This window comes from Sphingomonas sp. PL-96, from assembly GCF_020707215.1.
In the GTDB taxonomy this organism is placed as follows: domain Bacteria; phylum Pseudomonadota; class Alphaproteobacteria; order Sphingomonadales; family Sphingomonadaceae; genus Sphingomonas.
In genome coordinates this window covers 1-115,343 of record NZ_JAJFET010000005.1, presented here as the reverse complement: position 1 = coordinate 115,343, position 115,343 = coordinate 1, and the positions used below count along the sequence as shown (strand labels likewise).

The following is a 115,343-nucleotide window of genomic DNA, read 5'->3' as shown; positions in this document are numbered from 1 at the left end:
CTCGAACGCGCCACCCATGCCGACCGGCCAGGTCATCGGCGTGACGTCGAGCTGGAGCAGGTCGGCGACCTCGTCCAGCGTCTCGAACACTTCGCGCCCCTCACGGTCGACCTTGTTGACGAAGGTGATGATCGGCACGTTGCGCAGGCGGCACACCTCGAACAGCTTGCGCGTCTGGCTCTCGATGCCCTTGGCGACGTCGATCACCATCACCGCCGAATCGACGGCGGTCAGCGTGCGATAGGTGTCTTCGGAAAAGTCCTCGTGGCCCGGCGTGTCGAGCAGGTTGAAGGTCACGCCCTCGCGCTCGAACGTCATCACCGAGGAGGTGACGGAAATGCCGCGCTGCTGCTCGATCTTCATCCAGTCGGAGCGGGCGCGGCGGGCGGCGCCACGCGCCTTGACCTCGCCCGCCAGGTGGATCGCGCCGCCGAACAGCAGCAGCTTTTCGGTCAGCGTGGTCTTGCCGGCGTCGGGGTGGGAAATGATCGCAAAGGTACGGCGGTCGGAAGCGGTGGGCATCGGAATTCCAGGAAAGGGGGCAGGCCCCGTGCTGGCGGAAGCCCTGCCCTGCTTTTGATCGGGCGTCAAAGTACGGGGCCGCGGGGCTCCGGAAGGGGGGCGCTACCGCCGGACGCTGCGGGCGGCGGCGACTGCGACATGCGCGGTGAGGACGTCGCCCGCGCTGGCGCCGGACATGGTGGCGCGCTCGGTCTGGCGCAACCGCTCGATCGCGCGGGCGAGCTGGGGCGAACTCCAGCGGCGCAGCGCGTCCATCGTCGGCTGCTTCTCGCGAAAGAACACGCGGTGGCGCTCGATCACGTCGGCCGGGCGATCGCCGGCGTCGATCTCCGCACGCATCTCGGCGAGCGACAGCAGCTTGCGGACGGTCATCCGCAGCAGGGGCACCGAATGGTTGCCGCCGGCCTCCAACGCCGCAACCTCGGCACCGGCGGTGGCGGCATCGCCGCCGACGATTGCCGCGATCGCGCCGAACATTTCCGCCTCGCCCAAATCCGCGCCGATCGCGTCGAGCGCGGGCAGGCCGGCGTCGCGCGGCTGGTCGGGCGCGGCGTCGAGGAACAGCGCGAGCTTCTCGATTTCACGCGCGAGGATCGCGCGGTCGCCGCCGCTCGCCACCGCCAGCCGCTCGGCTGCTTCATGGGACAACCGCAACCCCTGGTCGCGCGCGAGTGCCGTCGCGAGCCGCCCGGCCGCCTGCGCGTCCGGCACATAGCAGGCGCATTCATAGGCGTTGGGCGCGGCAGAGACGAGCTTCACGAGCTTGCCGGTGCCCTTCACCGATGGGGCGAGCGCCACCACCGGGTTGCCCGCGCGCTCTGCCGAGAGCAGCAGCGTCACCGCCTCCAGCGATTCCTCGCCCATCGCGTTCACGCGGACGTAGCGCGCGTCTCCGAACAGCGAGAGCGACGCGGCTTCGTCGGCGAGGGTGCCCGGACGCGCCTTCAGCGCGCTGCCGTCGAACTCGATGCGCTCTGCCTGCGGCCCGAGCGCCCGGGCGAGCCGCTGCGCAAGTTCGGCCGCGCCCGCCTCGTCGGGGCCGTGCAGCAGGTAGAGGCGGATGTCGGCGGCAGGCTTGTCGAGCCGCGGCCCCAGGGTATCGGGCTTGGCCTTCACTGCCCGGCGGGCGCGTCGGTCCGCTGCGCATAGAGCGCGAGGCGGCCGATGATCTGGTCCGCGACGATCCCCGACAGCCGCTCCAGCGCCGATTGCTCGGCGGCGATGGTGGCATATTCGGAGCTCACCACGTCGATGCCCACGTCGGAGCCCGCGGTGGCGTCGAGCACCGTCTCGCCGCTCGCCGCGTCGACCAGCTGGTAGCGCGCGCGCAGCGTGCGGCGCTCGCGCGTCACGGCATCGTCGCGGCGAACGCCGAGACCGGTGATCTCGTCATCGAGCGCCACCTGCAGGCGATAGCGCGGCGCGCCCTCCGCCCGCAGCCGGTCCTTGAGCGCGGTCGACATCAGCCAGCCGTTCTGGCCGGGGATGGGTGCCACCTCGACGCCCGACAGCATCGCACGCACCGGCCCGGACTCGCCGCCCGCGTAGAGCGGCCGCAGCCCGCAGCCGGCGAGCAGCGGCAGGGATGCGATCAGCAGCAGCGGGGCAGCGCGGCGCATCATGCGACGATGTTCACCAGGCGATCGGGAACCACGATCACCTTGCGGGGCGGCTTGCCCTCCATGGCGCGCTGGACATTGGCCGAGGCGAGCGCGGCTGCTTCCGCATCCTCGCGCGAGGTGCCCTTGGCCATGGTCAGCGTGTCGCGCAGCTTGCCGTTGACCTGCACCGCGACGGTGACTTCGTCCTCCACCAGCAGCGCGGTGTCCACCTCGGGCCAGGGCGCGTCAGCGATCAGCCCGTCGCCGCCGTTGGCGGCCCAGGCTTCCTCGGCGATGTGCGGCACCATCGGCGCCACCAGCCGCATCAGCGTGCGGATCGCCTGGGTGCGCGAGGCGGAAGGCGCGGCCTTTTCGATCATGCCGACCAACTCATAGAGCTTGGCCACCGCCTTGTTGAACGCCAGCGCCTCGACGTCGGCGGCGATGCCGGCGATCGTCTGGTGCAGCTTGCGGTCGATCGCCTTGTCGGCGCCCTCGGCCCCCGCCTGTTCGGCGAGGCCGTCGAACAGCCGCCACAACCGCTGCACGAAGCGCCACGAACCCTCGATGCCGGCCTCGCTCCATGGCAGGTCGCGCTCGGGCGGGCTGTCGGACAGCATGAACCACCGCACCGCGTCCGCGCCATACTGATCGACGATCGGACCCGGATCGACCGTGTTCTTCTTGGACTTGGACATCTTCTCGACGCGGCCGACCGTGATGGCCTCGCCGGTCGCGATCTCCGCGCCGTCCTGCACTTCCGCCGGCCCCAGCCAGCGCCCGTCGGAGGACTTGTAAGTCTCGTGCGTCACCATGCCCTGCGTGAACAGGCCGGTGAACGGCTCCGCCACATCCAGCAGCCCGGTGCGCTTGAGCGCGCGCGTCCAGAAGCGCGCGTAGAGCAGATGCAGGATCGCATGCTCCACGCCGCCGATATACTGCCCGACCGGCAGCCACTGGGCGACCACGTCCTTGTCGAACGGCTTGTCCTCGGGCTGGCTGGCGAAGCGGATGAAGTACCACGACGAATCCGCGAAAGTGTCGAGCGTGTCCGTCTCGCGTCGCGCCGGCTTGCCGCAGTTCGGGCAATCGACATGCTTCCACGTCGGATGGCGGTCGAGCGGATTGCCCGGCACGTCGAAGCTCACATCCTCGGGCAGCACCACCGGCAGCTGGTCCTGCGGGACCGGCACGACGCCGCAGCCCTCGCAATGGATGATCGGGATCGGCGTGCCCCAATAGCGCTGGCGGCTGACACCCCAGTCGCGCAGCCGCCAGACGGTGGTGCCTTCGCCCCAGCCGCCGGTTTCGCCGCGCGCGATCACCGCCGCCTTGGCGGCGTCCACGTCCAGCCCGTCGAGGAAGTCGGAGTTCACCAGCCGGCCGGCGCCCGTATAGGCCTCGTCCCCGGCGAAATCGCGTTCGACCGTATCGCCGTCGGCGACCACGCGGTGGACCGGCAGCTGGTACTTGCGTGCGAAGTCCAGGTCGCGCTGGTCGTGCGCCGGCACGCCCATGACGGCGCCGGTGCCATATTCCATCAGCACGAAGTTCGCGACGAATACCGGCAGGGCCACGCCCGTGAACGGGTGGGTCGCGGTGGCGCCGGTGTCGTAGCCGAGCTTTTCCTGGGTCTCGATCTCGGCGGCGGTGGTGCCGCCCTGCTTGCAGCGATCGATGAACGCCTGTGCTTCCGGGTCGCGCAGCGCGGCCGCCTGGGCGATCGGATGGTCGGCGGCGACCGCGACGAAACTCGCGCCAAAGATGGTGTCGGGGCGGGTCGAGAACACTTCGACCGGCTGGCCATCGGAAACCTGGAAGCGGATCTTCATGCCGCGGCTCTTGCCGATCCAGTTCTCCTGCATCAGCTTGACCTTGTCGGGCCACTGGTCGAGCGACTGGAGCCCGTCGAGCAGCTCGTCGGCGAAGTCGGTGATCTTGAGGAACCACTGGGAGAGCTTGCGCTTCTCCACCAAAGCGCCGGAGCGCCAGCCGCGGCCGTCGATCACCTGCTCGTTGGCGAGCACGGTCATGTCGACCGGGTCCCAGTTGACCGCTGATTCCTTGCGGTAGACCAGGCCCGCCGCATAGAGGTGCAGGAACAGTGCCTGCTCATGGCCGTAATAGTCCGGCTCGCAGGTGGCGAGCTCGCGCGTCCAGTCGAGCGCGAAGCCCAGGCGCTTGAGCTGCGCCTTCATCGTCGCGATGTTGTCGCGCGTCCATCCACCGGGGTGCACGCCCTTTTCCATGGCGGCATTTTCGGCCGGCATGCCGAACGCGTCCCAGCCCATCGGGTGGAGCACTTCATAGCCGGTCATCCGGCGGAAGCGCGCCAGCACGTCGCCCATGGTATAGTTGCGGACGTGGCCCATGTGGATGCGCCCCGACGGATAGGGGAACATCTCGAGCACATAGCTCTTGGGACGCGGGCTATCGTCGCGGGCGGCGAAGGTGCGGCGGTCTTCCCACAGCTTCTGCCAGGCCGCATCCGCCTTCAGTGCATTGAAACGCGAGGCCATTGGACGGGTGCTTGCCTCAGCCGATCAGCGCGCCGCGGCGCAGGTCGCGCGCACGGGTCAGGATGATGTCTTCCAGCTTCTGGACGGTGGCGGCCTGGACCGGCGCCTCCACCCATTGGCCGTTCTGCTGCACCTGGCGCAGCGCTGCCACGCGCAGGGCATCGGCGCGCAGATCCTGGTCGAGGATGCTGACGGTCACCTTCATGCGCTCGGTCGGGGTGGCCGGGTTCACATACCAGTCGGTGACGATGACGCCGCCGTTCGAGTCGGTCTGGAGCAGCGGCATGAAGCTGAGCGTGTCGAGGCTGGCGCGCCAGAGATAGCTGTTGACGCCGATGGTCGTCACCTTGGAGGCGGCGAGATCGGCCTTCAGATCGTCCTTGCGGCTGCCACAGGCGGTAAGCATGAGGGCAATCGCGAGCGGACCCAGGATCGCGGTGCGCAACGGGCGGATCATCGGCGTTTCCTTGGAAGAACGGAACATCGGCTGCTTCTATAGAGGGTCGCGGTGTCGCCGCAAGCGGCGTGGCCCTGGCAGCGGTACAGGCCGGCGTGTGGGCGGATTGCAACAGTTCGTCTGAATCGTGTTCGGCCGGTGGCGACATGCAACGGAATCATGCTAGCGCACTTTTGAAGCGGGAGGAGAAACGGGGTGCTTACGTTGCGCGCCATGGCTGGATTGGGGATCGGGGTGCTGAGCGCCGCCGGAGCCGTAATCGCGCCTGCGCTTGGTGCGCCGGAAGGCACACGCGCCGTGGCGTTTCGCCAGACGGTCCCCGTCAGCAGCATCGGCGGCTTCACGCCGTCGTCTGCCGATCCCAAGCTTGCCGCAATTCTCGCACGCAGCGGGATCGACGGCAGCAGCTTCCGCTTTACGCCTTCGGAAGGGCAGCGCGTCAACAAGCGCGCCGTGACCGTTGCGGTGCGTGCGCGCACCCAGCCGGTCGCTGCTCCGGAGCATGCAGCGGTCGACACCAACGTCGGCCCGACGCTGGCGCCCATCGCCTATAATCTCGGCACCTCGGTCGGTTGGAAGCGCTTCGCAGCTGCCGGCGATCTCGCCAAGCTCGATCTGGGCGTGCAGCCGGGCAATCGTGACCGCATCGGTGCTGCGCTCGGCAAGCCCGCGCGTCGGACCAGCAGCGTGACGGTGGCCGGCGACAAGCCGCTCCTCGACCAGTCCAAGCTGGTGGCGGACGCCCCCAGCGCGTCGATCGGTGTCGGCGGCTCCTATTCGCTGACCCGTCACTTCGACGTGACCGCGGGCCTGCGTTACAGGTCCGACAAGGACCGGCTGCTGCGGCTGGAGGACACGCGCCGCGACAGCCAGGCGGTCTACGTGGGCACCGCCTTCCGCTTCTGATCCGCTTGGGCGCTACCGCGCCCAGGCGTCAATCGCGGCCCAGCCGTGAATGCGCAACGGCGCCAGGCTTTTTGCGCGTCGGGCATTCATGCCGCCCAGCGCGATCACCGGCACCTCCTCGCCGCGAATCAGCAGGCCGAAGCGAACCCGTCCGAGCGCAGGCGCGCCTGGATGAGAGCGGGTGGCAAACACCGGCGAGGCGAATACCGCATCCACCCGCGCCCGGCGTGCCGCCACCAGGTCCCGCCGGTGATGTACGGCGCGCGTCGTGAGGCCCCGTGCCCCGACCCGTCTCCCGCCGCCATGCCGCCCGTCCGCCCCGCGCAACGGCGCGCCCGCGACCAGCAGCACCAGCCGCCGGCGTCGGGCCACCCGCCGTACCCGCGCGAACAGCTCGGCGCGTTCGGCCGGCGGCAGCAGATAGTGGCGAAACACCACGCCCGCGCCGCGCGGCAGCCGCTCCAGCGCGGTCCACAGCGCCTCTCCCATGCGCGGGTCGGTCATCAACCATAAGCGGGGGAGGGGCTGGCGGGGGCGCATCGCGCTACCTATAGCGCCCCCGATGACCACCGACGATGCCCCCCAGCGGCTGAGCGATGTGCGCGATCGCATCGCGCGCGCCGAACAGCTTGCCAAGCGCCCGGCCGGCGCCACCTGCCTGATTGCCGTCTCCAAGACGCATGAGGCGCCGCAGATCGCTCCCTTGATCGCCGCGGGCCAGCGCGTGTTCGGCGAGAACCGCGTGCAGGAGGCGCAGGCGAAATGGCCGGCACTGCGCGAAGCGACCCCGGACATCGAGCTGCACCTGGTCGGCCAGCTTCAGTCCAACAAGGCCGCCGATGCCGTGGCGCTGTTCGACGCGATCCATTCGGTCGATCGTCCCTCGCTGGTGGCAGCGCTCGCCAATGCCATGGACCGCCACGACCGGCGCCCTGCCTGTTTCGTGCAGGTCGACATTGGTGACGAGCCGCAGAAGGGCGGCGTGGCGGTTCGCGAACTGCCCGCCTTGCTGGCCGAGGCGCGCAGCGCCGGGCTGCCGATCGTCGGGTTGATGTGCGTGCCGCCGCTGGAGCTGGAGGCGGCGCCCTGGTTCGCGCTGCTCGCCAAGCTGGCGGAGGACAACGGCCTGCCCGGGCTCAGCATGGGCATGTCGGGCGATTTCGAGACTGCGGTTACCTTGGGAGCCACGCACGTGCGCGTCGGCACCGCCTTGTTCGGGGCACGCTGATGCGGTTTGATGCGATTCTGTTCGATTTCGATGGCGTGCTGCTGGAAAGTGAATGGGCGGGCAACCGCCACCTTGCCGACTATCTGACCGCCGCCGGCCACCCGATCAGTACCGAGGAGGCGATGGCGCGCTTCATGGGACGGGCCGGCAAGGACTTCCTGGACGAAGTGGAGGCGTTCCTGGGGCGCCCGATTCCGGCCGACTTCCACGAGGCGCGCGCGGCCGAAGATGCCCGCGCGGTTGCCGAGGGCGTGGCGGAAGTGGCGGGTGCGGTCGCCTTTGTGCGCTCGCTGCCGCCGGGGCTGCCGCGTGCCATCGCCTCGTCGAGCTCGACGCGCTGGATCACCGCGCATCTCGACCATCTGGGCCTGCGCGATGCGTTCGGCAACAAGGTGTTCAGCGGTCGCGAGCATGTGACTCGCGGCAAGCCGGCACCGGACCTGTATCTCTACGCGGCCAGGGCGCTGGGCGTGCCGATCGAACGCTGCGTGATCCTGGAGGATTCACCGGTCGGCGCCACCGGCGCGGTGGCATCGGGTGCGCATGTCATCGGCCTGTGCGCCGGCCAGCATTGCGGCATCGGCCATGCGGAGGTGCTGCGCCGCATCGGCGTGCAGGACGTCGCGTCCGACTATGCGGAAGTCGCACGCCTGATCGCGTGATCGGTGGGCGGGGATAACGGACTTCCCCGCCACATCCGTCCTGCCAGCGCTGGCCGACAGGACGGACAGCGAGCCTTACTGCACCGGAAAGCCGCGGCGCTTGAACAGCGCGTTGACGTCCGGGTCGCGGCCGCGGAACGCGCGATAGGCCTGCTTGCGGTCGGTCTCGTTGCCGGTCGACAGCAGCACGGTGCGGAAACGGTCGGCGGTCGCCTTGTCCCAGACGTTGCCCGTCTCCGTGAACGCAGCCCAGGTGTCCGCGTCCATCGTCTCGGACCAGAGATAGCTGTAATAGCCGGCGCTGTACGCGTCGGACGAGAACAGGTGGTTGAACTGCGGCAGGCGGTGCCGCATCACCATCTCCTTGGGCATGCCAAGCTCGGCCAGCGTCTCGCGCTCGAACGCATCGACGTCGGTGACCGGCGTCTCGCGATCGTGCAGCTTCATGTCGACGATCGCCGACGACAGATACTCGACCGTGTCGAAGCCCTGGTTGAAGGTCGAGGACTTCTCGATCTTGTCGACCAGCGCCTGCGGCATGGCCGCACCCGTCTGATAATGCTTGGCATAGCGGTCGAGCACATCGCGGGTGAGCAGCCAGTTCTCGTTGACCTGGCTGGGGTACTCCACGAAGTCGCGCGGCGTGCCCGACAGGCCGGGGTATTTCACGTCCTGCAGGAAGCTGTGGATGGCGTGGCCGAACTCGTGGAACAACGTGCTCGCATCGTCCAGGCTGATGAGCGTCGGCTGGCCGGGGGCGCCCTTCACGAAATTGTTGTTGTTGGACGCCAGCACGTTCTTGTGCCCGCCCAGTTCCTGCTGCCGGCGATAGGCGGTCGCCCAGGCGCCCGAGCGCTTGCCCGAGCGGGCATAGGCGTCGAAATAGAAGACGCCGACATTGTGCCCGTCGCGCTTGTCGGTGACGACAAAGGTGCGGACCGCGGGATCGAACACCGGGATCTGCCCCGTGTTCTCCTTGAACTCCAGGTCATACAGCCGCCCCGCGGAATAGAGCGCGCCCTGGAGGATGTTGTCGAGCTGGAGGTACGGCTTCACCTCGCTTTCATCGAGGTCGTACTTCGCCTTGCGCACCTTCTCGGCGTAGAAGCGATAATCCCAGGGCTCGATGGTGATCTTGGCGCCGCCCTGGTTGGCGAGCGCCTGCATGTCGGCGACCTCCTGGCGCACGCGCGCGACCGCGGCCGGCCAGACGCGCATCATCAGCGACATGGCGTTGGCGGGCGTCTCCGCCATGGTGTCGTCCATGCGGTACCAGGCGTGGTTCTTGAAGCCCAAGAGCTTGGCGCGCTGCTGGCGCAGCTTCAGGATCTCGGCGATGGTGGCGTTGGTGTCGTTGGCGCCGCCATTGTCGCCGCGGTTGACAAAGGCGCGCCACACTTTTTCGCGTAAACCCCGGTCGGTGGCATAGGTCAGCACCGGCGCCACCGAGGAGCGGGTGTTCACGATCGCCCATTTGCCGGGAAGCTTGCGCTCGTCGGCCGCCGTCTTCAGCGAGGCGACGAAGCTGTCGGGAAGGCCCGCAAGCTGCCTGGCATCGTCGACGACGATCCAGGTTTCCTCGTCCGCCAGCACCTTCTCGCTGAAGCTGTTGTAGGCGACCGACAGCGCCTGGTTGAGCTGCGATACTTGGCCACGCTGCGCATCGGTGAGCAGGGCGCCGCGGCGCACGAAGCTGCGATAGGTGCGCTCCAGGAGGCGCAGCTGCTGGGGGTCCAGCTTCTGCTTGGCGCGGCTGTCGTACGCCGCCTTGACCCGTGCGAACAACTTGGGGTCGAGGTACAGCTCGTCATAGAACGCGGAGAGCTTGGGGCTCCACTCGCGGTCGATCGCCTGCACTTCCTTGGTGGCGAGGTTGCTCGAATAGACGCCCCACATGGCTTCCACCCGGTCCATCGTCTCGCCGGCAAGCTCCATCGGCTCGATCACGGTCTGGAAGGTCGCCGGGCGCTTGTCGTCGCGGATCTTGAGCACGTCGCGGCGCAGCTCGGCCATCGCGACCGGGAAGGCGGCGGGGAACATCGCCGGCGTCACCTTGTCCCAGGGCGGCACGCCGCCATAGGGGCCGCTCCAGGGAGCGAGCAGCGGGGTTGCATCGACGGAGGTCGAGGAGGGGGCCGCAGCGGCGGAAGTCTGCGCCATGGCGGCTCCTGCAGGGAAAAGGGCAAGGATCGTGGTCGCGGCCAGAACGGCGCGCAGGCGTGCGGTCATCAGGGGCTCCAATACGGGTCGCAGGCGAGCCTAAGCATCAGGAAAGGAATGGCAAGCCAGCGCCCGCGCAAGGGTCGTGCGATCGGCGGTTGACTCGAACGCACATTAGAACAGAATAGGAACATATCGAGTCCCTGCGAGTCCTAGCTGTTGTCGTGACCCATGCTCAAGCCCCTGTTCTGGACGCGTTACGCGCGCAATTGCGCGCCATCGAATGCGGCCGCTATCGCCGGCGCGAGGTGCTGCCGTTCGGCGTGCCGGCGCTCGACGAAGTGGTGGCCGGCGGCGGGCTCGCGCTCGACGCACTGCACGAGGTGGCGGGCGCGGGGCCGGACATGGCGGATGATTGCGCGGCAACGCTGTTTCTGGCCGGAATCGCCGCGCGCGCCTGGGGCCCGGTGCTGTGGGTGGTGCGGCGGCGCGACCTGTTCGCGCCGGGGCTCGCCCAGGTAGGGCTCGGGCCGCACCGGGTGCTCTATGCCGAGGCGAGCGATGATGCCGAGCTGCTCCAGCTGATGGAGGAGGGGCTGCGCCACCGGGGGCTGGGCGCGGTGATCGGCGAGGCCAAGCGCGTGCCCATGGCCGCCACCCGCCGGCTGCAGCTGGCGGCGGAGGGCGGGCGCACCATCGCGCTGCTCCTGCGCCGGCACGGGCGGGCGGGCACCGATCCGCTGGCGGTCCCCTCTGCCGCATCGACGCGCTGGCGCGTGGCATCCGCGCCCTCGACCCCGCTGCCGGTGGCCGGCGTCGGCCGCGCCCGCTGGAAACTTTCGCTCGTCCGCCAGAAGGGTGGCGAGCCCCGCGACTGGACCGTGGAGGCATGCGATGAAACGGGTCGCTGCGCTCTTCCTGCCCGACTGGCCGATCGACCGGCTGCGGCAGGCAGAGCGAACCGCCGCGCTGCCGCCTGAGGCGGCACGCTCGGGTCCTGCCTTTGCGGCGATCGGCCGGGTGGCCGAGGCTGAACGCGCCAACCAATGCTCGGTCCCCAGGGAGGGCGGCTGGCGTCCCGGCGCGCGCTGGGCCCGGGCGGAGGTGGAGGCTGCGATCGAGCAGCTGCCCACGCACCAGCGCCCGCCGCAGCGGGAACTGGGCCGCACCAGCGTGGCCGCCGACAATCCGTTCAAGGGCGAGCGGCCCTTCAAGGACGTCCACCGGCAGGGTCGCCCGCTCGACGCCTCGCCCGCCTCCGCCGCCTGGGCCGCAGATGCCGAGGCCGTGGAACGGGCGATCGCCGCGCTGCCGCTGCACCAGCAGCCGCCGTTCCGCGAGCTCAGCCGCCGTTCGGAGGTGATGGACCATCCGTTCAAAGCCCATCCGTTCAAAACGATGCCGCCGGACGAGGGCGGGTGCAGCCATCACGCGCTGGCCCAGCCGCAGGCGTTTCCGCGGTCGGACCGGCCGACGCTGGCGCAGATGGCGGCGATGCCGGCGGTGCAATATCCGGGCGAAGGGCCGCACCCCGATGCCCATGGCCGCGAGCCGATCGCAGGCTATGCCGCCGCCGGCCGCTTCTTCCAGACCGGGCGCACGCTTGGCGACCTGGTCGCGCGCGTGTGCGTGGAGGAGACCCCCGGCAGCGCCGCGTCGGTACGCGATGCCGTGCCGCTGGTCACCGTCGCCCGCCAGGGAGGACGCGTGGCGATCGCGGCTGCGTCCCCGGCCGCGCAGGCGCTGGGGCTGCGGCCCGGCATGGCGCTCACCCAGGCGCGCGCGCAGGTGCCCGAGCTTCAGGTGCGCGATGCCGATCCGGCTGGCGACCGGGCCGATCTGCGCCGGCTGGCGATGCTGCTCGCCCGCCGCTGGACGCCGGTGGTCGATCTGTCCGACGCCGACGGGCTGCTGCTCGACCTGACCGGAGTGGCGCATCTCCATGGCGGGGAGGGGCGCATGGCGTTGCGGCTGGTGCGGCTGCTCGCGCGCCGCGGCGTGCATGCCTGTGTGGGGATCGCCGACACCGCCGGCGCTGCCTGGGCGCTGGCCCGCCATGGCCGGGGCGCGGTGCGGATCTGCCCGCCGGGTGCGCAGGTCGAGGCGCTGGACCCGCTGCCGGTGGCGCTGCTGCGGCTGTCGGACGGCGCGATCGAGCTGCTCGCCCGGCTGGGCGTGACGACGATCGGGCAGTTGCGGGCGCTGCCGCGCGGGCAGCTGGCGCGCCGGTTCGGCGATACGGTGCTGGCCCGGCTCGATCAGGCGCTGGGCGCGCGTGCCGAACCGCTCGATCCGGTGGTGCCGCCAGAACGCATCCAGGTCGAGCAGCGCTTCGCCGAGCCGATCGCCACCGCAGAGGCGATCGCGCACTGGCTGGGCGAACTGGTGCCCCAGCTGGTGGCGGTGTTGCGCAAAGCCGGGCTCGGCGCACGGCAGGTGGAGCTGGTGCTCGACCGCGTCGACGGCGTGCCGCAGCGGCTGCGCATCGGGCTTGCCCGCGCCAGCCGCGACCCTGAGCATCTGCTGCGGCTGCTCGGACGCCGGATCGAGACGGTAGAGCCCGGATACGGCATCGACGCCATGGCGCTGCACATACGCCGCGCCGAGCCGCTGGGCGCGGAGACGCTGGGCGCCGCGCTGGTCGAGGATACGCCGCCCGAGCTGGGACCCTTGGTCGATCGCATCGTCAACCGCATCGGCGTGCAGCGGATGTGGCGGGTGGCCCCGGTGGAAAGCGACGTGCCCGAGCGCGCATCCGCACGGGTCGCGCCGCTCGACCCGGCCGAGGCGCCGGCAGTGCAGTTGCGCGAGGACGACGTCCGGCGGCTCGACGGTCGCGAGGCCGACCATCCCTGGCACCTGCGCTGGCCGCGGCCGATCCGCATGCTGCGCCGGCCCGAACGGCTCGACCATGTGATCGCCGAGCTGCCCGACCAGCCGCCGCGGCGCTTCACCTGGCGCGGTACGCTCTACCAGGTGGCGTGCGCCGACGGGCCGGAGCGGATCGCGGGCGAATGGTGGCGCCGCCCGGCCGAGCGGGACGCGGTGCGCGACTATTTCCGGGTGGAGGACACCGAAGGCCGCCGCTTCTGGCTGTACCGCAGCGGCGATGGCTTGCGTGGGGAGACGGGCGACCTCAGCTGGTGGCTCCAGGGCATGTTCGCATGACCTATTCGGAGCTTCAGGTCACCACCCACTTCTCGTTCCTGCGCGGCGCATCGTCGGCGGAGGAGCTGTTCGGCACCGCGTCTGAAATGGGGATGCCGGCGCTGGGCATCACCGACCGCAATTCGGTCGCCGGCATCGTCCGGTCGCTGGTCGCCGCGCGCGACGTGAGCGCGCAGGGCAATCCAATCCGGCTGGTGGCCGGGTGCCGGCTCGACCTCGTCTCCGGCGCGTCGCTGCTGGTGTGGCCGGAGGATCTGGCGGGCTGGTCGCGACTCACCCGGCTGCTGACGCTGGGCAAGAAGCGCGCCGACCCGCAGCACGGCGAAAAGGGGCAGTGCTTTCTCCACTGGGACGATCTGGCCGAGACGCGGGGGCTGGTCGGATCGCTCGTCCCTGGCATCGACGGCGTGCGCGAGGACGAGCTGCGCTGGATGGCCGACCTGTTCGGGGCGGAGCGCGGCCATGTCTGCCTGACCTACCACCGCCGGCCCGGCGACCGGCTGCGGCTGCACCGCACGGCCGAGGAAGCGGCGCGCTTCGGTTTGGCCCCGCTCGCCACCGGCGACGTGCTCTATCACGAGCCCGCCCGCCGCATGCTGCAGGACGTGGTGACGGCGATCCGCTGCAAATCCACCATCGACGACCTGGGGCTGCGGCGCGAGCGGTCGGCCGATCGATGTTTCGTGCCGCCCAGGACGATGGAGCGGCGCTTCGCCGACCTGCCCGAGGCGATCCGGGCAGGTGCCGCGATCGTCGAGCGCTGCACCTTTTCGCCGAAGGAGCTGAGCTACCGCTATCCTGACGAGATCGTGATGCACGGCCGGACACCGCAGGAGGCGCTCGAACGACTGGCACGCGGCGCGCTCGATGCGCTGTTCCAGCAGCCGCCGTTCCACGGCCGGCCGGACCAGCGCTATGTCGAAAAGCTCGAATACGAGCTCGAGCAGGTCCGGTTGATGGACTATGCGGCCTATTTCCTGACCGTCAATTCGATCGTCAGCTATGCCCGCACCCAGGACATCCTGTGCCAGGGGCGCGGCTCTGCGGCCAATTCGGTGATCTGCTATGTGCTGGGCATCACCTCAATCGACCCGATCGAGCACCAGCTGCTGTTCGAACGCTTCATCTCCCCCAGCCGCGGCGAGCCGCCCGACATCGACGTGGATTTCGAGCATGAGCGGCGCGAGGAGGTGATCCAGTGGATCTACCAGACCTATGGCCATGACCATGCCGCACTGACCGCGGTGGTCAGCCGGTTCCGTGCGCGCGGCGCAGTGCGCGAGGTCGGCAAGGCGCTGGGGCTGCCCGAGGACATGACCGGCGCGCTCGCCGGCCAGGTATGGGGCTGGTCGAGCGAAGGCGTGGCCGACGCGCATGTCGATGCGCTCAACCTCGACCGTTCCGATCCGCGACTGGCGCTGACGCTGGAGCTGGCGCGCGAGCTGATCGGCACGCCCCGCCACCTGTCGCAGCATCCCGGCGGCTTCGTGCTCGCGAACGACCGGCTGGACGGGCTGGTGCCGGTCGAACCCGCTGCCATGGCCGATCGCTGGGTGGTGGAGTGGGAGAAGGAGGACATCGAGGAACTCGGCTTCATGAAGGTCGATATCCTGGGCCTCGGCATGCTCGGCTGCATGCGGCGCGCGTTCGACCTGCTGGCGGAGCACAAGCGGCTGGCGCTGACGCTCGCCTCGCCCGAGCTGCAAAAGGAGGACAAGAAGACCTTTGCCATGATCCAGCGTGCCGACACGCTGGGCGTGTTCCAGATCGAGAGCCGTGCGCAGATGGCAATGCTGCCGCGGATGCTGCCCGCAACCTTCTACGACCTTGCGATCCAGGTCGCGATCGTCCGCCCCGGCCCGATCCAGGGCGACATGGTCCACCCCTATCTCAAGCGGCGCGAGCAGAAGCGGCGCAATCCCAACATCGAGTTCAGCTATCCAAGCCCACGGCTGAAGGCGGTGCTGGAAAAGACGCTGGGCGTGCCCCTCTTCCAGGAACAGGCGATGAAGGTCGCGATCGAGGGTGCCGACTTCACGCCCGCGCGCGCCGACGAGCTGCGCAAGGCGATGGCGACCTTCAAATATACCCAAGGCGTCGGCCAGTTCCGCGAGGAGCTGATCGCCGGGATGAACAAGAACGGCATCTCAGAGGAATTCGCCGACCGGCTGGTGAAGCAGATCGAGGGCTTCGGAAGCTATGGCTTTCCCGAGAGCCACGCCGCGTCCTTTGCCAAGATCGCCTATGCGTCATCGTGGATGAAGTGCCACCATCCCGACGTGTTCTGCGCGGCGCTGCTCAACGCGCAGCCGATGGGCTTCTACGCGCCCGCGCAGATCGTTCGGGACGCGCGCGAGCATGGCGTGGAGGTGCGGCCGGTGTGCATCAACGACAGCCGCTGGGATACCCGGCTGTTGGGGGCGGCCACGACCGAGCGGACTCCGGCGGCTGCGGCTGCGGCTGCGGCGGCTGCGGCGGCGATGCGGCTGCCGCTGCGGCTGGGGTTCAAGGTCGTCCACGGCCTGTCCAACGCCGATGCCGCGCGGCTGGTGATTGCGCGCGGCGCAACGCCGTTCACCTCGGTCGAGGATGCGTGGCGGCGGTCGGGCGTGCCGCTGGCGGCGCTGGAAAAGATCGCGCGCGCCGATGGCTTCCAGGCGCTGGGGCTCGACCGGCGCCAGGCCTTGTGGGCGATCAAGGGGTTGGCGGCCGAGCCGCTGCCCTTGTTCGCCGCCGCCGACGCGCGCGAAGGTGGCCTCACGCCCGAAGTGGCGGAGGCGCCGGTGGCACTCGATCCGCTCACCGCCGGGCGCGAGGTGGTGGAGGATTACCGCGCCACCCAGCTGTCGCTGCGTGCGCATCCGCTCGCCTTTCTGCGCGCGCAGCTGGAGGAAGAGGGCGTCGTCCCGTGCAAGGCACTCGGGTCGCTCAAGGACGGGCGGCGGGTCGAGGTCGCCGGCGTGATCCTGGTCCGCCAGAAGCCGGGCAGCGCCAAGGGCGTGCTGTTCATCACCATCGAGGACGAGACCGGCGTCGCCAATGCGATCCTGTGGCCGGACCGGTTCGAGAAGCAGCGCCGCACCGTCATGTCGGCGGCGATGGTGTCGATCGTCGGCCGGGTCCAGCGCGAGGGCGAGGTGATCCATGTCATCACCGACCGGGTGGTCGACCGCACCCCCATGCTGCGAAGCATCGGCGACCTGGACCTGCCGCGCCTGACCGGGCGGGGCGACGGCGCCACCCATGGCAGCGGCCCCGACCCGCGCGATGCCAAGGCCCCGGCGGTGTGGAAGCCGCGCTCCCACTATCACCCCCCGTTCCGCACCGGCTGCGACCCCGAGGATGCAATCCCGATCCGCTCGCGCGACTTTCATTAGGGCGCAGAACGACCGTCAACGTCCAGACAGAGCGCCCAGAGGATTGCGGCAGCTTTCCGGAGCTCCTTTGCGGAAGGCCCAGTCCCGTTTCTCCATCCCCGGCGCGCCACTTCGGAAACACGCAATAGGGAATAGATCCGGGAAAGCGCTGCGGTCGAACGACTTAGGAAACAGACCCGACCTGGCCGTCCCGCGAAAACTTCGTTCTTGCGGATGAAGGCAATGGCCGGAAGCGCCCGCCGTTGCGTGATCCACGATTTCGCGAGACGTTCGACCGGTTGGTGAAAGGAGGCACGGGACATGCTGCTGACTTTGCTAGCCACGACCGCCTCAGCACTGAGTTGCCAGCCGGTGGACGGTTTCGCAGAGGTCGTCGCGGCATCACGGGCGCGGTGGATCGTAGCGGGGGAAAGGCACGGCACGAATGAGATGCCGGCCATGTTTGCAGACCTCGTCTGCCTTGCCTCCCGCGCCGCGCCTGTTGTTGTTGCAGTTGAACAGCCGGAACAGGACCAGCCTGCAATTGACGCCTACCTGAACTCGGATGGGGGTGAAGAAGCAGAGGCGGCGTTTCTTCGAGCGACGATGTGGCGAGCGGGTCAGCCCGACAGCGTCCTCGATGGACGATCAAGCCAAGCGATGTTCAGGCTGTTTCGGAACCTATGGGAGCAACACAAGCACGGCCGTGTCGTGCGTGTGATCGCATTCGAGCCAGGCCTCAACTATAAGAACGGGGCCTTTCGAATGCCGTGGTTGGACGACAAGCCCGTCGACCAAAGCGACTTTGAGCAGCGCATGGCCGGCCTGCTGCAGAATAGCGCCTCCGGGACGGGCAGGATGCTGGTGCTTACCGGATCAGCACATGCTCGGCAAAAACCTATGGATCAGTTCCCAAACCTCCGGCCTATGGCGTCCTTTCTGCCTAGAGATGAGACCCTGACCCTTCTTCTGACCTCACATGGCAAGGGCAATGCGTGGAACTGTTTGGAGGCAGGCTGTGGTGTGCATCAGGTTGAGGAGCACTCACCGCACAGGCGGGGCGTGGTCCTTGAGAGACATCCAGACCAACCGTTTTCAGGGACGGTGTTCCTTGGAACAGCGTTAACAGCGTCAACCCCGCAGAAGAGTCCCAGCGGATCTGCCGGTTCCTGGTACCGCGTCGAGCGGGCGCCACCAGCCGATCCAATCTTATCTCGAGATGGCCGCGACCGTCTCGATCGCCCTTCCTAAGTGGGAAAGCCGCATCTAACCTTGCGGGGCTGACAGGCCGCTCGTGGCGTGCCGGCATCCAACCTGTTCCGGCAAGCGCCACCATCAAAAGCCGTCCGTTCTGCTGGTCCCAACGGCTAGCGGTGATCCGCAAAGCTTCCGGCTTCCTCACCAAACCACTTTGTAGAAAGTCATAGGAGTTTACCCATGGCCCGCATCAATTTTATCGAGCTCCCCGCGCGCGACCTCGGCGCGGCTCGGACCTTCTACGCAACGGTGTTTGGGTGGGACCTGACCGACTTCGGACCCAGCTACTCATGCACCATGACCGGCAATGTCGACTTGGGGTTACAGGGCGATATAAGCGAAGCTCCAAGGACGCCTTTGCCGGTGGTGCTGGTGGACGATATCGAAGCGGCGCAAACCGCTGTCGCGGACGCCGGGGGCACCATCAGCAAGCCGGTCTTCGCCTTTCCGGGCGGCCGACGCTTTCACTTCCTCGATCCCAACGGGCTTGAGTTGGCGATCATGCAGACGGACTGACCCGGCTTCCCGGATAAGGCATCGTTTCGGGACAGCCACAAGCGGCAGCCGATGCGACCTGGTCTCCCGAGGGCTGGGAGACCGCGTTCGCCAATCTCTGCCGTCTTGCATCGGATGCGGCCTGAAGCAGCAGACGTTGCGCAGCTTTCGGGTATTTCGAGGTGCCGTCTCGACAAGCTCCGTCCGTGTTCGCCACGCACGCGTCGCCCCGCGTCGCCCCGCGTCGCCCCGCGTCGCCCCGCGTCAGACGCTAGCCGCCGCCGCCGCGTGCGCCTAAGCGCAGGGCATGCAGTTCGCCGTCGAAACGCTCGCCTTTCTTGCCGCTATCGCGTTTCTCGCGGGCACCATCGATGCGCTGGCGGGCGGCGGAGGCCTGCTGACGCTGCCGGCGATGATGGCGGCCGGCGTGCCGCCGGTCGCGGCGCTCGCCACCAACAAGCTGCAGAGCACGATCGGGACCTCCTCGGCGTTCTTCACCTTCTGGCGGGCAGGCCATGTCGACCTCCGCCAGTTCGCGGTTCCGGCGGCGGCCGCCTTTGTCGGATCCGCGCTGGGCGCCACCGCCGTGCAGCACATCAGTTCCGCCTATCTGGCGGCCTTCATGCCGGTGCTGCTGATCGCGATGGGGCTCTATTTCCTGCTCGCGCCGCCGATGCGCCAGGTGGATCGCCATGCCCGGGTGGGCAGGACGGGCATCACGCTGATCGTCGCGGGAATCGGCTTCTACGACGGCTTCTTCGGCCCTGGCACCGGGTCTTTCCTGACGCTGGCGCTGGTGGCGCTCGGCGGCCTGGGGCTGGTGCGTGCGATCGCCAATACCAAGCTGCTCAACCTGTCGACCAACGTTGCCGCCCTGCTGGCGATGATCGCGGGCGGGCATGTCCTCTGGCTGCTGGGCGGCGTGATGGCGGTGGCGAATGTTGTGGGCAATCAATTGGGCGCGCGGCTGGCGATCCGCTTCGGCGGAAGCGGGGTCCGTCCGCTGCTGGTGATCATGTCCGCGGCACTGACGATCAAGCTGCTGGCGGACCCCGCCAACCCGCTTTGGACGCTGTTCTAGACCGCACTGCCGCAGGTCGGCGCCGTTGATATTCGTGACGCCGCCGGAACCTTCCCGTCCGTGGCGAGTCCTTGCAACAACAGGCCGAACAGGCGGCCGTAACGGAGGGACAAACACCATGGGCGTTATCATCTGGCTTATCGTTGGCGGTGTCGTGGGCTGGCTGGCCAGCATGGTCATGCGGACCGACGCGCAGCAGGGCATTATCCTGAACGTGGTCGTCGGCATCGTCGGCGCGTTCATTGCGTCGCTGATCTTCGGCCAGAACATCAACGACGGAATCACGGTGACTTCCTTCATCACGTCGCTGATCGGCGCGATCATCCTGCTGGCGATCGTGAACCTGATCCGTCGCGGGTCGGTACGCTAACCGCCGCGATCCTCGCGAACCCAAGGGAAAGGGCCGTCCTGCCAGGGCGGCCCTTTTTCTATGTGCCAGAGGGACCGCTGGTCAGCGCAGCAGGAAGCGCACCGTCACGGTTGCGGTGATGTCCTGCTCGCCGGCTGCCACCGGCGTCGAATCCGCCGCCATCGACTGCATGCGCGCATGCACCACGATCGGCTGCGGCGAGGAGGGCGCATCGCCCTCGCTGATCGTCAGGATGCGGTCCACTCGCAGGCCCGCCGCCTTGGCATAAAGTTCGGCGCGCGCACGGGCCCGCGCCATCGCATTGGTGCGGGCTTCATCCAGCGCCTGCTCCGCGGCATCGACCGACAGGTCCGGCCCCTGGATCTGATTCGCACCTTCCGCGACCAGCGCGTCGAGGATCGCGCCGCTCCGGGCAATGTCGCGGAAGCGCACCGACACCTGGTTCGATGCCTGATAGCCGGTGATCACCGGCGGCTGGTTTTCGGCATAGCGATACTGCGGGGACAGCGCGATCTGCGCGGTCTGCACGTCGCGCGGGGCGACACCGGCCTTGCGCAGCGCGGCGACCACCCGAGTCATGCGCGCGGCATTCTCCTGCAGCGCCGCGGCTGCGGTAGCCGCCTGGGTGACCACCCCTGCGCGCAGCGTCGCGACATCGGGAATGCGCGTCGCCTTGCCCTCTGCCACCACGTCGAGCAGCGTCGCGTCGAGCAGCACGGGCGCACTCGCCCCGGCCTGCTGGGCGGCGGCAGGAACGGCGACGCCGGCCGCACTGGTGGTCAGCGCCAGGACGAAGAGGGGAAGGATGCGCATCGACGAATTCTCCAGTTCAACTTTGGGTGCTGCCCCAAACGGTGCCGTTCTCCTGCGGGGTCGCACACCAACGCAAGCTGAACACCGGATTTGCTTGCGGGCGCGAAGGGCAACGGGCAAGCCGCGATCGGCCAGGCACCCTTGAGATGGGTGCCCTATTGCGATAACACAGTGCTGCACAACGGCCGGTCGGGGGAGTGGCGTAGATGGAGTATGAGGCGAAGGCGATCGGGGAAGAGGATCGCCCTCAGCTGGCCGGGCCGCAGGCGCCGTCGCGCCGTCGCCGCAAGTGGATTCTCGCTGCCGCCATCCTGCTGCTGGTCGTGCTGGCCGCGTGGTTCGTGTTCGGCCGGGGTGACGGCACGGATCCCGCCGCCGCCGCAGCGGAGCCCGCGGGCGATGCGCAGGTTCCGGCCGTGACCGTGATGGTACCGGGTCGCGAATCGGTACAGACGGTGGTGACCGGCACCGGATCACTGGCGGCCCGGCGCGAGATGCCGATCGGCGTCGCTGGCGAAGGCGGTGAAGTCGCGCGCGTGCTGGTCGAGCCGGGGAGCTGGGTCGGCCAAGGCCAGGTGCTCGCCACCGTCGACCGTTCGGTGCAGGCGCAGACCGCCCAGTCGCTGGAGGCGCAGGTGCGCGTCGCGCGCGCGGACGCCCGCATCGCGCAGAGCGAGCTCGATCGTTCGCAGCAGCTGGTCGGCCGCGGCTTCGTGTCCAAGGCGGACATCGACCGCAAGACCGCGACCCGCGACTCGGCGCAGGCGCAGGTGCGCGTGGCCGAGGCGCAGCTGGCCGAGACCCGCGCGCGCAACCGTCGCCTCGACATCCGCGCGCCCGCCGCCGGGCTGGTGCTGACCCGCAGCGTCGAGCCGGGCCAGATCATCTCGTCGGGCAGCGGCACGCTGTTCCGCATGGCGATGGGCGGGCAGATGGAAATGCGCGCGCAGCTTTCCGAAACCGACATGGCGCGCATGACCGTGGGCGTGCCCGCCGAAGTGACGCCGGTCGGCTCCACCAAGACCTTTCGTGGCGAGGTCTGGCAGGTCTCGCCCGTGATCGATCCGGACAGCCGGCAGGGGATCGTGCGGATCGCCCTGTCCTATGATGCGGCGTTGCGGCCGGGCGGCTTTGCCACCGCGCGCATCGTGTCGGGCGCGCGCGCCGCGCCGCTGCTGCCGGAATCGGCGGTGCTGAGCGATGCCCAGGGCAATTACGTCTATGTGCTCGACGGGCAGAACCAGGTACAACGCCGGGCGGTAAAGGTCGGCGAGGTATCGGACGCGGGCGTCGCGATCGCGGAAGGGCTCAACGGCACCGAAAAGGTGGTGGTGAGCGCCGGCGCGTTCCTCAACCCCGGGCAGAAGATCAAGCCGACGCTGCGCAAGACGGGACGCTAAGCCATGGGCTTTCGCAACATCTCCGCCTGGTCCATCCGCAACCCGATCCCGCCGCTGGTGCTGTTCATCGCACTGACGATCGCGGGGCTGGTCAGCTTCATGCGGATGGACGTGAACCAGGACCCGGACATCGAGTTTCCGGTGGTGATCGTCGTCATCAACCAGCCGGGCGCCGCGCCGACGGAGCTGGAGACGCAGGTCACCCAGCGGGTCGAGGCGGCGGTGCGCAGCATCCAGGGGATCGACGAGATCAACTCGGACGTGAGCGAAGGCAATTCGACCACGGTCGTCCAGCTCAACATCGGCACGCCGATCGACCGCGCCGTCACCGACGTGCGCGAGGCGGTGAACCAGATCCGCAGCGAGCTGCCCGAAGGCATCCTGGAGCCGCAGATCTATCGCGCGAACACCACCGACAAGGACCTGGCGAGCTGGACGGCACTCGCCGACGACATGACGGAGGAGCAGCTCAGCTGGTACGTTGACAACACGGTTGCCAAGGAACTGCTGTCGATCGACGGCATGTCCACCGTGGAACGCGTGGGCGGCGTCGATCGCGAGATCCGCGTGATCCTGGATCCCGCCCGGCTCCAGGGCATGGGCATCACCGCCAGCGAGGTGAACCAGGCGCTGCGCCAGGTGAACGTCAACGCGGCCGGCGGCCGTGCCGAGATCGCGGGTTCCGAACAGTCCGTCCGCGTGCTCGGCAATGCGGCAACCGCCTATCAGCTGGGCCAGACGCAGATTGCGCTGGGTAACGGCCGGACCGTGCGGCTGGCCGACATCGCCGAGGTGCGCGACGCCTATGCGGAGCAGCGTTCGGCTGCGGCCTACAACGGCCGGCGCGTGCTGTCGTTCGACATCAAACGGGCCAAGGGTGCGTCCGACGTCACCGTCTTCCACGAGGCGGAAAAGCGGTTGAAGGCGCTGCAGGAGCGCAACCCGCAGGTGCGCTTCGCGCTGCTGTCGGACAGCGTGAAATACACGGAGATTCAGTACGAGTCCGCCATCCACGCCATGATCGAGGGCGCGGTGCTGGCGGTGATCATCGTGTTCCTGTTCCTGTGGGACTGGCGCGCGACGATGATCTCGGCGCTGGCGATCCCCTTGTCCGCGATCCCGACCTTCTGGTTCATGGATCTGATGGGCTTTTCGCTCAACCAGATGACGCTGCTGGCGCTCAGCCTGGTGGCCGGCGTGCTGGTCGACGACGCGATCGTGGAGATCGAGAACATCGTTCGCCACATGCGGATGGGCAAGACCGCCTATCAGGCATCGATCGACGCCGCGGACGAGATCGGCCTGGCGGTGCTTGCGACCACCATGGCGATCGTCGCGGTGTTCCTGCCCGTCGGGCTGATGCCCGGCATCGCGGGCCAGTTCTTCAAGAACTTCGGCCTGACCGTGGTCGCCGCCGTGCTGATGAGCCTGGGTGTCGCACGCATGATCACGCCGATGATCGCGGCCTATTTCCTCAAGGGCCATGGTCATGTCGACAAGCCCGATGGCTGGGCGATGCGCGCCTATATGGCGACCTTGCGCTGGACGCTGAAGCACCGCTGGGCAGCGGTAGTGGCGAGCATCGCCGCCTTTGCCGGCACGCTGTTCATGTTCTCGATCCTGCCCGCCACCTTCCAGCCGCCGCAGGACCGCGATCGCTCGACCGCGATGATCGACATGGTGCCGGGCACCACGCTGGAGCAGACCGCGCGCGTGGTGAAGCAGGTCGAGGAGATCCTGCGCGCGCAGCCGATCGTCACCTCCGCCTATTCGACCACCATGGTCGGCAATGGCCGTGTGAGCGTGGAGCTTGCCGAAGACCGCGAAATGACCAGCACCGAGTTCGAGCGGGGCCTGACGCCGCGCCTGAGCGCGATTCCGGATGCGCGGGTCGCCTTCCGCTCGCAGTTCGGCTGGGGCGACAACAACCGCGACGTCTCGATCGTGCTGGGCGGCGAGGATCCGGTGCTGCTCAACGAGACGGCGAACAAGCTGGTTGGGGAAATGTCCGGCCTGAAGACGATCGTCGCCCCGCGCGTGAGCGGCGACCTGCAGCGGCCCGAACTGGTGATCCGCCCGCGCCTCGACCTCGCCGCCAGCCTGGGCGTGACCACCAGCGCACTGTCCAACGCGATCCGCATCGCGACGCTGGGCGACATCGACCAGAACAGCGCCCGCTTCTCGCTCTCCGACCGCCAGATCCCGATCCGCGTCGCGCTGTCGGAAGATTCGCGCGAACGGCTGTCGACGATCCAGAACCTGCCGGTGCCCACCGGCAGCGGCGGATCGGTGCCGCTGAGCGTGGTGGCGGAGATCGGCTTTGGCGCAGGTCCGACCAAGATCGAGCGCGTCGATCAGCAGCGCCAGCTGGTGGTCGGGGCCGATCTGGCGCCGGGCGTCGTCAACAGCGACGCGATGAAGCAGATCCACGCGCTGCCGACGATGCAGAAGCTGCCGATCGGCGTGCGCGAGCTGACGCTCGGCCAGGCCAAGTGGCAGACCGAGATGATCCAGAACTTCATCATCGCCGTGATCTCGGGGCTGCTGCTCCTGCTCGCGGTGCTGGTGCTGCTCTACAAGCGGCTGATGCCGCCGTTCGTGAACATCGGCTCGCTGCTGCTGGCGCCGCTCGGCGGCCTCATCGCGCTGTGGGTCACGGGACATCCGGTGTCGATGCCGGTCTATATCGGCCTGCTGATGCTGCTCGGCATCGTCGCCAAGAACTCGATCCTGCTGATCGACTTTGCGCTGGAGGAGATGGGCAAGGGCGTCGACAAGTCGGCGGCGATCCTCGACGCAGGGCACAAGCGCGCGCAGCCGATCGTGATGACCACGGTCGCCATGGTGGCGGGCATGGTCCCGACCGCGCTGGCGCTGACCGGCGACGCATCGTTCCGGGCGCCGATGAGCATCACCGTGATCGGGGGGCTGGTGCTGTCGACCATGCTCACGCTGCTGATCGTGCCGGCGACGTTCAGCCTGGCGGTGGGCGTGGAGCGCTGGATCGGCCCGCGCCTGTCGCGGCGGCTGCTCACCTACAAGCCGGGGGACGAGGGCCCGGGCATGCCCGTGATCGACCACCAGCCCGGCGGCCGCATCGGCTATCGCGGCGAAGGCGAGGGGACTGCGCCGGCCGAGTGACGCTGGCCCTGGGCGCGGTGGGGTGCAGGCCCGCGCGGCCGCTCCCTCACCCTACGCGTCACCCTGAACGTGTTTCAGGATCCACCTCTCCGCCTGTGAAGTCGCTGTTGTTCGCGCGGTGGATGCTGAAGCGAGTTCAGCATGACGGGAAGCGGAGCCGAGCGGAAGGGATGATCGGCCGGTTGGTGCGGGTGGGTACCCCCGGCTCCCGCCATCGTCGGCGCACCCCGCTTGAACCTTCCCCGTCGTTGGGGATTGTCACCGCCATGACCTTGCTTGCGCGCGCGCCCGGCCCTGGGAGCGTCGTTCCCCCTGCGCTTACTCGCATGCGCCGCCTTGCTACCGGCATGCTGGTGGTGATGGCGCTGCTGTTCTTCGCATCCCGCGCGCTGGAGGCGCAGCACCCCGGATGGGGCTTTGTCCAGGCCTTTGCGGAGGCGGCGATGGTGGGTGGGCTCGCCGACTGGTTCGCGGTCACCGCGCTGTTCCGCCACCCGCTTGGCCTGCCGGTGCCGCACACCGCGATCATCCCGCGCAACAAGGACCGCATCGGCGACACGCTGGCGGTATTCCTGCGCGACAATTTCCTGACCGCCCATGTGGTCGCTCGCCGGATGCGGCGGCTGGATGTCGCGGCGCTCGTCGGCCGCTGGCTGGCGAACCCGGTGGGGGGCGAGGGGCGGCTGCGCCACGGGGCCGCGCGGCTGGCCGCCAGCATGATCCAGTCGTTCGACCAGGAGCGGCTGGGCGGCATGGTGAAGGGCGCGATCGCAAGCCGGCTTCGCTCCACGGAGATTGCGCCGCTGCTGGGCCAGGCGATCCAGGCCTCGATCGCCGAGGATCGCCACGTGCCGCTGATCGACGGCATGATCCGCTTCGTCGCGCGCGCGGTCGACGCCAACGAGCAGGTCATCCGCACGATGGTGCACGACCGTGCCGGATCGGTGCTGCGCTGGACCGGGCTCGACGAGACGCTCGCCAACAAGATCCTCGACGGCCTGCGCAAGCTGGCCGACGACATCGCCGAGGATCCGCAGCACCCGTTGCGTGCCAAGGCGGAGGAAGGGCTCGCCAAGCTCGCCGCCGACCTCCAGTCCGATCCGGCGCTCCAGGCGCGGGTCGAGCAGTTCAAGGAGGACATGATCGCCAATCCCGCGCTGCAGCGCTGGCTGGACGGCATGTGGGAGCGCAGCCGTGCCGCGCTGCTGCGGCTGGTGCGCGATCCCGATCGGGCCATGGCGGGCGGCGTGGGCGACGCGTTGCGCCAGCTGGGCGAGACGCTGCAGCGCGATCCCAAGCTCGCCCGCACGATCAACCGCTTCGTGCGCCGCGCCGCGGTCGGCACGGTGGCGGATTATGGCGACGCGATCGTGCGGCTGGTGTCGGACACAGTGCGCGGCTGGGACGCGCGCACCATCACCGGGCGGCTGGAGAATGCCGTCGGCCGTGACCTGCAATACATCCGCATCAACGGAACGCTGGTGGGCGGCCTCGTCGGCCTGTTCATCCACAGTGTCGACGTGCTGCTATAGCGCCTGGCTCAAGCAGCCCAGTCGAGGATGCGCCAGCCGCGTGCCCTGGCCAGCGCGCGCAGCGGGGCATGGGCGTTTACCGCCACCGGCTCGTCCGCCCATTCGAACACCGGCGCGTCCGAGACATGGTCGCTGTAGAAGCGGACCTCCGTGTCCTCGCGCCGCAGCCCCTGCGCGGCATACCAGGACTGGATCATCCGGAGCTTGCCGGGGCCGTAGCAATTCTCGCCGTCGATCTGCGGCAGCAGTGCGCCCGCCTCGCTCAGCTTTGTATCGGTGGCGATGACATGGTCGAAGCCCAGCTGTGCCGCAATCTCCGCCGCGTAGAAGCGGTACGAGGCGGTGGCGAGGACCAGCGTGCGCCCTTCGGCACGATCGGCTGCGATCTGCTTCACGGCATCGGCGAACACGCCCTTTCGCAGCGTATGCTCGGCGAATCGATGCGACAGCGTCTTGAGCGTGTCCGCGGGCACCGCGCGGCCCAGCATCAGCCGGTGCGTCAGTTCCTTCAGCCGCCCCCGGCTGTAGAGCTTGCTCGCATAGCCGGCGGCCAGCAGTACCGCGACCGGCAGCAGTGCCACCCGCCAGCGTTGACGCCCCTCCAGCGTATGGAGCAGGAACGGGGTCCAGGTGCCGGCACGCGTGATGGTCCGGTCCATGTCGTAGATTGCGAGACGCTGCATTGCTGCGTCTCTGCAAGCTCGCGCCTTGCCGTTCCAGAGGAAATCGCCGATGGAGCATGGTGATGACTGTGGCCGTCGATTTTGCCCCTGATCCCCAGGACCAGCGTGTGCTCCGGTTCACCGGGGAACTGACCCTGGCGCAACTGGAAGATCTGCCCGACCGGCTGGGCAGCTATGGCGGGGAAGTCGATCGCATCGACCTGTCGGGCGTGCGGCGCATCGACACCGTCGGTGCCTGGATCGTGCACCGATTCGCCGCCACCCGTGATGCCAAGATCGAGGGGCTGAACGAGGACAGCCACCACCTGTTTGACCAGGTCTCGCAAGCCGACCAGCCGGTGGTGCAGAAGGCCAGGCCGCTGCCGCCGGTGAAGCGGGTGCTGGACGAACTCGGCACCGCTACCATCCTCTCGCTGCGCACGCTGGTGGGGCTGCTGGGCTTCCTGGGCGGAACGGTGATCGCCGCCGGAAATGTCATCCGCCACCCGCGCCGCTTCCGCTTCAATGCCACGGTGCAGCGCTTCGAAGTGGTCGGCGTCTCGGCGCTCCCGATCGTCGGGCTGATGAGCTTCCTGATCGGCATCGTCATCGCGCAGCAGGGCGCGGTGCAGCTGCGCCAGTTCGGCGCGGAGGTGTTCACGATCAACCTGATCGGCCGCATCACCTTGCGCGAGCTGGGCGTGCTGATGACCGCGATCATGGTCGCGGGGCGCTCGGGCTCGGCGTTCGCGGCGCAGCTCGGCACCATGAAGCTGACCGAGGAAATCGACGCCATGCGCACCATCGGCGTGTCGCCGATGGAGGCGCTGGTGCTGCCGCGCACGCTGGCGGCCGTGCTGATGATGCCGCTGCTCGGCTTCTATGCCTCGATGATCGCGATCCTTGGCGGCTGCCTGCTGTGCTGGGCGACGCTCGACATCCCGCCCGTCACCTATATCCAGCGGCTGCGCGAGGTGGTGCCGATCACCGACCTGTACGTGGGCATGATCAAGGCGCCGGTGTTCGGCCTCATCATCGCGGTTTCCGGCTGTTTTCAGGGGATGCAGGTCGAAAGCGATGCGGAGCAGGTCGGCCTGCGCACCACCTCCGCGGTGGTGCAGGCGATCTTCCTGGTGATCGTGCTCGACGCCTTCTTTGCGGTATTCTTCGAACGGATCGGCTGGATATGACGGCAGAGCAGGAAGCCGTCATTCGCGTGCGGGGCCTGAAGAACGTGTTCGGCGAGCAGGTCGTGCACGACAACCTCGACCTGGACGTGCGGCGCGGCGAGATCCTGGGCGTGGTCGGTGGATCGGGTACCGGCAAGTCGGTGCTGATGCGCTCGATCATCGGCCTGCAGACGCCGGCCGAAGGCGATATCTCGGTATTCGGCGAGCAGACGCTGGGCCGCGAGGAGACCGAGGCGACCGAGATCCGCAAGCGCTGGGGCGTGCTGTTCCAGGGCGGGGCGCTGTTCTCGACGCTGACGGTGGGCGAGAACGTCCAGGTTCCCTTGCGCGAATTCTACCCCGGGCTGAGCGAGGCGCTGCTGGAGCAGATCGCCACCTACAAGGTCGTCATGACCGGCCTGCCGGCAGAGGCTGCGCCCAAATATCCGGCCGAGCTGTCGGGCGGCATGAAGAAGCGCGCCGGCCTCGCCCGTGCGCTGGCGCTCGACCCCGACCTCTTGTTCCTCGACGAACCGACCGCAGGCCTCGACCCGATCGGCGCCGCGGCATTCGACGAACTTACCAAGTCGCTGCAGCGGACGCTGGGCCTTACCGTCTTCCTGATCACCCACGACCTGGATACGCTCTACGCGATCTGCGACCGGGTGGCGGTGCTGGCGGACAAGAAGGTGATCGCCGTCGGCACGATCGACGAACTTCTCGCGCTGGACCATCCGTGGATCCAGGAATATTTCAGAGGGCCTCGCGGGCGTGCCGCGGTGGCCAGCGCCAGCAGCGCCGAGGCGCGGCAGGCACAGGGGGCTTGAGAGGCTGATGGAAACCCGATCGAACCATGTCCTGGTCGGCGCGGTGGTGCTGATCCTGCTCGCCGTGCTGGCGATCTTCACCGTCTGGCTCGCCCGCGTGAACGGTGCCGACGAGCTGGAATATGACATCTTCTTCAAACAGGCCGTGGACGGCATCAACAAGGGCTCGCCTGTCGCCTTTTCCGGTGTGCCGTCCGGCCAGGTGAAGGAAATCGCGCTGTTCAAGCCCGATCCGTCGCTCGTGCGCGTGCGCATTTCGGTGAACGAAGGCGTGCCGATCCTGGAGGGCACCACCGCCACCATCCAAGGCGTGGGCTTTACCGGCGTCAGCCAGATCGCGCTCGACGGCGCGGTCAAGGGTGCGCCGCCGATCGCCTGTCCCCCGGTGCATCCGGAAACCTCCTGCCCGATGGGCGTGCCGGTGATCCCGACCCGTCCGGGCGGCCTCGGCGCGATCCTGAGCTCGGCGCCGCGCCTGCTCGAGCGGCTGACTTCGCTCACCGAGCGGCTGACCGAGCTGTTGTCGGACCGCAACCAGAACTCGATCGCCGCGATCCTGGAGAACACCAATCGCCTGACCGACGCGCTGGCGGACCGGGGCCCCGAGATCGCCGCCACGCTTGCCGAGACCCGCATCGCCATCCAGCGTGCCGGCGTCGCTGCCGAGCAGATCGGCCAGCTGGCGGAAACCAGCAACGGCGTGCTCGCCAATGACGTGCGTCCGACTCTCCAGAACCTGAACCGCACGATCCAGTCGGCGCAACGCAGCGCCGACACGCTGAACGACGCGATCGGCGACGCGCGCCCGGGCCTGCAGACCTTCTCCAAGCGCACCGTGCCTGAGGTCGGCCAGCTGGTGTCCGACCTGCGCCAGATGACCACGGCGCTGGCCGCGGTCGCCGAGCGGGTCGACCAGGGTGGTGCAAGCTCGATCATCGGCCGGCAGAAGCTGCCCGACTACGAAGGCAAGTGAGGGAATTCATGAAGAAGCTCGCCATTCTCGCGCTGCTGCCGCTGTCCGCCTGCATCCGCCTGGGCGCCGAGCCGCCGCCCTCGCTGCTCACCCTCACGCCGGCCCAGGCCGTTCCGGTCGGCACCGCGCAGGATTCGGGAGCGGCCAAGTCGATCCTGATCTCCGTCCCCAGCGTGCCCCAGGAGCTGGCGGTGACGCGGGTGCCGGTGCACTCGACCGACACGTCGCTCGCCTATGTGAAGGACGCGCAATGGGTCGAGCAGCCCGGCCGGCTGTTCGCGCGGCTGCTGAGCGATACGGTGACGACGCGCACCGGCCGGGTGGTGCTGAGTCTCCGCCAGTCGAGCGTGGACCCCAGTTCGCAATTGTCGGGCGAGCTGCGCAGCTTCGGGATGGACGCGACCACCAGCGAGGCGGTGGTGACGTTTGACGCAGCGCTGATCCGAATCGATCGCCCGGGCGCGGTGGAGAAGCGCCGCTTCGAGGCTCGCGTTCCGGTCACCGCCATCGACGCGGCAACGGTCGCGCCCGCGATCAACCAGGCGGCCAATCAGGTTGCCGTCGAAGTGGCCGACTGGGTCGGCCGCTGAGGCGGTAGACAGCTCCAGGGCCGAACGACATCGAAGAGAGTCGTTTGTGCTGAGGCGGGGCTGAGCTTGCCGAAGCGCCTGGAATCGGTCGTTCGGCACGCCATTCCGGTTGCGCGCAATGGCGCTTCACGATCGGGCATATTCTCCGTCATCCCGCTCTGACGTACCGGGCGTCGGCGCGCGCCTGAGGCTACCCAGCGTGCTCCGGCGCAGGCCGGAGCCCAGGGCCCGGAACGCAGCCGGTCATGACTCCGCACCCGTGCATGGCCGGCGCCCAAGGCAGCAACCCCGTGGAATCCGGACGCTCGCCCAGCCGAGCGATCGCGCCGTTACCGCCGCCGTATCTGCAGCGCCACGTTGCAGATGTCCGCGCCGCCCGCGGGCACGGTGAAGAAGGGCGGCTGCCGGTTCTCGCGCTCGTGCACATAGGCAGCAAAGCGCGGGTTGTCGGTCGCGCGATAGTCAAAGCGCGGGCGATCGGCCAACGGCAGGTCGCTGGCCAGCCGGACGCTGCGGATCGGCGTGCGCTCCTCTTGCGTCTTGTAGAAGCCCAGGTCGCCGGTGCCGCGCGGCAGCGCCGACAGATGCTCGATGCCTTCGATCACCCGGCCAACCACGGCGATGTTGCGGTCCAGGTGGCGCGGGGCGTGTCCGATCACCGCATAGAGCTCCGCCCCGCTGCCGGTGCTGGGCGCCAGGTCCCGCGCGACCCCGACCATGGCATAGCAATGCGGCAGCCATGCCGATTTATCGTCCGCATCCCAGCTTCCGCCCGCCACCGGCCAGCCATCGGCCGTGAAGCCGGCGCGCCGCGCATAGGGATCGGTGCGCGTGAGCGTGGCTGCCAACCTGGGCGACGCCATCGCATATTCCGCAGGTGGGTTCGGGACGACAGCCGCGGGCAGCGGCTTCTTTTCGGTTACATCGCCCCATTGCGCGACATAATTGTCCTGGACCCGGTACACGCTCGTCGCGTCCCACCAATGCGCCCGCGCGAGCGCGCGGATGTTGGCGACATGCACCGGTGCGGCTGCGGGTGCGAGCCGGATCACCACCCGCCGATCGCCCGCCAGGCGCACCACCAGCAGCTCGTCGTCCGGGATCGGTCGCCAATCCGCCGCGACCGGCTCCGATGGCGATGGTGCCGGTGGCGGTGTCGATATCTGGGCGGCGGCAGATGCCGCGCCATTCAGGGCGAGCAGGGCGAGCGGGAGCGCGGCGATCATCATGCTCCAGCGTGGCACGTGCCACCCGATCCATGCAACACCACACGCGCAACGAGCCTTGCGCCCCGGCGCGCCGCGCGGTACGGGCCGCCTTCCAGAGCATGCGGAGCGGTGGCCGAGTGGTCGAAGGCGCTCGCCTGGAAAGTGAGTATACGGCAAAACCGTATCGAGGGTTCGAATCCCTCCCGCTCCGCCACTTACGCCCTTTCTGGGCCTTCTAAAATCCAGAAAAACCCGCTAAAAACAGCCAGTTCTTGGCTGTTGGGGCGTCCGCTCGCATCCACAGCTATCCACCCGTGCCCACCACTTCTGGTGAGACAAGTGGTGGGACTGGAGAGGTGTCATGGGTCAGCTGACTGCGATGAAGATCAAGGCCATCACCGAGCCGGGCCGATACGTGGACGGCGACGGACTCATGCTCCGGGTGACGGACGGGGGCGCAAAGAGCTGGATGGTTCGCGTCCGGATCGATGGCAAGCGTAGAGACATAGGCATCGGCTCGCTCAAGGTGCTGACCCTCGCCGAGGCCCGGGCTAAGGCAACGGAGCTGCGGCGGCAGATTGCGCAAGGCATCGATCCCATCGCCGAACGCAAGAAGGTCGAAGATCCAGTCCCTACCTTCCGCGAGGCTGCGACGCTCGTGCACGAGGAGCACAAGGCCGCCTGGAAAAACGGCAAGCATCAGGATCAATGGATCAACACGCTGACGACCTACGCCTTTCCCAAACTCGGCGATCGGCTCGTCAACGACATTGAAGGCCCGATCATTCGCGACGTGCTCGCGCCGATCTGGCTGGCAAAGCCGGAAACCGCCCGGCGCGTCCGTCAGCGCATCGGCGCCGTCCTCGACTGGAGCTACGCCAAGGGCTATCGCCCAACCGAAGCGCCGATGCGCTCGCTGTCCAAGGGGCTGCCGCGCCAGCCGCGCAAGGACGGCCATTTCGCTGCCATGCCGTTCACCGACGTTCCCAAGCTGATCGCCCGTTTGCGTGAGCGATCGTCGGTGGGAAGGCTCGCCATGGAAGCCCTGATCCTGACGGCGGCGCGCTCCGGCGAGATACGTGGCGCAACCTGGAATGAGGTCGATCTGGAAGCCGGCATGTGGACCGTTCCGGCCGACCGTATGAAGATGGGCCGGGTCCACCACGTGCCGCTCGCACCCGAAGCGATCCACGTGTTCCGGCGCGCCGAAGCGCTCCGCGTACCGTGCAGCGATCTGGTCTTTCCCGGCCAGCGGCTCAAGAATCAGCTTTCAGATATGACGCTGCTCAAGGTTATGCGGGACATGGAAACCGGCGTCACGGTCCACGGCTTCCGCTCGGCCTTCCGCGACTGGGTCGCGGAGGAAACCAGCTACCCTGGCGAGGTAGCCGAGGCCGCCCTCGCGCACGCGATCCCCAACAAGGTCGAGGCGGCTTACCGCCGCACCGACTTCCTCGAGAAGCGCCGTTCCCTCATGCGCGAGTGGGCCGCCTTCTGCACCAGCCTGATGCCATCCTCAGGCTGATCCTCGCTCCACCAGCCGCCGCAAGCTGGCCATGGTGATGAGCGTCGCGGTGCCGATCTTCACCGTCTCCACGTCGCCCGATTTGATCAACTCGTAGAGCTTGGATCGGCCGATCCCGGTGAGCCGGACGGCTACCGGTATGCGGACGGTCAGAGGCTCAATCGGGAGCGCGATGGCGCCCGCCTTCAGGGCTTTCGGCGTGCGCTCAATCGCCACTGGGCCGCTCCCATTCCGCGACGATCTTCTTCCAGTCGTCGATTGCCTTCTGACGTAGCGAGGGGGCCTCCTGGACTTCCAGAAGGTAGTCCAATGCGACCGCGCAGAAGAGCACCTGCCGCTGCATTTCCCCCTTCGCGTCGCGCGCTGTCGAGAGTGCGCGGGCGATGAGCTCCCGCACGAATTTGCTCGGGTCGGAGTCGATCTGCGCAACATGCGCGAGCAGCTCTGCACGCATATTCGGGCTGATACGGATTGTCAGATATTCGAAGTACATCACGCTCTCCGTCATCGGGAGGAGCGTGGTCGCGCTTCACAAGGCGAGGTCTGGATAGCCGCTCACCGGGGCTGTAGGAAAACGAAATCGAGCCTCGCCTTCCAAAAGATTAGCGAGTTGAAACAGTAGCTTAACATTGTCACACGTTGGCGCAGTCGATGTATCACAAGATTGGCGAGTAGTTTCCGACACTTACCTGCGGGCTCGCCGCATAGGGTGTGCTAAAAAATCCCCTCCGAAGATGGACGAGCTGGAGCCAGCTAAAGCCCTTAGATCGAGCCTAGCTGAGCTTCTCCGGCGGGATCGGCAGCGCCGCCATAAAAGGGGCCAGTTTGATCGTTGAGCGTGGGTACGAGGCGGCATCTTACTGCTTGAAGCAGTGCTCTCGGTGCCATGCCAGGAAGTGCGGGTGAGGACGATCGAGGGCGCGGATGGTGGGCAGAGCGCGACCGGTTCGGTTGATCATCGCGTGCAAGCTGTCCGGGTCGTTCGCTTGGCGCGACACGAGAATTTCGAGGTCGTCAGAGAGGCTGATCAGCCCCCGATCGAACATCCAATGCACGGTGCCAGAGAGTGCCAGACCATTCGTCACGATGTCTGGACCATTCGCCTCCACAGGCCGGATATGAGCGGCCTCGGCTTCAGCGCGGCCGCCGCCGTTGATGATCCGAAGCCCGGTGATCGCGCAGCGCTCGCCGTAGGCGCGCAACACAACCTTGCGGAACACCCGATCCCGAAAGATGCGCGACGTGTAGGTGTTGATCCGCTCTCGTTCGTGCTCGAAAGCGAACGGCGCTCGTTCCTCTTGGAGAACCGATCCGGCCGCGTTGTCGATGCGGGGGAGGAGCGCTTCGTCGTCGCCCAGACCGAAGTCCAGGATGCGGTTGAAGTCGGTCGTGGAGATCGGCCGCACGGCCGATTGCGCCCGCCCCGAGACGCGCTGCTGCTCATTGAGCAAGCCTCGCTCGACCAGACCGTCAGGTCCATTGAAGGAGACGGGATTAGCGAACTCCAGATAGCTGCCGGGCTCGATCACGGCCACGTACATGGCGCGGATTACAGGGTCAGGAATGATCTCCTGCACGCGCGCCACGGCGAAGTAGCCGCGCGTGGCCCTGACCTTTACCGGCTCGTAGTACAGGACCCAATCCCCCACGCAGGCGCTGGCCCGCCCGAGGTACTGCGCCGGAAACTGGTACCGCTCAGCCGGGCTGTCGTCGTAGATCGAGTCAGTGCGGTGAACGAAAACGCCAAGCGCCATGCAAGCCCCCTAGCCCCAGCCTTACTCGGGTAAGCCAGCGAGGCGAAGCGGCAAGCGAGCGACGCGTTCGACCCACTTACGGCGGTTCATGCCGACTTTCTTCGCCGGCTTCGGTCATCCGTTCATCCGTTCATCCGTTCATCCGAACGTGCGGGCACTACGATGTCAGCTAGTTTGAACAAGTAGCGAACCATTATACATATATCGCGTGCCTGCCCCGCTCACGATCACAGCTCTCGACATCGCCGGGTGGGCTGACCGTCTCAGTGCGCGATCGCTGCTGCCAGTGCTGGTCAGGCGTCTCGTGCAGGAGACTGGCATTGCGCTTAGCGCGATTGACTTCCCCGGCTACGACGAGGCGCAGCGGCCGGGATGGGACGGCTGGACGGAAGCGATCGGCGTCAGTTCGTGGGTCCCGGCGGGCCGGGTGGGCTGGGAGCTGAGCGTCGCGAATGACAATCCGGGCAAGCCGAACCGTGACTGGCGGGGACGTGCAACGCTGCCAGCCGAGGAGAAGCAGGCGACGACCTTCCTGTTCGTCACCGCGCGTCGCTGGCCGGGCAAAGGGAGCTGGATGGAGAAGCGCCGGCGCGAGCAGCTCTGGGCTGACGTCCGCGCCTATGACTCCGAAGACCTTGCGCAGTGGCTCGAGCAGTCGCCGGCGACGCGGTTGTGGCTTGCTGGCGAGCTCGGGCGACCGACGGTCGGCCTTCGCCCGCTTGACCAAGCTTGGATGAATTGGGCGCAGGCGTGCCGCCCTGCCCTTTCACCCAAGCTCTTCGATGAGCCGGTCGCGGAGGCGGCTGCACGGTTCTCCACTTGGCGGGAACAGCCGCCGCATCGGCCCTGGGTCGTGACGGCCGACTCCGTTGGCGAGGCAGTGGCCTATGTCGCCGCCGCGCTGCCCGAGACGGAGCGCGAGCGTGCAATCGTGGTTGACGATCCGCCTGCCCTACCTGGACTGCTCGTCCAGCGTAGTTCAGGCCTGATCGTCATCGCGCACCCGCAAGCGGAAGCGCTGGCGGCCACTGCGGCCGGCAGCCACCACATCCTCTTCGCGAGAACGCATGCCACGGTACCGGTGGAGGTAGATGTGGCGCTCGGCCCCGCCGGACGCGCTGCTTTCGAGGCCGCGCTCAGCGACATGGGAGTGGCCGAGCAGGAGCGCGACCGGTTGACCACGGAAGCCGGCCGATCACCCACCATCCTGCGTCGTCGGCTGGCGATCGCGCCAATTCTACGTACGCCTGACTGGGCACGCGACCCGGACCTTTGCCGCAAGCTGATGCCCATCCTGCTAGCGGGCGCCTGGCGCGCGGGCGATGGAGCAGACGAGGCCTGCGTGGCGGAAATGGCCGGTCAGCCCATCGAGGCTGTCGAGCGCGACCTTGCCGAACTGGCGGCCCTGGCCGACGCGCCGGTCTGGGCTACGGCCGGCTTTCGGGGCGTCGTATCGCGCAAGGACGCGCTGTTCGCCATTCACCACGCGCTGACCGAACAGGATCTCGCGCGATTCGTGGGTGTGGCGGAGTTGGTGCTGACGCTGGACGACCCCCGGCTCGACCTGCCGGAGGACAAGCGCTGGGCGGCGGGCATCTATGGCGTGCAAGCGGAGGTCAGCGGCGCGCTGCGCGACGCCGTCGGCGAGATGTTGGTACTGCTGGCGATCGAGGGCGATCGACTGCTGGGCGCGCGCCTAGGCTCGTTCGCGACCCGCGTGGATCGGGTGGTCGCGGCGGTGCTGCGCGATCCCAGCCCGCGACGATGGCTGGCGCAGCATCACCTGCGCTGGCTGGCGGAGGCGTCGCCTGACACCTTCTTGGATGCGGTCGAGGCTGATCTGCGGCAGGCCGAGCCGACCATCTTCGCGCTGCTTCGGCCCGTCACTTCAACCCATGGCCGCTGCGAACGCACGGAGCTGTTGTGGGCGCTGGAGCTGCTGGCATGGGAGCCGCGTCGGTTCGCCCGCGTGTTCGCCATCTTGGCCCGACTAAGCGAGGTGGAGATCAGCGACAACTGGGCCAACAAGCCTGAAGCCTCGCTCGGCTCCCTTGTCCGCTGCTGGCTGCCCCAGACTGCGGCGAGCGTGGCGGAACGGGTAGCGGCCATGGGCAAGCTTGCAGCAACCGGGTCACCGGTCGCATGGCGGCTGCTGCTCGAACAGTTCCCGCGCATGGGTCACGCCAGCCCGAACGTACGGCCGCGCTGGCGCGAGGTCCCCGCCGGCGCGGGGGACCGTCCGCTCACGACGGATGTGCGCGCGACCATGCTGGGGGCGCTCGACCTGATGCTGGCCTGGCCCAGCTATTCAGCCGCGCAATTAGGCGACGTGCTAACCCTGGTCGACGAGTTTCCTGACGAGGCAGTACTCACCCTGCTGGATCGAGCCGAAAGCTGGGCGCGGACCGCTGCTGATAACGATCGCGCCACCTTGCGTGAGCGGCTGCGGCGCGATCTAAGTCGACGAAAGCGCAGTGCGAATGGCGAGCTGCCCGCATGGGAAGAACGGATCACCGCGTTAGCCGAGGCGCTCGCGCCCACCGACCTGATCGAGCGACACCGCTGGCTGTTCGCGGAGCATTGGGTGCCCGAGTCGGGCTATGCAATTGATGACGAGGAGGGCTGGCGGCGGCATCCCGAACGCATCGAAGTCGAGCGGACCGCGGCACTCCGTGAGGTGGTGAGCAATAGCGGCGTCGACGGTGTCCTGTCGCTGATCCAGGGCGGAAATGCCAGTTGGGTGATCGGTCACCTGCTGGCGCAGATCGAGCCGGCACGCGTGACCTTCTGGGCGCGCGAACTGCTGAGACATGGCGAGTTGGGAGCTCAAGCCGACGCGGCGCTCGGCGCCTTGCTGTCGACCGTGGACGACGAGCCGCGTCAGTCTATTCTGACCAGCCTGCTCGCAGGCGACCACCTGGCGAACGCGGACAAATTGCGCGTTCTGCTGGCGGCGCCGGCGGAGGGCGCCACATGGCGTCTGATCGCCGAGCGCCACCAGAGTCTTGCTGACGATTACTGGCGCAAGGCGAGTGTTGACGCCTTTCGACTGAACCCGCTCGACACAGCGTTTATGATCGACCGGCTCCTCGACGTCGGTCGGCCATTTGGCGCGTTTCGGGCGCTTGGCATGGTGCTGGAAACCGTCGAGCCAGCGCTGCTCGCGCGCGTGCTGGTTGCCATGAGGACGTCGGGCGGTGATGACGTCGCCGTTGCCTGCCCGGACGGCTGGCATCTCGGTAAGGCGCTGGCGCACGTGTCGGACAGCGGCGCCCTGTCACGGGCCGAGCTGGCGGGCATCGAGTTCGCCCTCAACCCGCTGTTCCAACATAGCGAGCACGGAACGCCGAACCTCGATTGGGTGCTCGCGCACCATGCCGGTGATTTTGTCCACCTTGTGAAGCTCATTTACGAGCGCGATGACGGTCAGGTCGATGCCGGTGAGGTGGCGCCCGAGGCGGCGAACACGGCATGGCGGGTCTTGCGCGAGGCGCGATGGCTGCCAGGCGCAGGCGGCGACGGCCCGATCGACGTCGACGCGATGATCGCATGGCTCGATGCAGCTCGCGAGCTGGCGCGAGAGGCCGCGCGCGGCGAAATTACCGACGACGTGATCGGCAACCTGCTGGCCTCATCGCCTGTCGGAGCGGACGGACTTTGGCCCCACGAAGCGGTGCGACAGGCCTTGGCGCATGTCGGGACTAAGGAAATCGCCGACGGCTTTATCGTCGGTAAGATGAACAGGCGCGGGGTCGTCTGGCGAGGGCCAGGGGGTGAGCAGGAGCGGGCGCTCGCCGCCGAGTTCCAGCGTGGAGCCGACGCGATGCGCGCCGCCTCGCCGTTTGCGGCACAGGCGCTTGATCGGCTCGCTAGCAGCTATGAACATGAAGCCCGACGCTGGGACGGTGACGAGGAAGTCGACCGGCGGCTTGGACGACGATGAACCTTTCGCCGCGTCGCTATACAAAGGAGCGGGCTAGTGTCTCTCTGCTCTAAACCTGTAGGAGAAGCCTTCGTCAAAGTGACAGAACGTTGTCTGTCAGAACCCTGCCGCTCGTTTATGGCTGCGCTTACGACCTAGAAGCGGACGTTCGCGCCACCTTGGCCGCGAGCCGTAAGCGGACGGTATCTCAGGCAAGGTGCTACGGCCGGAATTGGGCCGGTTGCTGACTGGCAACTTTCCGTTCGCGAAGGGCAAAAAGCTGCCCTTCAGCGCGTGTCACAACCGCTCGGTTGTGACACCTAAGGCCTGATTGAGAGTGATAGCCACAAGTTGGTTTCAGACCCGCTTGCTACGCGACGACAAGCGCGGCAATCTTCTGAAAAATCAAAGGGGCATCACGGTGAGGCTGGTTTCGCTGACGCTTGAGAATTTTCGAGCTTATCAAACTGCGACAACCATCGGGTTTTCGGATCTAACAACGATCATAGGTCGGAACGATATTGGAAAGTCATGCTTGCTCGAGGCCCTCGAAATCTTCTTTAACAATGATGTAGTGAAGATAGATCAAGCCGATGCGAATGTCTTCAGCGGTTCGGCCCTTGTCAGCATCACGGCTGAATTCTCGGACCTTCCCGATGAGATCACTCTGGATGCCGGAGCTCCAACAACGCTCGCAGACGAGTACCTACTGACCGCTAGCGGCACTTTAAAGATCGCGCGCGTCTACGATTGCTCAAGGAAGACCCCAACATGTGAAACCTTCATCGTCGCTAGCCATCCAAGCGCGTCGGGGTTGGATAACCTCCTAGAATTGAAGGAGAAGGAGCTGCAGGCTCTTGTGAAGGCGCGGTCCCTCGACGTTTCCCTGAAAGGCAATCCGGGCATGCGTCGGGCTCTCTGGGAGTCCTGCCCCGAACTCGCTTTAGTGGAAGCGCGCATCCCGGTGTCGAAGCCCAAGGAGGACAGCAAGCGCATCTGGGATCAGCTGGAACTGCATCTGCCTATGTTCGCGCTCTTCCAGAGCGATCGTCAGAGCCGTGATTCAGATGGCGAAGTGCAGAATCCGCTGAAAGGCGCCATCGCAGCGGCGATCTCGGAGGCTCAGGAAGCGATCGAGTCTATCCAGAGGCTTGTGCAAGCCAAGACGGAGGAGATTGCAACACTCACCCACGAAGCTCTCAAGAGCATCGATCCCAAGCTAGCAAATTCGCTTTCCCCGAAGTTCATCCCGCCCACCGCGTCAAAGTGGATGGGACTGTTCTCGCTCGGCATGGACACCGATGACCGTATTCCTCTCAACAAGCGCGGAAGCGGCGTACGCAGACTCATCCTGGTCAGCTTCTTCAAGGCTGAAGCTGAGCGCAAGCTGTCGAGCTCCGCAAAGCGAAACCTGATTTATGCGATCGAGGAACCTGAAACGTCGCAGCATCCGGCGAACCAGCGGGTTCTTATCGACGCGTTCAAGGAGATAGCGACGACACCTCATTGCCAAGTGATCCTAACGACCCACAGTCCAGGGCTGGCAGCCGACCTCCCCATCGAGAGCATCCGGTTCGTCTCCAGCGAAGGTCCGCCGGCGACGCCCGTAGTCCAGGCCGGGGTGGACGTGTTCGACACGGTGGCAAAAACTTTAGGCCTTACCCCGGACAGTCGCGTTCGTGTCCTCATCTGTGTCGAGGGCCCGACGGACGTGACCGCCCTGAAGTGTCTGAGTGCCGCATTGCACGCGGAAGACGACACCATACCGAATCTTATGACCGATGAGCGTTTCGCGCTCATTCCGGCCGGCGGCTCGACGCTCAAGCACTGGGTGACAGAGAATTACCTGCGCAACATCCAGCGACCCGAGGCGCACATCTACGACTCCGACGTCGCAAAATATGCGGCATCGGTCGCCGAGGTGAACGGGCGCGCCGACGGCCTTGGCTCATGGGCGGTCCAGACCCAGAAGCATGAGATCGAGTGCTACTTGCACGCAGACGCGATCAAGGCTGCCTTCGACATCGAAGTGGTTTGCGTTGACCACCCTGCCGATGGACTGCCGTCGGTCCCCGAAGCTTTTGCGATCGCACTTTCGGCCAAGAGAAACTTCGATGGAAGAATGGGGGCCGACAAAGCCAAAGGGTATTTGTCAAAAGCCTTCAGCTACATGACTGCGGATCAGGTTCGCGCTCGTGATCCAAACGGCGAGATTGAAAGCTGGCTCAGAAAAATGGCTATGATGGCGTGACCTCCACCCTGTTAAAGCCGATCGTGCAGGGCTCGCTCGCAATGACACAGGCGAGCGAGGTTGACTTCGCTCTCCACACGCTTGGCTGGAAAGCGTTCCAAGATCTCGCTGTCGCGGTTGCGTCGGAAGTGCTTGAGCGCCCCGTTCAGACCTTCCTGCCATCCAAGGATGGCGGCCGGGATGGCGCCTTCTGGGGCACTTGGCCCGGCGCGCCGGACGTGCCGGACGCCAAGTCGACCATCCAATGCAAGTTCACCGGCAAGGCCAATCCAACGCTGAAACTGGCGGACATCTCGGCCGAGCTCTCCAAGATTGCTTCGCTCGCCGCACGTGGGCTCGCATACGATTATGTGCTGATGACCAATGCCGGCGTCTCGGGTGAGACCGAGGCGGCGATCAGTGAAGCGTTCATTGCTGCAGGTGCAACCGGCGCGCGCGTGCTCGGCCGCGAGTGGCTGACCAGCGAAATTCGAGGGCGAGCCCGCCTGCGCATGATGGTTCCGCGCCTCTATGGCCTGGGCGATCTCTCGCAGATCATCGATGAGCGCGCCTATCTCCAAGCACGCTATATCCTGAGCGCGATGGGCGATGATCTCGCCGCCTTCGTCACTACCACCGCGCATCGCCAGAGCGTTGAGGCACTACAGCAGCACCGTTTCGTACTCCTGCTCGGAGACCCGGCAAGTGGCAAATCGACGATCGGCGCTAGCCTTGCAATAGGCGCGCTCGATGATGGCGCAATCGGCACGGTGCGAATTTCTGATGGGGAGAGCTTTGAGCGGCACTGGAATCCAAACGAACCCAGCCAGTTCTTCTGGATCGACGACGCCTTTGGCGAAACCCAGTATCAGCGCTCGCGCGTTGACGGTTGGAACAGCCGGTTAAAACTGATCCGCGCGGCGGTGAAGGCCGGCGCGCGCATCCTCATGACCTCTCGCACCTACATCTGGAATGCCGCGCAGCGCGATCTAAAGCTTTCCGAGTTTCCGCTGCTTACAAATTCACAAGTTATCATCGACGTGCAGGGTCTAAGCGATCTCGAACGCGCCCAGATCCTCTACAATCATCTGCGGCTCGGCGATCAGACACGTGAGCTGCGTAAATCGCTCAAGCCCTTCATGCCCGCGATTGCCACAAATCCCGATTTCCTACCCGAGACCGCGCGCCGGCTCGGCTCAACTTTCTTCACCGGTGACCTTATCGTGTCGGCAGAAGGCATCTCAGAATTCTTTGAGGAACCGCTCGAATTTCTAAAAGACGTTCTGCGTGGGCTTGCCGAACCCGAACGCGGTGCGATCGCCCTTATTTTCCTGCATGGCCCCGCCGGAGTGCCGTCGCCGATCGCCGCCTCGGACGCGCTTGATACCGTCCGCCGCCTAACCGGCGTCGCGCTTGCCGATATCGCCCGCGCCATGGAGGCGTTGCAGGGTAGCTTGACGCTGCTGGTCGAAGCACCTGAAGGGAGACGCTGGACCTTCAAGCATCCGACCATTGCCGATGCCTTCGCCGAGTTGGTTGCTCAATCTCCTGAAATGATTGAACTCTACATTGGTGGCGCCAAGCTTGAAAAGCTGCTTTCCGAGGTTGTCTGCGGACCCGTACAACTCAAGGGAGCCAGCGTGCATGTTCCGCAGAGTCACTTCGACATGCTAATCGACAGAATGTCTGAGAAGGACCTTGGTCATCGAGAGTTGTTGCGCTTCGCAGCTTATCGCAGCGACGCAGAGTTCCTGGGCCGATATGTCGAGCGAGCCGGTGACTTGCTTCCGATTGTTTCCCGCATCAGCTCCGATATGATCTTCAACACGGAGCTAGATTTCATCGCCAAGGTGGGTGAGACTGGGCTGCTACCTGAAACCGTGCGGCTTGCCGCTGTTGAGCGCATAACGGATCTCTGCCTAAGCTGGGCAGACGCCGAACCCTTCCGCGATGCTAAGGTGCGTGCCCTGTTCACGCAGGCGGAGCTTGCTGACCTATCAAGGCGATTTCGGACTGAGATTGTGGAGGAGTATGGTCGTTACCCATCCAGATGGAACGATCAATTCACCTCAGGCGACCGTGCTCAGCTGATGCGAGACCTCAAGGAGTCTATCGAGACATTCTCCAATTTCTATCCAGAAAATAGCGAACTTGCGACCGAGGCTGCGGCTGCTGCAAAGAGGATCGAAGAATTTGCTGATAGCCTCGAAGAAGACGAGGAGGACAGCAGTGCCAGCACGTCGCCAGTCACGCCCGCGCTCAGTCCTACCGATCAACTGGCGACGATTTTTGATGATGTCGATGAATGATTGACACTGGCACTCGGCGGGCACGAACGGCCGATAGCTAGGACGAAGCAGCACAGGCGTCCCGAGCCGTGTGCCGCGTCTCAGTCATGAAGCTGGCGAACTTATCGGCTTGACCGATTCGAGGGCTTCGTCGGTGTCACAACCGGTCGGTTGTGGCGCCGCCGGTCCGAACGGCATCTAAGCCCAGCTGTGCCTGGAAACCCGATGCCGCGACTGGTCAATCGTTCTCTTGGCCGGCGTCTGCGGGCGGACGATCGTCGAAGCCAACCGAGGCGCTGGTCGGTCGGAGCGGTTGTTTAGGCACGTAGCCGCCGTCACCCCATCTGCCGGTCACCGCCACCGGGCGCCGCAGCGAGATGCGCGCCGGCTCGCCGGGCGCGCGGCAAATGGTGAGCAGCTGGCGCTCAACTGGCACAGCCGCTGACGAGTAGTCGAAATCGATGCCCTCGACGGAAGCGAGCATGCGAAGCAGCGATTCCAGGCACTGCGTGACGAACAGCTGATGCTCGGGCGTCTGCATGACGATGATTGCCAGCATCACGAGAACGCACACCCGGTTCGCCCGGTTCATCAGCATGTCGTCATCGAACGACGCGCGCGGACATCCCTGATCGCTCGCGTAAAGCAGCTCGTTGCGTGCGTTGGCCTCGCGCTCTATGCGCGCCTTCAGCGAGCCCGTCCCGCTCTCGCTCGCCAGCTCGGCGAACTGTTCCTCGAACAGGTGGACAAGCGGCGCCGAGGCGGCGCCTGCGCGGATCAGGAAGTTCAGCGGGTGATCTGGCTCTCCCCAGAGCGGCTCCGGCGATCCTGCCATGGCGGCGACGTCGATCCGGATGGACACCCTCGGCTTACCAAACCGGGACAACGCGACCTTCGGTGCCGGCATGCCTGACGCGACCAGGACGCGGTTAACGGCCTCGACCAGTGGCCAGAAGGCGCTCTTGTGCACGTGATTCCAGGGCCGAAGGCGGTCGGCGCCAGCGTAGCGGCGCGCCTTGAGCGCCTGTATCAGCGCGGTCGCCGCCTCCTCCTCGGCGGTGATCGCGTGAAATGCGGACATCTCGTCATCGACCCCGTGTAGCCGCCAAGCCTTCCTCAGGTGCAGGAACGCGTTTCCCGCGCAGTGGCGCACCCGTCCCGTCAGCCGCGTGGATGCGTCCTCGATGCCGAGCTGCCACTCGGCAAAGGGGAAATCGTCCGGACGCTTCGGGGCTGGCGGGGGCGCTTCTGGAGTCATGACGCGGAAGATGGGTGCGACTGCTGGAGAAACCATGGCCTCACGGATCACTTGGTGGCGCGTTCGGATGTTGCGGCGTCGCGTGTCTTGACATCGTCACCGCATATTATAGGTACCTCTCTTAATAGGAGGCCAGTGATATGCCGGTCATCAAGACCATCGTTGACGACGCAGCCTACGCGTCGCTGACCAAGAAGAGGAAGCGGGCGGGCCTGCCCAGCGTGTCCGCGCTCTTTCTGAAGGAGTGCGGTGAGCTCACCGACGAGCGGGAGGCGGGCGAGATCGTCAGGCAAGCGCTCAAGCTGGCGGCCAAGAGGGAACCGAACGAGAAGTTCAAGCTCCAGGACCTGTTCCCTACGGCGCGCTGGGAGATGTTCAGCAAGGGTGCACGGCTGCGCGGGGGGCGCATGTTCAAGGCTGAGGTCGACGGCGCTCAGACCGGCATTCGCGCGGTCGAGAAATCGTCCTCTAACCATCAGTATTACGTGCGCGCGGCGGCTCGGGCGTGACCGGCCGCGCCGGCGACATCATGCGCAAGCTCATGGACTTCGTAGCCGGCGAGGAGGATGGCGTGCCGTTCATCGACGACGTGACGTTGACGGCGGACGGCGTCACTTTCCAGCGTCTGGACGAGGGCAAGTTTGTCGATGGGCGTTTCGAGCGCAACATCCGCATTGATCAGCCGACCCACTGACGCGGCGATGGTTCGGTGCATGCGCATGTCTACGGCCGCAAGGGCGGCCAACTAGCCGTCGTCAACGCAAACGGCACCGGAAGCCACGGATCGAAGGGCCGGCTCCACCCGCGTGACGCCGACGCACTCGCCAAGCAGGGCTTCAACATCCGCGCCGACCGTATAGTGGAGTGGTGGGTGGTGCCGGACCTTGGGCCGGAGATCCTCTACGGCTGAAGGAAGGGGCAGCTTTCCCGTTTCGCTCACCCGAACTGCTGGCCTGCAACGGCCACTATGTGACGTACCCTGGTGTCACAACCGGGCGGTTCTGACGCGGCCAACGTAGACACGGTTTTCCGGGGCTTCTAAAGGGTCACAAGTCAGGTTCAAAATGTCCGCTAAGGGGAGTGACGGCCATGCGCTCCGATGACCGGATTGAGGGCGCATTGCTGACCGGCAGCTCCCCCAACACCCACCAAGCGGCTTTTGGGCCGTTATCGGCCCGGCAGCTTTCGGTGCCGTAACAGCTTAGTCGGACATTCGCAGAGCTAGTCGACGGAAGGCGCCGCGCGGCCCAAGGAAGCCGCGCAGCACTACGATCTCACAGCGCTACCGCGCGTTGCTCATAGTGCCGCCCCCCCAGCACCATCACGCCTCCCCAGGCGCAGCCATTGCTTGAGACGACGATCGGCATCGCGAACGGCATCGAAAATCTTCAGGAGCGATTTGCCACCATCCATGTACACCGACATCTTCTCGATAGCGCGGAGCGCTACGGCAATCTCCCGCAATTCCGCGCGGGCGGCCGCGTCTCCCGCGCCGGCGCCGATTGAGGCTACGTAGAAGAGCGCTTCCCCACGCTGGCTCGCCTCCGTCTGCGCAGCTTGATAGATTGAGCCGCTCGAATCTGCCTCAATCCGCTCGATCAGACGGCTGAGAAGCTTGGCCTCAGAGACGACCACCGCCCTCTGATCGGCCGCTACCTTGGCGTTGAACCTTCCAGGGCCGAGGTATTTGGCGCGAACTCTCTCGACGATTTGCTCCGCATCCTGGATTGCACCGAGAACCTCGAGGCTGGGTCCGGAAAGCATGGGACGTTCCTGTGCGATCACTTCCAGTGCCAACGCGAGCTTGTCCAAAGGCTCAGCGAGGGCTTCCAGCTCGTGCGGTACGCTCGCGGCGAAGCGGCGAGCAAGGTCAGCCTGATGCCCCGCAGTCCAGCGGACATTCTCGGCCCATGGGTTCAGTTGGCGGAGCTTCCGCTCAGAAACCGTCAAGTCCACCTGAGCCCAGAAAGGTGCCAGTCCTCCGAGGAATTCGGCCTCGGGCGACGCTTGGCCATGAGCCGTGCTCCAGGAAAGCACCGCCTCGATGACGTCGTCTGGTGCCATCGGCCGGGCCGCCGTCAGCAAACGATGATAGGGAATGCTGGAAGCGTAGTAGATGGGCTGGGCGCCTTTCGGAACCGTGATCGCCGCGACGACCTTGTCCTCGAAAACCGCAAACCGGATGCCCGGCGTGATCGTGGGCCGGACAAGATTGAAGATACCCTCGAGACGCTCGCGAATGCCCCGCCGGACGACATCCTGTGCCCCTTCCGGAATACCGATGATCTCGCCGCTGTCTTCTACACCGAGAAGGATCATGCCCGCATTTGACGTCGCGAACGCCGCGATTTCCTTGGCAAGATCGCCGGCATGCTTCGGGAACTCGCGCTTGAATTCGACCGTCTGCGTTTCGCTCGCCGCCGCCAGGTGCGGCAACTCACGCGTCAATTCAGCGTCGGCCCAGCTGGGGAGTTCGGTATCCATGCCGGACAGGATGCCGCTGCATTTCGCCTCTTGCCACAGGATAATACCCACAACTTCCGCGCTGGTGTTCCATTCGTAACCCGATGGTTTGCACCACGGACCTCGTGGAACTCGGCACGCCGGCGGCCAGAGCATCGCAAGCAGCCGATCGCCTGGCGGACTCGCGAGTCATTCGCATATGCCAGTAACCATAGGTGGGCCGGTAGCGGGCTGTCTGCTTTCGGCAGCTGCTGGCGGAATAAGGACGCGCAGTCGCAGCCTCTGCCGCCAGGCACATCCGGCGCCATGTGCCGAAGTCACGCCACCCCATTGCAGCCCTCGGCGATATTGTGTCCTGTGCTGGGATGAACGCCATCATCAATTCCATAAGCGACCGGGAGATAGCGTCGGCAACCTGGTTGGCAGCCTTTGTGGCCTTTGTGCTGATCAACAAATCTACGCGCGATAGCCTTGGCGCTGTGATAAGGGCGCTGTTTCAGCCTGCGCTTATTATACCACTTGGGATCGCCGCACTATACGCTAGCGGCGAGATTTTCCTACTCAGCTATATGGGCTGGTGGTCAGTCGCAAACCTGAAAACCACCATTCTTTGGCTCGTGACGTTCGCGTTCGTCACCATGTTCGAGGTGGCGACGGCCAAGAACCGCAAGGCGGGGCTCGGCAAGATCACGGCGGAAATCCTCAGCGTGGCGGTGTTGGTCACCTTCATCGCGGAACTCTACAGCTTCCCGCTGATCGTGGAGCTGATCGCCCTGCCGTTTGTCACCGTCGTCGTCCTGATGGCGGAAATGGCCAAGCACAAACCGGAGCACGCGCCCGTCGCCAAACTTATGGGCTGTCTCTCCGGCCTGATTGGATCTTCCTATATCGGGTTCAGCCTGTGGAAGTCGGTCGAACTGTGGCGCGACACGTTCACATGGGCAAACTGGCTTGAACTGGTCATCCCGATCATCCTGTCCGTCGCCTTCCTGCCGTTCCTGTACGCGTGGCGGACCTATGTCGCTTACAATGAGATGTTCACGACCATCTCGATCTTCGCTATCGAGAAGGCGCTGGTTCCCTATGCGCGGTGGCTTGCGATCACGCGCATTCGAACCGATCTCGATCTGCTGGAACGCTGGCGAAAATCGATCCAATCGGCGCGCCCGGCGAAAAAGGTTGAGCTGAAGCACACGCTGACGGCGCTGCTGGCATTGAAGGAACGGGAAGCGAGCCCTCCCACCGTGCCGCCAAAAGAAGGTTGGTCGCCCTATCTGGCGATGCAGTTCCTCGCGGACGTTGGCGTGGAAACGGGCCATTATAATCACCGATACGAGGATGAATGGGGCGCTTCGAGCCCGATGCGCGAACTCGGGAAGGGTGACGGCATCTGCCGCAACAACATCGCCTATTACATCGACGGCACGCAACACGCGGCCACGGTTCTGAAGGTGAAGCTTAACGTCAACATGACTGCCGACCGCACCGACGCCGAGGATATGTTTCTCCTCCACGCCATGCACCTGCTGGAGCAGGCGGTGAGCTTCGACGCCGTGGAACGGCTCAAGGTGCAGATCGCATCGCTGAAGGATTTTGAGGCCGATATTCCATTCGGATCGGTGTCGCTGACGCGTGAGAATTTCAACGGCGGCGCGATCAAAGACGGGTACTCGTTGATTTTCACCGTGAGGCGGGGCGGATGAAGCGGGGCAATATCGAAAGGCTACCGCCAGGCGACATCATCCTATCCCGAATGGGACGGCGTCATCGCCAAAGTTTATCGCGACTCCGGCTGTCTAGAATTGTGGAAGCACGAACTCGCCCTCCGCCCGTGTCGATATGACCTCGCCTTGATGGACACCATTACGGACCCGGCAATGCTGATCCCAATGGATAGATTTCCACCCGCGACCGACCGCGTCAATACAAGGCCGTCACTCGCGCAAATAGGGTAGAAGGTTGAAGTGACAGAACAATCGGAGACCCCCGCCAGCGAAAAGCTCACTTGGATGACTTTCATGGGGCAAGGAGCGATGCAATGGGGCCATTCGGATCTTCTGGCCGTAGGGTCCGACAAGGACCTTGCCCGTTTGGGCGAGCTCGCCGCCTATTTTTCGATCCGCGGCGACAAAAATGGAGGCCGTCTGGCGGACCAGGTCTGGATCGTTCTTCCGCCCTCGACCGCGGACGAACAGGCGACCGCCCTGGATCAGTTGAGAAAAGCTGTTGATGCCACCCTCACCGAAGTCTCCAGCGGCTCGGCCACTGCCGAGATGCGTGAGGCCGCATTCTCATTCCTATCTTTGCAGTTCACGGATAGCTACGACGGTGATGCGCTGGTCCGGGCGCTCTCGGCGGCGCCCACGAAGACTGCCATCATCGTTGTCGAGGCCGGCCGCTATCGTATGGCCGCCACACAAATTCCTAACGGCAGCCAGCTGGAGGAGACAGTGCGGGCAGCACATCTCCACCAGCTCCTGACCGAGGTCGACGCGCTTTGCCGGGCCAACGAAATCTACGTCACGCTCGATTCAGGCTTTCTTCCGCCTCAGCGAAAGGAGTCGCTGGATCTGCTGCAGTCGGTCGGTGACGCCGGATTTGTGTCCGGTGAGATCGCCGGAGCTGAGCCTATCGATGCCGACGAAGTTACTGCCAGGGTTTCGCGGTGGAATGATGCCGTCGATGCGGGCGGTATTGGGGGCGTGATCAAGGAAATCGATGGCGATGACAGCCTGTCCGACCGGCAGCGCTTCTTCCTGAAACTCGAGTTTCTTTCCAGGGCAGGTCTTTCGGACCCGTTTCGCGATCTCCTTCAGGCCAAGTCGGACATGTTGGTCGAGCTGCCCGTGCGGCAGGCTTTGGCGATCGCGCGGCTGTCTGAAACTGCCGACATCGACGATTTCGCGGAAGCGCTTATCACGCAGGCGCTCCCGAACATTCGCGACAGCGAAGACTTCGCCCAGGCGCTCGACACCGCGCTGCGGCTGCGTGGTCAACGACTTCGGTCAGCCGTGCTGGAGGCGTTCCGCCGGCTTCATCCCAACGCGCCGACATTGCAGCGGCACGACGTGGTCGTGGCGGCATGCCAAGGTGACTACGGTCGCGCGAACACGATCCTGGAATCGATGACCGACAGCGATCACGAGGACGAAATATCCTTCTACCGCCTGCTTGCCGATGGCACGCAAGCCGATGGCTGGAACCCTTACATGGTTCACGCGACGATCGCCGATGACCTTCCCGAGTTCGTTGGCGATGGCGGCGTAGAGATCGCGCTCCAGCTCGAGCGCGCGGGTCGGGTGGCCGAGAGCTTCGCGTTCTTGCTCGGGCGCAATGCCGAGGTAACCAGCCGGGAGCTGCTCCTCCTCATTCGCCTGGCCAGCACGGCGCTCCAGGCAGCGGCCCTGTCGAGCGACGATCCGATGGTCGAGCAGGTCATGGACCGATCGATCGCGTTCCTGGCGACCCATCCAGGTGACGGACGCGTTCGCACGCGGCTGGCCAGGCTGCTCGGCCCGACTGAGACTGGTACGCGCGGGATGGCGATCCTCGTCACCGCCCTCCTCAAGCGTTCGGTCGCGAGGCCGCCGATCGATCCGCGACCCAAGATCGCCGACCGCCCGCCGGTTATTCCGGCGGATCAGACCAAGGCGCCGCTGGAGCGTATTTGGAAATGGCTCGCCGACAAGGGCCAAGGCATTTGGGTGGTAGGACAGCATAGCTTTCCGGCCGAGCTGCTCGACGTATCCGCGGACGCGCTCATCGCCTCGATCCTGATCCAAGCGGACTATGCCGGGGACCGCATCGCGGAAACGGATGATCTTGTCCTGCCCAACATGTATCTTGCGGCCGCCAACGCTATCGCCCCGCTCGCCGAGCAGCGTGACGAGGATCTGACGATCGCTCGGACCGTGGGCAGCAAGTTCGCGGTCGCGGGCAAGGGACAGGCCGCCCGCGACATCGCCGAGTTCATTGTCACGAACAGCGGCGACCGTCCGGAGCGGCACCGGATAGCCCTGTTCAGCTTCGCGGACATCTACGCGCGCGTTGGCATGAGCACCGAAGCGATGGTCGCGATGGCGGCTGCGCTGGAGACGCGCGCGAAGGCATCCTGGGATGAAATTTGGTTCGAGACGAACCTGCTGTTCCGGCTGCTTCGCGACGCCGGAATGGCCGACCTCGCTTTGCCGCTGCTTGATCGTTCGCAGGAAGCCCTTGAGCAGCTGGGCATTGCTGAGCGTGACGGCTTTCGCCTTGCAACCATGGCGCTTCAGGCCGCGACAGCTGTCTTTTCCCGCGATGGCGGGTCCGATGAGGAGCTGATTGAACTGTTCGACGCAGCGGCCGCCAACGCGGCGGAAGTGATCGACCGGAGCGATGACCTGCTGCCGATTGCGATGGCCCTGAACACGCTGGTCCACATCGGCGGCAACCGAGTTCCCGAACAGGTCGCGTCCGCCGAGGCACTCCTCAAGCAGATTGTCAGCAAGCTCCCGCCTGAGCGCCAGCCTATGATCCGGGCAGCGAGCCGGGTGCCGACACTTGCCGACATCGCCGACGTGGCGCGTGGCCTCGACAATGCCCGCTACGCTATCGATGCGGGCTACGACCTGAGGCACTTGCGCGTCATGACACGCACGCTCGTCGGGAATGCCTTGGCCGAAGTCGACCCCAAAGCGCTGACCTACGCTGTGGAAGCCTCAGCGGACCGCGCGATCGAGCTTCGGGCTGCCGACGGCACGCTTGTCGAGGTCGAGCGCCTGCTGACACGAGCAGAGGCTCCTTACGAGGCGGCGATCGAGCTCAGCCGAGCGGACACCGCGATCGTCGGCATGGCAATGTTCGACAGGCAGCTTGCCACCGTCGAGTTCGAGAATGGCGATATTTCCGACCTCACGGTCGAGCCGGAGAACACCTTCTCTGCTGAAGCGCTCAATCGCTGGAGCGAGCGTTTCCCCAGGGATTATTCCCTGGAGTCGGTAGACCAGGACGAGATGCGCGACAGCGTCGCGAACCTGGGGCTGACCAAGCTGCCCAAGCGGTCGATCATCGTTGCCGATGCGCGGCTGCAGCGTTTCCCGCCCAATCTCCTGACGATCGACGGTAACTGCGCGGGCTTCGATCATGCGGTCGGCGTGACACCCTCGCTCGAATGGCTGACCGCATCACGTCAGCTCGACCGGAAGGGGAACGGTGCAGCGCGCATGTGGATTCCGGTTTCCCCGGCTGGCGGGGAAACTGGTCCCCTTGCCATGATGGCAGATGAGGTGGCGCCGATCCTGACCGGTCACGGTGTCGAGCTTGAGCGCGGCAACCAGCCATCACCGGGATTTGCCGATACCGACGTCGCGATCATCGGCGCGCACGGCGGACTGACCGAGGTGAACCGCTATTTCCGGTCGCTGAGCGACGACGGTCACGGCGTTACCGAGATTGCGCAGATCGCCGAGGTAACCCGCAAGGCCCGCCTGACGATCCTGTTCGTGTGCTCAGGCGGCCGCATCGATCCTCACCCGGAAACCGGGATGGCGATCGGACTCGCAAAGCAAATCCTCGCGCGCGGCAGCGCCGCCGTGATCGGGCCGGCTTGGCCGATACCGTTTTTTGTCGCACGGCCTTGGCTGGACGCTTTCCTGAAGGCGTGGCAGGGAGGTATGGTAGTGCTGGATGCTTGCCACGTGGCCAACCGCCACGTTTCCGACAAAACCAGTTGGGACCCCAAGCGCGCTCTGGCCATGTCGCTCTATGGCGATCCTTTTATTCGCAAGGACCCCTGATATAGCGGCGTTCGCAAATCATTGACGCGCACGGCCCGACGGTTTGCGATAGTGCATAGGCCAATTATGGAAGTCGGGTCTCGCGCGATAAAATCCGCTATTCCGAAATCGGCCCAGTTTCTCTTGTTCCGGGACGCCGGGTGAGGTCTGAACGACGGCTTCTGACAGGAGTTGCCGTTCGACATGTCGCGTCTGCATGGCCGGAAAGTCCCAATGTCGGTCGTTCCCGCTGTCGCCCAGAGCCGGATGAACGAATGGCAGGTTTCACGATCACGCTGAGCCAATCTGAACGGCGGCAATGAGGGCACTAGCTGCAATCGCCAGCTTTATGGATGAGCGTCCGCTTAGGTGGACTTGTCGTTGGAAAGCGGACAGGCCGCTCTCCACCTGAACCGGCGCGTTTGGACTGAGGATTGTGGAGATCCCCGTCTGCTGCGGAGCGTGTCTAGCAATTGTTCAACCGTACAGCCGCTCGTCCCACCATACCGGCTCTGGCAGCTCATAGGATATGTCGGAGGCATCCGCGTGCGTCGGGTTGATCAGGATATTTCGCTCAAGCCGCGCCGGAATGGATGGCACGAGCAGGAGCGCGGTTCGCTGCTCCTCATACCAAGCGATTCCAAAAGCTTTGCAGATGCTCTCGTCCTTGCCGTCCCAGCCCGGATGCGCGGCGGGCTGGAAGACCTCGTAGCTGGTGCCGTTCGGGATCGTGATGCGGATGTAGTGCTGGTTTGCCGGCAGCACATTGTTGGCGTGGACCAGCTTCTCCAGCATCGCGGTCGAGTAATGCTCCGACGTGTAGATGATTGGGCTCGCCGCCGTGTTCCAGCGCCCGGGGTATAGCCGCGCACCTTCGCTGTCGTAGATCGGGTGGGCTCCATCCGGGTCGCCGATGCGGAAGGCGGTTAGGACGCGGTCAGTCTTGCCGCCCTTCACGCGCCGCCGCCGTAGGCCGCCCGCCCCAGCAGGTTGATGACGAGGTCAGCGCCGGGTCCGGTGGCGAGCGCCACGTCCAGCGGCGGCTTGCCGTCAAGCATGGGGTGCGGGCGGGTCAGGAACTCGCGCGCCTTCTCGGGCGCCTGGTAGATGTCGAGTGCGAAGCTGAACACCTTGGCGAGGCGCGCCAGCCGGTCGCCTTCCTCGCTGGTCAGCCGCTTGGAGGGTGACTTGCGCCGCCGCTCCAGCGTGGCTTTCGGGATCAGGCGGAACTTGAAGCGGGCATCGTCAGGCGCCACTGTGTGGGCCAGGCGGTCGAGCGCTGTCACGGGTAGGCCGTCCTCGATGGAGTAGGCCAAAGCGAGCCGGGAGGCCTGTTTGCCCACCGGTACGCCCAAGAGCGCTTCGATCGATGCGGGTTGAGTAGCCATGCCGTTCCTCGTCTCACGTGATGCTAATATATGCCTCATGTGAGACGCAGGCAAGGCTGCTCAAGGCTTGGCCGGTAAGCGTCATATGAGGCGCACACGAGTGGACAGCGGCGGATTATTTTCGCGGCCGGTGGGAAGGATTGTGGGCCAGCCGCACGGACGCCGACTAAAGTCCGTTGTTTAGCAGCCACTTAGCGACGTTCTGCGGCAACCTCCCGCTCCGCCACGGACCGTTCCACAGGGGTCCGCAATAGACCACTGGTCTCGACTTTTTCCTCCTGATTACCGACGCTTAGCAGACCGGTTCGGCCTCGGCCGTCCGTGCCCGTCCATGCCCATCCAGCAAATTGGAAGGGCGAAAACGAGGTACGCGCGGTCGAAAAACGAGGTATTTTCGGAGACCGAACCATGCTTACCGATGCCAAGGTGCGCGCGGCCAAGCCGCGCCCCAAAGCGTATAAAATCGCCGACGCCAATCGCCTTTTCCTGATGGTGACGCCCAGCGGGGGCAAGCTGTGGCGCTGGAACTATGAATACGACGGCAAGAACAAGACGATGGCCTTCGGGGCCTATCCGCTCGTGTCGCTGGCCGATGCTCGCGAGAAGCGGGACGGAGCCTATTCGGTGCTGTGCGAGGGGCAGGATCCCAATGTCGCAAAGCGGTTGAAGATCGAAGCGAACCTTGAAGCCGGGCGTCAGACGTTCGAGCGTGTTGCTCGCGAGTGGTATGGGAACGCCAAGGGGCAATGGGCGACGATCCATGCTAGTGACGTCATCCGCAGCCTGGAGCGCGATGTCTTTCCAACGATCGGCTCCTTACCGATTGCGCAATTGACCCCACCACTGATCCTCGGGGTTCTGCGAGAGATCGAGGCTCGTGGGGCGATCGAAACAGCGAAGCGCGTACGGCAGCGCATCTCAGCGGTGTTCGTCTGGGCCATAGCCCAAGGCATCGCAACGGCAGATCCCGCCGAAAAACTAGGTGCCGTTCTAAAGCCGCTGCGCAAGGGGCGCCAGCCGGCCATCACCGACCTCGTTCCACTCCGTAACATGATCCTGGCGGCCGAGGATGACCATGCGCGGCCGATCACGCGGCTTGCGCTGCGGATGCTAGCGCTCACCGCAGTCCGGCCAAGCGAACTGCGGGGCGCCGAATGGGCTGAGTTCGAAGACCTCGACGGGAAGCTGCCGCTCTGGCGTATCCCCTCGGCTCGGATGAAAGGCGACCTCGATCGCAAAGAGGAAGCCGGCGGCGACCACCTCGTTCCCCTCGCGCCGCAGGCAGTTGCAGTCCTGCGGGCAGTTTGGCCACTAACCGGGAGCGGGCCGCTGGTCTTCCCCAGCAATCGGCACGCCCACCGGCCGATGAGCGAGAACGCGATCGGCTACTTGCTTCACCGTGCCGGCTACCACGGGCACCATGTCCCGCATGGATTTCGAGCGGCGTTCTCGACAATCATGAACGAATGGGCAGAGCGGCATGGCGAGCCGCACGACCGCAAGGTGATCGATCTGATGCTCGCCCATGTGCCCAAGGATAAGGTGGAGGGTGCCTACAATCGCGCGGCCTACATGCCTCGCCGTCGCGAAATCGCTTTGCAGTGGGCGGGCATGCTGAGCGAGGGGCTCCCCGACCCGATCTTGCTCGTAAGTCGTCCAGCCAAGAAGCTTGGTTCGCTATCTCGGCGGCGGGTGCCGGAGCCTGTGGCTCCCGATTTCACCTTCCCCTTGGCGGCTGGGCCAAGCGCAGGTGCGACGACGACAGCTTCGGCGAAGCGCAAGGTCTACCGATCAAGAGCAGCCTGAGCACAAGCCCTTTTCTTGGCTGTTCGAAAAAGCGGTGTTTCGAACAGCCACAACCGGCTTGTCGGCGTGTGCTGATGACGGGAAAGTGGTGCCCAGAAGAGCTTTGCAGCTGGGCGACTAAGCGGTTGATTTTCCAGTCAAATCATCGACTTAGAAGATCGCCATATGCATCATTAGCACGATCTGGAGGCGTGGAAAAGGCTGGATGCTTGTGGACGGTTTGCATGAAACGACTGGACAGCCAGCGCGTCAGCTCCTTGCCAAGGAACCTCGCGTCTAGTTTTTTCGCTGGACGGTTTCGTATTCCAGATCGTGCAAGCGAAACCGCTTTGGCTGCTCCTCCTGATGGTGGCGGACGGGGGCTCTGACAACGTGCTCACGCAGAATCGCGAAAAGTCCGTTCATGGTCCTGAGATTACCCTGCCTTGCGATCATCACCCGTCCAGCGTTGTAAAACTGCATCCAAGTGGCATACGCTGTGTTCTCGTCGATGCTGGTTCCCGCAAGTGGGTAGGCGTGATGCCTCGCGACGATGAGTTTCCTGACCCTCGATACCTTGGCGCCTCGCGGGATTCGAAAGGCATTCCGCAGGATCGTCTCATCGGCGGTGCCGAGCCAATCCGCCACGACATCGAGCCATTCGGAGCATTCTCGCAGAAATCGCGGCATTCTCGAGTTTTCCGCCTTGAGGTCTGGACCGGGTGTATCTTGATGCTTGAGCTGAAACAGCATCAGGTCGCCATAGATGGGGTCGAAGGCAACCAGGTCGACGTCCGTCAGCACCCTGCCTCGATGCCGAAGCTTTATGTTGGTGCGGCAGATCACGTCCGGGAACGTGGACTGCAGAAATTCTGTCAATGCGCGCTGAAGTGACGCTTCGCGGCCTCGCTGGTTGGATGAATAATCAGACTGAAAATTCCGTCTGAGGGAATCGAGGAGGAACTCCATTTGTCGTGCTCGGCCACTCACCAACTTCACGATCGAGGTTGATGCGAACTCGACTATCACTGGCAGCGGGGCGTGTGGTCTCGCAGCGACAGCGACATTCTGCCGAGTGAGCGTCACGGTCTTGAACAATTGCTCAGCTTCAGCTCGAGAGGTCGGAGTATAATGGGCAAATCTCTCGCCGAACTCCTCCAGAGCATGCCAGAGATCGTCGATGAACTCCTCACGGTCCGCCGATATTGTCAGCACGTTACCCCTTGGGATGTCGGGGTATTTCACGTTCATGGCTGCCGCAAATCGTTCGTGCTTGAGGGCAAACGACACAACAATCGCAGCACTCATCAGATATTTCAGGTAAGTAATTCCGCCAAATTTTTTCAATTCATTGAATGAATCGAATTGAGGGGTCGCGGCAATTTGTCCCCAAGCTATGGTGAAAAATATGTCATCGAGAAAAGGATCTGCGTTGTAGCCCATGAAAAGATCGCGCCAGACATAGACATTGTCGATGAGTGATTGCCAAATTTGTTCAGACCTTATTTTGCCTTCCGGCGTTTCAAATAAATTCCGCTCAAGATCATTCTGCAAGGCGTCACGATAATGCTCTTCAACTCCCCTCTCATGAGCCTGCGCGTCGATAACCCTAGGAGGAAACTCAAAGCGGTAGAGCTTCGGATCCACCTTCGTGATCGTTGACAAGCCAGACCAGGTCAGCTCGACAACGCGCCTTCCGTGTTCGATGAACCCGAGCATCGTGGCCACATCAGTAACTCGCCGCGCGAGGTCCTCGGATCGAGGCATCGTGATAGCAGGAAAGGGAAAGTCCGGGTGCAGGCTGAGCATGAGAATGGCCAGCCGCCTGAGACCCATCGACAGAAAATAAAATGAATACGACAATTCCTCTTCGAGGCCGTTCTCCGCAATGAACGTCTCGTGAAGATCGAGCTCTTTCAGGGCACCAGCAAGAAGGCCCCCCCGATGGTCACGCGCGAGCTGCTGTGAGATTCTGCTCTCCTCTTCGGAAAGGCTCTGCAGGAACTCAACGATCCAAGCCTTCTCTTCAGCAGAAAGCGCCACGGGTTCTCCAGGTTGAGTCATGTTCACAGCACCAGTGAGGTTGTGGAGGAGCCTTGCTGAAACGCAGGTGATTTGGGATCGTAATCGTGATGGAGAATCTGCGCGACTTCTATGATCGGCTCAATGAGGCGGAGCGGCAACTTTCGGCGGAGGTTGCGGCAGACCGAATGGGTCTCCTCATGCGAATCGCCGTCAATGAGCTCGATCTCGATTTCGAAGGCTTCCATCGAGGGGCGGCCTCCGGTGAAGTGGATCAGGAACGATCGTATATCATTCGCATTGGCGCTGTGCGGATACTCAAGCTGGCAATGGAGGCGCATCGCGATTTTGAAGCGCCCGCCATAACAATTCAGCGCGATATCGGATATTCGGGCCCTGTCCTCCAGCTGATCGCCATGGCCGGGACGATCGAACATGGTCGTCGCGTGGCGCAGAGCCTGTCTGCCGTCGGAGGGCGCATCGAAAAACTGGAAGACAGCTTTCGGATAACTCTCCCCTCGAAGCTGCCTGATCTCGAACTGCACGAGCGTGAGCTGGAGCAGCTCCATGTCGGAAATTATCGCTCGTTTCTCTCCGAGGGCTACGAGGCGATCGTCGGCGAGAAAATCGGTGATGAGGTCAGGACGCTGCTGACCGATCTCGTCTACCCGTTCCGAACACACTTCATCGGCTACGAGGCCGACCCGACGCTGGACTTCTATTTTTTCGGCCATGCCTACACCGACATGCTGCTCGCAAAGGGCTATGATACATTCCACTTCTCGACGACGTTCGGCGGTATCACCTTCTCGAATTTCAAGCTCGCGGCGACCTTCATCGTTTCGGTCGGGATGAAGCATCGCGCGTTCGTTCGTGCGCTCATGGAGAAGATGCCGTCGATCCGGGCCGAGGACGTGCTCACCGTGTCGGTCGAGACCCCGGGATATCTCGAGGGTCTGCGAGATTTCATCAACGAGTATGGCCAGCAGTTCACCGGACATGTGTCAGTCACCGATGCAGATGTCCGCAAGATATTTGACGTGCTGTCGATCAGCAGGCGCAACCTTGCCCTGCTCGAACGACCGGGCGCACCGATACCGCCGCTGATCCAGTGTTCCGACGGCCACGTCATCCGGCCGCTGGCCGGCGCGACCAGCGACGAGGTCATGCTCTTCCTTCTCAACGCGCTGCAGCACAATTTCCCGAAGGACTACGATCGCGCACAGCGTGCGCGCGAAGGCGTCATGCAGAGGGCGCTGGAAAAGGCCGTCCGCGAGGTGCTTCCCGAGCTGGAGTATCGAGGAAACATCAGGTTGAGGCAGAATGGAAAGGTACTGACCGACCTTGACCTGGTGATCGTCGAGCCGTCCTCCGATCGTGTCGTGCTTGTCCAGCTGAAGCACCAGGATCCCTACGGTGCTGACCTTGCGACGATGCTTGCACGAACCGGTCGCCTTAATCAGCAGGTCGGCGACTGGCTCCGTAAGGTCCGATCATGGCTCTCCGCCGCAGGCCCGTCCGAGGTTCGAGCAACTCTTCGCCTTCCTTCCGGGTTGTCGACGCCGAAGGTCAGCCTGCTGGTCCTGACGCGGCATTACGCGCACTCGCTCCGCAAGGTGGTCGACGGCGACGATGCCATGTTCGCGAACTGGAACCAGCTCGCGACCGCAACTGCGAGCCTGCGGGAGCCCGGGTCTGCTGCACGTGGATTGGATGACCTTCTGGAGGAGCTGAAGGGTCTCAGTGTCCCCGAAGAGGTCGATTATTTGCCCGAACCCTCGAGCAGCTGGGGTGTCGGAAGCCTCCGCTTCACCATCGAGCAGGAGCAGGATTGAGCCATCGGCCGAAGCAAGGACGGCTGCCGGGCGCAGGTCAGCTACGGCGCTGGGGCTGCGGGCGGGCGCGGCGACGCGCTACGTCGTGGTCGACAGCCTCTGACAGGAAGGGCCGACAAGCGCCCAGGCAGCTTCGACGACTTCCTCGAAGGCCAGTTCCTTGAGATCGAGCGTTGCGGCGTAGGCGCGCCATTGCGTTCGTTTGGCATCGTCACCGATCATGGCATCGGACAGCCCGGGCGGTCGGTCCGCCGGGATGGCGGTTCCACGTCGCTCGAAGGTGGCTCGGATAGCTGCATCTAGATCGTCAGGAGCTATCTCCAGCGCCCGGGGGATCGCCCAGAGGTCGAAATAGTCCTTCATCCGACCGTTGGCGATGCCGAGTGCCACCATCGCCTGAAACTTCTCTGCAATGACCGATGCAGGCGGATAGATCCGGATCTCCGGCTCATCCATGCCCAGCATCGAGGGATAGGCCATGGTCCGGGCAGCGTCGGCGAGCGCGTCACCGAAGCCGATGTCGATCGTGACGGGTAGCCGGGTCCTTTCAAGATAGGCATCGGCACGCAGCCGCACGCCACCATATTCCATCTCTTCCCGGATGACGGTGGTCCTCAGGCTTGCCGTGTCGAAGGCAAGTCCGTCGTCGGCATCGATCGACAGGACTCCGGCAAATACCTCGCGCAGGTAGTCAGGGTCAGAGTCCCCGTGACCCAGAAAGTCCGCATCTCTCGTCTCGCGCGAGCTGCTTTCGATCCAGAGGGTGACGAGCATGCCTCCTTTTAGAATGAAGGAGCCACGATGTTCGGATATCGAAAGGCGATAGAGCAGCCGCTCGAGGGCATAGCGGACGAGCACCACATCATAGGCTCGCCCTTCGGCGCGAGCGAGGTTCAGCAGCCGCTGCTTGACCGAGGCCGCAATGTTCACTGGCGCCTTAGCCATTGGAAGTGAGTGCCTCGAGATAGGGACGCATGATGTTCCATGCGTCGCCAGCCATTGCCGCTTCTGCGATCGATGCCGGCGTCGCCCTGCGCTGATCCAGCGTGGCGCGAAGTGCTTCCACTGCCACGGATCGATCGATCAGCTTTCGATTTCGGAAGACGTCTGCGAGGGTCTTGGGAATCGAATAGATCGGGACGCTGGTGCCCGAGATCGTGTGGTGCTCGATTCCCTGCTGCATGTATCTGTCCCGGAACTCGACGATGCGGATCGGTGGATAGGACGAAGCGGACGGGCTCCAGTCCTTCACGCTGACCGCCATCCAGACCTTGCGTGGCATCTGGTCAGTCAGCTCATGGTATGCCAGCGCAGAGACCATCGCCACGATGCCGCGAGGGACCTTCTTCGCTGCCTCTGCCAGTGCCTGATGGGTGTCGATATCGCTGTCAGGTCGCTGATAGAGGCCGCGCGAGATGCGGATCAGTTCACCGGCCGCAACGGCGCGGGAAATGGTCTTGGGATCGATACCCTCGCTGCGAAGCTCGTATGCCCGCACGATCGGCTTCTGCATCAGCAGCTGGGCAAGGAGGGTTCGCTGGGGTTGCTGCGTTGCGCTCATTGGTCACATAACCTGGGTCTGGCTGGCTTGAGACCCAGGTTATGTGACACGTGTGAATGTTTCAATCGCTCTTCGCTTTTGGTCGGACCAGCGCGCTCTCGTGGGCGAGATCATCGGACCGAAGCCATGCCACGACGTCCTCCAGTGTCGACGCAGCATAGGGCTTGCGAAGCCCGCATTCCCAGATGATGGCCGTCCGCCATTCCATCGACTGCAAGGTCTCGACGACGGTCCGGTCCCGTTCGACATTGCGCTCGAACTTGCCGCGCCAGAATTCGACGTTGCTCGCCGGTGTCGTGCACCAGTGACACCCCTCATGGCGATGCCAGAAGCAGCCGTGCACGAAAATCGCAGCACGCCGGGAGGCAAGCACGATATCGGGCCGCCCGGGAAGCTTCGCCGCATGCAGCCTGTATCTGAACCCGGCACGATGGAGCGCCTTGCGCAGAAAGGTCTCCGGGCGCGTGTCCGTTCCGCGGATGCCAGACATCATCCGCGACCGCGTTGCCGCATCGACTACGTCGACCATGGAGAGCAACCTGTCATTTCAGGTCGATGGTGGTAATCATCATCCCTTTGCCTGACCTTCGGAAAGCGTGTGAGTCTTGCCAAGATATTCGGTCGTCGACATTTTTGCAGGTCCCGGGGGTCTGGCCGAAGGATTTTCAGGCGTTCCCGGTGCGGGTGACGAACATGCCTTCCGGATCGCCCTGTCGATAGAGAAGGATGCATCGGCGCATGAAACCCTGCGGCTGCGCAGCTTCCTGCGCCAGTTCGATGGCGACATTCCGGCCGGCTACTACGACTACATCAACGGGAAGGCGCCGGAACCGGACTGGGCAACGCTGTATCCCGACGAATGGGAAGCAGCCGAAGAGGAAGCCTGGCAGCTCGAACTCGGCAAGGAAGAGCCTGCTCTGCGTCTTGACGCACGCCTCGACGCAATCCGTGCCGAAAGCGGCGGCGACGTCATCCTGATCGGCGGGCCGCCATGCCAAGCCTATTCCCTCGCCGGCCGCTCGCGCAATCTGGGCAAGGAGGGCTACGTAGCACTCGAGGACAATCGGCACTTCTTGTACCAGGAATACATCCGGATTCTCGATCGACTGAATCCGGCAGCCTTCGTCATGGAGAATGTGAAGGGCATGTTGTCCTCGTCGGTGGACGGGGAGAGCCGCATCTTCGATCAGGTTCTCCGCGACCTCCGCGGCGATCGTGAAGGCGGACGCAGATACAGGCTCATCGCGCTCGATCCGCGCAGCCGGCAGCAGCTCGATCTCGGGCGTTTCGAACCGCGTGCATCCGACTTCATCGTCCGCGCCGAGGACTTTGGCGTGCCGCAGGCCCGCCATCGAGTCATTGTCGTCGGGCTCCGCGCCGACCTCGCCGAGGATCTGCCCGACCGGGCACTGGCTGACCTCATGATCCGCCACAATCTGCGAACGACCGTGGGTCAGGTCCTCGCCGGCATGCCGCACTTGCGCAGCGGCCTCAGTCAGGAAGCCGACAGCGCTGATGCATGGCGCGGCATCGTGCAGACCGCGATGGCCTTCGTCGCTGACCTCGAGACCGATCTTGACGACGAGCGTCAGGCAGCTTTCACCGCCCGTGCCAGCGAATATCATCGGCGCTTTGTCGCGCTCAACGATCTGCCCGGTCGCGAAGGCTTCGGCGTCGGCATTGCCGATGACTGTCCGGATGACCTGCGCAGCTGGCTGACCGACGAACAGCTGGAAACGCTCCCGAACCATGCGACGCGAAGCCACATGGGCAGCGATCTTGCGCGCTACTTCTTTGCCGCGGTTTTCGCCGAGGTTGTCGGCCGGTCACCGAAGGCAGCCGACTTTCCACAGGAGCTGGCGCCAGCGCACGAGAACTGGAACTCCGGCAAGTTTGCCGATCGATTCAGGGTCCAGCTGGCCAGCGGACCATCGACGACAGTGACGAGCCATATCTCGAAGGACGGCCACTACTTCATCCATCCTGATCCGCTGCAATGTCGGAGTCTCACGGTTCGCGAAGCGGCAAGACTGCAGACCTTTCCTGACAACTATCTGTTCAGGGGCAACCGGACCCAGCAGTACACCCAGGTAGGAAATGCGGTTCCTCCGCTGCTAGCACGGTGGATCGGCGAGGCGCTGTACGCGATTCTTACCGCGGACCGTGATGAAGCGGAAGACACTCATCCGGAAGCTGTTCTTTCGCGGACCGGGTAACCGGGACCATCAGTTGGGAGGTCTGAACTGCGGTAGCGCAAGTATTTCGAAACGGCGGCTTTATGACTTGTCGCTCTCCTGCGTGCTGTGCACAACGGCTGAATTGGGACTCGAACTTCTGAGCCTGGGGGAGGCTTGATGCCGTCAGCAACACAGACAGACGCGTTTGCCAGGCAGCTGCGCGCGCGCCTTGCGACGGCGGTTGACGTCGATGACGCGGCTCGCCTCGTGCGTGCTGATCTGGAGCCAATTCTCGGGGCCTTCACTCCCGAGCAGGAGGACGATTTTGCCGCTGCGATCGAGAGCGTCAGGGCCACGATCCGACCCGTCGAAATTCTCCGTGTCAATTCAATGTTCCGTGTTCGCCAGCAATGGTATCGCGGACCTGCGGAAGGCGACCGGCACTGGCCCGCGCTGCGGTCCTACCTCGTGGATTCGAAGGGCTGGTCGGCCGAGACGGTAGACGAGAGGATCGGCGCAGCGTCGAACGAGATTGTCTCGCTGCTCGAAAATCCTGCGACCGAAAGCTTTGCCTGCCGGGGGCTGGTGATCGGTCACGTACAGTCGGGCAAGACCGCCAACATGACCGCGGTCATCGCAAAGGCGGTCGACGCTGGCTACAATCTGGTGATCATTCTCGCCGGCCTGACGAACAAGCTGCGCCGACAGACCCAGAGCCGAATGCGCAAGGATCTGGTCGATCGCCTTCGCGACCGCTGGGAACTGCGGACCAGCGAGGACGACCAGGGCGACTTCCGAATGCCCCCGAACGGCGGATTTCCAGCGCCGGCGGAGGGCGTCGTACAGCTCGCGGTCGTGAAGAAGAACGTTGCACCGCTCGGTCAGCTTCTCGCGACGCTCGATCGCACCTTGCCGGCCGTGCTTCGCCGGCTCCGCGTGCTCATCATCGACGACGAATGTGATCAGGCCAGCGTCAATACCGCTTCGGGCGAATATGACATGACCCGGATCAACGAGAACATCCGGCTGATCTTGAAGAAGTTTCCAGCAAACGCCTATGTCGGCTACACCGCGACGCCTTTCGCAAATGTCCTGATCAACCCGTTTCCAGTCAACGGCGGCGAGTTGGACGACCTTTATCCGAAGGACTTCATCACCGCACTTCCGACGCCGGACGGCTATTTCGGCACGGAAAGGCTGTTCGGCCGCCCGCCCGCCGATGCCGACACGCCCCTCCCGGAGGAGGAAGGTCTCGACATGATCCGGGACATCTACGAGCATGAAACTGCGCTGCTGCAGCCGCCTAGTCGGGCGGAAAAGGACGCCTTCCAGCCGCGAATGCCGCCCTCGCTCGAGGATGCGGTTCTCTATTTTCTGGCATCATGTGCAGCGCGCCGTTTCAGGGGGCAGGCCGACAGCCACATGTCGATGCTGATTCACACTTCTGCCTATGTGATCATGCACGATCGGCTCGCGACTCTGGTCAAGGCTTGGCTGGAAGTGGTCGGCGACCAGCTCGGGGATGCCTCTTCGGTTCTGTGCCAGCGAATGCTCGCCCTTTGGGATGCCGAGCAGCTCAGAATTCCCGCGGGCGTCTGTCCCCATCCGCATGTCACCTCCGAACAGCTACTTCCCTTCATGCCGGCGGTCCTCGAAGCGCTCGAAGTGCCGGTGGAGAACGGCGTCAGCGAGGATCGCATCGACTACGACGGCGCGCCGAAGACCTATATCGTGGTTGGCGGATCGATCCTGGCACGTGGCCTCACGATCGAAGGGCTGTGCGTCAGCTATTTCCTTCGCACCTCGAGCCAGTACGACACGCTTCTGCAGATGGGCCGCTGGTTCGGCTATCGTCCGGACTATGAGGACTTGCCGCGCATCTGGATGACCGAGGCGCTGTCGACCGCATTCCGATCGCTCGCCCTCATCGAGGCGGAAATCCGCGAAGACGTCGCCGAATATGCCATTCGCCACAACACGCCGATGGAATTTGCGGTTCGCGTGCGATCCATTCCCGGCATGGCCATCACCGCGGCGAGCAAGATGAGAGCAGCCGTGCTGACCGACGTGAGCTACGCCGGAAAGCATGTGCAGACCATCCGCTTCGATCACCACGATCGGCGGATCGTCCAGACAAACTGGACCGCTGCCTCGAATCTGATGACCCAGGCAACCGACCTTGGTCTTCGATCTGCTGATCCAGCGGGCGTTCTGTACGAGGGGGTTCCCGGCCGGCTGATCGTCCAGTTCCTGCGTGCCTATTCCGTTCAGGCGTCACATCGGGAGCTGTCGGCAGACTTCCTGCTCGGCTATCTCGATGCGTCAGGCGACAGCCAGAAGACCTGGAGTGTCGGCGTCGTGCAGCCGCGCGTCGGTCCAGTTTCTGCCGAGCCGCTTGGAGGCCTTGGACCGGTCAGGCTTTCGACGAGAAGCCGGCTCAATCGACCGGAGGACTTTGCCGACATCAAGGCGTTGATGTCGAAGCGCGATGTCCTGTTCGACTGCGGCACGGCCGGGGATGGCGTGCCGAACGGGGACTGGAGCGGGCTCAAGACAGCACGCGCCGGGATTGTCGGGCAGGTGCCGCTGCTGCTGCTCTATCCGATCGATCGAGCGTCGCAGCCTCGACCGGGGTCGACCGAGCGTTCGCCCCTCGATGCCATCGGCGACCTCGTCGGCTTCGGCATCGTCTTCCCCGGCAGGGCTGAAGGAGCCGGTGGATACTACAGCGTTGTGCTGGAACCGCCGTCGGCGGACGATCTGGAGGAGATCGAGGACGAGATCGCCGAGCAGCTCGAAGCCGGGCGTGCCCGCTGAATCGTCGATCGATCACTGGGACATGCTTCGCCGCGGCGGACAGGCGTCGACGGCACTCGAGATTCCGAGCATCGATACGGGGATCGAGACCGGATCGGGTTCGGTGCGTCTTGCCCTCGGCAATGCGGGCGAGCTCAGGCTGCTTCTTCCCGTTCGTCAAAGCGAAAGGATTGCCGAGACTCCGTCGAGCGATGCTCTGGGCATTGGCGTTGCGACCTACTCCCTCGGCGGTACGCCAATCCGCTATCTGGACATGACATGCCTGATCGGTGCGCTTGATGGCGTGTTTGCGGATGTGGCCGGCGAGATCATGGACCGGATCGTCGGCGGTGCGTCCCCTGTCGAAGCGTGCCGCACCACCATCGAGGACTTCCGCTCTCTCTTGGTCGCACCTAGAGCGGAAGTCAGCATTCAGGAAATTCGGGGCCTGATCGGCGAGCTGCTGATGCTGCGGATGCTTCTCGCTCTCGACCCGACGGCCTGGAAACTATGGCGTGGGCCGTTTCGCGAGCGCCATGACTTTCACGGCGGTCTGCTTGCCATAGAAGTGAAGACGACCAGCAGGTCCGCGACGCGCCGGGTAACGATCTCGTCCGTGGACCAGCTTCTTCCTCCGACAGGCGGATCGCTGACGCTCGCGGTATTCCAACTGGCGGAAACGGCTGGCGGAGACATCTCGGTGGCGAGGATTGCGGCCGATGTCCTGCGGGCGGCCTCCGACAGGCAGGAGATTCTTCGCCTTGTCGCGGGCTACGGCTGCACCGATCACGACTCCGGCGAGTGGAATCGCTGCCGGTTTCGCTTGGAAGACGAGCATCACTATCTGGTCGACGCACGCTTTCCGCGCGTCATCCCCGAAAGCTTTCCGGAAGGCGTCGTCCCGGCGGGGGTCGAGGAGATTTCCTACGCAGTGGACCTCGGAACGGCGGAGCAGTGTCGTCTGAGCAACGACGCCGTCGACGCCAGAAATGCGGAGCTGGTCGCGTGCCTCGACCACATCTGACACTTCACTCCGAGGCGTACGCGGCCTCCGGCAACCTTGCAGCCGACGGCTATCGCAAGCTTCTTGGGGCGCCCTCGATCGATCTTGTGCAGACTGTCGTGCGAGAGGCGGTCCAGAACAGCTGCGACGCCGCGCTTTCTGATGGCGGCGCGGAGGTTCATTTCCGTGTCCGTGCTCTCCAGCCAACCGAGCTGCAGGCGCTTCGCGAAATCGTGCTTGCCGATCGGCCTCTCGACGAGAGCGCTGCAGAGCCGCTCGACGCCTTTCTGTCGAGCTCCGCGCCACATGTTCTGGAGATATGCGATTTCGGGACGGCGGGCCTCGCAGGGCCGACGCGCGCAGATGTGGCAGCGATGGAGGACGAGCCAACCGACTTCGTCGATTTCCTGAGGAATGTAGGCTCGAGACGAAACACGACGCACGGCGGCGGGACATACGGTTACGGAAAGACCTCGCTGTATCTCGCCAGTCGCTGCTCAACGATCGTCATCGACAGTCAGACCACGCATTTGGGAGAACCTCGACGCCGGGTCATTGCGGCACAGCTGGGTTCCGCGTTCAGCGCGAACGATGCTCAGGGCGTTCGTCGTCGCTTCACCGGGCGGCACTGGTGGGGACGGGCATCGGGCGAAGACGAACATGTCGATCCGGTCGAGGGGGACGATGCGGCCGAGCTCGCCAACGCTCTCGGCTTTCCAGCGAGGTCGCCAGAGCACAGCGGCACATCGATCATGATCCTCGACCCGCTGTTCGTGGAAGAGGATCGCGAGCGTGCGATCGACCTGATCGAAGAGGCGCTTCTCTGGTTCTTCTGGCCCCGCCTTCTGGAAGGAACGCCGGATGACAGGAAGATGCATTTTCGCATCTTCGTGGACGGCGAGGAGCGACCGCTGCCTCGCCCGGAGGACTTCCCGCCGCTTGATCTCTTCGCACGCGCGATGAAGAGCATGCGCGCCGATCCTCCCGGCGGCGACATCGTGCGATCCCTTCGGCCGAAGCGTGATCTTGGTCGCCTGAGCTTTGCGCGCGGCCTCCGTGCCGAACGCGTTGCACCCGCAGGTCGCGAGAGCAGCCTGTTCCCCGATCGCTCTGCCGCGATCGCAGTGATGCGGCCGGTGGAGCTGGTCGTTCGATATTTCACCGGGACGCAGATTGCGGATGACCGTTTCGAATGGGCCGGAGTCTTTGTCGCCTCGGATGACGACACGGTGGAGGAAGCCTTCGCCAAGGCAGAACCGCCGGCGCATGATGATTGGCAATACGAGGCTCTCTCCGACCGAGCGGCTCGCAGCATCGTCAAGATCGCTGTTGATCGTATCCGCACGGCAGCACTCGAATATGCAAACCCGGTTTCGGCGCCCGCGCCGGAAGGAGACACGGCGCCGTCGCTGGCCGGTGTTGCGGGACTCTTCGGTCGAGCGCTGGAGGGTGATGGCGAGGGTGCCGGGCCCCGTCGGCCAGGCCCGGGCGGTGGCGGAGGTGGTCGCTCAGGACCGTCTGTAACACGACCCGCGTTTGTCAGACTGGAGCTGAGTGAAACCGGGCCTGTCGGTGTCTTCGAGCTTGTTGTCCGCGGCGAGGGTCCGTCGCTCTCGCTCCATCTGGATCCACTGCTGGTGATGGATGGCGGGACGGCATCGGAGTCTGCGACCGCCACGCGCCCGACAGTCACGCGTGTGGTCGACGAACATGGACAGAACCTCGGAGTCGACGGCCCGGTTGCCATCGGCGAAGGTCGAGGCAGGTTCGAGGTTTCAGTTGCGATGCCGGCAGACTGCGCAGTGACGATGACTGCCCGCCTCAGCTCCGACGAGGCTGAATGATGGGCCGGATCGCATTTCCGTTTCTGACCCTCGATCAGACCACGATCAGCCCGGCGCCGTGGGTTCTCCTGGAGGACGGCGTTGAAACGCCGATCGCCGATGCGTGGCTTCCAGACTGGGATCCGGCGAGAGACCTCCGTCTGCGGCGGCTCGTGACCACCGACCTCGATCGCGCAGCCGATCAGCTGTCCATGGCAGTCGATGACGGTGCGCTTGAATTGGTGGTCCGGATCGGCACTGGCATCGGCAACATGCCGCGGCGGATCATCGCGACCTCGAGACTGCCACTGACTCGTCTGGAGCCGACGATCGTGGTCGACGAACTGGTGTCCGGCCGCAGCCTGTCGCAGAGACTCCTCTTCGATACCCTCGTGCTCCTGCGCCGGCCGGCGACGGTTCGCCGCTTTCGCCCGGTAGGGTCGGGTCGAAGCTCTGGTCGGATCAGCTCGACCTCCGCCTCGAAGGCGAGGAACCGCGCTTCCCGATGGAGGCCGTCAGCTTTCTGTCGCGCTTCGCCGGCCGACCCGAGGCCTATGCCCCATGGCTGCTGCACTGGACGCCCGGCAATCTGCATCGCGATTTCGGCGGGAGCGTCCGCCTCTATCTCAACAGCGACCGCGCCGACGTGACCGATCGCCTGCTGGAGGGCGATCGCGCGACCACCCAGGTCGTGCTTGCCGATGTCATGACCCAGATCATCTCCGCCTCATTGCGTCAGAACGATTTCGAACGGGTCGCCGTTGAGGCCGATCCGTGCTCGATCGCCGGTCGGGCAGCGCACTGGATCGGCCTTGCCTTTCCCGATCAGGACATCGCTGCCGTCCGCAGCATGATCGATCTCCGCCCGTCGACATTTCATGCCGGGATACTGGCAGCAGCTGACATTGTCAGCCTGGACGACAGCGCATGATCGTGCAGCTATTCCCAAGGCTCGATCGTCTCGCTGTCGACGCGCTTCTGACCGTGCGCGCCGACGATACGGCACGCCCGGAACCGATCCTCGATGCCGACAGCTTCCCTGTCGAGACCCGCTATGCTGCTAGCGGCGGCAGTCCGATCAGGCATGATATTCTCGTCGGTCTTCGCTCCGGACTGGTGGAGATCGCTGTCGGCTGCGGGTTTCCGGACCGGGGGAGTGCGGCCGATCGGGCCCGGTTCGATGAGCGAGTCTCCGCCTTTCTCGCTCAGCGGGACGAGCTCGACGGCGGCGAAGCTCTGCGCGACGATGTCTGGGCATTTCTGGCCTGCGTGCTTCTCCCCGATCTTGTGGCCTGGCGGTTCGCCGATCGGCCCGCAGAACGCTATCACGGCGGCGTGCGGAACACATTCCAGCGTCTGTGGATGCGAGGCCGGATCCTGGACCGGGGTGCTGCGGCAGAAGATCGCTGGGAGCTGCTTGATGCGCTCACCGAGGATGCACTCGTCCAGATCACCGAGCGCCCGTCGATCGGCAGTGACGCGAGACTGTCACAGGCACTGGCCGAGGGCTGGCTGCGGGCATCGCGACATATCGGGCGTTCGGCAATGGAAGACGCCATGCGCGAGGCGGTGATCCGCCTGCGACTTCGCAATCAGGTACAGCTTCTCGCCGAACTTGATGATCGTGATCTTGAGGAGGCGGTCGAGGCCTTCTTCGCACAGACGCCCTCGGCTATCGAACCCGAGCGCCGATCGTGGACGGATCGTCTGCTGGGTCGCGGCAAATGAACGATGGTCATGATCAGGAGCGTTCTGCATGACGTCGTCGAAAGCATGGTCGCTACTCGCCGTCGAAGGTGTCAGGCAATACGGCGGAAACACGGGATACGAAGACGATCCCTCTGCCATCTACCGGTACGACAGCGACGTCGCCAATCATCGAAACGTGCGCGATGGCGATGTGGCAGTCATCCGATCTAGCACTTCTGTGCTCGGTATCGGAACGATCGAAGCTATCGTCGAAGGCCAGGGGGCGAAGGTCCGCCAGCGTTGCCCGGAATGCGGCACCGTCAATATCAAGGCGCGCACGACACAGTCTCCTCGATGGCGCTGCACAAATGCGCACTTCTTCGACCGGGCGGCCGAGGAGACGGTTCAGGTCGCCACCTTCGAGGCCCACTACGGAAAGACCTTCAAGGCATGTCCTTCCGAAGTGACCCTCGAGGTCCTTAACGATGCCGTCATTCGCCCCAATGATCAGATGTCGATCAAGGAGATCGATCTCGCGCGTCTGGAACCGATCCTGCTGTCTCGCCCGGATGTCGCGTCGATTGTCCGAAATCACGTACGCCGCCTCGCCCCCGAGGAAACTGGTACAGAGGGCAGTGGAAGTGCCAACTCGATCATCGAGGAGCGGCGTCGCGTTCTCAGGGAAATTGCGCTTCGTCGCGGTCAGGCCCGATTTCGCAGGCGCCTGATGGATCGCTATGGCGCGCGCTGTCAGGTCAGCGGCTGTGCATTTCCGGGCCTCGTCGAGGCTGCACACGTCAGCCCGTACGCGCTGTCAAATGACAACAGTGAGGGCAATGGCCTGCTTCTGCGCAGTGATCTGCACACCCTTTTCGATCTTGGTCTGCTGGGTGTCGATCCGGGATCGATGAAGGTAGCTATCAACCCTCAGGCCAGAATTGCTGGATACGAACAGTTCGATGGAGCAACGCTGTTGCTCAATGGGACTACAGGCCCTCATCCGCAGGCGCTCGGAGAGCGGTGGGCTTTTTATCAGCACCAGCTGATTTCAGGGGGCAGCACTGACTAGCATCCTTCTCAAAGTTTGTCCGCGCGCGCCGAGTCTTGGCAGCCCTACCGACAGGCTACACACTTCGTGACTTCAGAAGGCGGTCGAGAGGGCTGAAAGCTATGGCGCTACTTCCAAAGAAGTTCACCGTCAGCACGGTAGCGGCGACTTGGCCCGGCAAGAAGCTCCCACCACGTTTCCCAGTTCATCCTCGGACCTATGAAAGCGACATGGCCGAGGTTCTGCTCCTGATCGGACGCCTGACTACACCGGTGCTGGCATCGGGCGCTTCGCTCGCAGAATTCTGGGCGTATGCACGCTACATCTTTGCTTGGCGCAACGAGGATCAGCTAACCCTGACCCCAGAGTTTGCGGAGCTCGATGCCCACCAGAAAACGATACTCAGCGACGACATCGGGATGGGCTTGCCGATTCACTGGATCAGCAGGCGCATGAACCTGATCGGCATCTGCGACGGCCGCTACTTCATTGAACGCTATCTGGCGACCTATGGCGGGACATACACGGGGAAGGCCGCCAAACGAGGTCCGGGCAAGGCACCCGATTTCATCTGCGTCAGTCGAAACGGAAAGTTTCACGTCGTAGAATGCAAAGGCACACAGACTTCTACTGCCTACCGCGACGATCAGCTTGGTCTGCCGATCAACAAAGGGCTTCGCGGCGGCAGAGCACAGAAGCGAACGGTGACATTTCCAGCCCATGTGGCTGGAGAAAGGCTCGCTTGCGGTACCTTCATTTCGAGTGATCCCAATGCACGTTCTTCACTGAAAATCATCGATCCGGAGGAGCCGCCCCTGTTGGAAGTAGGCGACGACAATGCGCCGATGGCATTTGACCCCATTGCTCGTGGCACACTTGCACAGATGCTCCGCGCCTCCGGGTTTCCACTGACCGCTAATCTCGCAGCCTTTCCTGAAGGCCGTCCGCGCGGGATCGAAGGCGAGAGATACGTATTCGCGCCGGTCGAAGAGCGGGCTGAACGATTTCGGGAGGCGCGCGAGGAAATGGCGGGACGGCCCCGCGCCGAGGATCTCACAAGCGATCGCGGACCTCTTGTTGGACGACGCACTATCATCGAATTGCCGGCGCCGCTCTTGGTCAATGACAAGCTCGTCCGTCGTGTGGAGCTTCGACAAGGGATTAGCCCGGAACTTGTATCTGACGACGCCATCACGCTGATGGAGGAGCGTATTATCGAGCGAAAGGAAGACCCCGGTATTCTCGCTCCGACGAAGTTTGAGGGCGATACGGACGAGGTGGTAATGCACGTCGGGAAACTGTTTCGAAGCGAGCTGAAACTCCTGTACTGAATTGCCGTCGGAAGCGGCCACAGCAGTTCGATCGCTTGCGCGAGAACGCCTCAGTCCGGCTTTTCTCTAGCTGATCGAAGGACCGGACCGGCTACGACGAAATTGCCAGCTGATTCTGTCCGCGCGCATTATCCCCGATGCCGTTCTGCCCAGATTGTGCTCCAGCACATCGCGCCACGGAACGAGCGTGAAATCGCGCGACCGCTCGACCAGCGCATGGGGACCGCTTTCGAGGTCGACGCGCCGGGCGATCACGCCCTCGATACGATCACCGGTCCGGGTCGGCTCGAACGGCTTGCCGAGATCGCGTGAAAGCCGCTCACCGGCCTCGCGCATTTCTCGTCGACCCAGCTCGTCGATCGCGCCCCGCGCCAACCGGAATTCCCGCCCTTCGCCCGCCGCCAGCCGCTGCTCGATCAGCCACTGCCGACGCGCCATCAGCGCCGCACGCACCTCGCGGCCAAAGCCTGCGTCGCGCACCGGGTTGGTCGCGCCATTCGCCAGCTCGCGATCAAGCCAGCTCGGTGCCTCGACCGTCGCCAAGTCACCGACCTCGCGCGACGACAGGACCGACAGCGCGACGGGGCGGTCGCGCTGCTGGCGTTGGGCGAAGGCTTCGGCGCGAGCGAGGTGGTCATCGGGGATCGACCAACTGCCATCGGCAAGGCGCTCGGGACCGGCGCGCGCGCGCCGCATCGCCTCGAGCCGGCGGACATGACTCGCAGCGTAAGCTTCGCTCGCATTGGGATCATGGCGGAGGTGGAGATCGACCGAGTAACGGCCCTCGTTGGCGCGAGCGACCGCGTCGATCGTCCGATCGGCGGTGGTCACGCTGACCGTGGAAGGCTCCAGCCGGATCGTGACGCCCTCAGGCACAGATGGCGTCGCGTCGCCACGCCCGATATCGACATAGTGGACCCGCCCATCGGTGCCATCGACGATCAGGTAGTGGTGGTCGCGATGCTCGTCGGAGAAGCCGCGCTGGACCAGCCGCCCGACAAGGGGTTCGCGCATCTCGGTCGTGACGATCTGATCGACCCCGGCGCGGTCGAGCCGGCGCGCTGTCAGTTCACGCTGCATGAGCCGGATGATGTCGCCGCGCTCACCCATCCGGCGCAGCGTATCCTCCAGTCCGTCGGCAAGTCGGTAGCGGCCACCGCCAAGATCGCTGGCCAACTCCATGCCCTTCAACTTGCGCAGACGACCGGCGGCAATCGACTGCTGGAACGGATCGTTATCGGCAGCCGTCACCTCGCGCGCCTCGTCCATGCGCCGCAGCAAACGCCGGTCGATCGCGGTCAACCGCTCCTGGTCGACATCGTGGCGCAGCCGAGCATCGATTTCCTGGTCGGTGCGCGGCCCCAGGTCGAGGGTCACCAGCTCGGACGCGCGCTCGCGCAGGCCGTGCGAGATATACTCGCGCGCGATGATGAGATTGTCGCCGCGATCATCGACACCGCGCAGCACGATATGGGTGTGCGGTCGCTCGGTGTTGAAATGATCGACGGCGACCCAATCGAGCTTGGTGCCGAGATCCTGCTCGACCTGTGTCATGAGGCGGCGGACATAGGGCTTGAGATCAGGATATTCGGCACCGTCCTCGGCCGACACGATGAAGCGGAACTGATGTCGGTCGCCAGCGGTGCGCTTGAGGAAGTCGTCGCCGTCGGCGCGGTCGGTGTCCGGGCCGTAGAGTTCGCCCGGCAAGCCCTCGCGCGTCACGCCGTCACGCTGGATGTAGCGCATATGTGCGCGGGCAACCTGGCCGGCCTTCCCCCGTAGCCGGATGAGGCTTGCCTTCACCACCGCCCGGCGACCGCGGAACCCGGCCGACCGATCGCGGCTAGATAGCAACCGTCCCATGCTCGCGCCGCGCCCGATGCGGCTGCCGTCGAAGCGTCGGGCGCGGACGCCGGTCTTGGTGCCTGCGAGCCGGGCGGCGGCGAGGATGCGCCCGCCAAATTTGACGACCTTCTTGCCGTCCTTTGGACGCTTGCGGCCGAGCTTGGGCGTGAAGTCGTCGTCAGGCATGGCAGCACGCCCGAGTCTCGCGATTTCGGGGCTTTAATGGCGGATTTCCGCCCATTCTTGCGTGACCATCTCGCGCGACGCAGTCGCCGTCTCGCGAAAAAGGGATGTGCAGACAATCACTTAAGCAGTGTCGCGAGACACTGCCTTTATCTTGTTTCCCTTCCTCCTCATCCTCCCGGCCTGAAAATGGAGGAGAGACGAGCGCCTTCCGACGCCGCCTCTCCCTGTGAATGCGCTCCTGATCAGTGCGCATGGAGCAATGCATCCCGCGCCCGAACCAGCGACCTGAAAGTACAGCACCCCATCATCCCGTGGGCCTGACCATCGCCATCCACGAGCATGGTGGCGCAGAACCACTTGCCGTCGAGCTGCCCCAGACAAGCTACCCGATCGAGTTCGAAATCCTCGTCGGAGCTTTCGTAGGCGCCGAGCCAGCGCTCCTCGACCCGTGCTTCCCAGCGAAATTCCGCTTCCTCAGCCTCAAGAAACCGACGTGTCAGCGCCCTCCCGGCACCGCGTTCGAACTCCAGTTCCAGCCCCGCGACCAGCGCATCCATCACGCGACCCGACGCCGTTCCGATCCTCTGATACATGCCCATGATGACCTCCCACGCTAGCGTTCTCACCATCGAGAACGGCGTCCGAGGGGCGGGTGGCGGAGCGGCTGTCAGGGCCGCGGAGCGAAGCAAAGCGCTGCGAAGCGGACGCGGGGGGAACCGATTTGCGCAGCAAATCGGGGGGTACCCGCGGGCCTTGATAGCCGCTCCGCCACCCGTCATGCTTGGTCTATCGAGACGAGCTTCCTCCCTCTCGATTGCGCGCGACACCGGCCTCAATCCTGTTGCGACAGCGCGACGAACAGCGACGATGATGGCGCAGATCGACGCTCCTCGGAGCCTGCTGACGGAAATTCCAAGCGCACCGCGAAGATCGAAAGTGGAGGCGATGCGGCAGCGACGGATGCCACCGGAACTCGCGCCGGCGCCACCTTGGTCAGGTAGCCTACGGTCTCGGCCGGGAGCGCGCGCCGCCCGGCAAGGTGCTCGGCATAGCGAGCAGGGCCGGCATTATAGGCGGCGAACAGGCCGGGATATCCGAACTGCTCGTACATCAGCCGGAGGTAGAAGGTGCCTGCAAGGATATTATCCCGGGGATCGTCGGGATCTTGCCCGAGGCCGAGCCGCGCGCGCATCTCCGCCCAGGTCGTCGGCATCAGCTGCATGAGGCCCATTGCGCCAGCCGACGACCGGATCGGTCGTCCGCCGATGCGCGTGCGGCCAACGCTCTCGGCCTGCATCACCGCCTCGATCCACTCGACCGGCACTCCGAACCGGGCCGATGCCTCGACGGTATAGGACCGCCAGTCGGCCACGGCTTGCGCATGGGCGGGGGCCGCGGCGGCGAGGCAGGCTGCCGCGAGTATCGCTCGCAGCGCCCCGCCGCCGGCCTTCCGATGATGCTTACTCATTGTCGGAGCCTCGGGCCGGCTTCGCCCATAGCAAGCGTGCCTTGCCGACCACATCGGCAGCCTCCGTCGGCCCGAAATAGCGGCCGTCGAACGACTCCGGATGGTCCATGAGAAGGAAGATCTGGCTTCCGCGCAGCACGATGCAGCCGTTCCACGTCGGCGTCCGCCGGCCCCTGCCGTCGGTCACTCGGCGCTTGGCAACCCGACGCCCGTTGACGAAGATTTCCTGCCCCGAAGCGCAGACCTGATCGCCGGCATGGGCCGCCACGCGCTTCACCAGGGGCACGTTCATCGGCAGGTACCGGCGCGCAGCTGCGAGCGCGCGGTAACGAAGCGGCACCCGGGCGATGACCATCTCGCCCGGTTCGACCCATGCACCCGGCGTGACCGTATAGAGCCCCGTTGGGGCGCTGGCGCTTGCGTTCCAGACGAGCCGAGGTGCGGGCGGCCGTACTGCGGACAGCAGCACGAGCGCCAAGCCGGCGCCGGCTGCTGCCACGCGCCGGCCAATCCGCCTGCGCCTCGCCTTTTTCGCCCGGAGCGCGTCACCCCACTCGAGCAGCGGCGCGTCATTCGTGCGCGTGCGGCGCGCGGTCATCGCCCGAGTTCCCGCGCGCTGTGCTCGTCGGACCAGGCGTCGAGGTCGTCGATGTGGTACTGGATGTAGCGGCTGTGGCGGCGAAAGACCGGGCCCTTGCCGTCGCGGCGCAGGCGCTTCAGCAGCCGGCTCGACATCTTGAGATAGGCTGCGGCTTGGTCGGTGTTGAGAAAGGGCGAGCCGCGCTTGGCGCGGTTGGCCCGGGCAATATCGTCGTCGCTGTCCATGGCTGCCGGTGTCCTTGTTGCGATCGCAACCTCGCGATCGAGACACCGGGGATGCCGTGCGGGACACCGCTCGATCAGTGTCGGAAACAGCGATGCAATTTTCGACACCCGCAGGAGGGAGGCCCCGTGCCGCTCGGGCGCGGGGCCTCCGGTTCAGCGTGACCAGATGAGCTTGTGCTCGCCGCTGTCGCCCCGGATCAGGGTTGCGTAGATCGGCGCCGGGAAGGACGGATCGTCGAGCTTGAGGCTCAGGTATTCCGCGCCACTGTCGCGTGCGGCCTTGGTCCAGCCCGCGCCGAACTCGACGCCGCCGGCGCTGACCCGGTGGTCCGGAGCCTTGTCGTGCTCGCGTTCGACGGGCCGGATGCTCGCCTTGACGCGAAGCGTGAGGGTGCGGATCTCGCCATTGTAGACGCCGTCCTCGTTGCGGGTGAAGCTGCCGATCTGTGCCATGGGAAGTCTCCTTGTGCCTGCTCGAAAGCCGCCCCGTGCGGCCTCGATGGCGGTCGATCAGGCGCGGGCGCGACGACGCGCACCCAGCCCGCGGGGCCCCCCATCGCGCACAATCGCGATGGGGTGGGCGTAGGGCCGAAGCGGAAGCGGAGGGCGGCTGGAGCCGAGTTTCTTGCTCCGCGAGGAAGCCCGTCAGGGCGGGGAAGAAACTCGGCGAAGCCGTTGCGCGGACAGTCCGCGATCGCGCCAGACCCGCCGGAAAAGAGAGGCGGCCGGGGCGAATTCAAGCGGCGCTACGGGGTCATCGTCACGCAGATGCGGAAAGCGGCGCCAGCGTGGATGTGCGATCTACCGCAACGAAGGTCGAACCCACAGCCTCGTGTTGTCGGCGACTGCGAGACCGTGCATCCGCGATGCTGTCAGGTCAGTCCGAGCGCCCCGGCGATCAGGTCCGCGCGTTCGGCGACGGGCGCCTGGGGGAGCAGTTGGACGTTGTAATCGAGCGCGGAATATGCGGCCAGGAGGCGGTCATACTCCTTCGTGGCTTCTTCGAGACCATGACGGCGATCGGCATCCATGACGTAGATTTCAGGCCATGGCGGCGTCATGAAGACAAGGGCGTTGAACCGCTCGGCGGCGAACTTCTGCAACATGGGCCTGCCCGTTGCGAACTCCAGCGCAGCGGCAGCGTCGATGAGACCGCGATCGAAGAATACAGGTCCCTGCAGGTCTTTCGCACGTGCCCGATCCTCAAGCGAGAGCTCGACCGCGCGCTCGGCGAACGCTGCTAGGTTCACCCACGGGAGGGCACGCCCTTGGCCCTCTCGCTCCTCGGCGATGATGCGGCGCCCGGGTTCCTCGACCACCGCATACCCCCGATGCGCCATCTCTTGGAGCAACGTCGATTTCCCGCTGCCGGAGCAGCCCGAGATGATGACCAGATGATCCAATCAACCTCCTTCGCCGTGTGAGCACGGCAAGCATCGGTTTCGACACTATTCATGCGCGCGGCCGAGCCCTCGGGCGAGGCCGCGCGCGCAATTTTCTTGGAGGAGCTGACGGGCGGTGTCGCCACCGCCCGTCGTCCCGTCGTGCTTGTGAGTACCGGTCCGTCGTTCTTTCCGGGAGGACGGCCCGGCTTCGGGGTGGCGGCGCCGCGCGTCGCCGCGCGTCATTCCACCTTCATTCGGGATTCCCCTCGGCCGCGGCAGCGCCGCGGAGGAGGGTTTCGCCCTCCGCAGCATTCCCGCGATGCGATGCATCGCCGGAGCCTAGAAGCTGCTCCGCCCAAAGGATCGAGCCTGCGCGGCGCGTCCATTCGGCCCAGACCGACAGCGGATGCGCGCTCGCAAAGCCGAGGTCGCGCTCTATCTGCAAGCCATACGGAAGCCGGATCGAGGCGATCTCCGACAAGCTGAAGCATCCAAGCTCGGGACAGCCAAAGCCGAGGTCGGCCAAGCCGAACAGGGTGTCGCCGTCGTCGGCAAGCTCGGTCGCGAGCCACGTCGCCGAGCCTATCGGGTTGAACAGCTTGACCACCGGGGCAGGGTCCGGCGCGGACTTCCCGTCGCGGTCTGCTGCGCGCCGCGCGATGCCGTTGGCGCGCAAGGCGTAGCGGAGTTCCGGGGTAAGGAGGATCATGCTGCGATCCCCCCCTCGACCCGCATTTCCTGCGCGTCGTGATGCCGGGCGAGCAACCAGTCGGCGGCCTTGCTGGCCGCGCTCGCCGCACGGAAGATCGCGCGGCTGTCCTCGCGCAGCACCTCCAGCCATGCGCCGATGTAATCGGCATGCCGCACGGTCGGCTCGATGCCGAGCGCAGCGCAGAGGAAGGCCGATCCCATCTCGGCGACCAGTTCCTCGCGGGCATAGTCCTTGCTGCCGAAGGCGTTGAGAAGGTCGCGGCCAAGTCGGCTCGGATGTCCGGTGGCATGGGTCAGCTCGTGAAGGCAGGTCCGGTAGTAATCGACCTGCTCGAAGAACGCGGGCTGCGGCGGAACCTGCACGAAGTCGGGCCCCGGCGCGTAGAACGCCTTGTCGCCGCCGATGCGGAAATCCACGCCCGATGCTGCGATCAGCGCCTCGGCCACGGGAACGAGCTCCCGCTCAGGCAGCGGGGCGGGGTCCGAGGCGAGGCCCTCGCGCAGTCCCTCGCATTGCGCGACATTGAAGACGGTGAACCGCTTGAGGAAGGGCACCGCCCTGGCTTCGCCGCCCTCGCGCTCGGCGCGCTGCCTTTCGGCCTCCGGGGTGAAGCGGTCGGCATAGACCACCGTCTGCCCGCGCTCGCCCTTGCGGACGCATCCGCCTGCTTCCTGGGCCTGCCGGAAGGTGAGCCACGATTGCGACGGGAAGCCGTGCTCGATCACCGCGCCCCACAGGATCAGGACATTCACCCCCGAATAGGAACGCGCGGTGAGTGCATTGCGCGGCAGGCCCGGGCCCGTCCCCCCGGTCCGGTCCCATGGCTGCACCCAGGGCAAGCGCCCCGCCTCCAGTTCAGCGACGACCCGGGCGGTCACCTCGTCATAGAGATTGACCCGGCTATCCTCCTTCCTCTCCGCTACCTCTCGGCGCGCGCTCCGCTTGGAATATCTCGGCATGGCTCGTCCTCCACGCCGCCCCAAAAAGCCCCATGGCCTCCCCGCAGAGGCGGGGGTGGGCGGCAAGCGCTCCCCGAGAGGCCCGGCTCCAGCGGCCGGGGCACCGGAAGGGCGAAAGGAACTGGAGCACCCCGAGCGGGAGCGACGGGGTTGCGCCGGCCGCGACGGGCCTAGCCGGGAGCGCCGCCCGCACCCGCCGATACGGGAAGGCCACAAGCAACGCCGCCGCTAACCGGGGCGACCGCCAGCCGGCCGTCAGGCCGGCCTACGCCAGGGATCGAAGCCGAATGGCCGAGACGCGAGGCGGCTCGGCGGCGCAGCCGCGAGAGCGCGGTCGTGCGCTGGCCGCACGGGGCGCCTTTCCCGGCACGTCCTGAAATTCTGCTTCTAAGCGTTTCGAATGCCGTCGGGGCGGGGCGGGCCGATCCCCTCCCGTCGCGGGTCGGCACGATGGCACCTGCAACATCGGCGGCTGCCATGCCGTCGATGGATGGGAGCTTGCTGACCGGTATCTGAACGAGCAGCGGGCGGTCACCAGCGCAGGAGCGCTTTGTAGCCTCCCGCCGCCATCTCGCGGGCTAGCGTGATCAGCCGGCGGGATTGCGACTTGAGCGCCTCGTCGGCCCATTCGTCCTGGACCCGCTCGCGTCCGAAGAGCATCACGCCGATGTCCCGAATGCTTGCTCCCTCGGCTAGCGCATCATGGGCGCGCAACGCCATGACCTGCCGCCGAAGGCGCTGGCGAGCGCGCGCGGCGAGTCCGGGAAAACGCCCGGCGTGCCGCAGATGGAGAAATCGCCGCAGCGCGGCCAGCGCAGGGGCGCTCTCCTCCATGCCCGGCAGGACGTGGACCAGCGACACCGGTCCGTCCAGCAACGAGCCGGATAGCACATCCAGGCGAACGCTGCCGGCACCGTTGCTAAGCAGGATGTGCTGGCAGCGGGCCCCGGCAACGGCGGTTGCCATCACTCCGCACCGGGCGAGGTCGAAGGCCGCACCGGCCCGGTCGGAGAGCGGCAGCGCGATGACCTGCAGAACCGAGGGGTCGACGTCGGCACTCCATAGGAGTGGCGTGTCCATCCATGGCCGGCCGGCCGACGGCATGGCCAAGCATCCCCAGCGCGCCGTACAGTCGGGCGGGGCGGCATCGACGATCGTCACAATACCGGTCGCGGGCGCACGCGCCGGGCTGGCAAGCCGACGATAGTCGGGGTCGCGCCGGAGCCATTCCCAGGCAAGGTCGGCCGGAGCGGCACCGGCGAGGTCGCGACAGGCTGTGGCCGCCGGCAGATCCCGTTTCAGGGAAGCGGCCACGGGACATCAGCCGCCGGCCGTTCAGCCCAGCCCGCGCGGCGTAGTCGTGCAGGCGGCGGGCGTGTCGACGCGCACCCGCGTCATGAGGCCGAACAGGAGCACATGGTGGAATATGCGTGCGAGGCTCTCGCCGTTCATGGCAGCCCTCCGGGCTCGACCCGGCGACCGCTTGCCGCCGGTTCCGCAAGGATGCCGTGTCGGGCAATCGAGCAGCAGAGTCGAAAAGGGCACTTGGCGAAGTTGACACCCCCGGGCGGGGCGAGGAACCGCATCACACGTGATCCGGCCGCGCCGTGGGGCCGCAGGCGCAGTGCCAAGGCTGGTCATCCGCCCCCGTCTCGTGCTTCGCCGCCGCATGCCGGGATGGAGGTCGTGGTCGCAGCAGGTTGCGATATCCGCCTGCCGCCAGATCGCCAGCGGCCTTGGCCAGCCGCCGAACCCGCGAGTGCAGCGACCGCCCGCCCGCGTGCCACTCGCTCGCAACACGCGCGTCGCCGAACAGCGCCAGCGCGATGTCGCGGTAACTGGCGCCGCCTGCGCGGGCGTCGGCGACCCGCAGGCACTCCACCCACCGCCCAGTGCGCGGATCATGGGGGAAAAGCGTCGAGGCAAAGCGGCCGGATCGGCACAGCGCCATCAGGCGGCGGAGCGGCAACAGCCGCGGTTCAGCCGTGGCGACACCTTGCAATTGGTAGCGAAGCAGCACGGGGCCGCCAGCCATTAGCGAGCCGGACTCTACGTCGATGCGGATACGCTGCCAGCCATTGGTCAGGACGGCATGCTCCTGGCACTCCGCCCCAGCCACCACGGTCAGCCATGGGGCCAGCCGGTCGAGGTCGATCGCATCGGGATTAGCAGCCGGGAGGGGCTCGACCCGCACGGGCAGCGCGCCGGGATCGAGGTCCGCATGCCACAGGATGCGCGCCTCCGGCGCCGGGACGACGGGATCCTCGGCGAAAGTGAAGCCCCCAGTGCGCAAGCCCGCAAGGGGCGGCTCCGCTGCTGCCAGTCGCCTTGCTCGCGCTGGTATACCAGGCGACGTAGGCCGGGTCGCGGCGCAGCCATTCCCACATCAGTCCCGCCCGATCGATGCGGGCGAGCCGCCGATAGGGCGCGGGATCGCGCCAGTCCCGGCCGCCAGCCGGATCAGCCATGCCATGGCATTGAGAAAGGGCGAGACATGCCCGCCGCCCGTTCGGGCGCCTCGCTTGGGGCCGGCGGGTGGATGTGATAGCGTCGTGCCTTCCAGCAATGCGTGCCATGCCGGACTGAGGCCCCGGCGCGGTGCGCGCAGCGACGGGAAGGGACGGTCGCGAGGGCGCCGGTGGCTTGAAGCACCGCTCGCAGCCGGGTTGATGCGCGATGCGCATGCACGCGATGGCGGTCGAACTGATGAACCTCGTCGAGGCGGCGCAGAGCGCCGACGACCTCGCCGACGCCGTTGGCCATCTCACGGTCCAGCTTGGCTTCGAATATTTCGCTCTGACCCATCATGTCGACATCGAGGCTGCGACTGCCGACGCAATCCGCATCCACAACTATCCGGAGGCGTGGGCCGACTATTATGATCGCCATGCGCTTGGCATCTCCGATCCGGTCCACCGCGCGAGCCATGTGACGAGCGTCGGCTTCTGCTGGTCGCGCATCCCCGACATGATTGCGCTCACGCCGGCGGACCACAGGACACTGGAACTTGGCCGCCAGCAGGGGATCGGCGATGGCTTCACCGTCCCCGCGCATGTACCTGGCGAAGCACGTGGCTCCTGTTCCTTCGCGCGCCCTGCGGGCCGCGGCCTGCCATGCGACGAGCTGCCGCTGGCCCAGCTCGCCGGCGCGTTCGCGTTCGAGGCCGCGCGGCGGGTGTGGATCGGGCGGGGACGCCAAGTGGAGAACGCCCCTAGGCTGACGGACCGCCAGCGTGACTGCCTGCTGTGGATCGCCCGGGGCAAGAGTGACTGGGAAACCAGCCGGATCCTCGATGTCGGCGAGGAGACGGTAAGGAGCCATGTCAAGCAGGCGTGCGAGCGCTATGATGTGAGCAAGCGGACATCCCTGATCATCCGGACCTTGTTCGACGGGACGATCAGCTTCGGTGACGTGCTGAGGCGGGGCCATCCCCCTTTCGGGGGATAGCGAGGGAGCAGCCGGAACAAGGATCATGGCTGCGGCCAAAGGAGAGCCCGCCATGATCCAGTTGATCCAAGCCAAAGCCGATCCAACGCGGCATGCAGTGCTTCGCAACATGTTCGCAGCGCGCAAGCAGGTGTTTGTCGATCTGCTCGGATGGGACGTGCCGGTGCTCGCCGGCACCTACGAGGTCGACCAGTTCGACAACGAGGCGGCGCGCTACCTCGTCATTACCGACGATGACGGGAAGCACCTTGCCTCCACGCGGCTCCTGCCGACGACGCGCCCCCACCTGTTGGGCGACCTGTTCCCGATGCTGTGCGAGGCAGGCGTCCCGACGGACCGTCATGTATTCGAGATCACCCGCTTCTGCCTCGACCGGTCGCTCACCGCCCACAGGCGCCGCGAGCTTCGCAATGCGCTCGTGGTTGCGCTGGTCGACCATGCCCATGCGACCGGCATCAGGGCGTACAGCGCGATCACGGGCATGAGCTGGTTCCAGCAGATCCTCGCCTTCGGGTGGCGCTGCCGCCCGCTCGGGTTGCCGCAGATCATCCAAGGCGAGATGCTGGTCGCGATCGAGATCACGATCGATGCCGATACCCGGCCCCGGCTCGCTGCCGCCGGCATCGTCGCGGTGGCACCAGCAGAGGCGCTTGCGGCATGAGCGTGTCCGCGATCCCGGCCAGCGCCGACGAGTGGCGGGAGCTTCTACTCGACCAAGGCTATTGCATCATCCCCAACCTGCTTCCGGCCGAAACGCTGGCCCGGCTGGACAGCGACCTGGCACGCGATTTCGCACGAACGCCGTTCGGCCAGGGCAACTTCTACGGCGAGACCACGAAGCGCTTCGGACGCCTGCTGGCGCGCTCATCCCACGCGGAGGCGCTGGTCCGGCACCCACTCGTCGTCGAGATCGTCGAGCGGCTGCTGACGCGCTGGTGCGACACGGTGCAGCTCAATGTCGCCCAGGCGATTGCGGTGCATCCGGCGGCACCGCAGCAAGTGCCGCATCGCGACCAGGAGATGTGGCGCGTCGAGCCGGGTGCCGCCGAGTACCTCGTCAACGTCATCTGGCCGCTGACGCCGTTCACCCCAGACAATGGCGCAACCCTGGTCTGGCCACGCAGCCATGGCCGGCATGCGGCGAGCCATGATCCGGAAGCGGAAGCCGTCGCGGCCGCAATGCAGCCGGATTCGGCGCTCCTGTTCCTCGGCTCGACGCTTCACGGCGCTGGTGCCAACCGGACGGGCGGGGTCCGGCGCGGAATCGTCATCGGCTATTCGGCCGGCTGGCTGAAACCTTACGAGAACCAGTGGCTCGCCTATCCCCCGGTGATCGCCCGGCACTTCACGCCCGAACTCGCGGCGCTGGTCGGCTATCGCCAGCATCGTCCCAATCTCGGCAATTTCGAGGGCCAATGCCCATCGATCCTGCTGCGTGACGGGCCCGATCAACCCATCGGCGCGGTGGATGCGCTGCGGCCCGACCAGATCGAAATGGTCGAGGCATTCGCAGCTCGCCAGCGGGCCGGGCGGTGAATGCCGGGCCGGTAGCCGAACGGGTCCATGAGGCGCTCCGGCATATGATCCTCAACCGGGTGGTGCGCCCGGGCGCGAGGCTCGACCCGGCTGCGCTTTCGGATGTGCTGGCGGCAAGCGCGACACCGGTGCGCGAGGCGCTCTTCGTGCTCCATGGCGAGGGCTTGGTCGATCTGCGCCCGGGCGGCGGGTTCCTCGTGCCCATGGTCGACGCCCCGGCGCTTGCCGACCTCTATGCGTGGAGCGACGAGTTGCTCGGACTCATACTGCGCAGCGCCGACCTTCCGGCGCTCGCGGCATCTGGCATGGCGACGGATCCGTCTGCCGATGGCACCGAGCGCACGGCTTGGCTGGTGGCACGGCTTGCCGGAGCTTCCCCCAACGAGGAGCATCGCCGCGCCGCGAGGGACGTGAACGCGCGGCTGCATGCGGCCCGGCTGGTCGAGCCGACCTGCCTTGCCGGCATCGAAGAGGAGCTCGCGCGGCTGGTGGCCAGCGCCGCTGTCGCCGATGCCGGGCAGCTGCGCGCAGGGTGGCGCCTCTATCATCGCCGGCGGCAGCGTGCGGCTCCGGCGATCGTCCGCGCGCTGCTGCGCGACTGACGGTTATCTACTTTCGGCATATCGGAGGCGTATAAAGTTCGTATTGCGGGCGCCTCGACCCATTCTCCCGAGGCCGCAAAATTCATGCGGCGCTTCGAAGGAGTAGGTCATGGAACGTCTGAACGAACAGCTCGAAACGCCGGTCGACCTCGGTGCGGCGAGCGTCGAAACCCAGGGCGCGCCCGGATCGCGCACCGAGTTCGGCGTGATCGCCGAGCCGCTCGGCCTGGAAGCGGAGTGAGCAGGAGGGCAGGCGCCGAGCGCGCCTGCCCTTTGTTCGTCATGAACGCCTCCTATCGCACACGACCAGCCCTGGGTTTCGCGCGGTTCGACGATTGTACGATCGTGCTTGACGTGAGTGCGGATCGATACTGGCGACTGAGCGCCGCTGCAGGAACGTTGCTACAGAAGGCAACGGAGGGCGCGCCGCTCTGCGGAACGGAGGCGGGCTTCTCGCAGCTTGCGCGCCTCGGATTCCTCGTCGCCGACGGCCAGAGCCAAGACGATGGCGCCCGTTTCTTGCCGGGGCGTGCCGCAACATCCGCAACCGCCGATATCTTCGATGGCGAACCTGGAGCGGCGCCTGTTCCGCCCGCGCTCGCCGGCCGGATCGCGTGGGCCAGCATGTCTGTCCGGCTGGAGTTGCGGATGCTGCCGCTGCGCCAGGTCCTCGCCCGGTACGCATCCCGCCGCTCGATCCCGGTGAACGGGGACCGGCCCGGGCTTGCCGAGCTTGGCCACACTTTCCATCAGACGCGCCGGTACCTGCCGGTTCGCCCACGATGCCTGCCGGATTCGCTGGCATTCCTCCGCATCGCGGCAAGCCAGGGATACGAGCCGAGCCTGGTGTTCGGAGTCCGAGCTACGCCGTTTGCCGCACATTGCTGGGTACAGGACGGTAGCAGGGTCCTGACGGATCGTGTCGATCATGTCCGGCGGTTTCGGCCGCTTCTGGTCCTATGACGGTGCCGCGCTTCCTTGCCGTGATCGCCGGCAGCGCAACGCTCCGCGCGACCCTGGCCCGCTGGGCGGCAGCGCATGCCGGCATGCAGGTCATTTGGGAAAATGGCGCACTGGTCGTGCTCGCCTCGCCTGGCGCTTCGGTTTCGTCGCTCCACGACGGGCTCGTGGTAGGGCGGATCGTGGGCGAGCCTTCATCGCTTACCATCGACACGCTGATCGAGGGTGCCTGGGGTAACTATGTCGCCTTTGCATGCGCGGGAGCCGGAGGTGTCACCATCGTCCGGGCGCCGATGGGAACCCTGCCCGCCTTCGTTACCACAATTGGCGGCGCGCTCGTCATCGCCAGCGATGTCCACGACCTCGTCGGCGTCGCCGGCATCACTCCGACGATCAACTGGGATTTCATGGCCGGGCATCTTGCCTTCCCGCACTTGCGAGCCAGGGCAACCGGACTGGCCGGCATCGACGAGGTCATGCCCGGGGAAAAGCTCGTCAGAAATGACGAGAGTAGCACGATCTCGGCGGCCTGGTTGCCCTGGTGCTTCACTGGCGCCAGCCTAGCCATGGAGGACCCCGTGGAGGCTGCCGAACTCGTGCGCCGGGCGGTTACTGAGGCCGTGAGCGGATTGGTGCAGCCCTTCCGGCACCCTCTGATCGAGCTTTCTGGTGGCCTGGATTCGTCGATCCTTGCCGCGAGCCTGCGGTACCTTGGTGCCAGCGCGAACGCCGTCACCGTGGCAACCACGGATCCGGAAGGAGACGAGCGTGAGCATGCGCGGCGTGTCGCGGATTACTGCGGACTGGCCCTTGCCATCCGGTCGGTGCCGGAGGGGATCGATCTCACCTCCCGAGACGAAGTGCGGGGTGCGCGTCCGGGACTGCCGATGATCCTGCGGCTCGCGGATCGCCTGTTCGGGGACGTGGCCGATGCGACGCACGCGGACGTGTTCGTGAGCGGCACTGGCGGCGACAGCGTCTTCTGCTCTCCGGTCTCGGCGGCACCTGCGGCTGACCTGCTGCGGCGCTTTGGTCCCGGACGGCAGTTCGCCCGCACCGTCGCTGACCTGGCGCACCTGCGGGATGCCTCGATCTGGCGCGTCGGTGCGATGGCCGTGCGGCAGGCGTTCCGGCCGCCGGTCGACCGGCTCTGGCCAAGAGCAACGGCCTTTCTGGATCCAAAGATGATCCCGTCCAGTCCTCCCCCGCATGCGTGGTTCGACGAGCCGGCGCTGACACGACCGGGCAAGCGCAGCCATGTGCGATCGATCCTTGCCGCGATGGCCCATCTCGACGGCTACCCGCGGCACAGCGTCGCGCCTTCAATCTATCCATTGATGAGCCAGCCCGTGGTCGAGGCGTGCCTCCGGGTGCCCACCTGGCTTCAGGTCAGGCAAGGCCGGAACCGCGCGATCGCACGCGAGGCCTTTCGCCGCTTCCTGCCCGCTGGGCATGTCGACCGGCGCACCAAGGGCGGCCTCGATGGATATTGTTCGCGCGCCATCGCCGCGAACCGGGTGCGCCTCAAGCCCTACCTGCTCGACGGCGCGCTTGCCGGTGCGGGGCTGCTCGATCGCCTTGAACTGGAACGCTATCTCTCAGATCCGGCGCTGCCTGCGGACGATCGCCGGTTCTGGCTCTTGCCGCTCATCGACGCCGAGGCTTGGTCGAGGAGCTGGGTCGAGGCGAGGTGAGCACATGCCGCCGCTGGTGCTGCCGGCCAGGCGCACCAGCGGCGATATTGCTCCTCCTTGGCCGGATCGCGGTCAGCGTCATGACCAAGCCAGAAGCGAAACCAGTCGAGATTGCGTCGATTGGCGACAAGGCGATGGCGCGGTTGCCACTTGATGTGCGCCTCGTCGGCGAATGCCCAGAGTTCCGCCGGGACAGCTGCACGCTGAAGCCGGGCAAGCAGCTCGACGTTGGGGCGGTACTCCTGCTCGGGCAGCTGCATGAGGAAGGGCGTGCGGATGCGATCGACATTGTAGGCCGGCGACAAGCGGCGCCATGCCGGGTCAGCCGGACTCGGTTCGCCCAGGCCCCATTCCCGCTGCAGCGCTGCGGGGACATCGCGGCCGGCAACGGCATTCAGCCAATAGTAGGTCGGCGTCGGCATGACATTGGCAATGGACAGGGCTGCAAGGCGGCCGGGGGCGTGGATGGCGATCCACGCGGCCACCTCGCCGCCGAAGCTGACTCCGCCCAGTCCGACGCGGGCGGGATCGACGATGTTGCGGGCGGCGAGGCTGTCGATGATGGCCTCGATCCCACCCTGCGCGATCCTGTAGGCGTCTGCCTGCGCGCCAGGTCCGTCCTGGGCGGGGTACCGGTTGATGCACAGCGCGGCGATCCCCTGCTCCGCGAGTTGGCGCAGCGGAAACTCGTCGCCTAGTCCCCCGCGGAGGAATCCCGAACAGGAATAATAGGTGATGAAGAGCGGCACCGGCCCATCGACCCCGGTCGGCCGCAGCAGGTGCCCGGTAAACAAACGACCCGTGGCATCATGCCATTCGAGCGGTTCGAAGCTGCTGGTTACGCGACTGGCAAGCAATGCGTTCGGGGTGGCGAGATCGCGTATCCGGCCATCGCCGAGATCGACGGCGATCAACCGCGGGGGCGCGTTGGCCAAAGCGGAGACGCAGACTGCGGTTGCCGACGAGACCGCGCAACCCCTGCTGCGATCGCGGCCGCCGTTCCAGGCTGCGATGCCGTGGGCGATCTCGGTGACCTGTCCGCTTGGGACGTCCCAACGCAGGAGGCGGGTGCCGCCATTCTCCAGGCTCTCTGTCAGCAGCAGCTGGTCTGCGCGAGGCAGCCAGGCTGCGTGACGGATGCGGCGTCCGCGGCAGGACGGAGCGGCGCATTCGATCAACCGCGTTCCCCGGGCCACGACGGGCTCGACCACGCCACTGCGATATCGCAGGTAGACGCTGCCGCGCGCGTCACCGGGATGGGCCTGGCTGATGATGGTTCCCGGGTCGAGCCCGGGCGGCATGGGCTCGGGCGTGGCGGGCTGTTGCTCCGCCGCGGTCGCGGCCCGCAGTGCGAAGGTCGCGAGGTCTAGCATGCGCGTGGAGGGCGCTCGATCGTCGAGCAGTCCTCCGACGCCGAACCATACGCCGTGCAGCCGTTCGGAGGCGCGCCGACCGTCGATCCTACCGCCCAGCAGCAAGGGGCGCGATGGATCGACGCGCGCATCGACGAGCACCCCCTGGTCACGCGCGGCCTCTTCGGCCCGTCGAATATCCGTCCGCGGCGCCTTGACCTGCAGCAAGGCGCGATGGCGAGGAAGCGGTCGAAGCTCCGCAACATCCCCGGCTTCGGAGGTGAGGCGCTCGGCGCGCGATCCATTCGTCGCAGCGCGCCAGACCTGCGTCTCTCCGTCGATCGTAGCGCGATAGACGATCCAGCGGGAATCCGGCGACCATATCGGCGCTTCGGCGAGCAGGGTCCCATTGAGCCAGCTGCCCCCGCCGGCACCCGCCAATCGCCGCGGGGGCGCGGTGCCGTCCACGGGCACGACATACCAGGCGAGGTCATAGCCATTCTGCTCGATCGAGGCGGTCTCCTGCCGATAGGCAGCAAGCCGGCCGTCGGGCGAGATGCTGACGCTCGAGAGATCGGTGAGCTCGATGGTTTCCCGCAGCGTCGGACCACCCCTGGACGCAGTCGCCGAGAGCGCGAGAAGCGTGGCCAACAGGAGCCGCCTCACCAGCTTTTCACCAGCTGGAGGGCGACGACCCGGCCCACCGGGCTCGCCTGCTCCGGGTCGAATCCGGAGGCCGAGAAGGGCGTGCGGTTGTTTACATAGGGCGGGGCCTCGTCGAGCAGGTTCGTCGCCGCCAACGAGAGACGCATGTTTCGCAGGGCACCTTTGTCGGCGCCGAACATGTGCCAGACCTGCAGGTCGAGCGTCGTCCAGGATTCGACCTGCTCGACCGGGGTCACGCCATTGTTCAGGTAGCCGCCTACATGGTTGACGAAAGCCGCCGCGCCGATCGAGCCGAAGCTTGCCACCGCCCGCGCGCGAAGTTTCAAGTCGGTGGCATTGCCGATGTTACCGGCGACATCGGAGGCGGGGGCGGTCTGCGTCAGCTTCTGGCGTATGTGGAACAGGTATGCGCCACTCAGGCCGAGCTCGAGACGGCGGTCGCGCGTTCCGGTGGCGTAGCCGACATCGAAGTCGATGCCCTTGATCGTCGTGCGTGCCAGATTGGCGTTGCGGGCATCGACAATAGCGCGAATGGCGGATGCGTCGATGCCGTTTGGATTGATAAAGTAGGGATTGGCGTAGAGGGCGGCGACCTGCTCTGCGCTCGGATTGTCGAGGATCAGGGTCTCGAAGCGACTGCGCTGGGAGAGGACGGACTGGAAATCAACGGCGACATTGTAGATCCGGTCGCGGTAGGCGACGTCGAAATAGGTCGCCCTGGCGGTTATGCCCGAGAGGATGGCGGGCGTGGCCTCGACACCGACCGTCCACGTGCGGGCTTTCTCGGGGCCGATGTCCGGATCGTTGCCGAACAGCGCGACCACGGGGGTGCTCCCGGTCGGTGAGGCAGGATCGGCAAGCCGGAACGGCACCACCTGATCGAGCCCGGGACCCCCGCGAATGTCCAGAAAGCTCGGGGCGCGGAAGGATGTGCCGAGCGATGCCCGCAGCTTGAGGCCGTCCGCAGGCTCGTAGCTTATCCCCAGCCTTGGATTGGTCGTGGTGCCGAAATCGCTGTAGTCCTCGACCCTCGCGGCCAGCGACACGTCCAGCCGCCGCACGCCCGGAACCTGCTGGTCGGGGCTGGCCAGCGGGACCAGCAGCTCGCCGTAGCCGGCGAGGATTGCGCGGGTGAGCGGGAAGCCCGCATTGCCGCCGTCGATGGGCGCCGCCGTGAACTGGTCCTGAAGGAGACTGAAGCCGTTCCGCTCCCGACGATACTCGCCGCCGATCGCGACGCGGAGATCGCCGGCGGGCAGGCGGGCAAGCGGGCCGTCTGCCTTGGCGTTGACGGACCAGACCCTCGATGTACCCGTCTGCCGGTATCCGCCGCGAATGCGCTCGATCGTCGCTGCGGATGTGTGGCTGCCGTCGCCGAAGGGATTGAACGCCGTACGAGGGTCGGGGTCCGCAAGCGCCTGGGCGAGCCGGAACTGGTTGACGACGTTGGTGGCGGTTTGCCGCTCGCGCTGCTCGCCATAGGCACCGCCGAATTCGACCAGCCAGCGACCAGGCGAGAAGCCGAGGCCGGCGGTCCCGCCGACATTCCGCACCTTTGTTCGCAGACGGAACGGTCCGAGGTCCTGCCGGAAGTCATAGCGAACGCTGACGGGCTGCCCGGTACCGATCGGGTCGACGTAGAAGGGATTCGCGGGCGTCACGGTGAACGGCGTCAGACCCGGGAGATAGCGCGCATCGGACAGGCGATCCGCGAAGAATCCCTTGGCGCGAAAGATCACGTCGGCGTCGAGACGCTGCTCGAGGGCCAGATAGGCCGAGTGGCGTCGACTGTACGGCAGGAGATCGGTCCCTTTGCGACCATCGGTGAGGTTCGGCGTCCCGGCGATCAGGTCGCCGGCCGCGAGTGTGCGCCCATCCTGCCCGCGCGGAACGCCGAACACGCGACCGTCCGCCGCAACGAGCGTCGCCGGATTGCCGAAGGCTTGCCGGTAGTCGGGGCCGCCGAACGCGCGCAGGTCCTCGGTCGCGTATGTGCGTTCATCGGCGCCCAGCCGGCCGCGCCGGTAGAATTCATATCCGCCAGCCAGCCGGCCGCCCTGCCAAGCAGTGCCGAGCAGCTGGCTCGCCTGCACCTCGTCGAAGCCATCGGCGATGCCGTAGCGCAGCCGGGTCTCGGCGCCTTCGAAGGTGTCGCGCAGGCGCACATTGACGACGCCGGCCACGGCGTCCGACCCGTAGAGGGCCGACGCGCCGTCGGGCAGCACCTCGATGCGATCGATGGCGCTGGACGGGATCAGGCTCAGGTCGACGAACGTGCTGCCCGCACCCAGCGCCGTACGGTTGCCATCGACGAGCACGAGCGTCGACGTGACCCCGAGCCCGCGCAGGTTCACGCCTGATCCGTATCCGATGTTCGCGCTCGCATTGTTGCGCGCGGAAAAGCCGGGCGTGGTCTCCGAGGGTCCACCGCCGAAGTTTTGCGGAAGGGCCGCGAGAATATCCTGCGTCGTCGCGCGGCCGCTCTCCTCGATCTCCCGGCGCCCGATCGTGACCACATTCGCGCCCACGGGCGCTGCCCCCCGGATCCGCGTACCGGTGACGACAACACCGCGCGCTTCTTCCGACGTGGATTCGTCCTGTCCAAGGATCGGTGGCCTATCGATCGCCGTTCGGATCACGAAGCCATCGCCCACACGTTGGGCGCGCAGCCCGGTGCCGGCCAGTACCCGCGCGAGTGCAGTCGCAACGTCGAACCGCCCCTTGAGCGCCGGGGCGCTGCGTCCCCCCACCAACCCGGAGGAGACCATGATGCCTTGTCCCGACAGGTGCGCGATTGCCGTCAGCATGCTGCCGAGCGGCTGCGCCGGAAGGTCATAGTCCTGGACCGCCGCTGGTTGCGCCATGGCCTGCGTGGCGAGCGCAAGGCAGGCGAGGCCCGTGCTCCATGTGAATGCAGTCGTCATTACGGTTTCCCCCGGCGGCAGGATCGCCGCGTCGCCAGGGTCAACGACAGCGCTGCAATCTACCCCCCTTCGCGAGGATGATTTTCCCGGGGCGGGGGCAGCAGCAGGATAGCTCCGTCGGAACGCACCTCGCGTCGCAGGCCGAACATGGCGCGCAGGCTGTCGGCGAGCACCTCGGGCCGCCCGGCCTTGAACGAGCCGGTCACGCGGTACATGCCGAGACGGGGGTCGGCGAGCACGAGCGTCGTGTGGCTGTAGCGGTTCGCCTCGGCGACAACCTCGCCGAGCGGAGCGGCATCATAGGCCAGCATGCCGCTCGTCCAGCTTGCTGCCCCTGCGCGCTCCAGGACGGCCCTAGCTGGCGGCGCCCCCGGGACACCAATCGTGACCTGCTCGCCTGGCGCCAGCACTACCGGCCGCGGCAGGGCGCCGGGTTTCCGGGCCCGGACCTCGACGGCCCCCTCGATCAGCATGACTTCGACTCGGCCCGATGCTGCGCTCACGTCGAAGACTGTCCCGCGATCGAAGACGAGCAGATCGCCTGCGGCGACCACGAAGCGGCGGCGATCCGGAGCGACCGAGAAACGCGCACGGCCCCGCTGGAGAATGACACGGCGCGCATCGGCGTCGAAGACTGTCCTGATGCTGCTGTCGGTATCTAGCGTGACACGCGTGCCGTCGGGCAGGTCGAGCGTGCGCAGCTGCCCGGACGCGCTTGCGATCTCCTTCATTTCGAGCGGTGGCGAGGCTGGCGGAAGGCTGATACTCGCGACGACCAGCGCTGTCGCGACCCCGCCAAAGGCGAGGGAGCCGCGGCGGAAAGCGGCAGATGACCACCAGGGGCGGGGCAGGCGCCGACCTTGCGCCAAGGGGCTCTGTGCGATGATGGCGCTGGTTCGCCAGTGCCGCTCGACCCGCGCCATGGCTTCGGCATGGGCGGGACTGGCGGCTCGCCAGTCGTCGAAGGCCGCTCGATGCTGGTCACCATCGGGACCGTTGCGCCTGGCGAGCCATGCTGCCGCTTCGCGGCGCAGCCGTGCCGCGTCAGGCATCACCGTCCTTGTCCAGCTCGCGGGCGAGGATCGCAATGGCGCGGCTCATCTGCTTCTCGACACCCTTGACGCCAATCCCGCATTCCCGCGCGATCTCGGCATAGCTCATGCCATCGACGCGATGGGCAAGAAAGATGGCGCGGGTACGCGGGCGCATGGTCGCGACCGCCCGCTCGACGCGACGCAGTTCATCGCGCGCCTCGAGCTGCCGCTCAAGGTCAGCGGCGCGAAGCTCGGCGTCGTCAATGGACAGGTGCAGCGTGCTGGATCGCCGGCTTTCGCGTCTGGCTTGGTCGAGCCCCACATGGCGGGCGATGCGCCCAAGATAGGCGGCGGGACGCTGGGTGGCGAGCACGCGCAATCGCTCGGGGCCGAGCGCCAGCAGCCGGACAAAGGCGTCATGCACGAGGTCGACGCGCTCTTCACGCGCGGAACGGGGATGGCGTGTTCGGACCAGCCTCGGCGCCTCGGCGGCGTAGAGCCGCTCGACGAATCGATCCTCCCCGAGCACGGGAGTCCGCCGGGCGCTGCCGCGGTCGGTCACGGCATGCCCCTGCGACACGCCTTCGCGGCGCGCACGGTCAGGTTCTGCGGAAACAGCGAAACGCCTCCAGCGGCGAGGCGGGCCGGACGGACCGGCGATCAGGTCACGCGCGAAGAGACAAGGCCGGCGTTTTTAGCCGCGACAAACGGCCTGGACATCTACGCCAGCGGCCCGGAGCGACGATCCGCCCCGGCCCAAAGGTCTCAAGCGAGGGCCTCGAGCCTCGGCACGGCCCTGTGAGGCCGTGCCGGGCAAGACTATCCCCGCCAATCGGATTTGCAAGCGCGTGTCGACCCAATCGGGAGCATCAACGCTTGCATTGCCCTGCCAGTTGTCTGAAAATTCGAACACAATGCGAACGGACCTCGATCATCTGCCCGACAGGAAGCGCCGCGACCTCGCGCGCGCCGTGCAGATCCTGTTCGCCGAATTCGAGGATGCGACCCGACTGGCGACGCAGAAGTGGAAGAAGCAGGGCCGCATCCTCAAGGTCGTCCTCTACGGCTCGCATGCGCGCGGGGACTGGGTCGAGGACCCGGCGGGTGGCTATTTCTCGGACTATGACCTGCTCGTGGTGGTGAGCGACGAGCGCTTGACCGACACCCTCGAATATTGGGCCAAGGCCGATGACCACCTGACGCGGGCGGTAGCCATCGTGCGGACGATCGGCGCGCCGGTCAACTTCATCGTCCACAGCCTCGCCCACGTGAACGACCAGCTGGCGAGGGGGCGGCCCTTCTTCGTCGACATCGTCGACCAGGGCATTGCGCTCTATGAGGCCGAGGGGCATCCGTTCGACACGCCCAGGCCGCTGACGCCGGAAGCGGTCCGGGCCGAGGCTCAGGCGCATTTCGACCAATGGTACCCGAGTGCATTGGAATTCTTTGAAACGGCGAAGTTCACAAATAGCCGGGGATGGACCAAGAAATCTGCATTTTTACTTCACCAAGCTTCGGAACACCTTTATCACTGCGTGCTGCTAGTCTCGACCCTCTACAGCCCGAAGTCGCACAAGTTGAACTTCCTGCGATCGCAGGCAGAGGATGTGGCTCCCGACCTGATCGATGTATGGCCGCGTAACACCAAATTCGGGCAGCGATGCTTCGAGCTGCTGCGCCAGGCCTATGTCAACGCGCGCTATTCGAAGCACTACCGGATCAGCGCAGAGGAACTTGAATGGTTGGCGGAGCGCATCGAGCGGCTGGCTGAACTGGTCGAGAAAGTGTGCCGCGAGCGGATCGATCAACCGATCGATTAGGTTCGCAGGTCGGTTTGTGAAGCCGGGCCTGAGGCCACGCTTGAACGTGTGTCGACGCCTTTAGTCGCGCGCAACCTGGACATGCGCGTCGACGGCCCGGCCGGAACGACCATCCACTCGCAAACGATCGATCCGCGTAAATTATAAACGGGCCGGAGTCGGTTTCAACCTTCTCGGACGACTGTCAAGCCGCGCAGGGTTCGCGGGCGAGAAGCGACTGCTAAAGTCGTGATGATCCATGCAGTGATCAGCGGCCCATTCCGTTCCCCAGCATTGCGCCGTGCTTCGCCGCCAGTTCGGCTGGCGTCAGATCATCCTTGTCGCCTCCAGTGTAACGTTCGCTCTGGAATTGGTGGCTGAGCACATCCTGGTCTTCTTAGACTCCCCTCTAAATCGCTTCTTCTGCCGTCGGCCGACTCCGAGGGGCACCAAATACGTGCCTCACCGCACCGGCCAGAGGCTGATGCTCGGCCGCCCTCGTGGCCAAACTTCAGGCCAGCCCGCGGCGAATGAGTCGAGTGCGGGCGGAGACTCGCATGACCCCGACCAAGATCCTGATAGGACAGTTTCTCGTCGTGATCGCGACGATCCTCACCGGCATCTGGGCGGCGACGCAATGGGCGGCAGCAAGCCTCGCCTGCCAACCTGAACTTGGTCCTCCTTGGTTCGGCTTGCTCGGCGTGCCGGTCTATCGACCCTGGTCGATCTTCCCTTGGTGGTTCTCGTTCGACGCCTATGCACCGGTCGTGTTCGACGAGGCGGGCGCCATTGCCGCGGGCAGCGGGCTGCTCGGCTGCGGAGCCGCGATCTTCGGATCGGTCTGGCGGGCACGCCAGTCGAGCCAGGTGACTACCTACGGCTCGGCGCGCTGGGCCACGCAGAAGGACGTCGCAGCGGCTGGCCTGTTCGGGAAAACGGGCGTTGCGCTCGGCCGCATCGGATCCCGCTACCTCCGCCATGACGGTCCGGAGCATGTCCTGGCCTTTGCCCCGACCCGCTCGGGCAAGGGCGTCGGCCTCGTCGTTCCCACGCTGCTCAGCTGGACCGGATCCACGGTCGTCCACGACATCAAGGGCGAGAACTGGGAGCTGACCGCAGGCTGGCGTGCGCGGTTTTCGCACTGCCTGCTCTTCGACCCGACGGACGCGCGCTCCGCCCGCTACAACCCGCTGCTCGAAGTGCGCCGCGGCGTAGACGAGGTTCGCGACGTCCAGAACATCGCCGACATCCTGGTGGATCCGGAAGGTGCGCTCGAGCGGCGCAACCATTGGGAAAAGACCAGCCACTCCCTGCTTGTCGGCGCGATCCTGCATGTCCTCTACGCCGAGGAAGACAAGACACTTGCGCGGGTCGCAACCTTTCTCTCCGATCCGCAGCGCCCCTTCTCGTCGACGCTCGACCGCATGATGACGACCAACCATCTCGGCAGCCCGGATGAGCCGGCCGTACATCCCGTGGTGGCTTCGGCCGCGCGCGAGCTCCTCAACAAGAGCGAGAATGAGCGCTCGGGCGTACTCTCGACCGCCATGTCCTTCCTCGGCCTGTTTCGCGATCCGACCGTGGCAGCGGTCACCGCACGTTCCGATTGGCGCATCGCAGACCTCGTCGAAGCTCCGCACCCAGTGTCACTCTACCTGGTCGTGCCGCCTTCGGACATCAGCCGTACCAAGCCGCTGATCCGCCTGATCCTCAACCAGATCGGCCGACGCCTGACGGAGAAGCTGCACGCCACCGGCAGCAACGGCGCCGGTGCCAAGCGTCATCGGCTCCTGATGATGCTCGACGAATTCCCTGCACTCGGCCGGCTCGACTTCTTCGAAACCAGCCTGGCCTTCCTTGCCGGCTATGGGGTTCGTGCCTTCCTGATCGCGCAGAGCCTCAACCAGATCGAAAAGGCCTATGGCGAGCACCACGCCATCCTCGACAACTGCCACGTCCGGATCGCTTTCGCGACGAACGACGAGCGTACCGCGAAGCGGATTTCGGACGCACTGGGCACCGCGACCGAGCAGCGCGCGATGCGCAACTATGCCGGCCACCGGCTGGCGCCCTGGCTCGCGCATGTCATGGTCAGCCGGCAGGAAACCGCCCGCGCCCTGCTCACCCCGGGCGAGGTCATGCAGCTTGCGCCCACCGATGAGGTCGTGCTGGTTTCCGGGCAGCCGCCGATCCGCGCGAAGAAGCTGCGCTATTTCGAGGACGCGGCGTTCACGGCGCGCGTCCTGCCGCCACCCACGCTCGGCGACGCTGGCTATCAGGATTCTCCGCCCGAGCGGCCGGACGACTGGGCTGGTCGGGTCCGTACCTCCGATGCACGGCTTGGCCATCGCGCAGATTGCGACAGCGACGCGGGGGCGGGCGACCGGGATCAAGTGCGGCACCCGGCTCGCGAGATCGAACCCGCCGCGGCGCCGGAACCGGAGGCCGTCCGCATCCTGGGCATAGACGACGACATCGACGATGCCGCCGAGCGGCGCGCGATGGACCGGGCACAAGCGGCGAGCGCGGCCCGCACCGCCTACGGCCTCGACGCTGCGACGGGGCGACCCGACGACCTGCAGATGGAGTTCTAGGCAATGGCCCGGAAAGTCCGCCACCAGCTGTTCCTACCGAAGCCCGTCAGCGATCGGCTCGAGGCGCTTGCCGCCAAGCCCGGCGCCACCAAGTCGGCGATCCTCACCGATGCGGTCACCGCCTGGCTCAACCGACGGGGCGCCTCGGAGCTGGAGGAGCGCTTTTCCGTCCGGCTGGACCGCATGACGCAGGCGATCGGCAGGGTCGATCGCGACACCCACGTCATACTGGAGACGCTGGCACTGTTCATCCGGTTCGAGCTGTCGATCCAAACGCCGCTCGCACCGAATGACCAAGCCGGCCGCGCGCTCGCGGCGAAACGGTTCGAAGCCTTCGTAACGCAGGTCGGGCGGCAGGTCTCGACCGGACGCCGCACGCTGGCGGCTGGTCCGGGGGACGACGCATGACCGCGAGTCTGTCTTCCGAGCGCCGCCGTCGCATGCTGATCACGGCTTTGGGTTCCGACATCGCCTCGGCCATGCGCGACAGCCGCGTGGTCGAGATCATGGTCAATCCCGACGGCGCTCTGCGGCTCGACCGCCTCGGCGAGGGCCGCACCGACACCCAGGTTCGCATCGCACCCGAACAGGTCGAGCGGATCATCCGGCTGGTGGCGAGCCACGCGCGCGCCGAAGTCCATGCCGAGCATCCGATCGTCTCGGCCGAACTGCCGCCGCACATCGAGGGACGCGCCGGCGAGCGCTTCGAAGGCGTGCTGCCGCCCGTCTCCGCCGCGCCATGCTTTTCGATCCGCAAGCCCGCGCAGCAGCTGCACACGCTTGTCGACTATGTCGCCGACGGGCTGATGACGCAGATGCAGGCGAACGCCCTGTGTACCGCCGTCGCCGAGCGCAACAACATCCTGGTCGCCGGCGGCACCAGTTCGGGCAAGACCACGCTCGCCAACGCACTTCTGGCCGAGATGGTGTGGCTGGATGCCCGCGTGATCCTGATCGAGGACACGCGCGAGCTGCAATGCCCGCTGCCCGACACGGTCGCGTTGCGCACCAGGCCACCGCATGTCTCGATGACCGAGCTTGTTCGCTCGACCATGCGCCTGCGCCCCGACCGCATTGTCGTCGGCGAGGTTCGCGGCCCGGAAGCGCTCGACATGCTGAAGGCGTGGAACACCGGTCATCCCGGCGGGATCGCGACCGTCCACGCGAACAGCGCCATGGGTGCGCTCTACCGTATCGAACAGCTCGTGCAGGAGGCGGTGGTCACGGTCCCGCGCCCGCTGATCGCCGAAGCCATCGACATGGTCGTGTTCATCTCCGGGCGGGGCATCGACCGTCGCGTGTCGACCATCGCCCGGCTCGCCGGGCTCGACCCGGACACCGGCGCGTACGCGCTCGCCGACCTTCCCACCACCAGCCTGAGGGAGTCCTGACCATGACCCGTACCCAGATGATCCGTCGTTCCGGATGCCGCCTGATGCTTGCCGGCGTTGGGCTGGGCCTTGCGCTCACGCTGGCTACCCAGGTCCAGGCGGCAGGCTCCGGGATGCCGTGGGAAGAGCCGCTGCAGCAGGTGCTCGAGTCGGTGCAGGGTCCGGTCGCCAAGATCGTGGCGGTGATCATCATCATCGTCACCGGCCTGACGCTCGCGTTCGGCGAAAGTGCGGGCGGGTTCCGGCGCCTGATCCAAATCGTGTTCGGCCTTTCGATCGCGTTCGCCGCGTCGAGCTTTTTCCTCTCCTTCTTCAGCTTCGGCGGCGGGGCGCTGATCTCGTGATCGGCGGCGGCCAGCACATCGACGGCTTCGAAGTGCCGATCCACGGCTCGCTCGGAAGCCCGCTGCTGCTCGGCGGCGCCCCTCGTGGTCTCGCGATCGTCAACGGCACGCTGGCCGCGGCCATCGGCCTCGGCCTCCAGCAGTGGCTGGCCGGCGTGCTGCTCTGGGCGATCGGCCACAGCATCGCCGTGATGGCCGCCCGCCGCGACCCGAGCTTCGCCCCGGTACTGCTCCGCCACATCCGACAGAAGGGATATCTCGCATGCTGAGGAGGCTGAAATGATGTTCCTGGGCGAATATCGCGACCGCGCAGAGCGCCTCGCCGATCACCTGCCCTGGGCAGCATTGGTCGCACCGGGCATCGTGCTCAACAAGGACGGCAGCTTCCTGCGGGTGCTCGCCTTTCGCGGTCCTGACCTCGAATCGGCCACCGAAGCCGAGCTGGTCGCTGCCTGCGCGCGAGCGAACAACGCGCTCAAGCGGCTGGGCAGCGGCTGGGCGTTGTTCTTCGACGCCGAGCGGCGCGAAAGCCACGCCTATCCCGCCAGCGATTTTCCCGACGCGGCAAGCTGGCTAATCGACCGAGAGCGGCGGGCGGCATTCGAAGCCGAGGGCGCGCATTTCGAGAGCCGCTATCACCTGACGCTCACCTGGCTGCCACCGGCGGACGCGACGGATCGCGCAGGGCGCACCCTGGTCGAGCGGCCTGGCGGCGACCGGACGCGCGACTGGCGCGGCGCGCTGGAGAGCTTCATCGGCGAGACCGCCCGGGTGCTCGACCTGCTTTCAGGCTTCATGGCCGACGTGCGGCCGCTGGACGATGGCGAGACGTTGACCTTCCTCCACGGCACGATCTCGGACCGGCGGCATCCCGTCGCCGCGCCAGAGACGCCGATGTATCTGGACGGCATCCTTGCCGACACGCCGCTGATGGGCGGGCTCGAGCCGCGGCTCGGCTCCAGCCATGTCCGGACGCTCACCATCCTTGGTTTCCCGAGCCTCAGCCGTCCCGGTATTCTCGACGCGCTCAACCACCAGGACTTCGGCTATCGCTGGGTCACCCGCTTCATCGCGCTCGACAAGACGCTGGCCACCAAGACGCTCACGTCGCTGCGCCGCCAGTGGTTCAACAAGCGCAAGTCGGTCACGGCGCTGTTGCGCGAGGTGCTCTACAATCAGCCGGCGCAGTTGCTCGATAGCGATGCGGACAACAAGGTCGCGGATGCCGACCAGGCACTCCAGGCGCTCGGCGGCGACCATGTCGCCTTCGGCTATCTGACGACGACGATCACGGTTTCCGACCGGAGCCGGGCAGGGGTCGAGGACAAGGTGCGCAGCGTGGAGCGCGTCATCAACGGCCTCGGCTTCACTTGCATCCGCGAAGGCGTGAATGCGGTCGAAGCCTGGCTCTCGTCGCTGCCCGGCCACGTCTATGCCAATGTACGGCAGCCGCTGGTCCATACGCTCAACTTGGCGCACCTGATGCCGCTCTCCTCGGTCTGGGCGGGGCCGGTGGGGAACACGCATCTCGACGGTCCGCCGCTGCTTGTTGCCAGGACCGCCGGGTCGACGCCGTTTCGACTCTCCACCCATGTCGGCGATGTCGGCCACATGATGGTCGTCGGCCCGACCGGCGCTGGCAAGTCGGTGCTGCTGGGCCTGATTGCGCTCCAGTTTCGCCGCTACGCCGGCGCGCAGGTCTATATCTTCGACAAGGGCAATTCCGCGCGCGCCGCGGTCCTCGCGATGAGCGGCGGGCACCATGCGCTGGGGACGGCGGGGGCAGGCGGCGAGGCGCTCGCCTTCCAGCCGCTGGCAACCATCGACGATGCCACCGAACGCAGCTGGGCGGCGGAGTGGATCGCGGCGCTGCTGGCGCACGAGAACGTGCCCGTCACGCCGGAGATCAAGGACGCGGTATGGACCGCGCTCGGCAGTCTCGCGTCGGCACCGCGCGAGGAACGGACGATGACCGGCCTAGCGCTGCTGCTCCAGTCGAACGCGCTGCGCATGGCGCTCCAGCCCTACACGCTGGAAGGTCCGTACGGACGACTGCTCGATGCTGCCGAACAGCATCTGGCGCTATCCGATGTCCAATGCTTCGAGACCGAGGCGCTCATGCTCCACACCGGCGCAGTAGCGCCGGTGCTCACCTATCTCTTCCACCGCATCGAGGAACGGTTCGACGGTCGGCCGACCCTGCTGATCCTCGACGAGGCCTGGATCTTCCTCGACCACCCGCTCTTCGCTGCGCGAATCCGTGAGTGGCTGAAGGTGCTGCGCAAGAAGAACGTCGCAGTGCTGTTCGCGACGCAGAGCCTCGCCGACGTCGCCGGGTCGGCGATCGCGCCCGCAATCATCGAAAGCTGCCCGCAACGCATCCTGCTGCCCAATGATCGCGCAATCGAGCCGCAGGGCCGCGACGTCTATGCGCGCTTCGGGCTCAACGACCGCCAGATCGAACTGATCGCCCGCGCCACGCCCAAGCGGCACTATTACCTCCAGTCCGCACGCGGCAACCGGCTGTTCGAGCTCGGACTTGGCCCTGTCGCGCTGGCGCTGTGCGGCGCATCCGATCCAGCCGCACAGGGGCGGATCGATGCCATTCTTGCCGAGCATGGCCGCGACCGATTTGCCGAAGCCTTCCTGCGCGACGCCGGGCTCGACTGGGCCGCGGAGCTCATGGCGGCGCCCCCGCCCGGCTGACATCCGCCCTGGCGATGCCGAGCCGGCGTGGGCATCCTACTGCTCGCCCTCTGGACCGACGAGCACCTCATCGAGTTTGGCGAGCTGATCCTCGAACTTCTCCCTCTGCTCCCCCCGGAGGCGTCCAAGGTTCTGCAGCTTCCACTGCACCGCCGGAAGCCGGGACGGGTCGATCGGCAAGCCAAGCTGCGACCAGTCGGGCTCACCCGCGAAGAAGGATTGCAGGAAGGCAGCAGGGGCACCTTCGCGCGCGCGTTGCTGGATGTCGGCGACCAGTCTCTTCCGGACGTCGAGCAGCACTGCGAGCGGTACCGGCTCCACGGTCATGCCGCTGAACTCGCCGAAATAGATGCCCTCGAGATCGAGCAGGTGGGGATCGAGCAGTTCGTGCGCCGGGCGGTTGTGGCTGAAGAGATAGACGAGGAACGCCTTGAAGAGATCGTCGGTGATGCCCTCGTTCTCGTAGAGGTGGAGGATGTCGAAAAGGTCGCGCGGGTGCTGGCGGTCGAGCGCGGCGGCGATCTTTCCCGCGTAGAGATCGGGGAGTGCTACGACCTGCATCTCCGCATAGCCGAATTGGTCCTCGACCGGCGGACGGACGGCAAGGAGCTCCGGCTCGAACACCGTCCCGCGCAGGACAGGGCTTCACTTCCACCTTGATCTGGGCTGTTCCCGCACGCACGACCAGCTTCGCGCCATCGCCCGAGTTCTGCTCCGTTACCTTGGCGCCCAAGCGCTTGCGCAGCCCGCCGGCGATCCGCGCGAAGCCGTCGTGGAGGGCGGAAAGCGACTCCGCTCGCGGGGCGATCGGGAGGTATACAAGGTCGATGTCGACCGAGAGCCGCGGCAGATCGCGGACGAACAGGTTTATCGCGGTGCCGCCCTTGAGCGCGAAGATGTCTTCCCGTGCGATCTCCGGGATGGTGCGGACCAGCAGGGCGACTTGCGCGGAGTAAATCTCGACCGACATCAGTTAGCCCTCGGTCCGGGCTTCTGTCTCCCGGACTTCGGCACGGTGATCAAGAACTCCGGATCGAGCTCGCCACCTGGCACGATCTGGCGCTTGCCCGAGCCGATGTCGATCTCGGCCACGCGCAGGTGGCGCGTCCAGGCGTGGCGGTGCTGGCCCGCGAAATAGAGGAAGAGCCGCTTCGCCTTCACGCTGCGGCATGCCATGAGCAGGGCTTGGGTGAGCTTCGGCCTGAGCGTGGTGAGGCCCTCGAACAGCTCGGCACCGTGCTGGAAGCTTACGGTCTTCGGAATCTCTTCCAGCGTTTCGAGGATGGCGCGTTCGATTCCGGAAACCCGCAGATATTGACGGTGCGGAGGGTGTGTATCGCCGGGTGTTGCTGCAGGTCCGAGCGTATTGTTCGCCAGGTCGAGGGCCCTGGTTTCCAGGCCAAGGTCGGGATCGACATCCTCGAACAGCTTGCGCGACCGGATATCGACATCGGCGTCCAGGTTCAGTCGACGAAGGTAAGAGCGTACTGCAGGCGCATCGGTGTAGAGCCAGATCCGCCGCCGGCCGAGCGGTGCATATTGCCAGTAGCCGGCCAGTTCGAGCGCGGTCATTCCGCCGACGTGCACTGGTACTTCCAGCAGGGTCTGGAGGGAAAGCGTCGCGATCTCCCAGCGCACGGGGCCGCCGCCCCCGGGGTCCGGACGCCGGTAGAGACGGGAGCCAACCCGCTCCAACCAGCCCCGCTCGACATAGTCGCGAATGGAAGAAGCGGTGAGCCCAAGGGTAGAGAGCCACGCCGCATCCACGACGTATCGCTCGGGCAGTTTATGTACCAGCCGGTTCAGAAGGGCGGCCCTTTTTGCGCGCATGACGCATTTAATAGCTCTTCTGTAAACCATGCGAAAGCGTTGGTTTATCAACGCCGCAGAAAGGCGGTGATAGACGCAGGACAAGCGTCATCCGTAAACTAAGATGCCCTGCGATTCTTCGGGGAGCTGGTTGCCACGAGCCGCTGCGAATGCGGAAACTCGGCGGAATGTCCCCGCACAGGCCGCCACAGACACCAGCCGGTGCCTGACGCCGGCTCCACGAAACAACGAAACTCCATGCCGGACCTGCCCGCGGCCACGCAGCACCGGGGCCATCCAGTCACATGGAGACGATCATGCCCTTCCTCGCTCGCAAGCACCGGATCTTCGCGCTGCTCGCAGCCGCGACCGGCGGCTCCCTCATCATGAGCGGGATGTCGGCGACAACGCCCGCGCACGCGCAGATCACAGTCTTCGACCCGAGCAACTACGCGCAGAACATCGCGACGGCCGCGCGCACGCTTCAGCAGGTCAACCAGCAGATCCAGCAGCTTCAGAATGAAGCGCAGATGCTGGTGAACCAGGGCAAGAACCTGACACGCATCGACTTCCCCCAGCTCGACGGTCTTCGCCAGAAGCTTGCTGAGATCGACCGGCTGATGGGCCGCGCCCAGGCGATCGATTTCCGGGTCGACCAGCTCGACGACAAGTTCCAGTCGCTGTTCCCCCAGGACTTCTCGTCGGCGCTCCGCACCGATGCCCGCGTGCGCGAGGCCCGGGCGCGTCTCGACGCCAGCACGGGCGCATTTCGCCAGACGATGACGGTACAGGCACAGGTGGTCGAGAACGTCCAGTCCGACACGCGAGCGCTCGCCGACATCGTCGCCCGCAGTCAGGGCGCCGAAGGGGCGCTACAGGCCCAGCAGGCGACAAACCAGCTGCTCGCGCTCACCGCCAAGCAGCAGTTCCAGCTGCAGCACATGATGGCGGCGCAGTTCCGCAGCGAGGCGATCGAGCAGGCCCGGCGCGCCACGCAGGCCGCCGAAGCGCGTGCGGCGACCAAGACGTTCCTCGGTTCGGGGTCGGCCTACACGCCTCGCTAGCCTCTTCGGGCGACGGTCGATCCGGTTCTTGCGGCGGCGGTTCGCCCCCCGTCTCGCGACATCCCTTGTCTCCAGCAGGAGGCTTCATGCCTTGAACGACCTCAATGTCATCGATCGCTTCCTGCAGGCGTTCATCACCTACATCGACAGCGGGTTTGGCCTGCTCGGTCCCGATGTCGGGTTCCTGACCGCGACGCTGATCGGCATCGACATCACGCTGGCCGGGCTGTTCTGGGCAATGGGTGGCGAGGACAACGTCATCGGCCGCTTCCTCAAGAAGATCCTCTACGTCGGCGCGTTCGCGTTCATCCTGAACAGCTTCTCCACGCTCGCCGACATCATCTTCCGTTCGTTCGCGCAAGCCGGCCTGACCGCCGGGGGTGGTACGCTCTCGGCCGATGACCTGCTCAAGCCCGGGCGGCTCGCCGGCACCGGCTTCTCGGCGGCGTGGCCGCTGCTCGGCCAGGCGAGCGAAATGGTCGGGTTCACGACCTTCTTCGACAATTTCCTGATGATCATGGTGCTGCTGTTCGCCTGGGCGCTGGTGATCGTCGCCTTCTTCGTCCTCGCGGTGCAGATGTTCGTCTGCATCCTCGAGTTCAAGCTGACGAGCCTCGCCGGCTTCATCCTCGTGCCGTTCGCGCTGTGGAACCGCACCAGCTTCCTGGCCGAGCGCGTGCTCGGCAATGTGGTCAGCTCCGGCATCAAGGTGATGGTGCTCGCGGTCATCGTGGGCATCGGCTCCAACTTCTTCGCCGAGTTCACCGATGCTCTCCAGGGCCGGGAGCCCGACATCGGCCAGACGATGAGCCTCGTGCTCGCCAGCTTGGCGCTGTTCGGCCTCGGCATCTTTGGGCCATCGATCGCCTCGGGCCTTGTCGCCGGTGCGCCGCAGCTCGGCGCGGGTGCCGCGCTTGGCACGACGGTGGGCGCTGCCGGCGTCACCATGCTGGCAGGTGGCGCCGCCGTGGGCGGAGCACGTGCGCTTGGCGGAGCCGCGCTTGGCGCGGTCCGGTCGGGCACTGCGATGGGATCGGCGGCATCTACCGCATACCAGCTCGGCCGCGAGACGGCTGCGACCCCGTCGGTCGGCGCCGGCCTCGCAGGCGTTGCGCGCGCGGCTGGCAACGCCGCGAAGTCGCGGGCGAGTGGTGCGCTGGGGCTCGGCGAAGCCGCGGCCGGTGGGCGGCAAGGCGCATGGAGCGCGCTCAACCAGCAGAACGCCCCGCTGGCCGCGACTGCCGCCGGGGAGACCGGAGCGCCTGCCTGGGCACGCGCGGCGCGCGCCGAACAGACCAGCCGGCATCGCCGCCAGGTCGCAATCCACGCTCTGAGCCAAGGCGATCGCGGCGGCGCATCCGCCATGCCCGACATCAAGGAAAGGAACGACTGAGCCATGTTCTTCAAGCGAAGCGTGCAGCGCTACGGGCGCACGCCACCGCCCGAGACGCCGTACCAGCGCGCGGGCCAGCTCTGGGACGCGCGGATCGGCTCGGCGCGTGTGCAGGCGCGCAACTGGCGATGGATGGCGTTCGGCTGCCTCGCGCTGACCGCGGGCACTTCGGCAGGCCTCGCCTGGCAGTCCTTGCAGAGCAGGGTGACGCCCTATGTGGTCGAGGTCGACCGGCTTGGCGAGGCGCGGGCGGTGCAACCAGCCGATCTCGACTACCGGCCGACCGATCCGCAGGTTGCCTGGCATCTGTCGCGCTTCATCACCAGCATTCGCTCGGTGTCGCTCGACCCGGTGCTGATGCGGCGAGACTGGCTCCAGGCCTATGATTTCGTGACGCAGCGAGGCGCACGGTTCCTCGGCGAACACGCCCGCTCGGCGGCGCCGTTCGCCCATGTCGGCGAGCAGACGGTTTCGGTGCAGGTCACCAGCGTCGTGCGCGCTTCCGACAAGTCGTTCCAGGTGAAATGGACAGAGACCGCTTTCGAGCGCGGCGCACAGTCCGGCACCAGCCGCTGGACGGCGATCCTCACCACCGTGACCCGTCCCCCCGCTTCGGCGGAGGTGCTGCGCAAGAACCCGCTCGGCATCTATGTCGATGCGATCGATTGGAGCCGCGAACTCGACACCGCTCCATCCCCGGCGGCGCCAGAGCGCGCGGCGCGGGAGCCGACCACCAGCCTGCCGCTCGGGTCGCCTCTCGATCCAGACCTCGGCGGCCAGCCGTCCCCAGTCCAGGAGACCAATCCATGAAACTGATCCTGCTGCCAGCGATTGCCGGTATCCTCGGCGCGCATCCCGCGCTCGCGCAGAACCGAGCTATGCCTTCTGCGCACAAGGCCGTCCAATCGGCGACGCGGAGCGCTACCGTCGAGCCGGTGGCGACCGGCTTCGTTAACGGCGCACAGGTATATCCATACAGCGAGGGCACGATCTTCCAGGTCTATGCCGCGCCAGGCATGGTCACGGACATCGCGTTGCAGCCGGGTGAAAAGCTGGTCGCCGTCGCGAGCGGCGACACCGCCCGCTGGGTGATCGGCGACACCACCAGCGGCTCCGGCGAGACCCAGCAGACGCATGTGCTGGTAAAGCCCTTCACGGCAGGACTCCTGACCAACCTGGTCATCACGACCGACTGGCGGGCCTATCACCTGCGGTTGGTCAGCACTCCGGGCACGGCGCTCTCGTCCATGCGATGGACGTATCCGCAAGACGAACTGCTTGCCGTGAGGCGCAAGGCCGAGGCCGCGCAGGCGGCGACGCCGGTCGCCACCGTCCTTGCGGTCGAGCAACTGCATTTCAATTATGCGATTAGCGGCGACCGGCCGCCGTGGCGGCCGGTGCGCGTGTTCGACGACGGCACCAGGACCTATATCGAGTTCCCCGCCTCGCTTGCGAGCGGGGAGGCGCCACCCCTGTTCGTGATCGGCACCGACCGCAAGGCCGAGCTGGTCAACTATCGGATGCGCGATCGCTTCTATGTCGTCGACCGCATCTTTGACGCTGCAGAGCTGCGGCTCGGTCTCGAGAAGCAGCAGGTGGTCCGCATCGACCGGGTCTCGCCGACCTCCAAGCGGAGGGGCGCATGACCGACACCGTCGCCGACCCGCCGGTCTCAACGCCGGCCAAGCTCGATCCCGAGACGCTGGGCATCCGCACGCATCCTCCTCGCGCGATCCGATTTCGGCGCGGCGCCATCATCGGTGCCGCGGCGCTTGGATCGGCGAGCTTGATGGGCATTGCCTGGTTGGCGCTGAAGCCGCAGGTATTCATCCGGCAAGGCCAGGAAAGCGAGCTGTCGCAGCCGATGGCGAAGTCGGCCATCGATGCGCTGGCCGGTCTCCCCAGCAGCTATGGCGACGCGCCCAGGCTTGGGCCGCCTTTGCCCGGCGACCTGGGACGACCCATCCTGCGCGCACAGGAACGCGTGCAGGGCGAGACAGCGCCGGAGCGCGTCGATACGGCCGAGGCTGCGCGGCAGCAACGGCTCGCCGAGCTAAAGGCCGCGAGGGAGTCGGGGCTGATGGCCCAGGTGACCACCCGGACCTTGGTGGCCCCGGCCGAAACGGACGCGTCGGGGGCTGCGGCCGACCCTCATGTCGATAGTCCGGCTGGAACTGCAACTCGCAAGGAGCAGTTCGCGTCCGCGCGCGATAGCGACGCCGATTTGAACTCCGGCAGGCTCAGGGCGCCGGTATCGCCCAACAGCCTGCTCGCCGGCAGCGTCATCGCAGCCAGTCTTATCACCGGGCTGAAGTCCGACCTGCCGGGGATGGTGACAGCGCAGGTCACGCAGAACGTGTTCGATACGGTGACGGGCAGCATCCTTCTCGTTCCGCAAGGCGCCAGGCTGATCGGCAAATATGATAGCGTCGTGGCATTCGGTCAGCGGCGCGCGCTCGTCGTCTGGCAGCGGCTGATCCTGCCCGACGGGAGCGCGCTCCGGCTCGACAACATGCCGGCTACGGACCTGGCGGGCTATGCCGGCGTTGCGGACAAGGTCGACTTCCACACATGGACGCTCCTCAAGGGCGTTGCGATCGCGACGACGCTCGGCGTCGGCTCGGAATTGTCGATCTCGGGCGAGAGCGATCTCGTGCAGGCGATTCGCGAGTCGGCCCAGTCGAACACCGCGCGGGCCGGAGACCAGATCACCCAGCGCAACCTCGACATCCCCCCGACCATCACCATCCGGCCGGGCGCCCCCGTCCGCGTGCTGGTGACCCGCGACCTCATCCTCGCGCCGTGGCGCGGCTAGGAGACATCATGGACCTGAAGCTCGGCAAGCTCCCCGACCGGACGCCGGTCAAGCTGGCGATCACCATCATGCCGGACCTGCACGACGCGCTTCGCGAATATGCCCGATGCTATGCAGAAGCCTATGGCAGCGAGGAACCCGTTACCGAACTCATACCGGCGATGCTTTCGGCGTTCCTTGGTAGCGACCGGAGCTTCGTTCGATATCGGAGCAGCGGTCGATGATGATGATCGCTGACGGCGAAGCGGATCGGCTGATCAAGCTCGAGGAGGTGAAGCGTCGTGTTGGGCTGGGAAAGTCGATGATCTACCGGCTAATTCAGGAGGGTACGTTCCCCTCGCCCTACAAGGTTTCTCCCGGCGCCTCGCGCTGGAGCAATCGGGAGGTGATCGCCTGGATCGATGACGTGAAAGATGGTTTCGAGGGCAAGCGCAGGAAGATTTGATCGGCCCACGCGATCTGCAGCAGCAATTTACGATCGACAACGCTGCCCACGCCCAGAGTTTCGGGAGATTGGCGTAAACTGTCGCTCATCATGAGACGGATTTTTTCACACGCGGACCGAAGAGCGCGGCTACTGTCGTGCATACGTCTGCGCGACTTCCGGGATCGAACCCGACGTCACGGTTGAACGCCTCTCATGCTGGATCTCCGCAGGATTTTCCGCGAAACCAGGGAGGGCCGCCGGGAAGCTCATGTGGAATTGCTGTCGCGCGGCTCGAACGCAGCCTTGATCGCGCGGACCCGACGATTGTTCTCGAAGGAATCCTCCTGGCGAGAAGGGCTCTACCTCACCACAGTCACATTCCAGAGGAGCACGTCACATCGTTGACGTCGGCGGAGCGCGTGTACCAATCGCGATCGATGTCGGCTTTGGCGAGCGCAGGCCGTGTTCATGCCTTCGCGGACGCGCAGGTTCCGACCGCGCCTAGCGTGCAAGTCACGTCGGCCGAACAGTGCCAAGATCATCAGCCGCCGCAGGCTCTCCGTAGTCCTAGTCAGCTCGGGATTGCCGGTCTTCGGCTGTTGTGACGGGGACGCGGGTTGCGCGGCGATGAACGCGCGCGGTGCCCGCCAAGCGGTCGAGATCAATCACGTGAGCTCGAAGTGCCGGTTGTCAGTCTTGCCCTTCTCGCGCGACCTGCCGTGACGGTTCCGTCGGCGCCCCCGCGAATGGCCGCGTCGTCCAGCGCGTCCGCGCGGAAGATGACCACCGCCATTTGGTCGAACGGGCTGGACCGATCTTCACATCCTAGTCGTACGGGACGGGCAGGAAATCGACGGCGCAGCCGAAGCCGGTCGTCGGGTCGGGCAGGTTGCGCGAGTTGAGCGTCCAGGTGCCGACCCGGCCGGGCTTGGTCCTGCCTGCGCATAGGGGGCCTTCTGCCGCGCCGGTGCGCGGACGCCGCACGTGACCATGAAGTCGACTCCAATGAACTGAGTGGCGCGGTTCACGACGCGCACCATTCGGGCATCGCTCCCGCCCTTTTCAACTAAGCCCTGTTGACATAGTGAGTTTCCATAGGGACGGATTTCTGATTAGGTGCCTTTTGGAAGCGGCTTTGGGTTGAGGCGATGTGTCGGACGAGGAATGGGCGATCATCGGCTTGCTTCCGCCAGAGCGAGGTCGCACGGCCCGGCCGTCGCATGACAATCGGCGGTATCTGAATGGAATGCTGCACGTGCTGCGCGTGGATTGCCCGTAGCGCGACATGCACGAGCGCTATGGCAAGTGGAACTCAGTCTACGTGCGCTTCCGGCGCTGGGCCGAGCAGGGCGTTTGGGACGCGATGCTGACGACGCTGGTCGATCTCGGGCTGACGACGACTGGCAGCACATGCTCGACAGCACGATCGTCCGCGGCCATTCTCAGGCAGCGGGCGCTAAAGGGGGGGCTGCAAGGAGGGCTTTGGTCGAAGCCGCGGCGGCTTTACGAGCGAAGCCCACGCCCGCTGTGACGGTCAGGGACGCCCTCTTGGCTTCGTCCTGACCGGCGGCGAGGTCTCGGATTACCGTGCCGTGCCGACAAGGGCTATGATGGCGACGCTGTCCGCGAAAACCTGCTGTGCCGCGGTGTTACGAAACCGGATGGTTTCTCGACGACGCGCAGATGGCCCGTGACTGAACCCCAAACACTATGTTTCCATCGTATAGATAGTGCGCTAGGGGCCAACCGGATCCACTGTCCACAGCCGATGATGTTGCCCCTAATGAATTTTCGCCGCCTTGTCCGGATTGCCGGTCGTCCCGCTGCATGGGCCTGTGGATCGGCGCTGCTGCTCGCCGGCTGCGTCCATGCACCCGATGTCCGAACCCCGACGACCGCCGTTCCAGTGGCGTACGATGGCCAGAACGGCGGGCTGCCCGCGATCGCCATCGACCGCTGGTGGACGCTCTACGGCGACCCGCAACTCGCCTCGCTGGTCGATCATGCGCTGGCGAACGGCTTTTCGGTCCGGGAAGCGTTCGCACGCCTCGACGAGGCGAGGGCGACGCGGTCCGGGGCGCTGGCGCGCTTCGGCTTGCAGGGCAATCTGGAGGCGAACGCGCAGGTCCAGCGCAGCAAGGTCCTCACCATCGACGAGATCCCAGGCTTCCCCGACGAGCTGCTGACCAACCTGTTCGCGCCGACCACGACGCGCACGACCAACGCCAGCCTGCCGATCAGCTGGCAGCTCGACCTGTTCGGCCGCCGCGGCGCCAACCGCCGCGTCGCGGACGCCACCCTGGCGGCTGCGCGCTTCACCTATGAGGGTGCGCGGGCGACGCTGGCGGCCGATGTCGCCCGCTCGCTGTTCGAGGCGCGCGGGCTCGCCGCGCAGCTGGAGGACGCCCGCGCGACCGCGGCCAACCAGCGGCGCCTGAACGAGGTCGTCGCCGGCCGGGTCCGCCGTGGCCTCGATCCGTCGACCCAGTCCGAGCAGGTCGAGGGCAGCGTGGCGCAGGCGGCGGCCGAGGTGAGCAACCTGGAGGGCGCGTTCGACGCGGCGCGGCGGGCGCTGCTGATCCTGATCGGCTCGGGGCCTTCCCCGCTTGCGTCGTTGCCGGTCGTGTCCGCGCTGCCGGAGGTGCCGAGCATACCGGCTACAATGCCGGGCGAGCTGCTGGTTCGCCGACCCGACGTGCGCGAGGCGCGCGCGCAACTCGACGCGGCGAGCGGCAACGTGCGCGTCGCCGAACTCGCCTTCTACCCGACCATCACGCTCCAGGCGGCGCTCGCCTATGCCTCTCAGACCGGGGGCATCGGCACCACGACGTTGACCGGCACCGGCGCGGGCGGGCTGACGGCGCCGATCTTCGATCGCGGACGGCTCAAAGCGGAATTGCGTACCGCTAGCGCGCGCGCCGAACAGGCGGTGCTCGCCTACGAGCGGCTGGTGCAGAACGCCTATGGCGAGGCCGACCAGGCACTGATCCGCCTCGACGCCGACCGGCGCCGCATCACCGCGCTGGAGGCTGGGGTGGCCCGTTCGCAACGCGGCTATGACGCAGCGCTGAAGCGGCTTCAGCTCGGTTTCGCCGACCTCCAGGAGGTGCTGGAGGCGGAGCGCAACCTGCGCAGCGCGCGCAGCGGGCTGACGGCGGCGCGGGTGGAAGGGCTGACCCGCTCGGTGCAGGCCTTCCAGGCGCTCGGCGGCGGCTGGACCGCTACCCCGGACACAAAAAATCCCAAGGATCGACCATGACCATTGCCGCCCGCGCCGCGGCGCTTGCCCCCGTTCTTGCCCTTGTCGCCGCGCTGTCGGCCTGTTCGGGCCACGACGAACCGGAGACCAAGCCCTCGACCGACACCGCGCGTGCTGTCACCGTGGCGCAGGTCGCGTCGCGCGCGATGGGCGGCAGCCTTCAGGCGTCCGGGCTGCTGGTCGCGTTCGAAGAGGCGGCGGTGACGTCCGAGCTGTCGGGCTATCGCATTGCGCAGGTACTGGTAGACGAGGGCGACACCGTTCGCGTTGGCCAGCCGCTCGCGATCCTCGATCCCGCATTGCTCCAGTCCAAGATCGCACAGGGCCGGGCGCAGCTCGCGCAGGCGCAGGCGCAGGCCGCGCAGGCGCAGTCGGAAGCGACCCGGGTGAAGGGGC

Annotated in this window: 98 protein-coding genes, 1 tRNA gene and 3 pseudogenes (1 of these 102 running past the window's edge); 61 read left to right on the top strand and 41 right to left on the bottom strand. The window is 65.9% G+C overall.

Annotated elements, in window-relative coordinates:
- The 5 genes from LK533_RS11005 to LK533_RS10985 form a co-directional block, all read right to left on the bottom strand.
- On the bottom strand, positions 1-522 hold the start of the coding sequence (locus LK533_RS11005; protein ID WP_229362926.1) for a peptide chain release factor 3. It extends 1,050 nt beyond the left edge of the window; 522 of the gene's 1,572 nt are visible here — the first part of the coding sequence; the start codon lies at positions 520-522; its stop codon lies beyond the left edge, outside the window.
- 102 nt (positions 523-624) lie between these two features.
- Positions 625-1,638, bottom strand: coding sequence for a DNA polymerase III subunit delta (gene holA, locus LK533_RS11000; RefSeq protein WP_229362925.1), 1,014 nt, complete (start codon positions 1,636-1,638; stop codon positions 625-627).
- The gene (gene lptE / locus LK533_RS10995) at positions 1,635-2,141 is read right to left on the bottom strand and encodes an LPS assembly lipoprotein LptE (protein WP_229363133.1); all 507 of its coding nucleotides are present in this window, start codon (positions 2,139-2,141) and stop codon (positions 1,635-1,637) included. Before lptE ends, holA begins: the two co-directional genes overlap by 4 nt.
- On the bottom strand, positions 2,141-4,642 hold the full coding sequence (gene leuS, locus LK533_RS10990; protein WP_229362924.1) for a leucine--tRNA ligase: 2,502 nt from the start codon (positions 4,640-4,642) through the stop codon (positions 2,141-2,143). Before leuS ends, lptE begins: the two co-directional genes overlap by 1 nt.
- A 16-nt stretch (positions 4,643-4,658) precedes the next feature.
- On the bottom strand, positions 4,659-5,099 hold the full coding sequence (locus tag LK533_RS10985; protein ID WP_229363132.1) for a DUF3576 domain-containing protein: 441 nt from the start codon (positions 5,097-5,099) through the stop codon (positions 4,659-4,661).
- Between the two features lie 195 nt (positions 5,100-5,294).
- On the opposite strand from LK533_RS10985, the gene LK533_RS10980 reads away from it, so the two are divergent.
- Positions 5,295-6,005 (top strand): hypothetical protein, encoded by a 711-nt coding sequence (locus LK533_RS10980; protein WP_229362923.1) that lies wholly within the window; start codon positions 5,295-5,297, stop codon positions 6,003-6,005.
- A gap of 12 nt (positions 6,006-6,017) precedes the next feature.
- Here the strand turns inward: LK533_RS10980 and LK533_RS10975 are convergent, their stop codons facing one another.
- Positions 6,018-6,509 carry a thiamine phosphate synthase gene (locus tag LK533_RS10975; protein ID WP_229362922.1) on the bottom strand — a complete coding sequence of 164 codons (492 nt, stop codon included), beginning with the start codon at positions 6,507-6,509 and terminating at the stop codon, positions 6,018-6,020.
- 58 nt (positions 6,510-6,567) lie between these two features.
- Here LK533_RS10975 and LK533_RS10970 point away from each other — a divergent pair, with 58 nt between their 5' ends.
- Both LK533_RS10970 and LK533_RS10965 read left to right on the top strand, forming a co-directional pair.
- Positions 6,568-7,233 carry a YggS family pyridoxal phosphate-dependent enzyme gene (locus tag LK533_RS10970; RefSeq protein ID WP_229362920.1) on the top strand — a complete coding sequence of 222 codons (666 nt, stop codon included), beginning with the start codon at positions 6,568-6,570 and terminating at the stop codon, positions 7,231-7,233.
- Positions 7,233-7,895, top strand: coding sequence for an HAD family hydrolase (locus LK533_RS10965; protein WP_229362918.1), 663 nt, complete (start codon positions 7,233-7,235; stop codon positions 7,893-7,895). The genes LK533_RS10970 and LK533_RS10965 overlap by 1 nt, the downstream gene beginning before the upstream one ends.
- Positions 7,896-7,970: 75 nt before the next feature.
- Here LK533_RS10965 and LK533_RS10960 read toward each other — a convergent pair whose 3' ends face one another.
- Positions 7,971-10,124 carry a M3 family metallopeptidase gene (locus LK533_RS10960; RefSeq protein WP_229362917.1) on the bottom strand — a complete coding sequence of 718 codons (2,154 nt, stop codon included), beginning with the start codon at positions 10,122-10,124 and terminating at the stop codon, positions 7,971-7,973.
- A 200-nt stretch (positions 10,125-10,324) separates the two neighbouring features.
- Here LK533_RS10960 and LK533_RS10955 point away from each other — a divergent pair, with 200 nt between their 5' ends.
- The 7 genes from LK533_RS10955 (at position 10,325) to LK533_RS10925 (ending at position 19,782) form a co-directional block, all read left to right on the top strand.
- On the top strand, positions 10,325-11,035 hold the full coding sequence (locus tag LK533_RS10955) for an ImuA family protein (RefSeq protein ID WP_229362915.1): 711 nt from the start codon (positions 10,325-10,327) through the stop codon (positions 11,033-11,035).
- On the top strand, positions 10,950-13,223 hold the full coding sequence (locus tag LK533_RS10950; RefSeq protein ID WP_229362914.1) for a DNA polymerase Y family protein: 2,274 nt from the start codon (positions 10,950-10,952) through the stop codon (positions 13,221-13,223). The genes LK533_RS10955 and LK533_RS10950 overlap by 86 nt, the downstream gene beginning before the upstream one ends.
- Positions 13,220-16,600: an error-prone DNA polymerase gene (locus LK533_RS10945; RefSeq protein WP_229362912.1), complete on the top strand. Its 3,381-nt coding sequence runs from the start codon at positions 13,220-13,222 to the stop codon at positions 16,598-16,600. Before LK533_RS10950 ends, LK533_RS10945 begins: the two co-directional genes overlap by 4 nt.
- Positions 16,601-16,900: 300 nt before the next feature.
- Positions 16,901-17,830, top strand: a complete 930-nt coding sequence (locus tag LK533_RS10940; RefSeq protein WP_229362911.1) for a ChaN family lipoprotein — start codon at positions 16,901-16,903, stop codon at positions 17,828-17,830.
- Positions 17,831-18,016: 186 nt separating this feature from the next.
- On the top strand, positions 18,017-18,352 hold the full coding sequence (locus tag LK533_RS10935; RefSeq protein WP_229362910.1) for a VOC family protein: 336 nt from the start codon (positions 18,017-18,019) through the stop codon (positions 18,350-18,352).
- A gap of 286 nt (positions 18,353-18,638) precedes the next feature.
- Positions 18,639-19,412, top strand: a complete 774-nt coding sequence (locus tag LK533_RS10930) for a TSUP family transporter (RefSeq protein WP_229362909.1) — start codon at positions 18,639-18,641, stop codon at positions 19,410-19,412.
- A gap of 118 nt (positions 19,413-19,530) precedes the next feature.
- Positions 19,531-19,782, top strand: coding sequence for a GlsB/YeaQ/YmgE family stress response membrane protein (locus LK533_RS10925; protein WP_229362908.1), 252 nt, complete (start codon positions 19,531-19,533; stop codon positions 19,780-19,782).
- An 81-nt stretch (positions 19,783-19,863) separates the two neighbouring features.
- Here LK533_RS10925 and LK533_RS10920 read toward each other — a convergent pair whose 3' ends face one another.
- Positions 19,864-20,595 carry an SIMPL domain-containing protein gene (locus LK533_RS10920; protein ID WP_229362907.1) on the bottom strand — a complete coding sequence of 244 codons (732 nt, stop codon included), beginning with the start codon at positions 20,593-20,595 and terminating at the stop codon, positions 19,864-19,866.
- Positions 20,596-20,801: 206 nt separating this feature from the next.
- Between LK533_RS10920 and LK533_RS10915 the strand changes: the two genes are divergently transcribed.
- The 3 genes from LK533_RS10915 to LK533_RS10905 all read left to right on the top strand — a co-directional run bounded on the left by LK533_RS10915 (position 20,802) and on the right by LK533_RS10905 (position 26,668).
- Entirely contained in the window at positions 20,802-21,995 is a 1,194-nt protein-coding gene (locus LK533_RS10915; protein ID WP_229362906.1) for an efflux RND transporter periplasmic adaptor subunit, read from the top strand.
- Positions 21,996-21,998: 3 nt separating this feature from the next.
- Positions 21,999-25,136 (top strand): efflux RND transporter permease subunit, encoded by a 3,138-nt coding sequence (locus LK533_RS10910; RefSeq protein ID WP_229362905.1) that lies wholly within the window; start codon positions 21,999-22,001, stop codon positions 25,134-25,136.
- 266 nt (positions 25,137-25,402) lie between these two features.
- Entirely contained in the window at positions 25,403-26,668 is a 1,266-nt protein-coding gene (locus tag LK533_RS10905; protein WP_229362903.1) for a DUF445 domain-containing protein, read from the top strand.
- An 8-nt stretch (positions 26,669-26,676) separates the two neighbouring features.
- Here LK533_RS10905 and LK533_RS10900 read toward each other — a convergent pair whose 3' ends face one another.
- Positions 26,677-27,351 carry an HAD family hydrolase gene (locus LK533_RS10900; protein WP_229362902.1) on the bottom strand — a complete coding sequence of 225 codons (675 nt, stop codon included), beginning with the start codon at positions 27,349-27,351 and terminating at the stop codon, positions 26,677-26,679.
- A 62-nt stretch (positions 27,352-27,413) separates the two neighbouring features.
- On the opposite strand from LK533_RS10900, the gene LK533_RS10895 reads away from it, so the two are divergent.
- Genes LK533_RS10895 through LK533_RS10880 form a run of 4 tightly spaced genes read left to right on the top strand, consistent with a single transcriptional unit; the run spans position 27,414 to position 30,889 of the window.
- Positions 27,414-28,520 (top strand): ABC transporter permease, encoded by a 1,107-nt coding sequence (locus tag LK533_RS10895; protein WP_229362901.1) that lies wholly within the window; start codon positions 27,414-27,416, stop codon positions 28,518-28,520.
- Positions 28,517-29,326, top strand: a complete 810-nt coding sequence (locus LK533_RS10890) for an ABC transporter ATP-binding protein (RefSeq protein ID WP_229362900.1) — start codon at positions 28,517-28,519, stop codon at positions 29,324-29,326. The genes LK533_RS10895 and LK533_RS10890 overlap by 4 nt, the downstream gene beginning before the upstream one ends.
- Positions 29,327-29,333: 7 nt before the next feature.
- Positions 29,334-30,299, top strand: a complete 966-nt coding sequence (locus LK533_RS10885) for an MlaD family protein (RefSeq protein ID WP_229362899.1) — start codon at positions 29,334-29,336, stop codon at positions 30,297-30,299.
- 8 nt (positions 30,300-30,307) lie between these two features.
- Positions 30,308-30,889, top strand: coding sequence for an ABC-type transport auxiliary lipoprotein family protein (locus tag LK533_RS10880; RefSeq protein WP_229362898.1), 582 nt, complete (start codon positions 30,308-30,310; stop codon positions 30,887-30,889).
- Between the two features lie 329 nt (positions 30,890-31,218).
- Here the strand turns inward: LK533_RS10880 and LK533_RS10875 are convergent, their stop codons facing one another.
- A complete protein-coding gene (locus tag LK533_RS10875) occupies positions 31,219-32,115 on the bottom strand; it encodes a peptidylprolyl isomerase (RefSeq protein WP_420705845.1) in 897 nt (298 codons plus the stop codon).
- Between the two features lie 105 nt (positions 32,116-32,220).
- Here LK533_RS10875 and LK533_RS10870 point away from each other — a divergent pair.
- Positions 32,221-32,311 (top strand) — tRNA-Ser (locus LK533_RS10870).
- Positions 32,312-32,458: 147 nt separating this feature from the next.
- Complete coding sequence (locus tag LK533_RS10865; protein WP_229362896.1) at positions 32,459-33,622, top strand: tyrosine-type recombinase/integrase; 1,164 nt, start codon at positions 32,459-32,461, stop codon at positions 33,620-33,622.
- Here LK533_RS10865 and LK533_RS10860 read toward each other — a convergent pair.
- From LK533_RS10860 to LK533_RS10850, 3 genes are all read right to left on the bottom strand, one after another.
- Entirely contained in the window at positions 33,614-33,838 is a 225-nt protein-coding gene (locus LK533_RS10860; protein ID WP_229362895.1) for a helix-turn-helix domain-containing protein, read from the bottom strand. The two genes, LK533_RS10865 and LK533_RS10860, sit on opposite strands and share 9 nt — an antisense overlap.
- Positions 33,828-34,115 (bottom strand): hypothetical protein, encoded by a 288-nt coding sequence (locus tag LK533_RS10855; protein ID WP_229362894.1) that lies wholly within the window; start codon positions 34,113-34,115, stop codon positions 33,828-33,830. Before LK533_RS10855 ends, LK533_RS10860 begins: the two co-directional genes overlap by 11 nt.
- Positions 34,116-34,479: 364 nt before the next feature.
- Positions 34,480-35,376 (bottom strand): HNH endonuclease, encoded by an 897-nt coding sequence (locus LK533_RS10850; protein WP_229362893.1) that lies wholly within the window; start codon positions 35,374-35,376, stop codon positions 34,480-34,482.
- 208 nt (positions 35,377-35,584) lie between these two features.
- Here LK533_RS10850 and LK533_RS10845 point away from each other — a divergent pair, with 208 nt between their 5' ends.
- From LK533_RS10845 to LK533_RS10835, 3 genes are all read left to right on the top strand, one after another.
- Entirely contained in the window at positions 35,585-39,319 is a 3,735-nt protein-coding gene (locus tag LK533_RS10845) for a hypothetical protein (RefSeq protein ID WP_229362892.1), read from the top strand.
- Between the two features lie 346 nt (positions 39,320-39,665).
- Positions 39,666-41,549, top strand: coding sequence for an ATP-binding protein (locus LK533_RS10840; RefSeq protein WP_229362891.1), 1,884 nt, complete (start codon positions 39,666-39,668; stop codon positions 41,547-41,549).
- Positions 41,546-43,837: an ATP-binding protein gene (locus LK533_RS10835; RefSeq protein ID WP_229362890.1), complete on the top strand. Its 2,292-nt coding sequence runs from the start codon at positions 41,546-41,548 to the stop codon at positions 43,835-43,837. The genes LK533_RS10840 and LK533_RS10835 overlap by 4 nt, the downstream gene beginning before the upstream one ends.
- Positions 43,838-44,054: 217 nt before the next feature.
- Here LK533_RS10835 and LK533_RS10830 read toward each other — a convergent pair whose 3' ends face one another.
- Positions 44,055-45,125: a hypothetical protein gene (locus tag LK533_RS10830; protein ID WP_229362889.1), complete on the bottom strand. Its 1,071-nt coding sequence runs from the start codon at positions 45,123-45,125 to the stop codon at positions 44,055-44,057.
- Between the two features lie 89 nt (positions 45,126-45,214).
- Here LK533_RS10830 and LK533_RS10825 point away from each other — a divergent pair, with 89 nt between their 5' ends.
- Genes LK533_RS10825 through LK533_RS10815 form a run of 3 tightly spaced genes read left to right on the top strand, consistent with a single transcriptional unit; the run spans position 45,215 to position 45,984 of the window.
- Positions 45,215-45,583: a DUF1413 domain-containing protein gene (locus tag LK533_RS10825; protein WP_229362888.1), complete on the top strand. Its 369-nt coding sequence runs from the start codon at positions 45,215-45,217 to the stop codon at positions 45,581-45,583.
- Positions 45,580-45,768, top strand: a complete 189-nt coding sequence (locus LK533_RS10820) for a hypothetical protein (RefSeq protein WP_229362887.1) — start codon at positions 45,580-45,582, stop codon at positions 45,766-45,768. The genes LK533_RS10825 and LK533_RS10820 overlap by 4 nt, the downstream gene beginning before the upstream one ends.
- Positions 45,769-45,783: 15 nt before the next feature.
- Positions 45,784-45,984: a hypothetical protein gene (locus tag LK533_RS10815; RefSeq protein WP_229362886.1), complete on the top strand. Its 201-nt coding sequence runs from the start codon at positions 45,784-45,786 to the stop codon at positions 45,982-45,984.
- 386 nt (positions 45,985-46,370) lie between these two features.
- On the opposite strand, the gene LK533_RS10810 is transcribed toward LK533_RS10815, so the two are convergent.
- Complete coding sequence (locus LK533_RS10810; protein ID WP_229362884.1) at positions 46,371-47,558, bottom strand: helix-turn-helix domain-containing protein; 1,188 nt, start codon at positions 47,556-47,558, stop codon at positions 46,371-46,373.
- A gap of 344 nt (positions 47,559-47,902) precedes the next feature.
- On the opposite strand from LK533_RS10810, the gene LK533_RS10805 reads away from it, so the two are divergent.
- Both LK533_RS10805 and LK533_RS10800 read left to right on the top strand, forming a co-directional pair.
- Positions 47,903-49,240, top strand: coding sequence for a hypothetical protein (locus LK533_RS10805; protein WP_229362883.1), 1,338 nt, complete (start codon positions 47,903-47,905; stop codon positions 49,238-49,240).
- A gap of 261 nt (positions 49,241-49,501) precedes the next feature.
- Positions 49,502-53,314 carry a hypothetical protein gene (locus LK533_RS10800; RefSeq protein ID WP_229362882.1) on the top strand — a complete coding sequence of 1,271 codons (3,813 nt, stop codon included), beginning with the start codon at positions 49,502-49,504 and terminating at the stop codon, positions 53,312-53,314.
- 456 nt (positions 53,315-53,770) lie between these two features.
- On the opposite strand, the gene LK533_RS10795 is transcribed toward LK533_RS10800, so the two are convergent.
- The gene (locus tag LK533_RS10795) at positions 53,771-54,250 is read right to left on the bottom strand and encodes an RES family NAD+ phosphorylase (RefSeq protein ID WP_229362880.1); all 480 of its coding nucleotides are present in this window, start codon (positions 54,248-54,250) and stop codon (positions 53,771-53,773) included.
- Positions 54,247-54,681, bottom strand: a complete 435-nt coding sequence (locus tag LK533_RS10790; protein ID WP_229362879.1) for an antitoxin Xre/MbcA/ParS toxin-binding domain-containing protein — start codon at positions 54,679-54,681, stop codon at positions 54,247-54,249. Before LK533_RS10790 ends, LK533_RS10795 begins: the two co-directional genes overlap by 4 nt.
- 408 nt (positions 54,682-55,089) lie before the next feature.
- On the opposite strand from LK533_RS10790, the gene LK533_RS10785 reads away from it, so the two are divergent.
- The gene (locus LK533_RS10785) at positions 55,090-56,487 is read left to right on the top strand and encodes a tyrosine-type recombinase/integrase (protein ID WP_229362878.1); all 1,398 of its coding nucleotides are present in this window, start codon (positions 55,090-55,092) and stop codon (positions 56,485-56,487) included.
- Positions 56,488-56,763: 276 nt separating this feature from the next.
- Here LK533_RS10785 and LK533_RS10780 read toward each other — a convergent pair whose 3' ends face one another.
- Complete coding sequence (locus LK533_RS10780) at positions 56,764-58,509, bottom strand: hypothetical protein (RefSeq protein WP_229362877.1); 1,746 nt, start codon at positions 58,507-58,509, stop codon at positions 56,764-56,766.
- 89 nt (positions 58,510-58,598) lie between these two features.
- On the opposite strand from LK533_RS10780, the gene LK533_RS10775 reads away from it, so the two are divergent.
- Positions 58,599-60,323 (top strand): hypothetical protein, encoded by a 1,725-nt coding sequence (locus tag LK533_RS10775; protein ID WP_229362876.1) that lies wholly within the window; start codon positions 58,599-58,601, stop codon positions 60,321-60,323.
- A gap of 78 nt (positions 60,324-60,401) precedes the next feature.
- Here the strand turns inward: LK533_RS10775 and LK533_RS10770 are convergent, their stop codons facing one another.
- The 3 genes from LK533_RS10770 to LK533_RS10760 all read right to left on the bottom strand — a co-directional run bounded on the left by LK533_RS10770 (position 60,402) and on the right by LK533_RS10760 (position 62,413).
- Entirely contained in the window at positions 60,402-61,253 is an 852-nt protein-coding gene (locus LK533_RS10770; RefSeq protein ID WP_229362875.1) for a nucleotidyl transferase AbiEii/AbiGii toxin family protein, read from the bottom strand.
- Positions 61,254-61,260: 7 nt separating this feature from the next.
- On the bottom strand, positions 61,261-61,884 hold the full coding sequence (locus tag LK533_RS10765) for a type IV toxin-antitoxin system AbiEi family antitoxin domain-containing protein (protein WP_267495351.1): 624 nt from the start codon (positions 61,882-61,884) through the stop codon (positions 61,261-61,263).
- A gap of 61 nt (positions 61,885-61,945) precedes the next feature.
- Positions 61,946-62,413: a very short patch repair endonuclease gene (locus tag LK533_RS10760; RefSeq protein ID WP_229363130.1), complete on the bottom strand. Its 468-nt coding sequence runs from the start codon at positions 62,411-62,413 to the stop codon at positions 61,946-61,948.
- 76 nt (positions 62,414-62,489) lie between these two features.
- Here LK533_RS10760 and LK533_RS10755 point away from each other — a divergent pair, with 76 nt between their 5' ends.
- The 8 genes from LK533_RS10755 (at position 62,490) to LK533_RS10720 (ending at position 73,751) form a co-directional block, all read left to right on the top strand.
- Positions 62,490-64,100, top strand: a complete 1,611-nt coding sequence (locus LK533_RS10755) for a DNA cytosine methyltransferase (protein WP_229362873.1) — start codon at positions 62,490-62,492, stop codon at positions 64,098-64,100.
- Between the two features lie 138 nt (positions 64,101-64,238).
- The gene (locus LK533_RS10750; protein ID WP_229363128.1) at positions 64,239-66,878 is read left to right on the top strand and encodes a Z1 domain-containing protein; all 2,640 of its coding nucleotides are present in this window, start codon (positions 64,239-64,241) and stop codon (positions 66,876-66,878) included.
- Complete coding sequence (locus LK533_RS10745; protein ID WP_229362872.1) at positions 66,868-67,881, top strand: PD-(D/E)XK motif protein; 1,014 nt, start codon at positions 66,868-66,870, stop codon at positions 67,879-67,881. Before LK533_RS10750 ends, LK533_RS10745 begins: the two co-directional genes overlap by 11 nt.
- Positions 67,863-69,704, top strand: a complete 1,842-nt coding sequence (locus LK533_RS10740; RefSeq protein ID WP_229362871.1) for a hypothetical protein — start codon at positions 67,863-67,865, stop codon at positions 69,702-69,704. The genes LK533_RS10745 and LK533_RS10740 overlap by 19 nt, the downstream gene beginning before the upstream one ends.
- Positions 69,705-70,188: 484 nt before the next feature.
- Entirely contained in the window at positions 70,189-70,614 is a 426-nt protein-coding gene (locus tag LK533_RS10735) for a hypothetical protein (RefSeq protein ID WP_229362870.1), read from the top strand.
- Positions 70,611-71,411: a DUF6339 family protein gene (locus LK533_RS10730; RefSeq protein WP_229362868.1), complete on the top strand. Its 801-nt coding sequence runs from the start codon at positions 70,611-70,613 to the stop codon at positions 71,409-71,411. Before LK533_RS10735 ends, LK533_RS10730 begins: the two co-directional genes overlap by 4 nt.
- A 28-nt stretch (positions 71,412-71,439) precedes the next feature.
- Entirely contained in the window at positions 71,440-72,441 is a 1,002-nt protein-coding gene (locus tag LK533_RS10725; protein WP_229362866.1) for an HNH endonuclease, read from the top strand.
- 209 nt (positions 72,442-72,650) lie between these two features.
- Positions 72,651-73,751 carry a hypothetical protein gene (locus LK533_RS10720; RefSeq protein ID WP_229362865.1) on the top strand — a complete coding sequence of 367 codons (1,101 nt, stop codon included), beginning with the start codon at positions 72,651-72,653 and terminating at the stop codon, positions 73,749-73,751.
- 66 nt (positions 73,752-73,817) lie between these two features.
- Here LK533_RS10720 and rlxS read toward each other — a convergent pair whose 3' ends face one another.
- The 12 genes and pseudogenes from rlxS to LK533_RS18060 form a co-directional block, all read right to left on the bottom strand.
- Positions 73,818-75,782, bottom strand: coding sequence for a relaxase/mobilization nuclease RlxS (gene rlxS, locus LK533_RS10715; RefSeq protein ID WP_229362864.1), 1,965 nt, complete (start codon positions 75,780-75,782; stop codon positions 73,818-73,820).
- 242 nt (positions 75,783-76,024) lie between these two features.
- Complete coding sequence (locus LK533_RS10710; protein WP_229362863.1) at positions 76,025-76,381, bottom strand: hypothetical protein; 357 nt, start codon at positions 76,379-76,381, stop codon at positions 76,025-76,027.
- Positions 76,382-76,614: 233 nt separating this feature from the next.
- Positions 76,615-77,250, bottom strand: a complete 636-nt coding sequence (locus LK533_RS10705) for a lytic transglycosylase domain-containing protein (RefSeq protein ID WP_229362862.1) — start codon at positions 77,248-77,250, stop codon at positions 76,615-76,617.
- A complete protein-coding gene (locus LK533_RS10700; protein ID WP_229362861.1) occupies positions 77,243-77,848 on the bottom strand; it encodes a S26 family signal peptidase in 606 nt (201 codons plus the stop codon). Before LK533_RS10700 ends, LK533_RS10705 begins: the two co-directional genes overlap by 8 nt.
- Positions 77,845-78,075, bottom strand: coding sequence for a helix-turn-helix domain-containing protein (locus LK533_RS10695; protein WP_229362860.1), 231 nt, complete (start codon positions 78,073-78,075; stop codon positions 77,845-77,847). The genes LK533_RS10700 and LK533_RS10695 overlap by 4 nt, the downstream gene beginning before the upstream one ends.
- Positions 78,076-78,228: 153 nt before the next feature.
- Positions 78,229-78,528 carry a DUF736 domain-containing protein gene (locus LK533_RS10690; protein WP_229362859.1) on the bottom strand — a complete coding sequence of 100 codons (300 nt, stop codon included), beginning with the start codon at positions 78,526-78,528 and terminating at the stop codon, positions 78,229-78,231.
- 419 nt (positions 78,529-78,947) lie between these two features.
- Positions 78,948-79,478, bottom strand: a complete 531-nt coding sequence (locus tag LK533_RS10685) for an AAA family ATPase (protein ID WP_229362858.1) — start codon at positions 79,476-79,478, stop codon at positions 78,948-78,950.
- 232 nt (positions 79,479-79,710) lie between these two features.
- Positions 79,711-80,169: a DUF2958 domain-containing protein gene (locus LK533_RS10680; protein ID WP_229362856.1), complete on the bottom strand. Its 459-nt coding sequence runs from the start codon at positions 80,167-80,169 to the stop codon at positions 79,711-79,713.
- Positions 80,166-81,131 carry an ArdC family protein gene (locus LK533_RS10675; protein ID WP_229362855.1) on the bottom strand — a complete coding sequence of 322 codons (966 nt, stop codon included), beginning with the start codon at positions 81,129-81,131 and terminating at the stop codon, positions 80,166-80,168. Before LK533_RS10675 ends, LK533_RS10680 begins: the two co-directional genes overlap by 4 nt.
- 531 nt (positions 81,132-81,662) lie before the next feature.
- On the bottom strand, positions 81,663-82,445 hold the full coding sequence (locus LK533_RS17975) for a DNA -binding domain-containing protein (protein WP_229362854.1): 783 nt from the start codon (positions 82,443-82,445) through the stop codon (positions 81,663-81,665).
- Between the two features lie 271 nt (positions 82,446-82,716).
- A complete protein-coding gene (locus LK533_RS10665) occupies positions 82,717-83,424 on the bottom strand; it encodes a DUF2285 domain-containing protein (protein ID WP_229362853.1) in 708 nt (235 codons plus the stop codon).
- A gap of 34 nt (positions 83,425-83,458) precedes the next feature.
- Positions 83,459-83,518, bottom strand: a pseudogene (locus tag LK533_RS18060) (transcriptional regulator domain-containing protein); the annotation flags it as partial.
- A 289-nt stretch (positions 83,519-83,807) separates the two neighbouring features.
- On the opposite strand from LK533_RS18060, the gene LK533_RS10660 reads away from it, so the two are divergent.
- The 7 genes from LK533_RS10660 to LK533_RS10630 all read left to right on the top strand — a co-directional run bounded on the left by LK533_RS10660 (position 83,808) and on the right by LK533_RS10630 (position 89,370).
- Positions 83,808-84,578 carry a LuxR family transcriptional regulator gene (locus LK533_RS10660; protein WP_229362852.1) on the top strand — a complete coding sequence of 257 codons (771 nt, stop codon included), beginning with the start codon at positions 83,808-83,810 and terminating at the stop codon, positions 84,576-84,578.
- Positions 84,579-84,630: 52 nt separating this feature from the next.
- Positions 84,631-85,239, top strand: coding sequence for an acyl-homoserine-lactone synthase (locus tag LK533_RS10655; RefSeq protein WP_229362851.1), 609 nt, complete (start codon positions 84,631-84,633; stop codon positions 85,237-85,239).
- Positions 85,236-86,114 carry a phytanoyl-CoA dioxygenase family protein gene (locus tag LK533_RS10650; protein ID WP_229362850.1) on the top strand — a complete coding sequence of 293 codons (879 nt, stop codon included), beginning with the start codon at positions 85,236-85,238 and terminating at the stop codon, positions 86,112-86,114. The genes LK533_RS10655 and LK533_RS10650 overlap by 4 nt, the downstream gene beginning before the upstream one ends.
- Positions 86,111-86,716, top strand: a complete 606-nt coding sequence (locus LK533_RS10645; protein WP_324255289.1) for a GntR family transcriptional regulator — start codon at positions 86,111-86,113, stop codon at positions 86,714-86,716. The genes LK533_RS10650 and LK533_RS10645 overlap by 4 nt, the downstream gene beginning before the upstream one ends.
- Before the next feature lie 109 nt (positions 86,717-86,825).
- Positions 86,826-86,957: a benenodin family lasso peptide gene (locus tag LK533_RS10640; protein ID WP_229362846.1), complete on the top strand. Its 132-nt coding sequence runs from the start codon at positions 86,826-86,828 to the stop codon at positions 86,955-86,957.
- 41 nt (positions 86,958-86,998) lie between these two features.
- Entirely contained in the window at positions 86,999-87,679 is a 681-nt protein-coding gene (locus tag LK533_RS10635) for a lasso peptide biosynthesis B2 protein (protein WP_229362844.1), read from the top strand.
- Positions 87,676-89,370, top strand: coding sequence for an asparagine synthase-related protein (locus LK533_RS10630; protein WP_229362843.1), 1,695 nt, complete (start codon positions 87,676-87,678; stop codon positions 89,368-89,370). The genes LK533_RS10635 and LK533_RS10630 overlap by 4 nt, the downstream gene beginning before the upstream one ends.
- On the opposite strand, the gene LK533_RS10625 is transcribed toward LK533_RS10630, so the two are convergent.
- The 4 genes from LK533_RS10625 to LK533_RS10610 form a co-directional block, all read right to left on the bottom strand.
- The gene (locus tag LK533_RS10625; RefSeq protein ID WP_229362842.1) at positions 89,268-91,373 is read right to left on the bottom strand and encodes an Atxe2 family lasso peptide isopeptidase; all 2,106 of its coding nucleotides are present in this window, start codon (positions 91,371-91,373) and stop codon (positions 89,268-89,270) included. The two genes, LK533_RS10630 and LK533_RS10625, sit on opposite strands and share 103 nt — an antisense overlap.
- An 11-nt stretch (positions 91,374-91,384) precedes the next feature.
- Positions 91,385-94,195 carry a TonB-dependent receptor gene (locus LK533_RS10620; protein ID WP_229362841.1) on the bottom strand — a complete coding sequence of 937 codons (2,811 nt, stop codon included), beginning with the start codon at positions 94,193-94,195 and terminating at the stop codon, positions 91,385-91,387.
- A 176-nt stretch (positions 94,196-94,371) separates the two neighbouring features.
- Positions 94,372-95,364 carry a FecR family protein gene (locus LK533_RS10615; RefSeq protein ID WP_229362840.1) on the bottom strand — a complete coding sequence of 331 codons (993 nt, stop codon included), beginning with the start codon at positions 95,362-95,364 and terminating at the stop codon, positions 94,372-94,374.
- A complete protein-coding gene (locus tag LK533_RS10610) occupies positions 95,357-95,908 on the bottom strand; it encodes an RNA polymerase sigma factor (RefSeq protein WP_229362839.1) in 552 nt (183 codons plus the stop codon). Before LK533_RS10610 ends, LK533_RS10615 begins: the two co-directional genes overlap by 8 nt.
- Positions 95,909-96,194: 286 nt before the next feature.
- On the opposite strand from LK533_RS10610, the gene LK533_RS10605 reads away from it, so the two are divergent.
- The 7 genes from LK533_RS10605 to trbE all read left to right on the top strand — a co-directional run bounded on the left by LK533_RS10605 (position 96,195) and on the right by trbE (position 104,180).
- The gene (locus tag LK533_RS10605) at positions 96,195-97,166 is read left to right on the top strand and encodes a HEPN domain-containing protein (protein ID WP_324255288.1); all 972 of its coding nucleotides are present in this window, start codon (positions 96,195-96,197) and stop codon (positions 97,164-97,166) included.
- A 536-nt stretch (positions 97,167-97,702) separates the two neighbouring features.
- A complete protein-coding gene (locus tag LK533_RS10600; RefSeq protein ID WP_229362838.1) occupies positions 97,703-99,739 on the top strand; it encodes a conjugal transfer protein TraG in 2,037 nt (678 codons plus the stop codon).
- Between the two features lie 3 nt (positions 99,740-99,742).
- Positions 99,743-100,147, top strand: a complete 405-nt coding sequence (locus tag LK533_RS10595) for a CopG family transcriptional regulator (protein ID WP_229362837.1) — start codon at positions 99,743-99,745, stop codon at positions 100,145-100,147.
- Positions 100,144-101,130, top strand: a complete 987-nt coding sequence (gene trbB, locus LK533_RS10590) for a P-type conjugative transfer ATPase TrbB (protein ID WP_229362836.1) — start codon at positions 100,144-100,146, stop codon at positions 101,128-101,130. Before LK533_RS10595 ends, trbB begins: the two co-directional genes overlap by 4 nt.
- A 2-nt stretch (positions 101,131-101,132) precedes the next feature.
- Positions 101,133-101,474, top strand: coding sequence for a TrbC/VirB2 family protein (locus tag LK533_RS10585; protein WP_420705843.1), 342 nt, complete (start codon positions 101,133-101,135; stop codon positions 101,472-101,474).
- Positions 101,471-101,743 (top strand): VirB3 family type IV secretion system protein, encoded by a 273-nt coding sequence (locus LK533_RS10580; RefSeq protein WP_229362834.1) that lies wholly within the window; start codon positions 101,471-101,473, stop codon positions 101,741-101,743. The genes LK533_RS10585 and LK533_RS10580 overlap by 4 nt, the downstream gene beginning before the upstream one ends.
- Positions 101,744-101,753: 10 nt before the next feature.
- On the top strand, positions 101,754-104,180 hold the full coding sequence (gene trbE, locus LK533_RS10575; protein WP_229362832.1) for a conjugal transfer protein TrbE: 2,427 nt from the start codon (positions 101,754-101,756) through the stop codon (positions 104,178-104,180).
- Between the two features lie 36 nt (positions 104,181-104,216).
- Here the strand turns inward: trbE and LK533_RS17970 are convergent, their stop codons facing one another.
- From LK533_RS17970 to LK533_RS10565, 3 genes and pseudogenes are all read right to left on the bottom strand, one after another.
- Positions 104,217-104,804, bottom strand: a complete 588-nt coding sequence (locus tag LK533_RS17970) for a nucleotidyl transferase AbiEii/AbiGii toxin family protein (RefSeq protein ID WP_324255287.1) — start codon at positions 104,802-104,804, stop codon at positions 104,217-104,219.
- Between the two features lie 82 nt (positions 104,805-104,886).
- A pseudogene (locus LK533_RS17965) lies at positions 104,887-105,150 on the bottom strand (nucleotidyl transferase AbiEii/AbiGii toxin family protein); the annotation flags it as partial.
- Positions 105,150-106,010 carry a type IV toxin-antitoxin system AbiEi family antitoxin domain-containing protein gene (locus LK533_RS10565; protein ID WP_229362831.1) on the bottom strand — a complete coding sequence of 287 codons (861 nt, stop codon included), beginning with the start codon at positions 106,008-106,010 and terminating at the stop codon, positions 105,150-105,152. The gene LK533_RS10565 and the pseudogene LK533_RS17965, both read right to left, overlap by 1 nt.
- 296 nt (positions 106,011-106,306) lie before the next feature.
- Here LK533_RS10565 and trbJ point away from each other — a divergent pair, with 296 nt between their 5' ends.
- The 7 genes from trbJ to LK533_RS10530 all read left to right on the top strand — a co-directional run bounded on the left by trbJ (position 106,307) and on the right by LK533_RS10530 (position 111,706).
- On the top strand, positions 106,307-107,053 hold the full coding sequence (gene trbJ / locus LK533_RS10560; protein ID WP_229362830.1) for a P-type conjugative transfer protein TrbJ: 747 nt from the start codon (positions 106,307-106,309) through the stop codon (positions 107,051-107,053).
- Positions 107,054-107,144: 91 nt separating this feature from the next.
- On the top strand, positions 107,145-108,446 hold the full coding sequence (gene trbL / locus LK533_RS10555) for a P-type conjugative transfer protein TrbL (RefSeq protein ID WP_229362829.1): 1,302 nt from the start codon (positions 107,145-107,147) through the stop codon (positions 108,444-108,446).
- 3 nt (positions 108,447-108,449) lie between these two features.
- Complete coding sequence (trbF, locus tag LK533_RS10550; protein WP_229362828.1) at positions 108,450-109,256, top strand: conjugal transfer protein TrbF; 807 nt, start codon at positions 108,450-108,452, stop codon at positions 109,254-109,256.
- Positions 109,253-110,092 carry a P-type conjugative transfer protein TrbG gene (trbG, locus tag LK533_RS10545; protein ID WP_229362827.1) on the top strand — a complete coding sequence of 280 codons (840 nt, stop codon included), beginning with the start codon at positions 109,253-109,255 and terminating at the stop codon, positions 110,090-110,092. Before trbF ends, trbG begins: the two co-directional genes overlap by 4 nt.
- Positions 110,089-111,261 (top strand): TrbI/VirB10 family protein, encoded by a 1,173-nt coding sequence (locus LK533_RS10540; protein ID WP_229362826.1) that lies wholly within the window; start codon positions 110,089-110,091, stop codon positions 111,259-111,261. Before trbG ends, LK533_RS10540 begins: the two co-directional genes overlap by 4 nt.
- A gap of 5 nt (positions 111,262-111,266) precedes the next feature.
- Positions 111,267-111,485 (top strand): DUF2274 domain-containing protein, encoded by a 219-nt coding sequence (locus tag LK533_RS10535; protein ID WP_229363123.1) that lies wholly within the window; start codon positions 111,267-111,269, stop codon positions 111,483-111,485.
- On the top strand, positions 111,482-111,706 hold the full coding sequence (locus LK533_RS10530; RefSeq protein ID WP_229362824.1) for a helix-turn-helix transcriptional regulator: 225 nt from the start codon (positions 111,482-111,484) through the stop codon (positions 111,704-111,706). The genes LK533_RS10535 and LK533_RS10530 overlap by 4 nt, the downstream gene beginning before the upstream one ends.
- Before the next feature lie 807 nt (positions 111,707-112,513).
- Here LK533_RS10530 and LK533_RS10525 read toward each other — a convergent pair.
- Positions 112,514-112,672, bottom strand: coding sequence for a hypothetical protein (locus LK533_RS10525; protein ID WP_229362822.1), 159 nt, complete (start codon positions 112,670-112,672; stop codon positions 112,514-112,516).
- A gap of 166 nt (positions 112,673-112,838) precedes the next feature.
- On the opposite strand from LK533_RS10525, the pseudogene LK533_RS18055 reads away from it, so the two are divergent.
- The 3 genes and pseudogenes from LK533_RS18055 to LK533_RS10510 all read left to right on the top strand — a co-directional run.
- A pseudogene (locus LK533_RS18055) lies at positions 112,839-113,489 on the top strand (IS5 family transposase); the annotation flags it as partial.
- Entirely contained in the window at positions 113,472-114,947 is a 1,476-nt protein-coding gene (locus LK533_RS10515; protein ID WP_229362819.1) for an efflux transporter outer membrane subunit, read from the top strand. The pseudogene LK533_RS18055 and the gene LK533_RS10515, both read left to right, overlap by 18 nt.
- Positions 114,944-115,343: biotin/lipoyl-binding protein (locus LK533_RS10510; protein WP_229362818.1), on the top strand; the 400-nt coding region annotated here is incomplete at its 3' end. The genes LK533_RS10515 and LK533_RS10510, both read left to right, overlap by 4 nt.

Bases quoted from the DNA above. Each gene is read 5' to 3' on its own strand.
- lptE (WP_229363133.1), bottom strand. From the start codon at position 2,141: ATGCGCCGCGCTGCCCCGCTGCTGCTGATCGCATCCCTGCCGCTGCTC.
- leuS (WP_229362924.1), bottom strand. From the start codon at position 4,642: ATGGCCTCGCGTTTCAATGCACTGAAGGCGGATGCGGCCTGGCAGAAG.
- LK533_RS10985 (WP_229363132.1), bottom strand. From the start codon at position 5,099: ATGATCCGCCCGTTGCGCACCGCGATCCTGGGTCCGCTCGCGATTGCC.
- LK533_RS10975 (WP_229362922.1), bottom strand. From the start codon at position 6,509: ATGACCGACCCGCGCATGGGAGAGGCGCTGTGGACCGCGCTGGAGCGG.
- LK533_RS10970 (WP_229362920.1), top strand. From the start codon at position 6,568: ATGACCACCGACGATGCCCCCCAGCGGCTGAGCGATGTGCGCGATCGC.
- LK533_RS10965 (WP_229362918.1), top strand. From the start codon at position 7,233: ATGCGGTTTGATGCGATTCTGTTCGATTTCGATGGCGTGCTGCTGGAA.
- LK533_RS10960 (WP_229362917.1), bottom strand. From the start codon at position 10,124: ATGACCGCACGCCTGCGCGCCGTTCTGGCCGCGACCACGATCCTTGCC.
- LK533_RS10950 (WP_229362914.1), top strand. From the start codon at position 10,950: ATGAAACGGGTCGCTGCGCTCTTCCTGCCCGACTGGCCGATCGACCGG.
- LK533_RS10945 (WP_229362912.1), top strand. From the start codon at position 13,220: ATGACCTATTCGGAGCTTCAGGTCACCACCCACTTCTCGTTCCTGCGC.
- LK533_RS10940 (WP_229362911.1), top strand. From the start codon at position 16,901: ATGCTGCTGACTTTGCTAGCCACGACCGCCTCAGCACTGAGTTGCCAG.
- LK533_RS10935 (WP_229362910.1), top strand. From the start codon at position 18,017: ATGGCCCGCATCAATTTTATCGAGCTCCCCGCGCGCGACCTCGGCGCG.
- LK533_RS10930 (WP_229362909.1), top strand. From the start codon at position 18,639: ATGCAGTTCGCCGTCGAAACGCTCGCCTTTCTTGCCGCTATCGCGTTT.
- LK533_RS10925 (WP_229362908.1), top strand. From the start codon at position 19,531: ATGGGCGTTATCATCTGGCTTATCGTTGGCGGTGTCGTGGGCTGGCTG.
- LK533_RS10920 (WP_229362907.1), bottom strand. From the start codon at position 20,595: ATGCGCATCCTTCCCCTCTTCGTCCTGGCGCTGACCACCAGTGCGGCC.
- LK533_RS10915 (WP_229362906.1), top strand. From the start codon at position 20,802: ATGGAGTATGAGGCGAAGGCGATCGGGGAAGAGGATCGCCCTCAGCTG.
- LK533_RS10910 (WP_229362905.1), top strand. From the start codon at position 21,999: ATGGGCTTTCGCAACATCTCCGCCTGGTCCATCCGCAACCCGATCCCG.
- LK533_RS10905 (WP_229362903.1), top strand. From the start codon at position 25,403: ATGACCTTGCTTGCGCGCGCGCCCGGCCCTGGGAGCGTCGTTCCCCCT.
- LK533_RS10900 (WP_229362902.1), bottom strand. From the start codon at position 27,351: ATGCAGCGTCTCGCAATCTACGACATGGACCGGACCATCACGCGTGCC.
- LK533_RS10895 (WP_229362901.1), top strand. From the start codon at position 27,414: ATGACTGTGGCCGTCGATTTTGCCCCTGATCCCCAGGACCAGCGTGTG.
- LK533_RS10890 (WP_229362900.1), top strand. From the start codon at position 28,517: ATGACGGCAGAGCAGGAAGCCGTCATTCGCGTGCGGGGCCTGAAGAAC.
- LK533_RS10885 (WP_229362899.1), top strand. From the start codon at position 29,334: ATGGAAACCCGATCGAACCATGTCCTGGTCGGCGCGGTGGTGCTGATC.
- LK533_RS10880 (WP_229362898.1), top strand. From the start codon at position 30,308: ATGAAGAAGCTCGCCATTCTCGCGCTGCTGCCGCTGTCCGCCTGCATC.
- LK533_RS10875 (WP_420705845.1), bottom strand. From the start codon at position 32,115: ATGATCGCCGCGCTCCCGCTCGCCCTGCTCGCCCTGAATGGCGCGGCA.
- LK533_RS10865 (WP_229362896.1), top strand. From the start codon at position 32,459: ATGGGTCAGCTGACTGCGATGAAGATCAAGGCCATCACCGAGCCGGGC.
- LK533_RS10855 (WP_229362894.1), bottom strand. From the start codon at position 34,115: ATGTACTTCGAATATCTGACAATCCGTATCAGCCCGAATATGCGTGCA.
- LK533_RS10850 (WP_229362893.1), bottom strand. From the start codon at position 35,376: ATGGCGCTTGGCGTTTTCGTTCACCGCACTGACTCGATCTACGACGAC.
- LK533_RS10825 (WP_229362888.1), top strand. From the start codon at position 45,215: ATGCCGGTCATCAAGACCATCGTTGACGACGCAGCCTACGCGTCGCTG.
- LK533_RS10810 (WP_229362884.1), bottom strand. From the start codon at position 47,558: ATGGATACCGAACTCCCCAGCTGGGCCGACGCTGAATTGACGCGTGAG.
- LK533_RS10805 (WP_229362883.1), top strand. From the start codon at position 47,903: ATGAACGCCATCATCAATTCCATAAGCGACCGGGAGATAGCGTCGGCA.
- LK533_RS10790 (WP_229362879.1), bottom strand. From the start codon at position 54,681: ATGGCTACTCAACCCGCATCGATCGAAGCGCTCTTGGGCGTACCGGTG.
- LK533_RS10785 (WP_229362878.1), top strand. From the start codon at position 55,090: ATGCTTACCGATGCCAAGGTGCGCGCGGCCAAGCCGCGCCCCAAAGCG.
- LK533_RS10775 (WP_229362876.1), top strand. From the start codon at position 58,599: ATGGAGAATCTGCGCGACTTCTATGATCGGCTCAATGAGGCGGAGCGG.
- LK533_RS10765 (WP_267495351.1), bottom strand. From the start codon at position 61,884: ATGAGCGCAACGCAGCAACCCCAGCGAACCCTCCTTGCCCAGCTGCTG.
- LK533_RS10760 (WP_229363130.1), bottom strand. From the start codon at position 62,413: ATGGTCGACGTAGTCGATGCGGCAACGCGGTCGCGGATGATGTCTGGC.
- LK533_RS10750 (WP_229363128.1), top strand. From the start codon at position 64,239: ATGCCGTCAGCAACACAGACAGACGCGTTTGCCAGGCAGCTGCGCGCG.
- LK533_RS10735 (WP_229362870.1), top strand. From the start codon at position 70,189: ATGGAGGCCGTCAGCTTTCTGTCGCGCTTCGCCGGCCGACCCGAGGCC.
- LK533_RS10730 (WP_229362868.1), top strand. From the start codon at position 70,611: ATGATCGTGCAGCTATTCCCAAGGCTCGATCGTCTCGCTGTCGACGCG.
- LK533_RS10725 (WP_229362866.1), top strand. From the start codon at position 71,440: ATGACGTCGTCGAAAGCATGGTCGCTACTCGCCGTCGAAGGTGTCAGG.
- LK533_RS10720 (WP_229362865.1), top strand. From the start codon at position 72,651: ATGGCCGAGGTTCTGCTCCTGATCGGACGCCTGACTACACCGGTGCTG.
- rlxS (WP_229362864.1), bottom strand. From the start codon at position 75,782: ATGCCTGACGACGACTTCACGCCCAAGCTCGGCCGCAAGCGTCCAAAG.
- LK533_RS10710 (WP_229362863.1), bottom strand. From the start codon at position 76,381: ATGGGCATGTATCAGAGGATCGGAACGGCGTCGGGTCGCGTGATGGAT.
- LK533_RS10705 (WP_229362862.1), bottom strand. From the start codon at position 77,250: ATGAGTAAGCATCATCGGAAGGCCGGCGGCGGGGCGCTGCGAGCGATA.
- LK533_RS10700 (WP_229362861.1), bottom strand. From the start codon at position 77,848: ATGACCGCGCGCCGCACGCGCACGAATGACGCGCCGCTGCTCGAGTGG.
- LK533_RS10695 (WP_229362860.1), bottom strand. From the start codon at position 78,075: ATGGACAGCGACGACGATATTGCCCGGGCCAACCGCGCCAAGCGCGGC.
- LK533_RS10690 (WP_229362859.1), bottom strand. From the start codon at position 78,528: ATGGCACAGATCGGCAGCTTCACCCGCAACGAGGACGGCGTCTACAAT.
- LK533_RS10680 (WP_229362856.1), bottom strand. From the start codon at position 80,169: ATGATCCTCCTTACCCCGGAACTCCGCTACGCCTTGCGCGCCAACGGC.
- LK533_RS10675 (WP_229362855.1), bottom strand. From the start codon at position 81,131: ATGCCGAGATATTCCAAGCGGAGCGCGCGCCGAGAGGTAGCGGAGAGG.
- LK533_RS10660 (WP_229362852.1), top strand. From the start codon at position 83,808: ATGCGCATGCACGCGATGGCGGTCGAACTGATGAACCTCGTCGAGGCG.
- LK533_RS10655 (WP_229362851.1), top strand. From the start codon at position 84,631: ATGATCCAGTTGATCCAAGCCAAAGCCGATCCAACGCGGCATGCAGTG.
- LK533_RS10650 (WP_229362850.1), top strand. From the start codon at position 85,236: ATGAGCGTGTCCGCGATCCCGGCCAGCGCCGACGAGTGGCGGGAGCTT.
- LK533_RS10640 (WP_229362846.1), top strand. From the start codon at position 86,826: ATGGAACGTCTGAACGAACAGCTCGAAACGCCGGTCGACCTCGGTGCG.
- LK533_RS10635 (WP_229362844.1), top strand. From the start codon at position 86,999: ATGAACGCCTCCTATCGCACACGACCAGCCCTGGGTTTCGCGCGGTTC.
- LK533_RS10630 (WP_229362843.1), top strand. From the start codon at position 87,676: ATGACGGTGCCGCGCTTCCTTGCCGTGATCGCCGGCAGCGCAACGCTC.
- LK533_RS10620 (WP_229362841.1), bottom strand. From the start codon at position 94,195: ATGCTGACGGCAATCGCGCACCTGTCGGGACAAGGCATCATGGTCTCC.
- LK533_RS10615 (WP_229362840.1), bottom strand. From the start codon at position 95,364: ATGCCTGACGCGGCACGGCTGCGCCGCGAAGCGGCAGCATGGCTCGCC.
- LK533_RS10600 (WP_229362838.1), top strand. From the start codon at position 97,703: ATGACCCCGACCAAGATCCTGATAGGACAGTTTCTCGTCGTGATCGCG.
- LK533_RS10595 (WP_229362837.1), top strand. From the start codon at position 99,743: ATGGCCCGGAAAGTCCGCCACCAGCTGTTCCTACCGAAGCCCGTCAGC.
- trbB (WP_229362836.1), top strand. From the start codon at position 100,144: ATGACCGCGAGTCTGTCTTCCGAGCGCCGCCGTCGCATGCTGATCACG.
- LK533_RS10585 (WP_420705843.1), top strand. From the start codon at position 101,133: ATGACCCGTACCCAGATGATCCGTCGTTCCGGATGCCGCCTGATGCTT.
- trbE (WP_229362832.1), top strand. From the start codon at position 101,754: ATGATGTTCCTGGGCGAATATCGCGACCGCGCAGAGCGCCTCGCCGAT.
- LK533_RS10565 (WP_229362831.1), bottom strand. From the start codon at position 106,010: ATGCGCGCAAAAAGGGCCGCCCTTCTGAACCGGCTGGTACATAAACTG.
- trbJ (WP_229362830.1), top strand. From the start codon at position 106,307: ATGCCCTTCCTCGCTCGCAAGCACCGGATCTTCGCGCTGCTCGCAGCC.
- trbF (WP_229362828.1), top strand. From the start codon at position 108,450: ATGTTCTTCAAGCGAAGCGTGCAGCGCTACGGGCGCACGCCACCGCCC.
- trbG (WP_229362827.1), top strand. From the start codon at position 109,253: ATGAAACTGATCCTGCTGCCAGCGATTGCCGGTATCCTCGGCGCGCAT.
- LK533_RS10540 (WP_229362826.1), top strand. From the start codon at position 110,089: ATGACCGACACCGTCGCCGACCCGCCGGTCTCAACGCCGGCCAAGCTC.
- LK533_RS10530 (WP_229362824.1), top strand. From the start codon at position 111,482: ATGATGATGATCGCTGACGGCGAAGCGGATCGGCTGATCAAGCTCGAG.
- LK533_RS10515 (WP_229362819.1), top strand. From the start codon at position 113,472: ATGAATTTTCGCCGCCTTGTCCGGATTGCCGGTCGTCCCGCTGCATGG.